Genomic DNA, 113,574 nt, shown 5'->3' with positions numbered 1-113,574 from the left:
AGACGGCACGGTGATGCCAACGCCAGAAGATCAGCTGCCAGTGATTCTGCCAGAAGATGTGGTGATGGACGGTATCACCAGCCCGATCAAAGCCGATCCTGAGTGGGCGAAAACCACGGTTAACGGCCAGCCAGCGCTGCGCGAAACCGATACCTTTGACACCTTTATGGAGTCATCCTGGTATTACGCGCGTTACACCTGTGCCAACTACAACGAAGGCATGCTGGATCCTGCCGCCGCGAACTACTGGCTGCCAGTGGATCAGTATGTCGGTGGTATCGAACACGCCATCATGCACCTGATGTACTTCCGCTTCTACCACAAGCTGCTGCGTGACGCGGGCCTGGTGAACTCTGATGAGCCAGCCAAACGTCTGCTGTGTCAGGGCATGGTACTGGCCGATGCGTTCTATTACACCGGCGCGAGCGGCGAGCGTAACTGGGTTTCTCCGGTTGATGTTAGCGTTGAGCGCGATGAAAAAGGTCGTATTGTTAAGGCTGTCGACAACGCAGGCCGCGAAGTGGTTTATGCCGGCATGAGCAAGATGTCCAAGTCGAAAAACAACGGCATCGATCCACAGCTGATGGTTGAACGTTACGGTGCCGATACCGTGCGTCTGTTCATGATGTTTGCTTCACCAGCAGAAATGACGCTGGAATGGCAGGAATCTGGTGTCGAAGGTGCGAACCGCTTCCTGAAGCGCGTGTGGAAACTGGCCTACGAACACGTGGCGAAGGGTGCCACCGTGGCGCTGGACCTCAATGCACTGAACGACGATCAGAAAGCGCTGCGTCGCGATCTGCACAAAACCATCGCCAAGGTGGCCGATGACGTGGGTCGTCGCCAGACGTTCAACACCGCTATCGCTGCCATCATGGAGTTGATGAACAAGCTGACTCGTGCCCCGCAGGAGAGCGAGCAAGATCGCGCACTGATGCAGGAAGCGCTGGTGGCGGTCGTTCGTCTGCTCTATCCGTTCACGCCGCACGCCAGCTATGTGCTGTGGCAGGCGCTGGGTGGAGAAGGTAACGTAGATGAAGCCAGCTGGCCGGTTGCGGATGAATCCGCGATGGTAGAAGATTCACTGCTGGTCGTTGTACAGGTGAATGGCAAAGTGCGCGGCAAGATTACCGTTGCGCCGGATGCTACGCAGGAGCAGGTTCAGGCGCGTGCTGCGCAGGAGCACATTGTGGCGAAATATCTGGAAGGCGTCACACTTCGTAAAGTGATTTATGTCCCTGGCAAACTGCTTAACCTGGTCGTAGGTTAAGTTCAGGAGGAACTGTGCGACAACTGATTATCAGGCTGTTTGTCCTGCTTGCGGTGATGATCACCGCAGGCTGTGGTTTTCACCCGCGCGGCACCACCATGGTGCCAAACGAGATGAAAACGCTGATCGTCCAGAGTGGCGACCCGTATGGCCCAATGGCGCGCACCGTGCGCCAACAGCTGCGTATCAACGATGTCACCATTGTTGATGACAGCAAACAGGCCAGTGCCAAATACCCGACTCTGCGCTTAGGCGCAGAGGTGCAGGGACGTGATACCGCGTCAGTGTTTATCAGCGGCACCACTGCTGAGTATTCACTGGTAATGACAGTGACCGCGCAGGTTCTGATCCCGGGCAAAGGCATCTACCCGATCAGCACCACCGTGTACCGTTCTTTCTTCGACAACCCGAATGCCGCACTGGCGAAGGATGCCGAGCAAGACATGATCGTGCAGGAGATGCGTCAGCGTGCCGCCGAGCAACTGGTGCGTAAACTGTTAACGGTTCATGCCGCGCAGGAAAGCAACAAAGACACGTTGCCACAGCCGGAGGTCATCGCACCAGGTGAGAATTCACCAGAAGTGTCCTCTTCGTCAGCAACCAGTCTGCAATGATCAGGATTTATCCTGAACAACTGAGCGCGCAGCTTCGTGAGGGGCTGCGCGCCTGTTATTTTCTGACCGGCAATGAACCGCTGCTGATTCAGGAAAGTGCCGACGCCATTCGCGCGGCCTCCTCTTCTCAAGGCTTTGAAGAACACTTCAGTGTCACTCTCGATGCGCAAACCGACTGGGATGCGATCTTTGCCAGCTGTCAGGCACTCAGCCTGTTCACACAACGCCAGACCTTAACGCTGCAACTGCCAGAAAACGGTGCCAATGCAGCGATGGCCGAGCAACTGGTCAAACTCGCCAGCCTGCTGCACAGCGATATCCTGCTGGTGCTGCGCATGGCAAAACTGACCAAAGCGCAGGAAAACAGCGCCTGGTTTAAAGCGCTGAGCGCCCATGCCGTGCTGGTTCCCTGTCAGACGCCCGAACAAGCGCAGCTGCCGCGCTGGGTCGCGAGCCGCGCCAAAGCCATGAAGCTGAGTGTTGATGACGCGGCGATTCAACTGCTGTGCTACTGCTATGAAGGCAACCTGCTGGCGCTGGCGCAGGCGCTGGAGCGCTTGTCACTGCTGTGGCCGGATGGCAAGCTCACTCTGCCCCGGGTAGAGGACGCGGTGAATGACGCAGCACACTTCACCCCATTCCACTGGGTGGATGCCCTGCTGGCGGGAAAAAGCAAACGTGCCCTGCATATTCTGCATCAGCTGGAAAAAGAGGATGCTGAAGGGGTGATTTTGCTGCGCTCTCTGCAACGTGATTTGTTGACGCTGCTTCATTTGCAACGCAATCAGGGTAAACAGGGTCTGCGAGCGCTGATGGATCAACAACGCATCTGGCAGAACCGCCGCGCGCTGTTTACCGATGCGCTGCAACGCCTTGATGCACGTCGTCTGCAGCGTGCTGTGCATCTGCTCGCCGAACTGGAGCTGACCATGAAGCAGGATTACGGTCAAAACCTCTGGCCGCAGCTTGAAACCTTGTCGCTGCTGCTTTGCCACCGCGATTTTCCCCTAAGCTTTACTGATGTCTAAACTCTACGCGCTGTTCGGCGGCACCTTCGATCCTATCCACTTTGGCCACCTGCGCCCGGTGGAAGCGCTGGCGCAACAGGTAGGGCTAAAAAAGGTCACGCTGCTGCCCAACAACGTGCCACCGCATCGGCCACAGCCTGAAGCCAGTGCCCGGCAGCGCGTGGAAATGCTGCGCTGCGCGATTGCGACCCGCCCCTTGTTTGATATTGATACGCGCGAGCTGGAACGGGATACGCCGTCATGGACGGTCGCAACGCTTGAAGCACTCCGTGCGGAACGCGGAGCAGAACAGCCCCTCGGGTTTATCATCGGACAAGATTCTCTGCTAACGTTAGCCAAATGGCATCGCTGGCAGGATCTCCTCTCTCTGTGCCATCTGTTGGTGTGCCAGCGACCGGGCTATGCGACGCAGATGGAAACACCTGAGATGCAGCAGTGGCTGGATGTGCATCGGGCGCAGCACGCAGAGCAGTTGCATCATGCACCGGCAGGCCGTATCTGGCTGGCTGATACGCCGCTGTTCGACATCTCCGCCACGGAAATACGCCAGCGTCGTCACCTGGGGCAATCCTGCACCGATCTGCTGCCCGACGCGGTTATCGACTACATCGATCGCGCTGGCTTATATCGCGGTTGATCGTTGCGTGCTATACTGCGCCGCTTCATTTTAGGCTATGTTTTCCGGGCACTCAGCCTTCTCGTAATCACCTGTTTTTAAGGGGAACCTTTTGCAAGGTAAAGCACTCCAAGATTTCGTTATTGATAAGATTGACGATATTAAAGGCCAGGACATCATTGCTGTTGATGTTCAGGGCAAATCGAGCATCACCGATTGCATGATCATCTGCACCGGCACGTCGACGCGTCATGTGGTTTCGATCGCCGATCACGTGGTTCAGGAATCCCGTGCCGCGGGTTTAAAACCGCTGGGCGTTGATGGTAAAGCTGCCGCTGATTGGGTCGTCGTTGATCTTGGCGAAGTGATCGTACACGTGATGCAGGAAGAGAGCCGCCAGCTGTATGAGCTGGAAAAGCTCTGGAGCTAAGCCTTGAAACTGCAGCTTGTGGCCGTCGGCACCAAAATGCCTGACTGGGTTCAGACCGGTTTCATGGAGTATCTGCGCCGCTTCCCCAAGGATATGCCGTTTGAACTGACCGAAGTGCCCGCGGGTAAACGCGGCAAGAACGCGGACATCAAGCGCATCCTGGAAAAAGAGGGTGAAGCGATGTTAGCGGCCGTCGGCAAAGGCAACCGCATCGTCACGCTGGATATTCCAGGGCAGCCGTGGGAAACCCCACAGCTGGCGCAACAGCTTGAGCGCTGGAAACAAGATGGCCGCGATGTCAGCTTGTTGATTGGCGGCCCGGAAGGACTGGCGCCGGCCTGTAAAGCCGCTGCCGAGCAAAGCTGGTCGCTGTCCACGTTGACGTTGCCTCACCCGCTGGTGCGTGTGCTGGTAGCCGAAAGCCTGTATCGTGCCTGGAGCATCACCACGAATCATCCTTATCACCGTGAATAAACGCCTGACAACCTCCAGACAATAAACGCAGCGGATGAAATTACAGAGCAACGCCTTTCGCGATTACACTGCCGAACAGAAACTCTTTGTCCGCCGGGCTTTGGTGGCTTTTGTTGGCATTTTCCTGCTCTCCAGCGTGCTGGTGGTCAACCTCTATCATCTGCAAATTCTGCGTTTTGACGATTACAGCACCCGTTCCAATGAGAACCGCATCAAGCTGGTGCCGGTTGCGCCCAGCCGCGGCATCATCTTTGATCGCAACGGCGTCCCGCTGGCGCTGAACCGCACCATTTACCAGGCTGAACTGGTGCCCGAAAAAGTCGATGACCTGAAGCAGACGCTGCAGGATCTGCGCCCGGTGCTCGATCTGACGGACGACGATCTCGACGCCTTTGAAAAAGAGCGTAAGCGCTCACGTCGTTTCACCTCCATTCCGGTTAAAACCGCACTCAACGAAGTGCAGGTGGCGCGCTTTGCCGTCAATCAGTACCGATTCCCCGGTGTGGAAGTGAAAGGTTATCAGCGCCGCTATTATCCCTACGGTCAGACGCTGACGCATGTGGTGGGCTACGTCTCTAAAATTAACGATCGTGACGTTAAACGCCTTGATGATGAAGGTAAATGGCCTAACTATGCCGCGACGCATGATATCGGCAAGCTCGGTATCGAAAACTATTACGAAGATGTGCTGCATGGCAAAACCGGCTATGAAGAGGTTGAAGTTAACAACCGTGGCCGGGTGATCCGTCAGTTGCATGAGCAATCTCCACAGGCCGGCCGTGATATCTACCTGACCGTTGACCTGAAACTGCAGCAGTATATCGAAACCTTGTTGACCGGCAGCCGCGCCGCCGTCGTGGTCAGCGATCCACGCACCGGTGAAATTCTGGCGCTGGTGTCCACACCCAGCTACGACCCCAATCTATTTGTTGATGGCATCTCCAGCAAGGATTACAAAGCCCTGCTGAGCGATGAGAACCGTCCGCTGTATAACCGCGCGTTACAGGCATCCTACCCGCCAGCTTCAACGGTGAAACCTTATGTTGCCGTCTCTGCGCTGAGTGCAGGGGTGATTAACCGCAATACCAGCCTGTTTGACCCCGGCTGGTGGCAATTGCCCGGTTCGGAAAAGCGCTACCGCGACTGGAAAAAATGGGGACACGGCCGTCTGAATGTCACCAAATCGCTGGAAGAATCTGCCGATACCTTCTTCTATCAGGTCGCCTACGATATGGGCATCGATCGCCTGTCTGAGTGGATGACCAAATTTGGCTATGGCCATCGCACCGGTATTGATTTGCCGCAGGAAAGTCCCGGCAACATGCCAACACGTGAGTGGAAGCTGAAGCGCTTTAAGAAGCCGTGGTATCAGGGTGACACCATTCCGGTGGGCATTGGTCAGGGTTACTGGACTGCAACGCCAGTGCAGATGAACAAAGCCATGATGATTCTCATCAATGACGGCATCATCAAAGTGCCGCATTTACTGCGCGCCACCCGTGAAGGCCAAACCATGGTGCCGTATCGTCAGCCGCCGGATGCGCCGATTGGCGATATTCACTCGGGATACTGGGAAATAGCCAAAGATGGCATGTACGGCGTGGCCAACCGCGCGAACGGGACGGCGCACAAGAGTTTTGCCGATGCACCTTACAAAATCGCTGCGAAATCCGGTACTGCGCAGGTATTCGGTCTGAAAGAGAACGAAACCTATAACGCGCACAAAATTGCTGAACGCTTGCGTGACCATAAGTTAATGACGGCATTCGCGCCTTACGATAAACCGCGCGTTGCCGTGACCATGATTCTGGAGAACGGCGGTGCCGGCCCGGCAGTGGGTACGGTGATGCGTCAGATTCTCGACCACATAATGTTAGGCGACAACAATACCGTGCTGCCTGAAGCCGCACCGACGCCGCCTGGCTACGAAGGTGAATAAAGATGTCCATGAACGATAGTCCGCAGAAAAGATCGATCTGGACGCGTATCCATATCGATCCCCTGTTTATGCTGATCATCCTTGCGCTACTGGCTTACAGCGCCATCGTCATCTGGAGCGCCAGCGGTCAGGATCCCGGCATGATGGAGCGTAAACTCGGTCAGATTGCCATGGGCGTGATCATCATGCTGGTCATGGCGCAGGTGCCGCCGCGCGTATATGAAAGTTGGGCGCCCTATCTCTACATTGTCTGCGTGATATTACTGGTGGCGGTGGATGCCTTTGGCCATATCAGTAAAGGGGCTCAACGCTGGCTCGATCTCGGCTTTGTGCGTTTCCAGCCCTCCGAGATAGCCAAGATTGCGGTTCCGCTGATGGTGGCGCGATTTATTAACCGCGATGTCTGTCCACCCACGCTGAAAAACACCGGTATCGCGCTGGTGCTGATCTTCATGCCGACGCTGCTGGTAGCGGCACAGCCTGACCTCGGCACCTCGATTCTGATCGCCGCATCCGGCCTGTTTGTGTTGTTCCTGTCGGGCATGAGCTGGAAGCTGATCGCCGTGGCGGTGCTACTGGTGGCGGCCTTTATTCCGGTGCTGTGGTTCTTCCTGATGCATGATTATCAGCGCGACCGCGTGATGATGCTGCTCGATCCTGAGAGTGATCCGCTTGGTGCCGGTTATCACATTATTCAGTCCAAGATTGCGATTGGATCCGGAGGTTTACGTGGCAAAGGCTGGCTACATGGCACCCAGTCACAACTGGAGTTTTTGCCCGAGCGCCACACCGACTTTATCTTTGCGGTACTGGCAGAGGAACTCGGCCTGGTCGGCGTATTAGTGTTACTGGTACTGTATCTGCTGCTGATTTTGCGCGGCCTGATTGTTGCGGCGCGCGCGCAAACCACGTTCGGTCGCGTGATGGCCGGCGGTTTGATGTTGATTTTATTCGTCTATGTTTTCGTTAACATTGGTATGGTAAGTGGTATCTTACCGGTGGTCGGTGTTCCGCTGCCGCTGGTGAGCTACGGCGGGTCAGCGTTGATCGTGTTAATGGCCGGATTTGGCATCGTGATGTCGATCCATACTCATCGAAAAATGTTATCTAAAAGCGTTTAAGAGGCTGCACATGCGTAAGGATTGGCTTGGGGTTGCACTGGCATCATTGGTACTGGCTGCCTGTTCCGCACCGGAACAGCAGAGTAATACTGCGCCACCGCAGCCGGCCTATAATGGCCCGGTGGTGGAAATCCCAGGCGTTGAACCGCGCTATGAACCCATCAATCCTTCTACCAGCCAGGATTACAGCGTTAATGGCAAAAATTATCGCGTGATCAAAGATCCTTCGAACTACAGTGAAGTCGGACTGGCCACCTGGTACGGTGCAGAAGCGCAAGGTAATCGCACAGCGATCGGCGAAGCTTACGACCCGGATGCCTTAACTGCAGCACACCCAACGCTGCCATTGCCAAGTTATGTGCGCGTCACTAACCTCGCTAATGGCCGCCAGATTGTGGTGCGTGTGAATGACCGTGGCCCGTATACGCCCGGCCGCATCATTGACCTGTCTCGTGCGGCAGGCGACCGTTTGAATATCTCCAATAATTCGCGTGTGCGTGTGGATTACATCAAAGTCGCGCCGGATGGTTCCGTTTCTGGCCCGGGTACTATTGGCACCACCGTGGCGAAGCAGAGCTACGCCCTGCCCGCCCGCCCGGATCTTAACGGCGGCATGGTGATGATGGGTGGCAGCACCAATACGACGCCAGCGCCTGCGCCGCAGGATGTTCGCGCAGTCGATAACAGTACCCTGCAGAGCAACGGTGGCCTGGGTGCCCCGGTACAGACCAGCGGCTTCCTCGGCGCACCTCAGCCTTTAGCCAACGGCGTACTGGAAGGCAGTGAACCGGCCGCCACGCCTGCGCAATCAACGTCCGCTGCACCGGCTGCGGCATCGGTTTCTGCTCCAGCCAGCACTGCACCCGTTAACCAGAGTGCGCGTACCGCCGGTGGATATGTGGTACAGGTCGGGGCAGTCAATGATGCAGCGCGCGCCCGTCAGTTGGCGACCAGCCTGGGTAAACGTTTTGGCGTCCCCGGCAATGTGGAAGCCAATGGCAACGTTTATCGTATTCAACTCGGCGGCTACAGCAGCCGGGCGGAAGCCGCTGCGTTACAACAGCGATTGACCACTGAAGCACAGATGAGCTCATTTATTACCACTGCCCGCCCGTAATGTTACGGGCAGTTACCTTTACTGCTGAAACTGATTTGCAAAGCAAGATGTCGCTCGATCGGGCGTTTGCTATAGTAAGGCACTTTTTTCACTCTTAGCCCACGGATGTTGTAGTCCTTAACATGAATACGCTGAAACCCTCTCGTTTTCTGAAACGCCTGACAGTGGGATCACTGGTCGCCCTTTCTCTCAGCCATGCCGTCTTTGCGGACGATGTTAACCTTAAGACGATGATCCCGGGCGTCCCGGAAATCGATGCTGAAGCTTATGTGCTGATCGATGCCAACTCCGGCAAAGTCCTGGCAGAAAAGAACGCCGATGCGCGCCGCGATCCCGCCAGTCTGACCAAAATGATGACCAGCTATGTGATTGGTCAGGCGGTCAAAGCAGGCAAAATCCATAACGATGATATCGTCACCGTCGGTAAAGACGCATGGGCCACCGGTAATCCGGTGTTCAAAGGCTCGTCACTGATGTTCCTGAAGCCAGGCGATCGCGTACCGGTTTCTCAACTGACGCGCGGCATCGTGTTGCAGTCAGGGAATGATGCCTGTGTGGCGATGGCTGATTACGTTGCCGGCAGCCAGGATGCGTTTGTTAGCCTGATGAATAACTACGTTGGCGCGTTGGGTCTGAAAAACACCCACTTCCAGACCGTGCACGGCCTGGATGCAGAAGGCCAGTACAGCTCAGCGCGTGATATGGCGCTGATCGGCCAGGCATTGATTCGTGATGTGCCGGACGAATACTCGGTCTACCGTGAAAAAGAGTTCACCTTCAACAATATCAAACAGATGAACCGTAATGGTCTGCTGTGGGATACCAGCCTGAACGTGGACGGCATTAAAACCGGTCACACTGATGCAGCAGGTTACAACCTGGTGGCTTCTGCCACTGAAGGCCAGATGCGTCTGATCTCTGCGGTTATGGGCGGTCACACCTATAAAGGTCGCGAAACCGAAAGCAAAAAGCTGCTGACCTGGGGCTTCCGTTTCTTCGAGACCGTGGCACCACTGAAAGCAGGCAAAGAGTTCGCTTCTGAGCCGGTCTGGTTTGGTAACAGCGATCGTGTCCAGTTGGGCGTTGAAAAAGATGCCTACCTGACCATTCCACGCGGCCGTATGAAAGACCTGAAAGCCAGCTATGTGCTGACCAATACCGAACTGCATGCGCCGTTGCAGAAAAATCAGGTTGTGGGCAGCATCAACTTCCAGCTGGATGGCAAAACCATTGAACAGCGTCCACTGGTGGTCCTGAACGAAGTGCAGGAAGGCGGCTTCTTCAGCCGTATCATTGATTACATCAAACTGATGTTCCATCACTGGTTTGGCTAAGACGCTTGAAAAATCGTCTGTCTGATACCATATAATTAGAAACCCCCGTTTCAAACGTATAGGGGAGGCTGGAAAGCCTCCCTTATCGATTTTTATGCATCACCTGTTGTAGGGGCGGCCTGCGGGCTTCTCTTCTCAATTTTAAGCACCGGAGCCAACATGAAAACCAAACTGAATGAACTGCTCGAATTCCCTACCCCCTTCACCTATAAAGTAATGGGTCTGGCGCAACCGGAGCTGGTTGATCAAGTGGTTGAAGTGGTACAGCGCCACGCCCCCGGCGACTATACCCCGGCGGTGAAACCCAGCAGCAAAGGTAACTACCATTCGGTTTCTATCACCATCACCGCAACGCATATCGAACAGGTAGAAACCCTGTATGAAGAACTGGGTAACATCGATATCGTGCGCATGGTTCTGTAATACCCGCGCTGGCAAAGGCGGCTTTGCCAGCGTTATACTCAGCCCTCCACTCTTTACCGGATCTCCGCTTTGTCAGCTAACACGCTTCTTGTTCGTCAACTGGGCCAGCGCGACTGGCAACCTGTCTCCGATGCGATGCATCAGTTTACCGATCAACGTGACAGCAGCACCGCCGATGAAATCTGGCTGGTGGAACACCATCCGGTGTTTACCCAGGGCCAGGCAGGCAAAGCCGAACATCTGCTGATGCCGGGAGATATTGCGGTAGTGCAGAGCGATCGTGGCGGTCAGGTGACGTATCACGGGCCTGGGCAACAGGTGATGTACGTGCTGATTGATATTAAACGTCACAAAATCGGTGTCCGGGATCTGGTCACTGCGCTGGAGGAAACCGTGATCGCCACCCTGGCGGATTATGGTATCGCTGCGCGTGCGCGTGCCGACGCACCCGGCGTCTATATCGGCGATGACAAAGTGTGCTCGTTAGGCCTTCGTATTCGTAAAGGGTGCTCTTTCCATGGTCTGGCGTTGAATGTGGCGATGGACCTGGCGCCTTTCCTGCGCATCAATCCCTGCGGTTATGCCGGTATGCGTATGACGCAGTTAAGTGAAAAACAGCCGGGCGTCACAACCGCCGACGTACAACCCCGTTTGGTACAACATTTCGCCCGTTTGACTGGTTTCACCCAACTGAAATGGCAAAATGATGCAGCGGTCTGACCTTGACTGTCTGTGCTCATTTACAAAATTGTAACTTTAGCGCTCGCATATCGGCTGCTTATGCGCAGACGAAATGATATAATTTTTGCCATATTTTCAAATAAAGTTGAAAGCCTGGTTCTCAGTTTGAGTGAGGAAGCTTTCAAATCGCAATCCCGACCGGAACCTGCAGATTTATGAGTAAACCAATTCAGATGGAACGTGGCGTCAAGTATCGCGATGCCGACAAAATGGCGCTGATTCCGGTGAAAACCGTGATGGTCGAGCGTGAAGAGATTTTGCGTAAGCCGGAGTGGATGAAGATCAAACTGCCTGCGGATTCCAGCCGCATTCAGGGTATCAAAGCCGCCATGCGCAAAAATGGTCTGCACTCGGTGTGTGAAGAGGCCTCCTGCCCTAACCTCGCTGAATGTTTTAACCACGGCACCGCCACCTTTATGATCCTCGGCGCGATTTGTACACGTCGTTGCCCGTTCTGCGACGTCGCCCACGGCCGTCCAAATATGCCTGACGCCAACGAACCGCTGAAACTGGCACAAACCATTGCCGATATGGCGCTGCGTTATGTGGTGATCACCTCGGTTGACCGCGACGATCTGCGCGACGGCGGGGCTCAGCACTTTGCAGATTGCATCACTGCGATTCGCGAAAAAAGCCCTACCATCAAAATTGAAACTCTGGTGCCTGACTTCCGTGGTCGTATGGATCGTGCGCTGGAAATCCTTACCGCCACGCCGCCAGATGTGTTCAACCACAATCTGGAAAACGTGCCGCGCGTTTATCGCCAGGTGCGTCCTGGTGCCAACTACGACTGGTCACTGAAGCTGCTGGAGCGTTTTAAAGAAGCGCATCCGGATGTGCCGACCAAATCTGGCCTGATGGTCGGATTGGGCGAAACCAATGCGGAAATCGTTGAAGTCATGCGTGATCTGCGTCGTCATGGCGTCACCATGCTTACACTCGGCCAGTATTTGCAGCCAAGCCGCCATCACCTGCCGGTACAGCGCTATGTTAGCCCGGCAGAGTTTGATGAGATGAAAGAAGAAGCCATGGCAATGGGCTTTACCCACGCGGCCTGTGGCCCGTTCGTCCGCTCTTCTTATCATGCGGATATGCAGGCTAAAGGGCTGGAAGTGAAATAATCGGTGCTGCGGGTGTGATGCCCGCACTCAGGCTGTTTTAACCTGCGCCCAAAAACAAAAACCAGACTGGAAGCAGTCTGGTTTTTTTATCAACGTCATAAATATTTACACTTATTGACGTTTGGAGTCGGATTACTCTTTGTGGCTCACGCGTTCAGCCGGCGCTTCTTCAGCGGTGCTCTTGGTTGCGGTGGATTCATCGTCTTTCATGGCTTTCTTGAAGCCTTTAATGGCGGAACCCAGATCACCACCCAGTGAACGTAACTTGTTGGTACCAAACAGCAGTACAATAAGTGCACCGATGATCAGCAGTTTGGCAATGCTGAAACCTTCCATACTTTACCTTTCAACCTTAGCGAAAAACAGACATGACTATTAACGCGCAGTTTATCAGCTGTCACAACTGGAATCTGTAACAGATTACGATCAACATCCGCGCAACATTAAATAAAGCGGCTCAAAAATGCCTGCGTTCGCGGGTGCTGTGGATTACCGATCACCTGCTCCGGTGTCCCCTGCTCTACCACTACGCCGCCATCCATAAACACCACCCGGTCCGCCGCCTCACGTGCAAAGCCAATCTCATGTGTCACCACGATCATGGTCAGACCACGATCGGCCAGCGTGCGCATCGTCGCCAACACCTCCCCCACGAGTTCAGGGTCCAGCGCGGAAGTCGGCTCATCAAACAGCATCAACGCCGGTTTGATGGCTAAAGCGCGAGCAATCGCCACGCGCTGCTGCTGGCCGCCGGAAAGGTGACGTGGCCACGCATCGGCTTTGTCACTCAATCCCACCGTCGTCAGCAGTTCGCGCGCATGCTGCAACGCTTCCTGGCGAGGAAACTTATGCACACCAATGGGCGCTTCAATGATGTTTTGCAGCACGGTCATGTGTGGATAGAGGTTGAATTGCTGAAACACCATGCCGATCTTCTGACGCTGGTGAGCAATCCGCCGTGCCGACAGGCGATGCAGAATCCCACGCTTCAATTCGTAGCCAATCTGCTCTTCACCCACCATGATGGAGCCGGCGTTCATATCTTCCAGATGGTTAATACAGCGCAGGAAGGTCGATTTGCCCGAGCCCGATGGCCCGAGAATTACCACTACCTCGCCTGGAAACACATCCAGATCGATCCCTTTCAATACTTCGTTATCGCCATAACTCTTCTGGACATTGCGCGCAGATACCAGCGGCTGAATCTCACTCATACATCCTCCTTCAGCTGATGTGTGGCTGCTACAGCCGTGTCTGCCCGGCGCTTGTTCACCACGGTACGTTTGGTGCCGCGTGCGTAGTAGCGTTCGATAGCGGACTGCCCAATATTCAGGATCGAAGTGATGAGCAGATACCAAATCACGGCGACCATCAGCATCGGAATAATTTCAAAGGTGCGGTTATAGACGGCCTGCACCGAGTAAAGCAGATCGCCCATGGCTATCACGCTCACCAGCGAGGTCGCTTTAATCATACTGATCAGCTGATTACCGGTTGGCGGAATGATGGATCGCATCGCCTGCGGAATGATAATGCGGCGCAGCGCACGGCTGCGGCTCATGCCAAACGCCTGAGTGGTTTCCACCTGCCCCTGATCCACCGACAACAGTCCGGCGCGGATAATCTCGGCCATGTACGCCGCTTCATTCAACGCCAGACCAGCAAACGCAGCGGTCAGGGGTGTAATCAGATCGTTGGTATTCCAGCTGGCGAAGGTGATGTCCGTCCAGGGTACGGTAATCGAAAGGGTTGGAAACAGCGTCGACAGGTTGTACCAAAAGATCAGCTGCACCAGCAGTGGCGTACCCCGGAAAAACCAGATGTAGAGCGACGAGATGCCGCTCAGCAGTTTGTTTTCCGAAAGACGCCATACCGCCAGCAACAGGCCCAGCAGCGTACCGAGGATCATAGAGACCACCGTCAGCCCGAGCGTCACCTGCAGCCCTTTCATCACTGAGCCTTCAGTAAACCACTGCAACACCACTTTCCATTCAAAATTGGGATTGGTCGCCACCAGCCAGAGAAAGTTGGCTGCGATCACCAGTACCACAATCCATGAGATCCAGCGTCCATAAGTGGGCGCACTGCGGGCGAAAGCGACATCGCGCTGTTGCACGTTGGCCTTATCCCTGGCTCGCGTATTGTGGGTGACCGGATTCATTTTGCTGTCCCCTGCGCCAGATTACGACCCGGCTGCTGCAAGATATTGCCGTCGAGTTTCCACTTTTTCATGATCGCCGCGTAGGTGCCGTTCGCGAACAGCTCTTTGTAAGCATCCAGTACCACGTTGCCCAGATCAGAACCTTTTGGTACGACCGTGCCCTGGAAAATGTCGCCAAAGCCGTTTTTCTGCCCTTTACCGGAAAGCTCCAGCTGGCCATTGGCCTGCTCGATAAAGTAGGTCAGCGGCGCCTGAGAAGAGAAGAATGCATCAGAACGCTTAGAGCGCACCGCCAGAATCGATGAAGGCTGATCGGTAAAGGATTGCACCACCACCGCAGGCTTGCCCGCTGCAACGCAGGCATCCGACTGCTTACGAATCACCTGCTCAGCTGAACCGGCTGCCATCACGGCAATACGCTTGCCGCAGGTGTCTTCCAGACCGTTAATTTTCGCTGGATTGCCTTTCTGCACGCCGAACACCACGAACTCCTGCACAAAATCGATGAAGTCGACTTTCTGCTGACGATCGGGATAGTCACCAATCGGCCCAATCGCCATCTGGTAACGGCCCGAGTTAATGCCAGCTAAAACCCCCGACAAACCGCTCACCGTGGCGTGTTCAATTTTTACGCCCAGCAATTGAGCCAAAGCATTCGTCAGGTCAGCAGAGGCGCCGTCCATCGAATGTGGACCGTTAACGATCTCGTAAGGAGGAAACGAGCCGTTGTTAACGGAAATCATTTTGCCAGCGCTTTTAATCTCTGCCGGCAGGCGGTCATGCAGTGCCTGATCAACTTTCTGCGTTGGGATAGTTTCCGCTGCCTGCACCGCGCTGACCGTCAGCCCCAGCGCCAACGCTATTACTGTTGTTAGTTTATTCATGAGCCAGTTCCCCAAAATCTATCAAAGTGGTTTCAGTTCAGGAAGAGCAAAACGGCGGTTTTCCAGCACCGGCAGTACGCTACGTGCGTAGGCAATACGTTGTGGGTCGAGGTCGGCGAAGACCAGTGCCGCCGACTCTGGCGCTTTGGCAATCGCGACGCCGAGGGGATCGATGACCAGACTGTTGCCGATATTGCGCGGGCCACATTCGCCCACCGCCACCATGTAACAGGTGTTTTCCAGTGCGCGTGCTGTACACAGTAATTCCCAATGCATCTCTTTCAGCGGGCCTTTCACCCAGGCGGCAGGCAGCACCAGCACATCCGCGCCGTCCAGTACCAAACGGCGCGCCAGCTCCGGGAAGCGCACGTCGTAGCAGGTCATCAGGCCCACTTTCATCCCCGCCACTTCCACCAGCGGTGGGATTTCGTTGCCTGGATTTACGCGCTGCGACTCCTGCATCGCAAACGCATCATAAAGATGCAGCTTTTCGTAGGCGGCGATGAGTTCACCGTTGCGAATGGCAATCAGCACGTTGAGCGCTTTGTTGCCCTCTGTCGGCACGTGCACGCTCATCATGGTGGTTAAGTCGTTGCCCTTACTGACCGCCAGCAACTGTGTGATGAAAGGGCCATCCAACGGCTGTGCGGCTTTCAGTACCAAATCAGGGTCGGCAATATCACGCGCCAGCACGCCTTCTGGCAGGACCAGTAAATCCGCGCCTCCAGCCAGTGCATTGTTCATTAAACCGATGCAGATATCGGTGTTTTCCTGCCATTCGCGGCTGACAGCAAACTGCCCCATTGCAACTTTCATCTTCACTCCCCTTGCACTGCTGCCGGGAAAATCGCTTCCGGCGTCAATAATGTTTTGGTTAAGCCTTGCTGGAACAGCTCGTTAGCAAAATCGGCGATCATCTTTTTGTTAGCGGAGAATCCGTTTTGATTCCAGTCCGCCGGTAATTCCTGCGCGGTACGTCGCAAATCATCCAGCAGCCACGGTGTGGTGTCGGCGTATTTCTCACGTTTCTGCATCCACATCTGGTACGAACGATCGATGATTTCGCTCAACGCCTGCGGCAGCCAGGGGTGCATTTCCGCCAGTGCCGGTTTCATCGCCAGCAGATGGATGCCCGGTACGTAGCCGACGCGGTTAAAGTAGTCGCGCTCGGCGGTCACAAAGTCGTTTTGCAATTGGCGCAGGCCAGAATTCTTCAGGAAGAAACCTTCCGGCATAAAGGGCGTGAACACCGCATCCAGTTCACCGGCCTTGAGCAGATCGATCAGCGGGCGCTCACCCGGTGCCGGCTCAATGCGACCCGGACGACCAAAGCCCGCGAGGCGATCAACAATCGGATGTTCTTCAGTCAAACGTCCGGCAAACCAGTGCGCATCATCGATCTCCACGCCAGCCTCACGCAGCACGGTGCGCGTCCAGGTGTTGCCAGAATCCTGCCAGCCTGTCACCCCGATTTTCTTGCCTTTCAGCTGTGCGGGCGTGGTAATTGGGCTGTCAGCGGTAGTGATGATGCAGCGCTGGCGAAAGCCGCGCATCAGGAAGTGCGGCAGGCCGAGCAGTGCGTTATCACCTCTGGCGCATGCCTGAGCATAGCGGCTGAATGACACTTCACCCGCATCGTATTTGTCACTGGTCGCGAGGTTATCAACCAGCGTGCCCACGCGGTCAATCTCCAGCGTGAAGCCTTCTGGTTTGATGTCGCCGAGTGCCAGCGGGGTGAAATAATCCCAGTCACGCACCGCCAGTCTGATGGTTACCATAATTGTACTTTCCCCGTTTTCGGCCAGAGACCTGGCGCTGTTTATTTATTCAGCAAATAGTGCTTGAATTTGAGTCTAAAACGCGAATACTAATCTGAACAATCAATTCTTTGTTACTGAACAAATGATTTTCTTATGACGCAAACGGTAGATGTCGAGTGGCTTAGCCAACAAATAGATGATGCTTCGGTAAAGGGAATAACGCTTACCGCCTCAACGTTAATTCGGGACGGCCAAATTGCTGTCGGTATGCAAATGCCTGCGGTGCGCGAACTGGCGGAGCGGCTGGGCGTCAGTCCGGCAACCGTTTCTGCTGCGTGGGCGCAGCTGAAGAAGCAGAAAGTACTGGCGGGTAAAGGACGCAGTGGCGTTTGGGTGTGTGGCAACAGCGTGCTGCCCCGCCCTATACGCTTTGAGAAGATTGGCAACTATGGCGAGAACATCCGTGCTGCACTGGCCATGGCATCACCCGATCCGGCGCTGCTCCCCGATCTCCAGCGGGCGATCCTCGCCGGCATTGCTTCGCCTGAGCTAAACAGCTATCAACGCGAGGCGATCTCCCCGCAATTGCAAGCGGCCATCAGTCCACGCTGGCCCTATCCGGCGGAAGCCTGGTTGGCCACTGATGGCGGCTTTGATGCCATGAATTTGATTGTGCAAACGTTACTGTCGCCGGGCGATCGGGTGGTGATTGAAAATCCCACCGCTACGCGTTTGCTGGATATGCTGGAGAATATCGGCGCAGAAATTTTGCCGCTACCCTGTGATGATCAGGGGCCGATAGCCACGGCGCTGGCCACACATCTGCAGAAATCACCGGCGATGTTTATCTATCAGCCGCGCACGCATTCGGCCACCGGCTACAGCGTGACACAGCGTCGCAGTGCCGAGTTGGCACGGGTGCTGGCGAACAGTACCACGATGATTGTCGAGGATGATGGCATTGGCGATCTGTCGCGCTGGCCGGCCTGGAGCCTGGGTTTCCACTTCCCGGAGCGGGTCATTCACGTTCACTCTTTTTCCAAAGCCTATGGTCCCGATCTGCGCCTGGCGGCGTTATCCGCGACGGCAGACATGGTGAAACGACTGCAGTCATGGCGTAATTTCGGCGTCAGCTGGACCAGCCGTATCTTGCAGGATGCGGTGGCGTGGATGCTCACCGATGAGGCCACACAGCAGAGCATTGAACAGGCGAAGACCGTTTACGCGCAGCGTCGCCAGCAGTTACTGGCGGCACTGGCAAAACGCGGAGTGGTGCTGGAAGAACGAGATGGGTTGAGTGTGCAGATCCCGGTGGAATCAGAGCAGTACGCCATGATCACCCTGGCAGCCCGCGGCATCGCCGTACTGCCGGGAGAACGCTGCTGCCTCAACGGCGAGCCGTTTATTCGCGTCAGTGCTTCGCTGCTCCCGTTCGATCAGCTTGAAAGCATTGCTGACGCGCTGGTCATCGCCACCGGGCGTGAACTTAAAGCGAGCCCAGATCTTTGATGTGATAACGTGGAGATTCCACATAGCCTTCACGCGAGTAGAACTGGTTGGCTTTAAGGCGGGAAGCGTGACAATGCACTTCCATGCGATCGCAACCCCGCTCCCGCGCTAACTGCTCGGCATGGCTGAGCAGCTGCTGGCCACTGCCTTTACTGCGCTCGCCTTCCGCAATGCAAAAATAGCTGATGCGGGCGAAATCACCGGGCAGCGCCAGTTGGGGGATAAAGTGCAAAGAGAGAAACCCCAGAACCTGATTACCGTGTTCTGCCACCAATAAAATTTCGTCGGGATGGCTGCATAACTGCGCCAGACGCGTATCAATAAACTTTTCTGTGCCGCTGTAACCCAGTTCGGTTAACAGCGCACTCAGGGCAAAACTGTCTTTTGCCAGTGCCTGACGTATATTCATCCTGCCTCCTCATGAGTCCTTGCATGCAGTTATATAGCGTTGTTGCGTAAAAAGCTGCAAGTAAGGATTGTTATGAGAATGTTACTGCCAGGTTTTGTGAAATACGCCGCAGAATGTGCCCTGTCATCAGACTGTCATCACGGCTTAAGGTTGGCTTAACCTGGCTTTGCGATGCTGAATGAAATACATCTCTGGGGCGCGCACATGAAAAATCTGATTCCACGTAGCTACAATGAAGTGATGGCGCTTTTCGTCGCCATGGCGGCCGTGTTGGGCTATTCCCTGACCTGGTGGCACATGTAAAAAGGACAAAAAAAACCCGCCATTAGGCGGGTTTTCAAAATTCTAACTGTTAACTTACAGAGCGATAACGTTAGCAGCAGATGGGCCTTTAGCGCCGTCAGTGATTTCGAACTCTACACGCTGACCTTCAGCCAGAGTTTTGAAACCATTGCTCATGATTGCAGAGAAGTGTACGAATACATCTTTGCTGCCATCTTCTGGAGTAATGAAACCGAAGCCTTTCGACTCATTAAACCACTTAACGTTACCTTTGATCTTGGACATCTATATTACCTTTACATGAAAAATGGACACTAAACTGTGTCGGCATCTAGTACAGCAATTGCGGTGACATTTGTCCAGTGAGAATTGATGAAAAAGTGATAAATATTGATTTTTTGCATCCCCTTCACACTTTTTGACGCATTTCACCCGCTAAAACTGGAATCTCAGCCAGGCAAAATAGACGTTACCGTTATTATAAGTCCCTGGAATATAAGTCATTTGGAATGTAGCTGGACCATATCCTATTGATGCTAATGGCAAAACCAGTGGAACCGGGATATAACGCCAGTTATCTCTCGCCGTTACGCCCGCGGTGTAGCCTGCACCGATGTGGAAATTCTGATCGTTCAATGGCCGCCAGGTCGCTTCCCAGCCATAGCCGGCGATAGGCTCCCATTTGTTGAACGAGTCTTTGAACACCATGGCATACAGCCCATGCCAGTTACCTTTCTCATCCCAACGAGATACACCGCCACCTGCGCCCCACGGTCGCTCGTTGTACTTTTCGATATGCTGGTCATCATAGGTCCAGCGGTTATGCCAGGTGATCGCGGGCAGGTAAAAATCATGATGCTGTGGCTGCGACCAGGTTTGCTCAACATTAGTACTAAATGTATTCCATCCCGCTTCAATGGCTTGCGATGTCGTGGCTGCTGATGCCGAAAACGTCATGGGTAACGTCAAAATTCCGCCTAAAAGTGCGGAGAAAATGTGCCGATTCACAAAAAAATCCTATTAAGTCATCTCTTAAACTCGCCCCACCCTGTTAAAAAAAGCATTCGTTGAGTGGGCGATTATTAGCGCAACGAGTTAAAAGGATATTTAAAAAAGCGGCTAAAAACTCCAGGTATTGTCTGTGTTACAACATTATTTTCCGATGATTTAGATTAGGTTGTGGTTTATCTATGGAAAGAAATATCTCGGTCGTCAGGAAAAATGCACATTAAGTGCACTTGATGCGTGATAGTCACTCCGCTATATAACTTAATTTTCAGCAACTTAACGTCGATCATTTACATGGGAAATAAATTAATTAAATTTATGAATTGAACTCTGCAGGCGAATAAGATAAATCTCATCTTTCCAGGACGGAGAGGGAGGAAGATTGAAATGACGATTCGTTGTCGACGCTGCGGCTGCGCTAAATTTTATTTCACATTGCCAAAAGTGGAAGAGGAGAGAAATAACTCTCACCACGGTGCGTGTTGCGCGGGTTGTGACAAACCCATTGACTGGCGTGACCTTATTCCGGCAATGCAAACTTATCGCGAATTTGCCGCGTCCCGGGCAGAATAACGAATTCAGGCACCTCGGGTGCCTGTTCGTGTCAGAAAATCAGTTTAAATACACCCGTAATCGTCAGTAATCCCACGATAAAAATGATGGCAATAATCCACAGAATTATTTTCATTGTTCGCTCCTTCAGTGATGAAAAATAACGCGCCTGTAAACCAGTATAGATGATCATTCTGTGTTCGCTGTGCAGTGCGAGCACTGTCACGCATCGTGATGAGCGTTGCCTTGCCTTCAGTTTTATTTCTGCGAGACGGGTCGCATGTCGCAATTTTATCCCCCTCTCCCGCTGCGCACCGCCAGCCTGTGCTGTCTAAACTTACAGCGCCTCTAGCAGGCCTCAATTGTTATCACTGCCTACGTAACAAGGAGATCATATGAGCACGATTAATACCAGCATGGGGCGTTACAGCCTGAAGGCAAAGGATTACGGCAACCACATCAGTGGCAGTATTGCCATTAATGATGAAGGTGGCACCCAACTCACCATGCAAGAGTTTGAAGAGCATTACCTTGACGATGTCGTCAACAATGTCATTTATCCGGTCACGGGTGGGAACCGTGAAATTACCCGCGCGTTGCGCGATCAGATGGTAAAAGCGGGCTTTGAACAGCCGCATTGAGTTTTTGGGCCACAGATTGTGGCCCTTTGCTTTTGATAACCCTCACTTGCGGTGATGATAGTTTTAAGCGCAGGATGCAATATCGAACATGACAAGGAGATTGACCGCGTGAGTACCCTTTACCGACTTCCCCCTTCCCAGCTCCATCAATTTGTTCAGGCCATTTGGTTACATGCCGGCAGCAGCGCCGAAGAGTCACGTTTAGTGGCTGACCATCTGGTGGCCGCCAATCTGGCCGGTCACGATTCCCACGGCGTGGGAATGATCCCGAGCTATATGAGTTCACTGAAGCAGGGCTTCCTGCAACTGAACCAGCACACCACCATTGAAAAGGATGCTGGTGCGGTGCTCACCCTGCACGGTCATAACGGCTTTGGTCAGGTGGCTGCGCATCAGGCGATGCAGTTGGGTATTGAGCGGGCAGCGAAGCTGGGCGTCGCTGCGGTCGGCTTACACCATTCCCACCATATTGGTCGTATCGGTCATTGGGCGGAACAGTGCGCAGCGGCGGGATTCGTCTCTTTCCATTTCGTCAACGTGATGGGCGATCCGATGGTTGCGCCCTTTAACGGCAGCGATCGCCGTTTTGGTACTAACCCGTTCTGTGCCATCTTCCCGCGCCAAAATGCCAAACCGCTGCTGCTCGATTTCGCCACCAGCGGAATTGCCTACGGTAAAACGCGCGTGGCATGGAACAAAGGGCAACAGGTCGCGCCCGGTTATCTGATCGATCACCAGGGGCAGCCCACCACCGAGCCCGGCGTGATGCATCAGGCACCTTATGGCTCGCTGATGCCGTTTGGCCTGCACAAAGGTTACGCGCTGGCCACGATGTGCGAAATTCTTGGCGGTGCGCTCTCCGGCGGACGAACCACGCACGATGCCACGCTGGTCAGCAGCCATGACGCCATTTTCAACTGCATGACCACTATCATCGTCAATCCCGAAGCGTTTGATGCCCCTGCCATGCAGGAAGAAGCAGAATCGTTCCTCGAATGGGTAAAACGCTCGCCACAAAGCGGCGATGCACCGATTCAGGTGCCGGGTGAATGGGAAGAACAGAATCGTACCGAACGCGATCGTGAGGGTATTCCGCTCGACAGCAACAGCTGGGAACAAATTTGTGCAGCGGCATTACAAGCGGGCATGCCCGATGAAGAGCTGTCGGCCTTCCGCGCACTGGCGCAGTAGACCGCAGCAGTGAAGAAGCTGAGGCACATCGCCTCAGCTGAATTCCGTCAGATAACGTTAGCCAGCAGCAAACAGCCGACCAAACCACACACCGAAATAATGGTTTCCAGCGCGGACCAGGAGCGAATAGTTTCGCCAATGGTCAGGTTGAAGTACTCCTTGAACAGCCAGAAGCCCGGATCGTTGACGTGAGAGAAGATCACGCTGCCGGAACCCACGGCAATCACCATCAGTTCCGGGCTGGCACCGCTGGTAGCAATCAGTGGCGCAACGATCCCGCCGGCGGTAATCGCCGCCACGGTGGCTGAACCCAATGCGATACGCAGCACTGCGGCGATAGACCACGCCATAAAGATCGGCGACAAATTAGTGGCATGCATCATATTCGCGATGTATTTATCAACGCCGCTGTCCACTAGCACCTGCTTGAACGCCCCGCCGCCGCCAATGATCAACAGCATCATGGCGATGATTTTGATCGAGTCGGTGATGGTGCCCATCACTTCATCCATACTCCGTCCACGGTTCAGACCAAAGGTGAAGATGGCGATCAGTACCGCAATCAGCGTTGCCATAATCGGGTCACCAAAGAACTCCGCATACGGCAACAACAGATGCCCTTTCGGCAACACCATTTCCGCGACGGCGCGCAAGGCCATCAGCACTACCGGCACTAACGCCGTCCAGACGCTGACGCCAAAGCCCGGCATTTCTGCTTCGGTAAAGGTTTTTGGGTTCCACAAACCTTCCGGGATCGGTTTGTCGATGCCTTTCAGGAAGCGCGCATACACCGGACCCGCCAGAATCACGGTCGGAATACCCAGCAGTGTGCCATACAGCAGCGTTTTACCCATATCGGCGTTGAACAGCGTTGCAATCGCTGTTGGGCCTGGATGCGGAGGCAGGAAACCGTGCGTCACCGACAATGCCGCAGCCATCGGCACGCCGACGTACAACAGCGGCACACGCGCCGACGCCGCGATGCTGAACACCAGCGGCAGCATCAACACAAAGCCCACCTCATAGAACAGGGCGAAGCCCACCGTGAAGCCGGTTAAGACCAGCGCCCACTGAATGTGTTTTTGACCAAATTTAGCAATCAGCGTGGTGGCAATACGCTGGGCACCGCCGCAGTCGGCCAGCAGTTTCCCCAGCATCGCGCCGAAACCCATGATCAGCGCCAGACTACCCAGCGTGCCGCCCACGCCGGTTTTGATCGATCCAATCACTTTGTTGACGGGCATCCCCTGCATCATGCCCACCGCCAGCGCGACCAGGATCAGCGCAATAAATCCGTTCAGCTTGAAGCGAATCATTAACAGCAGCAGTAAGGCTACGCCAATCGCCACATAGAGTAATGGCATAATTTTTCTCCACTTTTGCGCACGACAGCATGTCGGCAGCGGTTTGTTTTGTTTATCCCAAAGGACAGTCGATTCGGTGACATCGCTGAGAGGCACGCGGTTTGTCGCACAATGTTACGGGTATCATGTTAAGGGTAACATTGCGCACAAAGCATCAGCCGCGCGGGGGGAATTTCTGTTTTGCGAAGGTGATCAACTTTTTGCCAGGCAGTTATCAGAATGTTTGCAGCGGGGGCGTCACCGCTTTTGGTTACACTAAGGTCTTTATGCCCTTCAAAAAAGGATCTGCAGGTGAGTGAGAATCTGATCGAGTTGTACAGTAATCAACAAACCCTGTTTGGACGTGGCAGCATTGACCGATTATTGCCGCTGCTGGCTGCCCATCCCCAACCGACATTGCTGTTTTGTGGTCGATCTTTCCTTAACGGTCCCGCCTGGCAGAGACTCGGTGCGGCACTCAATGACCAGATTCTGGGCTATGAGATTGTCAGCCATGAAGCCTCGCCTGATGAAATCGATGCCTGGGTCAATCGCTGGCGCGGTCATGTAGATCGCGTAGTGGCGATCGGCGGCGGCAGCGTGCTGGATGCCGCCAAAGCCTTCAGCGCCATGATGCAGCATCCGTTGAACACCGCACGCTACCTGGAGAAAGTGGGCGATACGCCGGTTCAGGCGATCACTCTGCCGCTGATCGCCATTCCCACCACCGCGGGAACGGGCAGTGAGGCGACGCAAAACGCCGTGGTGACCGATCAGCAGCATATTCAGGTGAAAGCCTCGCTGCGCCATCCGGTGTTTGTGCCACAGGTGGCCATTCTGGATGCCGATTTGCTCAAGGGCACGCCAGATAGCGTACTGGCAACCTGCGCCATTGATGCATTTACCCATCTGTTTGAAGCGTATCTGTCGCGCAAAGGCAATCTGTTTACCCAACAAACGGCGCTGAATGGGCTGCGGCTGTTCTTTCAGGCGTGGCCAAACCTGAATCGTGACGATGCGCAAGGTGATGAAGCGCGAGAAGCGATGATGATGGCTTCCTGGCTGGGCGGCGTATGCCTGAGCAGTGCGGGATTGGGCGTGATTCATGGGATTGCCGGTGAACTGGGCGCTATCAAACCTTTCCATCACGGAGAAGTGTGTGGGCGTTTGCTGTTCCCATTCCTCGATGTGCTGGCGGAAACCGAACACGCTGAACAGCAGCGTTTGATGACACAGTTGGGACAAGCATTGTTACCGGACGATCCGGCGCCGACCGCGCTGGCGCTCAAAGCCTGGTTGCAGCAGCATGCGATTGTGCCGTTCTGGCAGGATGGGCCGACCTTGAGCGCCACCGACGTTGACTGGATTGTCGCGCGCGCCAACAGTAAAAACGGCTGGGTCAGTTACGATGCCCCCACCCTCACCGAGATGATTACTGCGGCCTGGCACGTTGCTTAACATCGGTTGATTTAAACGGTGCGGGCGCGCCAGAGCACGCCCGCACACCATCACTCTTCCGCCACATTACCGCGCCATGTGCGCCGCTTCATCTCACCGCGACTGCATATGCTTAGCGCATCGACAAAGCAAATAATGAATAACGTGTCAGATGACACTCAGAGGGTAAACGGCGGTTTGCCTGCCAGCATCTGTTCGATCACCTGCAGCACACCCTCTTCATTATTGCTGGGCGCTTCATAGCGTGCGGCGTCTTTCACTTTTTGCGGGGCATTCGCCATAGCGAAGCTGAAGCCCGATTGCTGCAACATTTCCAGATCGTTGCCGCCATCGCCAAACACCAAAATCTCACTGCGATCGATGCCCCAGCGTTTACCGAGCAGATCGAGCCCATGCCCTTTGTGATTGCCAGGCACAATCAGATCCACTGAGCCGTGGCCGCTGGAGGTCGCTGCGGCCGAACCCTGATGCAGGCGTTCGATATCGGCCATTAACGGTTCAACATAATCATCGGAGAGATTGAGGGCGAACTTGAAGAGTTTGTCATCCGCGACCTCATCGAGGCTGCGAATCGGCTTCAGACGGTGGCAGTAGTGGCGCATCTTCACCAGCCAGCTCTCCTCAAGACCTTCGAAGTAGTAGGCACTTTCACGTCCACAGAGGATATAACGCAGTTCCGGGTAGTGCCCGTTGTGCAGGGTATCGAGTACCGCATCGATATCGTCACGGCTGAACGCGCCGCAGAACAGCTCTTCATCGCGATCGATGATCCATGCACCGTTTTCGGCGACGAAGGCAATTTCGCTGGAGATATCGGGGAAGAAGGATTTGAGTTGGTAATACTGGTTGCCACTGGCGACCACAAATTTGATGCCGCGCCGTTTCATTTCCTGATAACAAGCCTGAAAACGAGCCCGGTTGTACTGCTTTTTATCGTCGAGAAAGGTGCCGTCCTTGTCTACTGCCACCATTTTTACCACGGTCATCATGACTCCTTAGCGCGTTGTAGGGAAAAAAGGGTCGCAGACAGAATAACCTGGTGAAGGCAGAAAGCAGAGAGAAACACGGATGGCCGTAGCCATCCGTGGGAGAGACTAGTTGAACGCGCCGTTGAGCAACAGCGAGGTGATCACGCCAGTGGCGGCAGCAATCAGGACGTAATTGCCGTCAACGTAAGACCAGTACTCACCGCGTGGCGGCTCTGGCAGACGGCGTTCACGCCAGTCATCTACGCGATAGTGCGGGCCGCGGAATTCTGGCGGCATTGGGTGTCCGCGACGGAAATCGTGGCCGTTCCAGGCGAAGTGATCGCCGTCATGGTGTCCATCTGGGCCACGATGGTCGGCATAACGGTCATGATGATCCGGGCCACGGTCCGGGCCATGGTTGTAGCCATGATCCGGGCCGCGATCGCCGCCATGGTCAGGGCCACGGCCATGATCCTGATGCTGGTCGCCGCCGTGCTGCTGCCAGCGCTGGTCGCCCGGGCCATCTGCCCAGGAAACGGAAGAGAACAGTGTGCTGCATGCAATAAGTGACGCAATAAGACTTAATGTTGTTTTTTTCATGATGTTGCCTCCAATGATAACGGCAGTTACTGCACCGTCGAGAGACACTATTCACCAATTAAAAACAAAAAAGGATTTCCAAAACTCTTAAAAACCGCAGACTTACATTAAATTACTACAAATTAGCGATTTCTTAACGGTTGTATCTTTTCTGACATTATCTGGTCTTAAAGTCAGCGGATTCATCCTACAGCGGAGAGGAAAGAAACCCGATCGCGAGGATCGGGTGGAGAATGCTATTTCCATAAATTGCATAAAGCGGGTAAACCCTAAAATTGAGGGTAAAACTGAAGCACACAACGCCACATCACTAGCATTGCGGATAAACAATACCATTTTAAAATGCAAAATTCTTTTAAAAACCCCTGCTTTTCGGAAAAAACCGTAAAAATAAAACGGTGCAGAAAAATAATCTGCTGTGCGACGGTTCTGAAGTACAAATAAGGTCTGTGCTCTGACCAGAATAGCGGTTTGATAAATTTCGTGCTCGCGCAGTGGAATGAAATGAACCGACTACCCGCGATAACCCCACAGCCACCAGGCGATAAAACACTGCCAAATCAATGCTATTTCGTTAAAAATGCTTCAGCAAAGCGTTTCCCTCACCAGACTTCAGCGTTATTCATCAATTCACCAGGCATTAATTAGCGAAAATAGCGACGCATCCCGATTAATTCACAATCGTGATTAATATCGCGCTAAATATAGTTCAGGTTCTATATCGATTATCGGATGTTTATTTCAACTTCGCTGTCAGCGTAAGAATATTACGTTACCGCTACTGTTTATTTCCGCGGGAAGAAATCGTGGAAAGAATAATAGTCAGTGCCAGCCTGAGGGGGATCACGGTTGGTTAAACGGCTACGCTAAGTCCCCATCTCCCGCACGTTGCTGCGCCAGTACGGCATTAAACACCTGAGCGAGGCGCAACGGTGCCAGTGGATTCAGCGCGTCGGGGAAGCCGATAAATGACGCGTGGTCGAAGCCGGATGGCGCGCCAACGCCGCCGCCGGACGCACCGGACGGCGCACCAGCTCACCCTCACAGTTCGGACAACGGTGGTTCAGCGTCGTTTCCACGCACTCGACACAAAAGGTGCATTCGAACGAGCAGATACGCGCATCCGGTGAGTCCGGCGGTAAGTCTTTATCACAGCATTCACAGTTGGGGCGTAATTCCAGCATCGCTCATCTCCCGTCAGATTTTTCATCATCATCACCGTGAAACAACCTTTGCGCCAGCCCGCTGGCAGACATCAGCAGGACAGATCGGGACATCCGATGTCCGCACGCGTGGCCTAAAAGCATTACATTCCGCGTTTCACGTTCTATAGTTCAATCGCCACGTTTACTAACGAGACTATTGAATGCGTATCAAAGGCCTTAACTTCGGTTTCTTTATTGTGATTTTAGCGATCGTCACGGTCGCCTTTTTCGATGTGCTGACACCCTATTTCTCCGCCATTTTCTGGGCTGCCATTCTGGCGGTGATCTTCCATCCTTTAAAGTCGCTGTTACGCCGCAAAATGGGCGATCGTAACGGACTCGCTGCCTTTGCCACGCTGGCGATCATCTGCCTGATCGTGTTCACGCCATTAGCAATCATCACCTCGTCAATGGTGGTGGAAGTCAACACGGTGTACACCAAGCTGCAGAACAACTCCTCGCAATTCCCTGCGGTGTTTGCTGATCTGATCCAGCATTTACCGGGTTGGGCACAAAGTTATCTCTCCGACCATAATCTGAATGACGCTGGCAAATTGCAGCAGAAGCTGTCTGAGTTCGCGCTCAAAGGCGGCCAGTATATGGCGGGCAGCGTCTTCCTGATCGGCAAAGGCACCTTCACCTTTACCGTCGGCTTTGGCGTGATGCTCTACCTGCTGTTCTTCCTGCTGAAGGATGGCGCGTGGTTGGTCAACTTAATACTGGAAGCGCTGCCGCTCTCCACCTATGTTAAACATCACCTGATGGTGAAATTTGCCGCCGTCTCACGCGCTACCGTCAAAGGCACGGTGGTGGTCGCGGTGGTTCAGGGCGTGTTGGGCGGTCTTGCCTTCTGGTTCACGGGCATTGACGGCAGCTTACTCTGGGGTGCATTAATGGCGTTCCTGTCGCTGATTCCTGCTGTGGGTTCAGCGATTGTCTGGGTGCCCGCTGCCATCTTCTTCTTCGCCACCAGCGCCATATGGAAAGGGTTGTTCCTGGTGGGTTTCTTCGTAGTGATTGTAGGCCTGGTGGACAACATCCTGCGCCCACTGTTGGTGGGTAAAGACACGAAAATGCCTGACTACTTGATCCTGATCGCCACACTGGGCGGCATGGAAGTTTACGGTATCAACGGTTTTGTTATCGGTCCGCTGATTGCAGCGCTGTTTATCGCCTGCTGGAATCTGCTCTCGGGTCGTGACAACCGCGAAAACGCCGAAGAGATCGACGAAGAGTTTATCGAAGAGGGAAAAACGCGCGAGTAAGCCGTTTCCCCATCAGGCGGTTGCTCTATTCGGGCAACCGCCGATTACTGGAGAATCGCACCCATGCACCAGGGTTGGTTAAAATCCCTCTCGCCACTGGCACAAGCCCTGTTTTTACTCGCTTGCCTGACAATTGTGTTGTTAGGACTACGGCTCGGCGCGCCGCTGATCAATCAGGTGCTGCTGGCCATCTTCCTCGCCGTGATGCTCGATCCGCTGATTAGCCGCCTGGCGCACTATCGTATTCCGCGCGTGCTCTCTTCCCTGCTGGTGATTGCCATCCTGCTGCTGCTGATCGTTATCACCATCATGTCACTGAGCGCCTCCGCTCCGGATCTGATCAAACTGAGCCGACAAGCACCCAATCTGGTAGCAGCCAAACTGCAATACCTGACGCTTTCCCTGAGTCAGATGGGCATCGTGCTTACCGCCGATGAGATGCTTAATTTTGTCGATGCCGGTGCCGTGGTGCGCTTTGTCACGACGCAACTGTCGTTAATCCCCGGCCTGCTTTCGTGGTGGTTAATGGTGTTCCTGATGCTGCTGTTTATGCTGATTGAACTGCCGCTGCTGAAACGCACGCTGCGCGCCAGCAAACAGCACTCCGCACTGTTTATCGCACTGGAAGAAGGGATTCAGAGTGTGATTGTCTACGCGCGAGTGAAAACGTTGACCGGCCTGCTGGGCGGCGTGATTGTCTGGGGCGTTGCGCATCTGCTGGGATTGAAGTTCGCCTTTTTATGGGGCGTGCTGATGTTTATCTTCAACTACATTCCGGTGCTCGGGTCGTTTCTGGCGGCGATTCCGCCAGTGATCCAGACCTTTATCCTGTTCGATACCCAAACCAGCCTGATGATGGTGGGATTCTTTGTGGTGCTGAACCTGCTGCTCAGTTCGGTGCTGGAGCCGCTGATGCTCGGCAAGCGCCTCAATCTCACCCTGACCGTGCAACTGCTCGCCTTCCTGTTCTGGCAAGCGCTGCTCGGTATGACCGGCGCGATACTGGCAATTCCCCTCACCTTCCTGCTGAAAAAAGTCTGGCTGGCACTGCGCCAGCCAGAGTGAGCTATCGGGCGACGCGCCAGCCGCGCGTCAGTTGCTTCTCGATTTCCACCAGCACGAAAATCCCGGCGCTGACCGCGAGCGAGATAAACCAATATTTAATTGGCAGCGGCTCGGTGCCAAACAGCGTGTTCATCAGCGGCAGATAGATAATCATCGCCTGCAACGCCACCAGCACCAGCGTCACCAGCCAGATACCGCGGTTTTTAAGCAAACCAGCATCCAGTGAGAAGCCATCGCTGTTGCGGCAGTTGAGCATATACACCCACTGGGCAGTGACCAGCATCTGCAACAGCACGGTACGAATGAACTCCGGCGAATAACCGCGCGGCTGCAGCCAGGCTTCCAGCACAAAGGCGCTAATCGAGATCAGCAGGCCGACGAAAACCACTCGCCAGATGGCGTAACCGTCCATCACATGGCTGCGCACATTACGCGGCGGCCGACGCATGATATTGCGCTCGGCGGCTTCAAACGCCAGTCCAAATGAGAGCGTTGCCGAGGTCGCCATATTCATCCAGAGAATCTGCACCGGTGTCAGCGGCAATAGATTGCCCATTAGAATCGCGATGATGATCAACAGCCCCTGCGCGAGGTTGGTCGGCATCACAAACAGGATAGTTTTCTTCAGGTTATCGTAAACACGACGCCCCTCTTTCACCGCCGCCGCGATAGTCGCGAAGTTATCATCCGCCAGAATCATGTCCGCCGACTCTTTGGTCACTTCAGTGCCTTTGATGCCCATGGCGATGCCGACATTGGCCTGTTTCAGCGCAGGCGCATCATTCACGCCATCACCGGTCATGCCGACGATCTCCCCGCTCTCCGCCAGCGCTTTCACCAGACGCAGCTTATGTTCCGGGCTGGTACGCGCGAAAATATCGTACTCGCGCGCCGCTTTACTCAGTTCTGCATCGTCCATGTGCTCCAGCTGATAACCGGTGATGGCGCTGTCACTGTTGCCGATCCCCAACATCTGCCCGATGACCATCGCTGTTTCCGGGTGATCGCCGGTGATCATTTTGACGCGAATCCCCGCCTGCTGGCAGTCACGTATGGCGGTAATCGCTTCGGGACGTGGCGGATCCATCATGCACGCCAGACCCAGCATCATCATGCCCTCGCGCAGATCGGCGTGATCGATCTGCTGCTGGCCTTCCGGCAGCCAGCGCCAGGCCGCGGCCACGGTGCGCAGCCCTTCGCTGGCATAAGTGGTGATCGCGGCGTTCCAGTAGTCGCGATCCAGCGCTTCGGCACCCAGCGCGCCCTGCTGCTGCTGACATAGCGCGAGCAACACATCCGGTGCGCCGGTCAGCAACAGGCACGCTTTGCCATCAATCAGGCAACTCACGGCCATATATTTGTAGGCCGAATCAAACGGCAGCTTGCTCAGCACCTGCACACTTGCCGAATGGATGCCCGCTTTCGCCGCCAGCACCTTGAGCGCACCCTCGGTGGGGCCACCGACAATCCCCCAATGGCCCTGTTGATCCTGCCTCAACTGGCTCTCGTTGCAGATATCCACCGTCTGTAAAAAGCCGTTGAGCAGTGCCTCATCGCGGTGTCCACTCTCTAGCTGAAACTCTCCTTTCGGCTCGTAGCTATTGCCACTGATACGCCAGTGACTATTCGCCAGCACCAGCGCTTTCACCGTCATTTCGTTCATGGTCAGCGTGCCGGTCTTATCCGAGCAGATCACTGACATGGCACCGAGGGTTTCTACCGTCGGCAGCTTACGAATGATGGCGTGATTGCGCGCCATTGACTGCACGCCTAGTGAGAGAATTATCGAGATGATGGCCGGTAAACCCTCTGGCACCGCCGCGACCGCCAGGCTGATCACTGCCAGCAGCAGTTCCGCCAGCGGGATGTCGCGCAGCAGATAACCGAACACGAACAGCGCGGCCATCATCAGCAGAATGATGTAGAAAATCGCCTTACCGAGTTTTTCAATCTGCACCAGCAGCGGGGTTTTTGCCTCTTCGATGGAGGAGATCATCGCGTTGATGTGCCCCAACTCGGTATCCCCGCCGGTGGCGATCACCACACCTGCGGCAGTGCCAGAACTCACCGTGGTACCGGAATAAGCCAGATTCAGCCTATCGCCCAGCGACTTTTCGCCCTCCAGCGCGTCGCTCAACTTGGATACCACCGTGGATTCCCCGGTGAGGATGGCTTCTTCCACTCGTAAATTGTGCACGTCGAACAAACGCAGATCGGCAGGGATCTTGTCGCCAGGCCGCAGCAGCACCACGTCACCGACCACCAGCTCTTCGGTCGGCACAGTGATCTGCCGTCCATCGCGCAATACCATTGCTTCGTTCGAGAGCATGTTCTGAATGCTTTTCAATGACTTCTCGGCGTTACTTTCCTGGATAAATCCAATCAGTGCGTTGATGACAGCAACGCCGAGAATGACAAAGGTATCCACCCAATGGCCCATCACCGCGGTGATCAGCGCTGCCGCCAACAGGATGTAGATCAACACATCTTTAAAGTGCGCCAGAAAACGCATCAATATGGATTTCCCGGCTTTCTGTGGCAGCACGTTGCGGCCGTGGGTCGCAAGACGCGACTGCGCCTCCTCGCTCTGCAATCCGCTGGGCGAACTGTTTAGGCGGGCAAAGGCCCTGGCACTCTCGAGCTGATATAAGGGCAGATCAGATGAATCTGATGGCTCTGGACGGAAAGGAACAACGGTCATATTTCACCCCGTGCGGTTGGCAATAAACTGAAAAAAGGAGAATAAAAACAAAAACCCAGTTTAATATTGTTAATTTGTACCGAGATGACCGGGGTCATGTTTTAGTTGAAAAGACCGTTAATTAATATCGCCAATTACCATTCAATATCGAATTAATCACAATCTGGGAAGCAGAGGTGAAGACGCTTTATTTTCCGATTAAAACCCACAATGAAAACCACCAGTTAAATCAATTAAAACAGCAAGTTAATTTCATAAATCCCTTTATTTATGCAAGATTACTTACTGTGATGACTATCAGTGCAGTGACATTTCATGACGTTACACTTAGGGCCACATAAGTAACTTTACCTTCAGGTGAAAATTAAACCCAATCTAAACAAAGCCACACTTCGCCTTTTCGTCGAAACACCTTTATTCCTCGTTTCGCCCCGTTAAGACCACTACCTGCTCAACTTAACCTTTATCTACAGCGATAATGTTCTTACTACTTACATAGCGAAATCATCAGCTCAATGCCCAATAACTTCACTTACTTTAAACGACTCTTCGCATAAATATAAAACTGAGCAGAAACCATAGTAAATAGATAAATAACACGTCAGGTCATGATATTTATTGCATCAGGAAAACCTTACAAAATAATTATTTGCGCCATTTAAACTTTACTCTTAAAATCCGCTAACCAATAAAACCAATCCTTATTAATATTCCATTCACCGCAATAAACAGGACAGCTATATGAAGGAAGTTCTCATCGTTGATGACCATCCCGTCGTTCGGATGGCATTAAGACTGCTGCTTGAAACGGACAACATGAATGTGGTGGGCGAAACGGATGACGGGTTTGAAGCATTAGCCTTAACCAAAAAACTGTCACCGGATTTGATCATCGTGGATATCGATATGCCCTCTTACAACGGCATCGATCTGGTGCAAAGGCTGCGCCACAACGGCTTCAGCGGCGGCATTCTGGTGCTGACTGGCAAAGACGTTGACCACTACATCAAACGCAGCGCCACCGCCGGTGCCGATGGCTTTATTAGCAAACGCAATAACATGACCGAATTGCACGACGCCATTCGCGCGATTAATGCCGGATATGGCTTCTTTCCTTTAAATCGTCGACGTCAGGGTTTACCGGATGATATTCAGGAAGACAAAAATAAAATTGCTAATCTCTCCAGTAAAGAATTGCAGGTGCTGGTGTATTTATCCAAAGGCATGAAAGTGGTGGAAATGGCACAACGGATGAAGATCAGCGATAAAACCGTCAGCACTTATAAACGCCGATTAATGGAAAAGCTCGATATTCAAAATATGGTCGGCCTTTACGAGTTTGCCAAACGAAATAATATCGCCTGACATCGTCATGGTTAAATTACTCTGCCTGATGGGTTTGATGTTCTGCCTGCTGAGTCAGCCAATCAGGGCTGAAGATCCGCGCACCATGCAGTTGGTCAGTCGTGAACAAAATGTCCTGCTGACCTTTGATCTGCCCGACAACGACTGGCGCTGGCTGGGCGAAAAACGCGAAGTTAGCGTCGCCCTCTACGCGCCAGAAAATCCGCCTTTCGATATGATCATTGATGCCAACACGCTGGAAGGGATCTCCGCTGACTACACGGCTCTGGTCCTGCATTACCTCGGTTTGCACATCAACGCACACTATTACAGCAGTCGCAGTGCCGCACTCGATGCCTTGCAGCAAGGCAAGGTGGATATACTGGTGGACAGTGCCGGCAGTCCGGAACCGACTGGTGCAGAGCTGTTGCTAAGTACTCCGTTTGCCTCGGATTACCCTGCGATGGTGTCACGCGATAACATCATGTCTGAAATGAGTGATGACAATTCCCCGATGCAGATCGCCATGCCGCGCGGCTACCTGAGCGATGCCTGGATTGAGGCGCGCTATCCGGAAGCGAAAATCACCCGCTATCCTTCTGCGCTCAGTGCGTTGGCGTCATTAGCCTTTGGCGAAAACGACTACTTCATTGGCAACCTTAATACCGCCAACTACCTGATTGAACGCAACTACGCCTCAACCCTTTCCGTGATACGCATTTTTGAACCCACCGATGCCGGACCGCGCTTTGTGTTTCCCATTCGCAATTCACCCCTGTATCGGGGCGTCAATGCGGTGCTGAGTGCCATTCCCTTGCAGCAGCACAAAGCCATCTTCCATCAATGGGTGCAAAGCATGCCACCAATGATGGCGGCGCCGCCTCTGCAACTCACTGACCGTGAGCGACGCTGGCTGGCTCAGCACCAGACGCTGCGCGTGGTGATGAACCCGCTCGATGCGCCTTTCACGCTGAAAGATCGGTACAACAAATTTAACGGTATGACCGCAGACTTACTGCGCTTGATTCATCTGCGCACCGGCATCGACTTCACCATGGTGGAGGCCTCCTCCGTCAACGCGATGATCGACCAGCTGAGCCGCCATGACGTTGAGCTGGTTGGCTCGCTGGCCCACAGCCCGCAGCGTGAAGCGCGCGCCCTTTTCTCTCACCCTTATGTGCTGCCGCCGTATGTGCTGGTGAGCAAAAACACGCTGGGCGCGCCCAAATCACTGAATGACACCGACACGCTGGCGATCACACCCCAGCATGAACTCACCAGTTGGCTGACGGAAAATTTTCCCCACATCAAATTGATCACCGTTGAGAACGCCAGTATTGCATTGCAGATGGTCAACGAAGGCCGGGTGGATAGCGCGGTGAATAACCTGATTGCCGCGCGCTATATGATCGATCGCTACTTCAGTAATCGGCTGCAAATTGTCTCGCGCCTCGGGGAAAATCCGGCGCGAATCGCCTTTGCCGTAGGACGCGATAACCCGGAGTTGCTGAGTATTCTGAACAAGGTGCTGGCAACCATCCCGCCGCGCGACATCTCGCTGCTGGCGATGAAATGGCAAGGCACGCCCGATGTCAAACTCGATACCTGGATGGCCTATCGTCACGAATTCTACTGGCTGGCCGGGATCTTCGCAGTGCTGGTGATCACCTCACTGTTCTGGAACTACCATCTGCATCGCGCGGTGCGTCAGCGCAAAGAGGCACAGGCGCGGTTGCAGGAGCAAGCCACCTTCCAGAACACCCTGTTCAATGGCACGCCGGTGCCGATCTACGTCATCAATCATAAAGGGGAAATGACCAACAAAAATCCGGCCTGGAGCCAGTTCTTCAACGATCCACACTCTAATATCAGCCAGCTGCCGCTCAGCGACAGCGCGCACCCGTTGCACGCCCTGTGCAAGGCGCAAATGTCCTCACTGGCCGAGCAAACCTCATTGGAGATGGCACCGCAGCGCGGCCAAATCGACAACGGCCACGAACTGCGTGATGTTATCCACCGGGCGGTGGCGTTTCGCGATAATCACGGCAACATCGCCGGTATGATTTGCAGCTGGCAGGACGTGACGGAACATGAACAGCTGACCCGCGATCTGCTGCAGGCCAGCGAACGCGCCGAGCAGGCCAACCGCACCAAAAGTACCTTCCTCGCCACCATGAGCCACGAAATCCGCACACCGATCAGCGCGATTATTGGCTTGCTGGAGCTGGCGGTCGCCAATCGTCTGCAACAGCCGTGCGATAAAGAGTCGGTGCGCGTCGCCTATGAATCCGCGCAATCGCTGATGGGACTGATTGGCGATATCCTCGACATGGCAAAAATCGAATCGGGCAAGCTGGAACTGTCACCGGAATGGGTACGCTTCGATACGCTGGCCGAACCGGTAGTGCGCGTGTTCGAAGGGCTGGCGCGTCAGAAAGGATTGCTGTTGCACTATCAGGTTGACGTACTGCATCCGGACGAACTGCTACTGGACCCGATGCGTCTGCGGCAAATCCTCTCCAACCTGATCAGCAATGCCATCAAATTCACCGAGCGCGGCACGGTGGAAGTCCAGGTGCGCAGCAAACCGGGCGAAGGCGATCGCGCCACGCTGGAACTCACGGTGCAGGATACCGGCATCGGCATCAGCGAAGAGGATCAGCAGCTGATATTCAATCCTTATGAACAGTCCGCATCGGGCAAAAAACAGCGCGGCACCGGCCTTGGATTGGCGATTTGCGAGCAGATGGTGGCGATGATGGCGGGCAGCCTGTCGCTGCACAGCCAGCCGGGGCGCGGCACCCGCATCTGCGTGCGCATCCCGGTGGATTGCCGAGAGGCGGTCAGCGCGCCGGTTGAACCGATACGCCAGCAAGATGCCTGCGGCCTGCCGTTAACCATCCTCACGGTGGATGATCATCCCGCCAACCGCCTGCTACTCAAACGCCAGCTTACTCGCCTTGGACACAAAGTGATCGAAGCCGAGGATGGCGAACAGGCGCTGTGGCTGTGGCAGGAAAACCAGATTGATTTGGTGATCACCGATTGCAGCATGCCGGTGATGGATGGCTTCACCCTGACGCGCGAACTGCGTAAGAAGCAGCGCGAACCGCTCACCATCATGGGACTGACCGCCAACGCCCAGCCAGAAGAGCGATCGCGCTGTCTGGAAGCGGGCATGGATGACTGCCTGTTCAAACCTTTGCGCCTACCGCAGCTGGAAGCACTGCTGCAAAGAGTGCCGCGCCCGACTGTTGTGCCCTATCCCGGCCATGTCGCGCTGAATCACCTGCTCGATCTCAACGCCCTGCGCGAACTGGCTCATCAGGACAACGAAATGTTGCAGCGCCTGCTCAACGCCACCCGCGATGAAAACTTGCAGGATATGCAGGTGGCCTGCGCCTGTTACGACAATCGCGACTGGCCCGCGCTGGAACGCAGCCTGCATCGCCTGGCGGGATCGGTGCAGATCATTGGCGCACTCTCGATCGCCGATCAATGCCGCGAATTAGAGCAAGCCTGTGGCGCCCCAGCCGATGAACGTCATCTCGGCCAGATGCTCGATGAAACGCTAGGCTGCGTGCATGTGTTGAATCAGGCTATCGAAACCTTTCTGACAGAAGAGTTCAGCGCATAAACTGCCGCTGCGCCTTAATCCAGATTATGCCGCTGGGCAAAATCAAGCACATCCACCAGATTCTTTAACTCCAGTTTCAACATCAGACGGCTTTTATAGGTGCTGACGGTCTTATCGCTGATGTTCATACCTCGCGCGATATCCACCACCTTCTCACCGCGCGCCAGCAGGCGTAACACATCCAGCTCTTTTGGCGACAGCTCGTCAATCTTGCGCTGGTCACTGTTTTCATCCTCAAGATGCAAGCCCTGACGCGCACAATTCATCGGGAAAAAGGCGTATCCTTTGCTGATGGCGCGAATCGCATCTCTCAGCTCGGTTAACTCTTTGCACTTACTGATAAATCCGTTGGCACCCGCCGTGGCACAGCGACGGATATAATTCTCGCTGTCCTTGCCGGAGAGCACCAAAATGCCCCTCTTGTACCCGCTCTGGCGCACACGCTTAATGACATCGATACCGTTGAGCACCGGAATGTCGATATCAATAATCACTAAATCCGGCTGCAGTTTTTTCACCCACTGGATAGCCTGAATGCCATCGCCCACTTCCCCTACGACTACCCGATTGTCTTGTTCAATGACTAGCTTGAGCGCTAATCGCGTGATTGGATGATCATCAACTATCAGTACCTTTTCCATTTTTCACCCCGTCCCGCGCCTTGACCGATAAAGTAGAGCGGCTGGGTGAGTTGACGTGCGCCGTCAACTGTCAGGCATCAGCGCCAATTGACTCGCCATTGCCTCGCCAGCCACCCCTCTCCGGAAACGATCCCTTAACGGTTATATCGGTGAATGTAGCGGTTGCTAAAATAAATGTGATGGGGGATGTGAGGAGGGGTTTTGTGCCCGGCCTGCGTTGCGAAAATCTCTGGCCGGGCTTGCGAAGTGTTACTGATGCTGGCGAATAAAACTGGCGGCGATATCCAGTGCGTGACGTGCGGCATCCAGGCGGATGTCCCGCTGAAATACATGGTGCATGCCCTGATAGATATCCAACTGCACTTCACCGCCCTGCGCAGCTAATTGCGCCGCTAAGCGCGTGGCGTCATCCAGCAGCAGTTCTTCAGTGCCGACCTGAATCACCAGTGGTGGTAACTGGCTGTAGTGGGCAAACAGCGGCGAGGCGCGTTGATCTTCCGCCGATATGTCCTGCAAATAAGCCTCAGCGGCATCGCGCAGGATCGATGGCTGGAAAATCGGATCACGCGTATTAGGATCGTTAAACGAAGCGCCGCTGAAGGTCAGATCGGTCCACGGCGAAAACAGCACCGCAGCACGGATTTTCTTAACCAGCTGCGGATGTTGCAGCGCCACCAGTGATAGCGCAGCACCGGCAGAATCTCCCACCAGCGCGATATGTTCAATGCCGCTGTCGACGAGACTCTTCAGTACCTCAGTCACTCTATCCGGCGCAGCCGGGAATGGAAATTCCGGTGCCAACGGATAGTCCAGCACAAAAGTTGAATAGCCCGTGCGCACCGCCAGCTGGCTGGCGAATCCGCGATAAGCCTGCGCGCTGCCGAGCATATACGCCCCGCCATGGATAAACACAATAACCTGTTCGGTGCGCGTCTCCTGCGGATGCAACCACCAGCCAGAATCTGAGACGTGTTCTAAGTGCACACCTGCTGCCAACGGTGTTTCCGCAGTCATCTCGTCATAATACGCACGCATTGAGCCAGTAAAGTTCGCGCGATGCGTATGCTGTTCGGCCAGTGATTGCTGCACTTGCAACTGATCGTGACCGGTTAAGGGATGCTGTGACTTGTTCATAAGTTGCTCCGGTAAAAGGGTGTGGAGCCACCTTATGCCATTCCAATTTTCGCAACTAGCTGGCTTAATGGAATACCAACTATTCCCAGCAGGACTACTGAATGGATCGACTTGATGCTATCCGGCTGTTTCTGCGCGTGGTCGAATGCGGCAGTTTCTCCGCAGCCGCCAAAGAAGCCGGTATCGGGCAATCTGCGGTCAGCAAACAGATCGCTGCGCTGGAGAAGCAGTTCAATCACCCGCTACTGAAACGCTCCTCACGCGGTATTGTCTTAACCGACACGGGCCGAACCTTTTATGACGGCGCGCTGCGCCTGCGCGATGAATTCGACCAGCTTGAATTAAACGTCAAATATGGCGCAGATGAACCGGCAGGCACGCTGCGTATCTCAGTGGCACCGGTGTTCGGCCGTTTCTACATCGTGCCGCGACTGCCCGCGCTGCTGGCACGCTACCCGGCGCTGAATGTGGAACTGCGCGTCTCCGAGCGGCATGTTGATTTGATTGAAGAGAATATCGATGTCGCCATCCGTCACGGCGAACTGCAGGATTCAGCGTTAACACAGCGCAAGCTGGCCGACAGCCCGCTGATCACAGTGGCGAGCCCGGATTATCTGGCGAAGTATGGCGTGCCCGCCTCCCCTGCTGAACTGAGCGAGCATCAGTGCATTGCATTTAATGCCGGTCGCGGCATGCATCCATGGCGGTTTGTGGATGAGCACGGTAAAGCGTTAACGCTGATGCCTCAAGGGCGGTTTCAGAGCAATGATGGTGAGCAACAGCGTGCCGCTGCGCTGGCGGGATTGGGCATTACGCAATTTCCGGCCTGGCTGGCGGGACCGGATTTGGCTTCAGGGGCATTGGTGCCGGTGTTAAGGGAGTTTGCCGTGGGATCGATGCCGGTGAGTGCGGTGTTCGCAACGAAGCAGACGGCGAACAGTAAGGTAAGGGTTTTTGTTGAGTATTTGCTGGGGACGCTGGGGGAGGATTTGCCGTTGGGGGCTGGGGATGAATCTGCGAGGTTAGTGTGAAGCCTACGTTGGAACAGGTGATTGAGTTTGTACGCGAGTATTCCGGAGATCTTAAGTCGGTGATGACTGAGCATACCCGGCTGGAGGCTGATCTGGGTATTACCGGGGATGATGGAGTTGAGCTGCTGGAGGAAGCGGAGAAGAGGTTTGGGTTTAGACATAACCCTACAAAGTACTAGTTGCAGCCCCCATAAAAAGACTGAAACGGTTTAAAGGTAAATCCGCAGGTGATTTCTGGATGATACCTATGAAAAAACTTATTTTTTAAACCATTTAGGCATTTTTGATTGACTTACAAGCACACGCTTGAAGGCGTCTTGATTTTTATCATCCTTAATACAGTTTATTTCTTCAAAACCCCAGTTCCCATCACGATTGGAAAAATAGACCGTGTATTTATCCGCATTAAAGCCAAAATAACGCTCTGTTGGATTGCTTATATTTAAAGAGCCACAAGATGCATTAGTGTGCCATTCATTATTTGTTGCCCAATCCAATGAAACCACTAAAAAGTTATTAGCCCAATGCAATACAGCAAGCGATAAAGATGATGTGAGTAACAAAATCCCTAAACCATTCGTCGCCTTATGATCTTTGAACTTATTTGACACATACATGAAAAAACCATACGAAATTGGTTGCAGTATAACAAAAAACCAAAGCGCAAAAAACGCTGACTTCCATCCTAATTCCAGAAGGGGAGATTCACTGATATCCATGTTACTAAATTGCAAAAAATAACTTGATGCATAAGCACTTGTAAAAAAATACAGCATAGGAACACCACCGAAAAACAATGGCTTAAATTTATTTATAATAATATCATTTACACGCCAGAGGTCATAAAAAACAAATGCTCCCCCAATTATTACCGTAATAATAAAAAGCAAGAACAACCACCTTGCCAACCATACACAGTCCATATTTAACAGGAATAAAGAAAGCGACAATAAAACCCAAGAAAATAAAGATATGCCACCGGATATTTTCCTTGCGGCATCATCATTATTTAGGTGGATAAAGTATCGCACAATAATTCCAATCTTACCCTTATTAAATAAAGATAGCACCACCGTAATAGAAAGAAGAACTAATAAGAATGACTTCTTGAATAATAATGGCTGTTCAACAAGAAAGGGATTGATTATTAAAAGTGAAGATAGAATAATATAAAAACCATGTCTTTTTATTTTATCGAAAATCATAACGATCCATCCTTAGGTTAATTAATACAATGGAAAAATATTTAAATATGCACTTCTTCACTCATGCAATACCTTAAACTCTTCCCTAATCATCTCCAGAGCCCTCCATCATTGCGGCACCATCCTCCGTTATTCAATATGCTCAGCCTAATGGATACAAGCCGTCCGCACGACATTGCGCTATCAACGACTTATTTACCCCTCAACCACATCTCGCGATTTTCCCTTCGATGCAATAATTGGCCTCGCCTGAATTTCAGATGCGCATTACCATTTCTGAAAGTGGCGGATGGGAAGTAAGTCACCCTCTAGTATAACGGGAACGACGTATTGTCCGTATAGTTCATCTCGACCGTTACGCACTTGTCGCCAGTCTTTTCGCGGTAACGTTTTTCAGTGGCCCTGCCGTCGCGCTCCGGGTTCGATGTTCCCCCTCATTTCCGAACCTTCATCGCGAATGGTCAGGCTAAGTTTTTACCAGACGATTTCATTCACCGACTCGGCTCATCTCCCCAACACAGCAGGATGCGTGCCTTTCGACTTGACGCAGTCGAGGTTGTGGCCCTGTTCAGCCATTTGATGGTGTTCATCGAGGAAATCGACTGCCGGAATCCCGCCAAATATTAGGTCCAAAATTAAGTCAAATTTTACGGTATACTAACAAAGGTAAATTATTTACACTTATCCTTATTGTTTGTGGTGTCATTTCAATAAGGATATTTATGACCCTGACAGGGAGTTCGGGCTATTCCGCCCATTTAAATTCGCTCAACCGCTATCTTCTCGTCTTTAAAAACCACGAAGTGGTTGCAGACGTCGAATCATTTGAAGGGCGTGAATCCCTCAGCCAGCCTTATCGATTTACCATCCGCTTCACCTCGTCCGTTCAGGACATTCCACCTGAAAAAGTCATGATGCAGCCCGCTGCATTTATGATGCGGGCTCCCTCCAAAAATTGGTCCCGATTTCGGCCTGACCAGGATCCCTGGAGCTCATTACGTAAAGTTCACGGGGTAATCACGCGCTTTTCCCGCATCTCAACCAGCGCTGATGAATCGACGTATGAAGTTATGCTGGAACATCCTCTGGCCCTACTGACAAGCACGCGCCGATACGCTATCTATCAACGTACGTCCGTTCCCGAGCTCGTCAACTCTGTGCTGAAGTCGCACGGTTTTCAAGGCTATGAGATTGACATGAGCCTGCTGAAGTGGAGTTACCCCGACCGTGAAATGATTGTTCAGTGGGGAGAAAGTGACCTGTGCTTCATCCGGCGTCTGCTTTCTGAAGTCGGGATCTGGTTCCGCTTTCGTAAACACGAAACCGCTGAAGAAATTACCGTGATCGTGTTTGGCGATCATCAGGCCGGCTATGTTAGTGGCACGAAAATTCAATCGCTGCCAGAAGCGGGTTTAACGGGCGATACCCTGACAATCCGGCAGATGCGTTGCCATTCAGTTGTCGTACCCGCATCAGTACGTGCGCGTGATTATGACTATAGACAGAGCAGGTATATTCCTCCGGAACACGACGCGGACATGGGCGACGAAGCCCCCTACACCACAGGAAGGGATTACCACTACGCTGACATTCAGCACAGCGCGGGAGACCAGTGGAGCAGCATGCAGGGCGGTGAAGCGGAAACATCCTGGCACTATGCCCGCATCCGCCATGAGCGCCATTTATCCGGCCGGACGTGTCTGGAAGCCATTGCTGACGATCCCGCGCTGCAGCCAGGCATGGTGGCTGAAATTGTGGGTGAGCAGTCTGAAGCATTCGTGCCCGGTTTTCTCATTCTTGAGAGCATCTGCCGCGCAGGCCGAGCGGCTGGGTATCAGGCTGAACTCAGCGGCATTCCCTACAGCGAGCGCGCCGCTTTCAGACCAGAGCGCCTGCCGAGGCCGGTTATCTCAGGGACGGTTCCCGCGCGCGTCTCAGGAGCCGTCATGAACGACCGCCTTGCCCGTCCCGACAGTGAGGGACGATATCGAGTGAAGTTCTGTTTTGATCTCGATAGCTGGGAGAAAGGCAGGGAAAGTATGCCTGTCCGTCTGGCCCGCATCTATGCAGGTGATAAGTTCGGCGTGCACTTCCCGCTGCTGGACAACATGGAGGTGGCGATCGCGTTTGAAGGTGGCGATCCTGAGCGGCCCTATATTGCGCACGTCCTGCACGATGCGCTCAATCCTGACGTGGTGAACGACCTCAACAGCACGCGCAACGTTATCCGGACGATGGGAAAGAACAAGATCCGGATGGAGGATGCGGCAGGCAGTGAGCACGTCAAGGTATCAACCGAGTTCGGCAAAACGCAGCTCAACCTCGGCCACCTGGTCGATGCCGATCGTAAAGAACGCGGCGAAGGGGCAGAGCTGCGTACCGACCATCACGCCACCGTACGTGCCGCAGAGGGGATTTACCTGACAACCTCGGCGCAGACGGGCGCACGTGGAAAGCAGCTCGATATGGCTGAGACCATCACGCATCTGGAGCAGGCGCTCAGTATTGCTTACAGCCTGCAGTCTGCTGCCACCGGTGCCGGCGCTGAGGGCGTAGACACTGCACCACAGCAGGCGCTTCAGCAAGCTGTATCCGGGCTGGCGAAGCCCGGCATCCTGTCCTGGGGGGAAGCGGGCATTGCGCAGGCGACGCCCGAGAGCCTCCACCTGGCCGCCGGTAAGGATGCGGTGATCACGGCTGGCAGCAACGGCAGCGTCAACATATTTAAGGCCCTTTCCTTGGCAGCGGGTCAGGGAATCTCCGCGTTTGTCCGCAGGATCGGCATCAAACTGATTGCCGCATCTGGCGATATCACCCTTCAGGCCCAACGCGGGCAGTTTGCGGCACTTGCCGATCAGAACATGCAGATTACCAGCGTCAACGGTGAGCTGCAGATAAGCGCGAAAAAGGGCCTGTATCTGCACTGCGGTGGCGGCGGGCTCCGCCTGCACCCGAATGGTGGCGTGGAAATATTCTCCCCGGCGCGCATCGAGCAGAGATCCCCGCTACAGCCGCAATAACTACGGCCGGGTCTATAACTACTTCTGCCCGGATGACGGCACCGTTTCGCTGTCCAACGTGCAGGGCATGGGCTGGCGTGGTATCCCTGATACCTTCGCGGGCAGCATACCCAACCTGTATCAGCGCGCCTTCTGCCAGCACCACAGTACGGGTGTCACCCCGACCGGCGCGCCTTTTGAAAAGCCCGCTTTCCGTCCCGGTGATTTTAAGTATGACGGCTGGCCAACCAACGCTGCCTATCCGATGAAAAGCGGCGTGACCGAAAACGCTGAGGCCCTGCCCGAAGTGATTGAGCTGACCCTGATGGGGCAGGATAACCGCGGGGACATGAAGTACAAAACCGGTGTCGGGGGGGAGGATCGCTATATTGAATACTCCGCACGTGAGCATGAAAACGCCTGGCAAGTGACCGAGTTTCGTCCAGCGATCAGATTTGCCTATCCGCACCGCACCGGTCAGGTGCTGTCAGAGACCGAGCTGGCCGAGGTCAACCGCCACTACGGCACCGCGTTTGTATCCGGTCGCGTGGTGGGCAGCGCAACGCAGCGCTATCTGCTGAAGCGGCGCAAAACGGACGATGAAATTAACGAGATGGAAAAATACGGCGACCCGGTAAAGTTCAGCCAGCACTCTTCAATAGTGATGGACCCGACCGTGCAAGAAAAGGCAGTGGCCTACGACTTGGCCATCGGTAACTGCATGGCCTTTGAAGACCCCTCGTTCTGGCTCAGCCTGCGCAAGCGTGCTGACTGGCGGCACGAGTTTAATCCTAATAGCGAGACTAAGGCATATTACAAAACGGGCAAACTTAACCAAGAAGAAACGAAGAAATTCATGAATCGACCAGATGACGTTCTTCCCACCGGAGAGTTCGGCGTGGTAAATGATTACGGTCCGAAAACGCGCGTTAAGCCAGCTCGGTATCCGGAGGTACACGATAAGGAGGTTGAGGTACACCAGTGGAACATGCCTGAGGCAGCAAGCTACCAAGACGTACCCGGAGCTAAAAAAACAGGAGTTTCATCATGGTAAGGTCAGCAAAAAAGTATGGCCTTACGGCGCTTACAATCCTGACTGTGCTAAACGCGAGCGGATGCAGCGGTGTCCAGCTTAAAAAACGACAGAAGCCGGTACAGGTAGTGTACCGCTTTGACGACCACCGCTGGCTGGAGTTGCATGGTTTTGCCTGCGAGGGCGCGCTTTGGTTCGTGGATGAAAAGCGCGATATACGCAGTGAGGTGTCCTCACAGTTCTACCGCATCTTCACTAAACCCTACATCAACGCCTCTGAGCGTTACATTGCTGTGCCGAGCTGGGACTCTGCGCATTTCTCTGTTTCCCGCGACTATGGCCAGACATGGATATCCTCTGACATAAAAGGACGTGAAGACGATGAGGCGGGTTCAGATTCTCCTGAATACGAAAACATCAAATCACTGACTGTGGTTAATGATCAGGGTTTTCTACTAACCAAACAAGGGCACCTGTATATGTCCTCCCTGCCTTTTGATGATCCGCGCATCATGCCGGGAGGGGAAGGGATTGATTACAGCTATACGTTTAAAGGCAAAGTTTACCATGACAGGCTGGAAGCTATTCGTCCGGGCAAAGGAGAAAACGTTTCACGCTGGGGTCTCTTCTACGTTGATCCCAGGATTCTGCCTAAGCTCATTACAAAGCACTATGCCAACTTCCAGAACCTGCCGACCCGTGTGCCTGAGGTGACGGGATATACGGGCTGGACCCACATGCAGTGCGATATGAAGGCCGGTCTCTGATGCTTAAATTCGGTCTTAATAAGCATGCAGCTTCGGCGCTGGTAGGCCTGATTGTTTTAACTACGAGTGGCTGCAGCGGTAATCCGCTGAAGAAAAGGCAGAAGCCGGTGCAAGTAGTTTACCGCTTTGACGACCACCGCTGGCTGGAGTTGCATGGTTTTGCCTGCGAGGGCGCGCTTTGGTTCGTGGATGAACAGCGCGATATACGCAGTGAGGTGTCCTCACAGTTCTACCGCATTTTTACCCACCCTTACATTAACGCCTCAGAACGATACATTGCTGTTCCCTGGTGGAACTCTTCCGGAATGACGATTTCACGGGATTATGGCCGTACGTGGATGTATTCAACCGTGAAAGGACGTGAAGACGATGAGGCGGGTTCAGATTCTCCTGAATACGAAAACATCAAATCACTGACTGTGGTTAATGATCAGGGTTTTCTATTAACCAAACAAGGGCACCTGTATATGTCCTCCCTGCCTTTTGATGATCCGCGCATCATGCCGGGAGGGGAAGGGATTGATTACAGCTATACGTTTAAAGGCAAAGTTTACCATGACAGGCTGGAAGCTATTCGTCCGGGCAAAGGAGAAAACGTTTCACGCTGGGGTCTCCTGTATATCGATCCCCGTATTTTGCCTGTAAGAATGGAGCAGTATTACGCCAACTTCCAGAATCTTCCAACCCGCGTGCCTGAGGTGACGGGATATACGGGCTGGACCCACATGCAGTGCGATATGAAGGCCGGGATGTGAGTGAATTCCCGCAGAAATGAATAACAAGTTAAAAGGAAGAAATCACATGGATGGCGTCATTCGTTTGGGAGACCGGCTTTCGCCGGGCGGTTGCGTTACCGAAGCTAGCGGAGAAATGTTCGACGGTAAACCGGTCATGCTGACTGGTGACAAAGCACAGTGCAGTCAGCACGGTGCAACCTTTGCTGTTGAAGGACATCCTGCCTGGATCATGAACGGTCGTAACGTTGTTACTGACCGCTGCAAAGCGAAGTGTGGCTGCCTGCTGTTGACCTCACTGCCTGAAGCGGGAGTGCGGTAAATGAAATACTTCTGGAAGCCGCTGCTTTCCTATCCGGGTAAAACGGAGACACGCTTTCCTCGTCTGTTTACGGCGGTTGCGGGTATTGTTGCCACCCTTCTTATGCTGATGTTCAGTGCTCTCACGCTTGAGAGTGAGCAGCTGACTCTAAGCCTGCTTATCTGGCGATTATTGGCCCTGCCTGTGGCGGTATGTTCTGCTGTTGTTTCACTATGTTTTATTGTTTTCCACCTTATCTGTTCCTGGCGTCTTTTTATGCAACTTGCGTACATCGGCATCGAGAAAGATTGGAAATCCCGGGCTTCTGAATGGATGCGCCTGGCTGAACACGCTTCTATCTTTCCGGTTGATAACGCTGCGCTAAAAATGCTCAAGCTTGAGGGAGAAATGCCCGTGGATGGCGATATTGCTCTCAGACTTTCCGTTGAGGATGATGAAACGTCAGGCATGAGCCGAATGCAAATTGTGGTGCAGCGTCTGCTGGAACAACTGGATCTGACGCACATTGACGCGAGAACCGAGCGCCCTGAACTGTTTCTCTACCTGGGAAACTCAGCGGAGTCTGTACGCGATGACTTAACATCACTGATTCAGTCTGCCCATGCCTCTCTGAAACAGGCCAGCTTCCACTACATTGAAGAAGTGCCTGACCTGTCACTAGTGCAGGAATGGGCAGATTCGTCATTTAGCGGATTTCGCCTGCTGATCATTGCCGAACTTCACAACGGCGATACCCCTGCGTCTCTTTGCCTTGCTCAGCACGAGCTGCATCGAGAGCTGCACACATTGGCTTATATAAATTAGCGGCAGTAATCCGTGCGCGAAGCTGCTGGCGCAACTGTGCAGCGATTTCTGGTGCCGAACGGCTTAGCTCTTCCTCGCAGCGGATGAAGTAACGACGAACAGCACGGCCCTGTTCATTTCGCTCAACCATTGCCACTTCTTTAGCCATATCCAGAGAGAGCAAATAATCTTTACTGCTACGATCTCCACCACGCTTTGATTTCCATCCACCGTCACTCTTTTCAAAATCTAACCTATGATTCCTGAAATCTGAGGAATCAAACACAACGTAATCATGGCCTAGCACAAACCCATACTCATCAATACGCAGCTTTATCCAGGTCGAGAAATCATTTCCTGCACCCAGCGCGATGTGTAAATTTTTCGCACTAATTGTGTTAGCAGGTCTGCCACCGATTTGGCCGGATAGCACTGGCACAATGTTTGCGAAATCATTATCACCGGTTCCTTTCACATTGAATTCAGCGTGAGTCTGGGCACTACCAGTTAAAGCAGTAATTTTTTTCTGAGTCATTTCTATTGCTCCAATAAGCTAATTATTTAGAGCCGCCGCGACAGCGTTAGGGATGCTGCAATAAATTGGTCGCAAACACTCGCAAGTTTTATTCTTTTCGCTGATCAGACGAATTTGCGAGTAATTGCGCATTGATTTTGTTAGGCCGATTTGCGGCTATGTGGGTTATTGACGTTTTCAACAGCAGGCGGGTTACGTACCCACCAGAGCACATCAGAAAGTAGCCAAGCACAGCTATTGCGACCTAAGTGACAACGGGCAGGAAAGCGGCCTTTGTTTTCCATTATGGAGCGGGTGGAACGGGAAAGGCTGATGAAAGCTGCGCATTCGCGCTCACGGATGCGGATGTGGATGCGGCGATCGTACTGGATGCTGTATTCAATGAGTATTGAACGGCGCTGTTCTGCTGTTGGCGATTCGAACACGCTCATTAGCCCACCTCAACACGAGATTCAGCGATGCTCTGGTTAATCCACTCGTCAATTTCGCTTTCAATAAAAGCAATTGAATGAGAACCAATTTTTATAGCAGCAGGGAATCGCTGCTCACTCATAAGGCGATATAACCACGCTTTGCTATAACCAGTACGCTTTTGAACTTCAATGAATCTAATTAATGGCGGAGACATATTTACCTCGTAGCGTCTATTACGGTTTACGAGGTATATGCTCTCATATTTTTAGGCATTTTTAATGCTACCATAAGGGATTATGGTTGGTAGGTGTATATGAACCCTAAGGGTGATAACTTAAAGATGACTTTGACCCTAAGGGCTAATACCAATATGCAGGAAATAAATGTAAAAATGCCCTGAGGGCCATCAGGGCTCAATGCTAGAAGGGGGTAGGGTCACTTTCGGGTGATGGGGCAAGCTACCTTCTCGATTGCTCTAGCCAGAGCATCGGACATCTGATAGTCCTGCTTAAGCTTTTCAACTAAATAATCTGCTGTTGGAGCTGTGCTTCTGTCATATTCATCATATGCATTCCATTCTAAATTACGGAGTTGAATGGCGATTAACAAGGGGTCGTCAGCGCGATATTTTCCAAGCATTAATGGCTGCTTGGTCTCTTCTTTATCAAGCAACGCCTTAATTCTATTCAATTCGTCAGAAAGACTCTCTTGGGTTGAAGTATCTTCAGTAGGCATTGGTTCATCTAAATTCATTGGAGGGATTCCCAAATTCACACTTTTGCCTATAGAGTAGAAATAATCGACCAACTCCTGACGTTTAAATCCATATCCATGAAAAATTTCGACGTTAATCTCTTTATATCTCTTCAAAATGGAATTTCCCCCGGCCAAACACCATGATGATTGTATATTTCAAGCAATAAAGCATTAAGTGATGGATGAGGAGAATCGGATTGCACGCCCCATGTATAAGACAAGCTTTCAAATCCTCCCCCTACAGTAAGCATTCCCATATCGGGTGCTTGCGGATCATTTACCAGTATAGTGATAAGCCATTCAGCTATTTGGGGCAATGTAGCCCCACCAGACTGCTCCTGAAGAAGATTAACTAGTTCATAAAGAGAAATGACCTCACTTTTCTTTTTAGCAAGATAAGAGACTATATCAATCACACGCCACCTCACGCCCTCTAAAATGGCGGCTATGTCAGCCTGCAGAGGTGTGCAGGATTTCGAGGATCAGCCTAGACATAGCCTATTATTTATTCGTCCAATGAAGTCTACTACGGACCATTAACACTGTCTATTTAACCAGTTGCACTAGTTTACTAATGAAGGGGAAAACATCCTTTCGAAGGTATTCGAGAATATCCTCAGCGTAACCTTGGGACCAATTGATCCGCTTATGTTCATGCCACTCTAACGCTAATACTTCAAAGATGTTACTTAATATGAGATTTCTAGCCTGCTTCACTTCTACGGGATCGTTACCCACTGCAAGTAATATTTTAGCCTCTTCACGCTTCATTCTGGCATCAGCAATTGATACGGCTTGGAATAGAACTTAATAGATGTCACGATAACGATAATTAGCTTGCTATGCGGGTTCGAAAGCGATTCGTAGACTTTGAGATACTTCAGAATGAAGAAAGGATGGCACGCCCTACAGGATTCGAACCTGTGACCTACGGCTTAGAAGGCCGGTGCTCTATCCAGCTGAGCTAAGGGCGCATAGTGGTTGCGTCGGATTATACGTTTGCACGCTCTCGCGTCAACGTTTTTGCCGCCCTGCGGCTCCAGAGTGTTGAATCATTGAACAATTCGTCCTGAAGACCGAGCAATACGCCCCACGTCGCGCGCCATCCGCCCTAGATACCTATGCCCAACAATCCCCCGCCCCTCAATGCCGCTTACGCCACTCGCTCATCGACACCAAATTACTCACTTCGCCAGCCTCCCCTTCCAGCTCGATCCCCTGCTGAGTAAACCGCGCATTATATTGCTCTCGCAACGCATGCAGTTCCGCACTCTCCGGCTCCAGCTGACGCAGAAATCCTAACGCTAACAACAGCTGCTGTCGCGAAATTAGCCCCGAAAACCCCGCTTTAGTCAAAATCCCGTGCCAGCGCACCGCGTTCGCGTCACCGCCATCCACAATCAGCACCTGCCAAATCAGCAGCACCGCCGCGCCGTTGCCCAGATGAGTTTCGTTATCCCCTGAGATGTAGTCAGTGAACTCTTTGGCCGCGTCTTTTCCCATCAATGAAAGCATGGATTCGACATGCACAGGCGGCAATTGCAGCCTTTTACTCAGCGCCTGCGCAGCATGGCGCGAACCAGCCGTCAGTAGTTGAAACCCTACAACAAACACCACCGCCAGCGTGGCGAGTATTAACCAAATCATCACGGCATCCACATAATTTCCTGAGGGACATAATACGCGCTAAGGCGGTCTCACGTCACTGCGGAAAGTCGTGAAACGCACAGGCGAAATGAATCTCTACCTGACAGCCGGACGCGCTTCTGACAGAATAGGCACCAATCCCCGATTTAACTTTCTACAGATGGATTTCCTCTCTGATGGCAGCAAAAATTATTGACGGTAAAACGATTGCGCAGCAGGTGCGCCTTGAGGTTGCCGAAAAAGTACAGCAGCGTCTGGCGGCCGGTAAACGTGCACCAGGTTTGGCAGTGGTGCTGGTGGGTGAGAACCCCGCTTCGCAGATCTATGTCGCCAGCAAACGTCGCGCCTGTGATGAAGTGGGCTTTATCTCCCGCTCTTACGATCTGCCTGCGACCACCAGCGAAGCCGAACTGCTGGAACTGATCGATACGCTGAACAATGACAGCGAAATCGACGGTATTCTGGTTCAGCTGCCGCTGCCAGCCGGCATCGATAATGTCAAAGTGCTGGAACGTATCGTGCCGGACAAAGATGTCGATGGTTTCCATCCGTACAACATCGGTCGTCTGTGCCAGCGTGCGCCGAAGCTGCGTCCTTGTACGCCGCGCGGTATCGTCACGCTGCTGGAGCGCTACAATATCGATACCTACGGCCTGAACGCCGTGGTGGTTGGCGCATCCAATATCGTCGGTCGTCCGATGAGCATGGAGCTGCTGCTGGCGGGCTGCACCACCACCGTCACGCACCGTTTCACCAAAGATCTGCGTCATCACGTTGAGCACGCCGATTTGCTGGTGGTGGCGGTCGGTAAACCGGGCTTTATTCCGGGTGACTGGATCAAGCCAGGCGCGGTGGTGATTGATGTTGGCATCAATCGTCTGGAGAGCGGTAAAGTAGTGGGCGATGTGGATTTCGCGAGCGCTTCTGAGCGTGCGTCATATATCACCCCGGTTCCCGGTGGCGTCGGTCCGATGACCGTTGCGACCCTGATTCAAAATACATTAGTCGCGTGCGAAGAGTATCACGACGTGGAGGAGGCATAATGGCCAGTTTTTCTTTGGGCGAACATGCTCACGTTGATTTGTGTGACCTGCTGAAACTTGAAGGTTGGGTGCAGAGCGGTGCGCAAGCAAAAGTCGCCATCGCGGATGGCGAAGTGCGCGTGGATGGCGCAGTCGAAACGCGTAAGCGCTGCAAGATTGTGGCAGGCCAGAACGTAGAGTTCGCCGGTTTTAAAATCACCGTTGTAGCTTAAGCATTCGGGCAAATAAAAAGGGGCGAACTGTGGTTCGCCCCTTTTGCTATTCTGCGGCTTGTAAATTCAGGCACGCATCAATGCGAGCCCTGCAACCTGAAAATTCGGGTGCTGATGACAGCGCACCCTTCAATCTGCCTATTCGAGTGCCGATAAAAGCGCACCCGACGCTATTACCTACGACGCCAGCTCGAACCCTGCGGACCATCTTCCACAATCACGCCCAGCTCATTCAGCTTGTCACGCGCGACATCCGCCTGTGCCCAATCTTTTGCGGCACGCGCATCAGAACGCGCTTTGACCCAATGCTCAATTTCCGCCACTTCATCATCATTCACCTGCGCACTGCTCTGCAGGAACAGCTCAGGATCCTGTTGCAGGATGCCGAGCACGTTCGCCAGCTGACGCAGTTTCGCGGCCAAAGCATCAGAGGCGGCTTTGTCTTCGGTTTTCAGGCGATTCACTTCACGCGCCATGTCGAAGAACACTGAGTAGGCTTCCGGCGTGTTGAAGTCGTCATCCATCGCGGTACGGAAGCGCGCTTCAAACTCTTCGCCGCCTGCTGGCGTAGCGCTGGCATCGGTGTGACGCAGTGCGGTGTAAAGACGCTCCAGCGCCGCACGTGCCTGATTGAGGTTATCTTCGCCGTAGTTGAGCTGGCTACGATAGTGGCCCGACATCAGGAAGTAACGCACGGTTTCCGCATCGTAATGCGCCAGTACGTCACGCACGGTGAAGAAGTTGCCGAGCGATTTCGACATCTTCTCGCGGTCGATCATCACCATGCCGGAGTGCATCCAGTAATTGACGTAATCGCCGTCGTGCGCACAGGTTGACTGCGCCACTTCGTTTTCATGGTGCGGGAACATCAGATCCGATCCACCACCGTGGATGTCGAAGTGGGTGCCCAGCTGTTTGCAGTTCATTGCGGAACATTCGATGTGCCAGCCCGGACGACCGTTGCCCCACGGCGAATTCCAGGCTGGCTCATCCGGCTTGGACATTTTCCACAACACGAAGTCCATCGGGTTGCGTTTAATTTCGGTGATTTCAACGCGCGCGCCCGCCTGCAGCTGAGTCAGATCCTGACGCGACAGCACGCCATACCCTTTGTCACTCAGCACATCGAACATCACATCGCCGTTATCCGCCACATAAGCGTGTTTGCGTTCGATTAAACGCTCAACCAGCTCGATGATTTCAGCGATATGGCGCGTGGCACGCGGCTCCAGATCCGGCGGCAGAATGCCCAGCGCGTCAAAATCTTTGTGCATTTCAGCGATCATACGGTTGGTCAGCGTTTCGATGCTCTCACCGTTCTCGTTGGCGCGTTTGATGATCTTGTCTTCAATATCGGTAATGTTACGCACATATTTGAGCTGATAGCCCACATAGCGCAGATAACGTGACACCACATCAAATGCAACGAAGGTACGCCCATGACCGATATGACAAAGGTCATAAACCGTAATTCCACAGACGTACATGCCGATCTGACCAGCGTGGATCGGTTTGAATTCCTCTTTCTGACGGCTCAGGGTGTTATAGATCTTCAGCATTGAACGATTCCGTTATTAACGTTTGCGGGATACGCCTTTCCAGCGTAGCTGGGTATTGTGCCGTATTTTTCTCAGTTGTGCATCGCTCGCTTACCTTCTGTGGCTGCCTTACTGACGAGCCATCGGAATTTGTGATATAAGAGGCGTCTACAAAAATGCCCCGCCGCTTAGCAGGCGCGGCAGTTGATACTGACGACACCCGTAACAGGACGAATATAATGGTCACTTTCCAGACGAACCATGGCGACATCGTTATCAAAACCTTCGATGACAAAGCGCCGGCTACCGTGAAAAACTTCCTGGACTACTGCCGTGAAGGTTTCTACGACAACACCATCTTCCACCGTGTTATCAACGGTTTCATGGTTCAGGGCGGCGGTTTCGAGCCTGGCATGAAGCAGAAAGACACCAAAGAAGACATTCGTAACGAAGCCAACAACGGTCTGAAAAACACCAAAGGTACGCTGGCGATGGCCCGTACTCAGGCGCCACACTCCGCGACTGCACAATTCTTCATCAACGTAGCAGACAACGACTTCCTGAACTTCCGTGACGAAAGCCTGCAGGGCTGGGGTTACTGCGTGTTCGCTGAAGTGGTTGAAGGCATGGACGTAGTTGAGAAAATCAAAGCGGTGAAAACTGGCCGCAGCGGCATGCATCAGGACGTTCCGGTTGACGACGTTGTCATCCAGAAAGTGACTGTTAGCGAGTAATGTCGCGCACGCTGTTTATCGCAGATTTGCATCTGTGCACAGAAGAACCGGCAATTACTGCCGGTTTTCTGCATTTTTTGCAGGGTGAAGCGCGCGATTGCGATGCGCTTTACATCCTCGGCGATCTGTTTGAAGCCTGGATTGGCGATGACGATCCCAATCCGCTACATCGTGAAATCGCCGCAGCACTAAAAGCCCTGCCGATCCCCACATTCTTCATCCATGGCAATCGAGACTTCCTGCTCGGTAAACGTTTTGCGCGCGAAAGTGGCATGATGCTGCTGCCGGAAGAGCTAGTGCTGAACCTTTACGGCCATCGCGTGCTGATTATGCATGGCGATACCTTGTGTACCGACGATGAAGGCTATCAACGCTTCCGCGCCAAAGTGCATCAGCGCTGGCTGCAACGTCTGTTCCTCGCCCTGCCGCTGCGCATCCGCATGCGCATTGCTGCGCGTATGCGCGCCGACAGCAAGCAAGCCAATCAGCACAAGTCGATGAGCATCATGGATGTCAATCAGCAAGCCGTGATCGTTACGATGACGCGCCAGCAAGTGCGGATTCTGATTCACGGGCATACCCACCGTCCGGCGGTGCATGAGCTAGTCGTGCAAGGTGAAAGCGCCCAGCGCGTGGTGCTCGGTGCCTGGCATGAAAATGGCTCAATGATTCAGGTTGATGCCGATGGCGTGCAGCTGATCGAATTTCCGTTTTAACATCGAATCCTGAAATAGTCGGGCGCATTCGTGCTCGACACTCAGCGCGATGAAGATTCCTCTTCTCGCATCATTGCCCGTTTTCCGGCCACGCAACCGTTTTCCTTGCTCCCTTCTCATGCTATTCTCTGTGCCCTTCTTTACCTGCCCGCCCGGCCAGGTTCGTTTGACTATTCACAGGAGTTGACCGCATGTCATCCAACGCCACCCCGGCTCGTATCGCCATCGTCATGGGTTCTAAAAGTGACTGGGCTACCATGCAGTTCGCCGAGGAAATTCTTAACAGCCTGGATGTTCCGTTCCACGTTGAAGTGGTCTCTGCTCACCGTACGCCAGACAAACTGTTCAGCTTTGCCGAAACCGCCGCAGATAACGGTTTCCACGTGATCATTGCCGGAGCGGGCGGTGCTGCGCATCTGCCGGGCATGATTGCCGCCAAAACCTTGGTGCCGGTGCTGGGCGTGCCAGTACAAAGCGCCGCGCTGAGCGGTGTGGATAGCCTCTACTCTATCGTGCAGATGCCGCGCGGCATTCCTGTCGGCACATTAGCGATCGGTAAAGCCGGTGCGGCTAACGCGGCGCTGCTGGCAGCACAGATTCTGGCGGTGCACGACAAAGAACTGGCGGCGCGTCTTGCCACCTGGCGTCAAACCCAGACTGACGAAGTGCTGAACAACCCAGATCCACGGGTGGACGCATGAAACCGGTTTGCGTACTCGGCAACGGTCAGTTAGGCCGTATGCTGCGCCAGGCGGGTGAACCGCTGGGCATCGCGGTGTATCCAGTGGGTCTGGATGCCGAACCTTCTGCCCTGCCGATCGCTGAAAGCGTGATCACAGCAGAGATCGAGCGTTGGCCGGAAACTGCGTTAACGCGTGAGCTGGCGTTGCATCCGGCATTTGTGAACCGCGATATCTTTCCACGTCTGGCCGATCGCCTGACGCAGAAACAATTGCTCGATCAACTGAACCTGGCAACGGCGCCATGGCAGTTGCTGGCAGCTAAAGCTGAGTGGCCGCAGGTGTTCAGCTCGCTGGGTGAGCTGGCGATTGTGAAACGTCGCACCGGCGGTTATGACGGTCGTGGTCAGTGGCGTCTGCGCGCTCACGAGACCGATGCGCTGCCGGATGAGTGCTACGGCGAATGCATTGTTGAGCAGGGCATCAACTTCAGCGGTGAAGTGTCGCTGGTCGGTGCGCGCGGTCAGGATGGCACCACGGTGTTTTATCCGCTGACGCATAACCTGCATCAGGACGGCATTCTGCGCACCAGCGTCGCCTTCCCGCAGGCCGATGCCGCGCAACAGCAGCAGGCGGAAGCGATGCTCAGCGCGATCATGCATGAGCTGAAATATGTCGGTGTGATGGCGATGGAGTGTTTTATCACGCCAGAAGGCCTGTTGATCAACGAACTGGCCCCGCGCGTGCACAACAGCGGTCACTGGACGCAGAACGGCGCATCGATCAGCCAGTTTGAGCTGCATCTGCGCGCGGTGCTCGGTTTAGCGCTGCCAAAACCGGTGGTGTTTGCGCCGTCGGTGATGGTGAACCTGATTGGCACCGACGTGAATGTCGACTGGCTGCAACAGCCGCTGGTGCATCTGCACTGGTACGACAAAGAAGTGCGTCCGGGCCGTAAGGTTGGGCACTTAAATCTCACCGACAGCGATCAGGCACGCCTTGCGGCGGCGCTGAACGCGCTGGTGCCGCAGCTGCCGGAAGAGTACGCCAGCGGAATTGCCTGGGCGGTTGAGAAGCTGTAAATGCAAAAGGCCGCGCAAGCGGCCTTAAATTTATGTGCAGATGATTAAGCTGCTTCAAATCGTCTGAATAGCGCCTTCCCTTTCAGCAATCGCACGCCCAGCCAGCCGCCGCACAGCGACAACAGCAGCGCGCCGCAAATCGGTAATGCCATCCACAGCGTCCAGTCGGGCTCCCAGGGGAAGTCAAAAATCTTACGCTGTAATCCCCACAGCGCCGCTTCTGCGCCTAATGCGGCAGCCACGCCGGAAACCACGCCGAGCAACGCAAACTCACACCACAGCGTGCCGCGCAGCAGCCGTTTGCTGGCACCCAGCGTGCGATATACCACCAGCTCTTGTCTGCGCTGACGCATGCCTACCTGAATCTGTGCCAGCAGCAGCAACACGCCGCAAATCGTCACCAGCACCACCATGATCTCCAGCGCCTGACTGACCTGCGCCAGCACCTGACCAATCTGCTTCAGCATGCTGCCAACATCCAGCAAGCTCAGCGTTGGGAAGGCACGATTGAGCTGCGCCAGCAGCGCCGGATTACTGTCCATGCGGAAGCTGGTGAGCCAGGTTTGCGGCTGTTGATCCAGTGCGCCCGGCGGGAAGATAAAGAAGAAGTTTGGCCGCAGGCTCTCCCAGTCCACTTTGCGCAGGCTGGTGATTTTGGCGCTGAACTGCTGGGTATCACCGCTGAAGGTCAGGGTATCGCCGAGCTTCAGGCCAAGACGATCCGCCAGTTCCACTTCAATCGATACTTCACCCGCTTTAGGCGGCCAGCTTCCGGCCAGCAGCGGATTGTGATCCGGTCGATCCGCCTGCCATGTCAGATTGAGTTCGCGGTTCAGCGCGTTATCCATCTTCGGATCGGCTTCTTTACCGTTCAGCTCGGTCAGACGCGCACGCACAATCGGATAGTAGGATTCCGGTTTAACCTGATGTTGATTGAGGAAGTCACGCACCTGCGGCACCTGTTCCTGCGTCATGTTAAGCAGGAAGTAGTTCGGCGCATCCGGCGGTAACTGCTGCTGCCAGCGATCCAGAAGATCGCCGCGCATCACCAGCAACAGCGCCAGCAGCATAAAGGAGAGCGAAAATGCCGCCAGCTGGCTCAGCGTCATCACCGGCTGTCGTAGCAGACGATTGATCGCCAGACGCATCGCCAGATTGCGCACTACCAGCTTACGCAGCAGCAACAGTGTGCCCCAGCCGAGCAGTGACAGCAGCAGCGCCAGCATCACCACGCCCACCAGCAGCGCCCACAACATTTTGCTACCGCCCATCAATAACGCCAGCAGGCCAACCACTACCAGCGCCATGGCGGGCAGATAAAACCGCAGCGGCCAGACATTGGCCACCGCATCACGCCGGAGCACGCGCAGCGGCTGCGTCGCCATCAGCAGGCGATACGGGCGCAATCCCACCAGCAGCGAAATGACAAACATCGCACCAATCGCCCATAACCACGGCCAGAAACTGGCGGCAGGCAAGGCGGCAGGCAGCACGGGCTTAAGCATCGCCAGCAGGATGATCTCAATCCCCTGCCCCAGCACGCTGCCCGCTATCGCCGCCAGCAGCAGCACCGCCAGCCACTGGCCAATGATCAGACGTTGTAAGGCTTTACGCGTGGCGCCCAGCGTTTTCAGCACCGCCACCAAATCGTAGCGGCTGCGGCAGTAATGGCTCATCGCCACCGCCACGGCGGCAATCGCCAGCATCAGCGTCAGCAACGCCGATAACAGGAGGAATTGCTGCGCACGCTGCATCGAGCGACCCAGCGCATCTTCCGAGTTCTCGACGCTGATCCAGCGCTCACCGGCTTTCAACTGCGGCTGGATCCAACTGTCATAACGCGCCAGCGGAGCCGGATCGCCAGAGAATTTGTAGCGCCAGCTGAGCCGACTGCCGGGCTGAATCGCACCGGTTTTATCAACATCCGCGAGGTTCATCAGCAGGCGTGGCGCCGTCTGGAACGGATTGAAGCCGCCATCCGGCTCCTGAATCACTTCGCCCGCGATGCGCAGCGTGGTATCCCCCACATCGACGTTGTCGCCGACTTTCAGATTAAGCAGCGCCAGCAAGCGCGGCGCGGCCAGCACTGTGCCCGCCTGCGGTTTTAATCCCGGCGGATCGGTCTGCAAGGTGCCGAACATCGGATAGGCATCGTCCACCGCTTTCACATCCGCTAACTGCGGCGTCTGATCGGCGAAGGTCATGGTCATAAAGCTGAGCTGACGACTGACGGAGAGCCCTTCATCACGCGCTTTATTCAGCCAGGCTTCCGGCGCGGGCGCGCTGCTGCGCAGAGTACGATCGCCCGCCATAAAATCACGGCTCTGCTGGCTCAGCCCTTTTTCCATGCGATCGCTGATCGAGCCCAGCGCCAGCACGCAGGCCACCGCCAATGTCAGCGCCAGCCAAACAATCAACAGTGAGGGCGAACGCCATTCACGCCAGAACCAGCGCCAAATCATGTCTCCTCCCACAGCTTGCCGTCGCGCAGGCGCAGCCGACGATCGCAGCGCGCCGCCAGTTGCTCATCGTGCGTCACCAGAATCAGCGTGGTGGCGAAGTCGCGGTTGAGGGAGAAAAGCAGGTCGGCGATGCGATCGCCGGTTTTGCGATCCAGGTTGCCGGTGGGTTCATCGGCGAACAGTAAACCAGGACGGCCGCTAAACGCGCGCGCCAGCGCCACACGCTGCTGCTCGCCGCCGGAAAGCTGCGCGGGCAGATGATGCAGACGATCTTTCAGGCCAAGTTGCGTTAAGAGATCCACCGCCTGGGCGCGGCTGTCGCGATCGCTGTCACCACGCAATAAAGCAGGCAACTGGACGTTTTCCAGCGCATTGAGCGTCGGTACCAGCATAAAGGACTGGAACACAAAGCCCACTTCGCGTGCGCGCAACGCGGCACGTTGCTCTTCGTTCATGTTGTGCAGCGGCTGGCCGAGCAGATTGACCTCGCCGCTGCTGCCATCGTCCAGCCCGGCCAGAATGCCCAGCAATGTGGATTTGCCGGAACCCGATTCGCCAATCAGCGCGATGGTCTCAGCTGGTTTGACAACCAGCTCAACTCCGGTAAGGATGGTCAGCTGATGCTCTCCCTGACCGACGGACTTAGTAAGATGATAAACTGCAACAATGTTTTCCGCTGGCATTATCCCTTCCTGTTGTTATTGCTTCTGCTGGTGTCCCGCATCGCCGCCGCCGATACCTTGCTGGTATTGGGTGACAGCCTGAGCGCCGGGTATCGTATGTCCGCCACTGCGGCATGGCCCAGCCTGCTCAATAAAACCTGGCAACAGCAGCCCCAGATTATTAACGCCAGCATCAGCGGAGATACCGCAGGACAAGGGCTGGCGCGTTTGCCTGGCCTATTAAAACAGCATCAACCCCGTTGGGTGTTAATCGAATTGGGCGGTAACGATGGCTTGCGCGGCTTCCCGCCTGCCAATATCGCGCAGGATCTGAGTAAAGTGATCGACGAAGTCAAAGCCGCCAAAGCGCAGCCGCTGCTGATGCAAATTCGTTTACCTGCTAATTATGGACGTCGTTATACGGAGGCGTTTAGCGCGATTTATCCGCAGCTGGCACAGCAGTACAACATTCCTCTGGTGCCCTTCTTTATGGAGCAGGTCTATCTGAAGCCGGAATGGATGCAGCAGGACGGTATTCACCCCAATCCGGATGCGCAGCCGTTTATTGCCAACCTGATGGCTAACGAACTGGCTCCGCTAGTAAAGCAGAATTAATGCCGGCGTGTGATTTTAAACAGGTAAAGAAATGCAAACCCATGCAACGGCTGCATTAAAAACCGTTTATGCGCATCAGGTCTGCCGATGCGCAGCATCACACATCTTACTTAAATCAAATAAATATTAACAAATTCCTTTCACTCTTAACTTTTCGTGGTCACACCCTTAACGCAATGATATAAAAGGGCACAATTTAAGCCGCCTACTTGCGGCTGGCTACCACAGTTAAGAAAATCAAATGAATGCGAGTTTTTTCAAGAGTGTGCACGCGCTCAGGGGATTAGCTGCCCTCAGCGTGATGTTTTTCCATTTCCGCTGGAACATCAATGCAAAGTCTCCTGGGTTAGGAGATGCATTATTTGGTTGGGGGGCTACCGGTGTTGACCTGTTTTTCCTGATTAGCGGCTTTGTGATTGTTTTAACCTTAAAAACAACGCCCGCTACGTTTTCGGGTACTGTGCAATTTTTAAAGCGCCGCCTCTTCCGTATATTACCGGCGTACTACATTATTCTGATCGTTACCTTTCTGCTCTCTGGTGCTATGAGCACCTTCCACTATGCGGATAAAACCCAGAATCTGATAAGCGCACTCACCTTTCAGCCGATATATCCTGATCACGGTCCTTTTTATGTGGATGACAGTGGCATGTATGGCATTCGCTGGACCCTCAATTATGAACTCTACTTTTATCTTGCAGTCGGATTGCTTCTGGGATTACCACGTCGAGCTTTAGCCATCGCAATTTGGTTCGTCTTAACACTGTTCACCATCCCCTGGCTTGCCGGGAAAGACTTGAGCCTGGCAGAACAAGGTTATGAGCTCGGCAGTGCACAGCTAAACCTTGTGACCAATCCGATGATTTTATTGTTCCTGGTCGGCATGCTCATTGGGCTAAGTGTACCGCTGCTGCGTAAACTCAACGCTCAACTGATGCTGATCATGTTTACTGCTTCGGTAGTCATGATGGTTGCGCTTTTTAGCCATGGGCTGTTTGTCGGGCATGGCTTAACCGGCTCAGGATGGATTTATGCACTTATTCTCTTATTCGCCATTGCTTCAGAAGAGAGAATTGGGAAGCTTATCCCACGCGCATGGCTGAAGTTAGGTGATATCTCATTTTCACTTTATCTCGTACACACCTTAATGAATGAAGGGCTAGGTAAACGTTTGAATGGTCTGGGGATTGAAGATGGGCCTTTGCGATTTTGTATCTCGGTCGTCCTCTCATTACTACTGGCATGGCTGGCATGGAAGTACATAGAAAGGCCATTCAACGCACTCAGCAAACCACGCGCTGAAGCATCCGGGTTGGCCATAACTAAAGGTTGACGCCAGTAGTACAAATCACTGAATCTGTTATCAATCTCAAACAGCCTTACAGTGATTATGCAAAAAAATATCCTCATCACCGGCTGCTCCAGCGGTATTGGCTTAGCGGCCGCCAACGATCTGCAATCTCGCGGCTATCGCGTGATTGCTGCCTGCCGTCGAGCGGACGATGTGGCGCGCATGGAAGCCCTGGGCTTTATTGGCGTCCAGCTCGACCTTGATGATGCAGCCAGCGTGGATGCCGCCGCTGAGCGCATACTGGCATTGTGCGAGCATCGCCTGCACGGTTTGTTTAATAACGGCGGCTTTGGTCAATATGGCCCACTGAGCAGCGTGTCGCGCGCGCAGCTGGAAAAACAGTTCTCCACTAACCTCTTCGGTACCCACCAACTGACAATGCGTTTGCTGCCTGCGCTGCAAGCCAGCGGTAATGGGCGTATCATTAATACCAGCTCGGTGCTGGGGCTGATCTCCACGCCCGGACGCGGCGCCTACGCCGCCAGTAAATGGGCACTAGAAGCCTGGAGCGATGCACTGCGCATGGAAGTGCGCGATAGCGGTGTGCGCGTGAGTTTGATCGAGCCCGGGCCAATTGCCACGCGTTTCACCGACAATGTGCATCAGGGCGAGCAGGATAAACCGGTGCGTAATCCGGGGATTGCCGCACGTTTCACCCTGCCACCGGAAGCCATTTTGCCCAAATTGCGCCACGCGCTGGAAAGCAAACACCCGCGCCTGCGTTATCCGGTGACGCTGGTCGCATGGGTGATGAGCCTGCTGAAACGCCTGTTACCCGGTTGGATGCTGGATCGCATCTTGCGCAGCAACTAAGCGGCAAGCCAGATTTGAACTTGAACACGGGCAGCTTGCCCCCATATTCTCAACACACTTTCTGCAAAGAGACGTATTCATGTCACACGCTTTGATTATCGACATCAACGAATCCAACCTGCACCAGACGCTGGAACAATCCACGCAGATGCCGGTGCTGTTCTACTTCTGGTCCGATCGCAGCCAACACTGTCAGGAGCTAACGCCGATGCTGGAGCGTCTGGCACAGGAGTATGCGGGTCAGTTCATTTTGGCCAAACTGGATTGCGATAAAGAGCAGATGGTGGCATCGCAGTTTGGTCTGCGCTCCATTCCAACCGTGTATCTGTTCCAGAATGGACAGCCGGTAGATGGCTTCCAGGGCCCGCAGCCGGAAGAGGCGATCCGCGCACTACTGCAAAAAGTGCTGCCGCGTGAAGAAGAGATTAAAACCCATCAGGCGATGCAGCTGATGGAAGAAGGCAAACCGCTGGATGCACTGCCGCTGCTGAAAGATGCCTGGCAGTTGAGCAACCAAAACAGTGAAATTGGCTTCCTGCTAGCAGAAGTGTTGATCATTCTGAACCGCAGCGATGAAGCCGAAGCAGTGCTGGCAGTGGTACCTTTACAGGATCAGGATACCCGCTATCAGAGCCTGGTTTCGCAAATCGAACTGCTAAAGCAAGCTGCGGATACTCCGGAGATCCAGCAATTGCAGGAACAGCTGGCCAGTGAGCCCGCGAATGCGGAGCTGGCTGCTAAACTTGCTTTACAGCTGCATCAGGTGGGCCGCAACGAAGAAGCACTGGATCTGTTGTTCAGCTTCCTGAAGAGCGATCTCAGTGCGGGCGAAGGTCAGGTGCGCAAAATGTTCCAGGAAATTTTGGCTGCGCTCGGCACAGGCGATGCACTCGCTACGCGCTATCGTCGCCAGATGTATTCGCTGCTGTACTGATCGGTACCGCACGTGCAACGGGCCGAACGACTCGGCCCGACAATCTGACAACCAGGAGGTTATATGTTGACTGTGATTCCCGTCATTATCGTGCTTGCGCTCGTTACCGTGTGGGCCGGTGTAAAAATCGTGCCACAAGGCTATCAGTGGACGGTAGAACGTTTTGGCCGTTACACTAAAACCCTGCCACCCGGCCTGAGTTTAATCGTCCCGTTCATGGATCGTATTGGTCGCAAGATCAATATGATGGAACAAGTCCTCGATATTCCCTCGCAAGAAATCATCTCCAAAGATAACGCTAACGTCACCATTGATGCTGTGTGCTTCATTCAGGTGGTTGATCCTGCGCGCGCGGCCTATGAAGTCAGCAATCTTGAGCTGTCGATCCTCAATCTGACCATGACGAATATCCGAACTGTCCTCGGTAGCATGGAATTGGATGAGATGCTGTCGCAGCGCGATAACATCAATACCCGCTTGCTGCACATCGTCGATGAAGCCACCAATCCGTGGGGCGTGAAGATCACCCGTATCGAAATCCGTGACGTGCGTCCGCCGCAGGAACTGATCGCCGCGATGAACGCGCAGATGAAGGCCGAGCGTACCAAGCGTGCCGACATTCTTACCGCAGAAGGCGTACGCCAGGCGGCGATTTTACGCGCCGAAGGGGATAAGCAGTCGCAAATTCTGAAAGCCGAAGGTGAACGAACCTCCGCCTTCCTGCAGGCCGAAGCGCGTGAACGCCAGGCGCAGGCCGAAGCCAACGCCACGCGTGCCGTATCGGAGGCGATCGCGGCAGGCGACATTCAGGCGGTGAACTACTTTGTGGCGCAGAAATATACCGATGCGCTACAGAAGATCGGTGAATCTCATAACAGCAAAGTGGTGATGATGCCGCTGGATGCCAGCAGTTTGCTGGGTTCCATTGCCGGGATCGGTGAATTGCTGAAGGAGAGCCGTCAGGAGCGTAAACCGTGATCCTGATGGAACTGATAGCCCATCCGCACTGGTTCTGGCTGACGTTGGGCGGCCTGCTGCTGGCGGCTGAAATGCTGGGTACCAGCGGCTATCTGCTGTGGAGTGGATTAGCGGCGGTGCTGGTCGGCCTGATCGAATGGCTTTTCCCGTTCTCGTGGACGCATCAGGGCATTTTGTTCGCGGTGCTGACGTTGCTGTGCGTTTACTTCTGGTATCGCTGGATGCGCTACCGTGAGGTTTCACAGCAGCCGAACACTTTGAATCAACGCGGATCGCAGATGATCGGGATGCACCTGACCCTGGATACCACGCTCAGAGAGGGTTTAGGTCATGTGCGCATTGGCGACAGCAGCTGGCGCGTGCAGGCTAAAGAAGATTTGCCTGCCGGAACACCCGTGATCGTCACCGGAGTGGTGGGTATCACGCTGCTGATTCAGCCGCGCTTTCCTTCACCCTGATGGCAGCAGCCCGCCAGATGATTGATGATCGGGCATTCAGCACTGTCATCGCCGGGGCAGGCTTCAGCAAGTTCCAGCAGTCGCGCGCGCATCGCATGCAACTCTTCGATGTGCGCAGCGATTTCATCCGCTTTCTGCAAGGTGCGCGCTTTGACATCCGCGCTGTGGCGAGCGGGATCGTTGAACAGGGTCACCAGCTCGCGGCACTCGTCCAGGGTAAAGCCAACCTGACGCGCCTGACGCAGTAGATTCAGCTCATCAATATGATGCGCGGCATAGCTGCGATAACCATTGTTACTGCGCAACGGCGGCGTCACCACGCCCTTCTCTTCATAAAAACGGATCGCCTTGCTGGTTAGCCCGGTTTTTTTTGCCACATCGCTGATGTTCATCTTTTGTCTTCACCTCATGACCGCTTGACCTTCCCCTGAATGGAAGGTTTAGGCTCTATAACTAATGCAAAGTTTGCAGACAGTCAAACCTCTCGTTTAAGGAGTTTAAGATGTCACACACACAATTACTGGCGCTGGACGGTTTGTCCTGTGGCCACTGCGTAAAACGGGTCAAAGAAGCGCTGGAGCAGCGCGACGATGTGGAACAAGCGGACGTCACGCAGCAGGAAGCGCGCGTTACCGGTGCGGCCAGCGCCAGCGATCTGATTGCAACCGTTGAACAAGCCGGCTATCACGCGGCGGTGAAAGACAGCCCAAAGCCTGAGCCGTTGACAGCAACAGAGCCGCCGCCGGAGGCGCTGACAACGGAGTCGCAACCGGCAGAAGAAAACCTTCCTGTTCACCATTTGCTGATCAGCGGCATGAGCTGTGCCAGCTGCGTGAGCCGTGTGGAACAGGCGCTGCAAAACGTGCCCGGCGTGAGTCAGGCACGCGTCAACCTGGGTGAGCGTAGCGCGCTGGTATTGGGCAATGCGTCTGCCGAAGCGCTGATGAGTGCCGTGGATCAAGCAGGCTACGCCGCTGAAGCTATCGACGATGAACAAACCCGACGCGAACGCCAGCAAATCAGCGCACAGCAGGCGATGCGCCGCTTTAGCTGGCAGGCGGGATTGGCGCTGTTGCTCGGCGTGCCCATGATGATCTGGGGCATGCTCGGCGACAATATGATGCTGAGTGACGCCAACCAAACGTTATGGCGCACGCTCGGCGTTATCACCTTGCTGGTGATGGTGATCGCCGGCGGTCATTTCTATCGCAGTGCCTGGCGCAGCTTACGTCACGGCACCGCCACCATGGATACGCTGGTGGCCCTCGGCACTGGCGCCGCATGGATCTACTCGATGAGCGTAGCGCTGTGGCCAGAATTTTTTCCGATGCAGGCGCGACATCTCTATTTTGAAGCCAGCGTGATGATCGTCGGTTTGATTAACCTCGGCCATGCGCTGGAACAGCGAGCACGCCAGCGGGCATCTAAAGCCCTGGAACGCCTGTTGGATCTCACCCCTGCTCAGGCGCGTGTGATCGGTGAACAGGGCGAAACGCTGATGCCGTTGAGTGAGGTTCAGCCCGGCATGCTGCTGAAGCTGGTCACCGGCGATCGTGTGCCGGTTGATGGCGAAGTCGACAGCGGCGAAGCCTGGTTTGATGAAGCGATGTTAACCGGTGAAGCGGTGCCGCAGGCGAAACAGCCCGGCGATAAAGTCTATGCCGGGACGCTGGTGCAGGATGGCACGCTGCGCTTCGTGGCACGCGCCACCGGCAGCCACACCACGCTGGCGCGTATCATCAATCTGGTGCGCCAGGCACAAAGCAGCAAACCGGACATTGGCCGCCTGGCCGATCGCATCTCAGCGGTGTTTGTGCCGGTGGTGGTGGCGATTGCGCTGCTGGCCGGTCTGGTGTGGTATCTGGTCGGCCCGCAGCCGCAGCTCGCCTACACGCTGGTGATCGTCACGACGGTGTTGATTATCGCCTGTCCTTGCGCACTGGGGCTGGCGACGCCGATGTCGGTGATTGCCGGGGTGGGTCGCGCGGCAGAACTGGGCGTGCTGGTGCGTGATGCTGATGCGCTGCAGCGTGCCAGCGAAGTCGATACCATCGTGTTTGATAAAACCGGCACGCTGACGAGCGGCACGCCTCAGGTGAGCGATGTGCTGATGTATGGCGACTGGAATCGCCAGCAGGTGCTGAGCGCTGCGGCGCAGCTGGAACAAGGTTCGAACCATCCGCTGGCGAAAGCGATTTTGGCGGCAGCCCCCGATCTCAGCGATCAGCCGACTAAGCAATTTCGTACAATACGCGGCAAAGGCGTGAGCGCTAAAGTCGCGGGCAGAACGCTGCTGCTCGGCAATCAGGCACTGCTGGATGAACAACAGATTGATTACCGCGCCGCACAAGAAGATATCGACCGTTTCGCCGCGCAAGGCACCACGCCGGTGCTGCTGGCCGATCATCGTCAGTTGCTCGGCTTGATCGCCCTGCGTGACAGCCTGCGCCCGGAAAGCGCGGAGGCGTTACAGCGCCTGCACCAGTTGGGCTATCGGCTAATCATGCTGACCGGCGATCACCAGAAAACCGCGCAGGTAATCGCTGCCGAAGCCGGTATTGATGAAGTGATTGCGGGCGTGCTGCCCGAAGGCAAAGCGCAGGCGATCGCGCAGTTGCAGCAGCAGGGGCGTAAAGTGGTCATGGTCGGTGATGGCATCAATGATGCCCCGGCGCTGGCGCAGGCCGATGTCGGCATTGCGATGGGGGGCGGCAGCGATGTGGCCGTCGAAACCGCCGCCATGACGTTGATGCGCAACGATCTGCACTGTGTTGCCGATGCGCTGGCGATGGCAGGCGCGACACTGCGTAATATGCGTCAGAACTTGCTCGGGGCTTTTGTGTATAACAGCCTGGGAATTCCGATTGCGGCGGGCGTGCTCTACCCGTTCACCGGCTTGCTGCTTAGCCCGATCGTGGCGGGCGCGGCGATGGCGCTGTCTTCGATTACCGTGGTGAGTAACGCGAATCGTTTGTTGCGCTTTAAGCCAGCAAAACGCTAATCGCCCTCTCTGCCCTGTTTTTCGCTGACTGAAATCGCTAGCATGGATTTTTGACTTCAAAAGGACAGGGCATGAGACGCAGTCTGTGGCACAGCTTCCAGCAGATGGCCGCCAGCCTCTTACCGGCGCGATATACCTGGCCGGCAATGGATATCAAATTGGGCGATCGACGCCTGCATCTGGCGGGCAGTATTCATATGGGCACGCGCGATATGCAGCCGTTGCCTGCGGGTTTATTGCGTCAGCTGAGCAAAGCCGACGCACTGATTGTTGAAGCCGACATCACCCAGGGCGCATCCCCCTTCAACAATGACGATGACTATGCACCGTTGGCGATGCGTTTGGATGCCGAGGTGCTGCAGCGGTTGAATGCCCTGTGCGATGAGCTTTCGCTTTCCATGACAGTATTCGACACGCTGCCGTTCTGGCAAATCGCCTTAATGCTGCAGGCACAACAGGCGCAGCGTCTGGGATTACGGCCGCAATATGGCATTGATTACCAGCTACTGATGGCGGCAAAAGCAGCCAATAAGCGCATTATTGAACTGGAAGGCCCGGAAACTCAGATCGCACTGCTAAAGTCGCTACCGCAGGAAGGTTTATCGCTGTTACTGGATACGCTGGAGCATTGGCACACCAACGCCCGCCTGCTGCAAACCATGATCAGCTGGTGGCTGGATGCACCGCCCACGCAACAACCGGTGGCCCTGCCGACCACCTTTAGCAGCGATCTCAATGACACGCTGATGCGCAATCGTAATCAGCACTGGCGCGAGTTATTGCAGGCGCTGCCGAAAGGCCGCTATGTGGTGGCGGTGGGTGCACTGCATCTGTATGGCGAGGATAACCTGCCAGGATTGTTGAAGTCGTAACAAGTGCAGTCACCGCAAGACCTTATGCATCCTCAAGTCCTGAAAGTTATCAGGTCGATGACGTGCGTCTGTCTGATTACACAGAAATATGCATTGGCGGATGCGCGGCGGAGGGTTGGCTCAGCGGATGAGCAGTGAGCAGTGAGCAGTGAGCAGTGAGCAGTGAGCAGTGAGCAGTGAATTGCAGGCAAAAAAGAAGGCCAATATCTCTATCGGCCCGTCAAAGAGGAATTTGTTTATGATTTTGGTTATCACCAGCATTGCTGGCGCGGGCCAATTTTCGCGCAAAGTTCAGAATTTCGCCAGTATTATTCACCAAAACTGAAATAAGAATTTTCGTAGCAAGGACAGAACATGACACCCGCCGTAAAACTGCTGGAAAAACAAAAGGTCGCCTTTACCCTTCATCCTTATGAGCATGACAGCCACGAAACCAATTTTGGTGATGAAGCGGTGCGGAAGCTCAATCTCGATGCACGTCAGGTGTTCAAAACCCTGCTAGTGGCGCTCAACGGCGATGCCAAAGCGCTGGCGGTAGCCGTGACACCGGTCTCCTCGCAGCTCGATTTGAAAAAAGTGGCAAAGGCGCTGGGCGCGAAAAAAGCGGATATGGCCGATCCACAACTGGCACAGCGCGTCACCGGCTATCTGGTGGGTGGTATCAGCCCCTTAGGGCAGAAAAAACGCCTGCCAACGGTGATCGATCAGCAGGCCGCAGAATTTGCCACCATCTTTGTCTCCGGTGGCAAGCGCGGGCTGGATATAGAACTGGCGGCGCAGGACCTGGCACGACTGCTGGATGCCACACTGGCCGACGTGGCGCGTCGCGATTAATTCAGCTGTTGGATGCCACTCTGGCCGACTTGGCGCGCCGCGATTAATTCAGCTGCTGGATGCCGCTCTGGCCGACGTGGCGCGCCGCGATTAATCCGGTTGCTGGATGCCACACTGGCAGACGTGGCACGCCGCGATTAATTCAGCTGCTGGATGCGCAGTGGCCGGCTTGGCACGCCTCGATTAACCCGGCTGCTGGATGCCACACTGGCCAACGTGGCACACCGTGATTAATCCGGCTGCTGGGCGCAGAGCTGATCAATCATCCAGCGCCCGGCAGGACCCGGTGGATTGCGTCGCGACCAGATCACATCCACCGCGATGCGCTGTGGCCAGCCTGGCACCGGCAACTCTTTCAACACCTGATGACCAAATTGTTCCACCAGCCAGCGCGGTAATACACTCCAGCCAAAGCCCTGCTCCGCCATTTCCAGCAGCAATAAATAAGAAGGCGCCGACCAAACGCGCCCGGCAGGCAAGGGTTCACGGTTTTGCACCCAGGTATTAAGCCGTAAATGACGCAATTCACCGAGTTGTGCTTCACTCACCTGTTTTGACTGCGCCAGCACATGATCCTTGTGCAGATAGATCGCCATTTCCGCACCTACCTGTAAACGCGCCACCGCTAAATCCGGCGGCAGCTGCGGCTGCGCACGCACCACGCCGAGATGCACGCGACCGGCCTGCAGCAGGTCCAGCGCGTCCGCGTCCTCAGCAATCATGCATTCAAATTCAATATCCGGATAACGTGCTTCAAAGCGGTTGAGCAGATTTTCATGGTGATCGGCCTGCCAGAAATCGGAAATCGCCAGACTGAGTCGCGGTTCCACGCCCTGTGACAGCCGCACCGCCAGCTCATCCAACCGCTGGCTGGCCGCCAGAATCTGCTGCACCTGCGCCAGGGCGCGCTGTCCTTGCTCGGTGAGTACCGGCTGGCGACCGCTGCGATCGAACAGGGTGAAACCGAGATCGTCTTCCAGATTAGCCACGGCGCTGCTGATGGTGGACTGGCTTTTGGCCAGCGCACGCGCCGCCGCAGAAAACGAGCCGCTGGCGACAGTCTGCACAAAGGCCTCAAGGGATTCCGGGGAGTATTTCATGGTGAACCATCGCTTTTATCGATAGGTAATCATTTTATCTTAGCATTTCGCGGTGAGAAAATGCGTCGCGTTACCCAAAAGGAGGTTTATATGCGTACCCGTTCGCTGAAAGAACGTTTTTATCATGCTGCAGGATTTGAAGTGCTGGCGATTCTCACTGTGGCTCCGCTGGCTGCCTGGATTATGGAAAAGCCGCTGTTTCAGATGGGCGCGCTGGCGATTATGTTGTCAACGGTCGCCATGCTGTGGAACATGATCTATAACACCGGTTTTGATCGCATCTGGCCGCCGCAGAAAACACGCGGCCTCGGTCTGCGTGCCATCCACGCGCTGGGCTTTGAAGGGGGCTTTATCGTTATCGGTTTGCCGATTGCCGCCTGGATGCTGAAGATCACGCTGCTGGAAGCCTTTATGCTGGAAGTGGCGTTCTTCCTGTTCTTCCTGCCCTATACCATGGCCTATAACTGGATGTGGGATAAATTGCGTCAGCGCTGGCTGACGCAAAAATCCTGCCAGGCATAAAACAACGGCGCCCAATCGGGCGCCGTTTTCAATTGTGCTGTGCGCGCGGCCAAATCCACGCCAGAATGGCTTGTGGGTAGCTTCGCTTCCTGGGCTTTTCCTGCGCTTTGTCGCGCTCCTGCACCTGTGCTTCCGTTAAATGCACGATACCGGTTGGCGCATAGTCGGCGATTTTCAGCGGTGAGTGTGCGGTGACATAAGCACGCAGCACATCCACATCACGCTGGCCGGTATTGCTAAAGCCCGCATGTGCCTCGATGTTGGGATAACCATCGCCCCCGCTGGCATTAAAGCTGTTGGTCGCCATGCGATAGGTTTTGTCCTTTTGCAGCGGCTCGCCATTGATCTTCACCTCACTCACCGCTTTGCCATCCGCCACCAGACTGATATTGCTGAACTGCGCGAAACCACCGGCGTTGGTTTTGATATTGGCAACCGTGGCAAGATACTTCAGCAATTCGTCTCCGGTCAGCGTGACTGACACCACCTGATTACCAAACGGCTGCACCTGCAACAAATCGCGCCAACTCAGCTTGCCTGCGGCCAGCGAAGTGCGAATGCCACCGCCACTGATCACCGCGAAATCCGCTTTAGTCGCTGCCATTTGCGCGCGCAGAATCAGCTGCCCAAGGTTGGTTTGTTCAAAACGCACTTTGTCGCGTTCGCCGACGAACACGCCATCACTGCTGCCAACCGTGACGTCGAGTTTCTTTGCCGCGCGCAGTTGATACGGCGTCAGTAGCTTCATCATCGCGCTGTTAGGTGGGATCTCTTCCTGCCAGGTGAGCCAGGAGACGCTGCCATCCAGATTTTTCACTTCATGCTTGAGATTAACCGGGATCAGCTGATAGCTGTCCAGCGTCAATTCGCCATTGCGGAAGGTGAAATCGCCGCGCCCGACATATTTGCCCCACTCTTTCGCCTGCATGATCCACACGCCATTTTGGCGATCGGGCTGGCAAGGCTGGCCGGGCTGATAATCTTTCACGCTGACGTTATCTTTTTCCATGCACACCGCATCCTGCGAGTGGCCGCCGATGATCACATTGATAGTGCCCGGCGGCAGGCTGCGCGCCAGTTCCACATCACCCGGCGCGTTGCTGCCGTGCTGCCCATCGTCGTAATGGCCCATGTGCGTCAGCGCCACGATCACATCAGGTTTCTCGCTGGCACGCAGTTCCGCCACCGCTTTTTCCGTCTCTTTCACCGGATCGCGGATGTCGATATTAGCGATATTTTCTGGGTTGGAAATTTTCAGGGTATCGGTGGTGGTCAGACCGATCACTGCGATCTTCAGCCCCATGCGATTAAAGATCGCCCACGGCTTAAACAGACGCTGGTCGGTACCCTTTTGATAGATATTGGCAGAGAGGAAGGGAAATTTGGCCCACTTCTGTTGCTGTTGCAGCACGCTGAGAGGCTTATCGAATTCGTGATTGCCGAGCGCCATAGCATCGTAGCCGATGAGGTTCATGCCGCGAATATCGGGTTCGGCATTGAGCAGATCCGATTCCGGCACGCCGGTATTCACGTCTCCGGCGGAAAGGATCAAGGCACCGCCGCCTTTGGCCTGCACATCATAACGCTGTTTATCCATCAGCGTTTTCTGCGCCGCCAGACCGTATTCGCCCTGCGCATTGGTCCAGTAGCGACCATGATGATCGTTGGTGTGCAGAATACTGAATCGATAACTGCGATCCGTCTGCCATGCCTGCGCCAGCATCGGCAGCAACAGCATGATCAGCGCCAGCCAGCGCCCTCTCCGCGGGAATAACAACAAAGCCGATCTCCTTATTCTGCGTCTTTCCACTTTGCCGTGGACTTAATGTGCTTTATCACCCTTCTGTGTCGCACAGATGGCACTTTAACTCAAGACAAAAGGCTTATAGAGTCATGCGGGTAGTAACAAATTGATAACGATAACCGCACTCTTCAGGATTTTTATGGCAAGTGACATCGCAACCCCGGCACGCGCACCGGGACGGACCGCTTTTGGCATTTTAGGTGCCATCAGCCTCGCGCATCTGCTCAACGATATGCTGCAATCGCTGCTGCTGGCGATCTACCCGATGCTGCAAAAAGATTTTAGCCTTAACTTCGTCCAGATAGGTCTGATAACGCTGACCTTTCAGGTTACCGCTTCGCTGCTGCAACCGATCATCGGTCATTACACCGACAAATACCCAAAACCCTGGTCTTTGCCGGTCGGGATGGGCTTTACGCTGTGTGGTCTGGTGCTGCTGACGTTCTCCAGCACCTATCCGCAGGTGCTGCTCGCTGCCGCGCTGGTGGGCAGCGGTTCCTCGGTGTTTCATCCGGAATCTTCGCGCGTGGCGCGTATGGCCTCCGGTGGACGTCATGGTTTGGCTCAATCACTGTTCCAGGTGGGCGGTAACTTTGGTAGCGCGCTAGGTCCGCTGCTGGCAGCGATGATCGTTGCCCCTTACGGCAAAGGGCATCTTGCCTGGTTCGTGCTGGCGGCACTGCTCGGCATTATCGTGCTGCTGCAGGTCAGCCGCTGGTATAGCCACCAGCAGCGCGCCAGTAAGGCAAAGGCAACGGTTGCGCCGGTTAACCCGCTGCCGCGTAAGAAAGTGGCGTTGGCGATCAGCATTTTGCTGCTGCTGATCTTCTCTAAATACTTCTATCTCACCAGCCTGAGCAGTTACTACACCTTCTATTTAATCCAGAAATTCGGACTTTCTGTTCAGGCCTCGCAATTCCATCTGTTTGCCTTCCTCGGCGCGGTGGCTGCGGGCACCATCATTGGCGGACCGATTGGCGATAAAATCGGCCGTAAATACGTGATTTGGGTATCGATTCTTGGCGTTGCGCCCTTTACCTTGCTGCTGCCCCACGCCAACTTAATGTGGACCAGCGTGTTGAGCGTGATCATCGGGTTGATTCTCGCCTCGGCGTTTTCTGCCATTTTGGTGTATGCGCAGGAACTGATGCCAGGACGTATTGGTATGGTTTCCGGGCTATTTTTCGGTTTTGCCTTTGGTATGGGTGGGCTCGGTGCCGCCGTGTTGGGCGTAGTGGCAGACCACACCAGCATCGAGTGGGTATATCAAATCTGTGCCTGGCTACCTTTGATCGGCCTATTGACCGCTTTCCTGCCTGATAACCGCCACGCCTAAGCCGCTTTAGGGGGGCAACGCTTTTTCCTCGCCCCCCTACATTCTGCGGAAAACCTGCCGATAGAGTGAGATAACTGAGGAAAATGCCGCTTCAGCTGCGTTTTCTTCTTAATTTTTCAATTTTTTCGCTTTTCACCGCTCAAATGTTTAAACGTGGTTAGCGAATGTGCATTACACTAGGTTGTTACAAGCGGATACATTTGCATACAAGGAGACAGGCATGCATCACACCACACCGTTGATCACCACCATTGTCGGGGGCCTGGTCCTCGCCTTTCTCCTGGGTATGATTGCCAACCGCCTGCGAATCTCCCCGTTGGTCGGTTATCTGCTTGCTGGCGTGCTCGCCGGTCCCTTTACCCCGGGCTTTGTCGCTGATACCAATCTCGCACCTGAGTTAGCTGAGCTCGGCGTTATCCTGCTGATGTTTGGCGTGGGTTTGCACTTCTCGCTGAAGGATTTGATGTCGGTAAAGTCGATCGCCATTCCCGGCGCCATCGCGCAAATCGCGGTGGCCACGCTGCTGGGAATGGGGCTGTCGTGGGCGATGGGCTGGTCGTGGATGACAGGTCTGGTGTTTGGCCTCTGTCTTTCCACCGCCAGTACCGTGGTGTTACTGCGCGCACTGGAAGAGCGTCAACTGATTGATAGCCAGCGAGGTCAGATTGCCATCGGCTGGCTGATTGTTGAAGATCTTGTGATGGTCCTGACGCTGGTACTGCTGCCCGCCATTGCCGGCATGCTGGAAGAAGGCAACGCCAGCCCCTCTCTGCTGTTCTGGGATCTGATGCTGACCATCGGCAAAGTCGTCGCCTTTATGGTGCTGATGATGGTGGTGGGCCGTCGGGTCGTGCCGTGGATTCTGGCAAAAAGTGCCGCAACCGGATCGCGCGAACTGTTCACCTTATCCGTACTGGCCCTGGCGCTGGGCATCGCTTTCGGTGCGGTTGAATTCTTCGATGTCTCCTTCGCACTCGGCGCCTTCTTTGCCGGTATGGTGCTTAACGAATCCGAACTCAGCCACCGTGCCGCGCACGATACTCTCCCGCTGCGCGATGCCTTCGCCGTACTGTTTTTTGTCTCGGTCGGCATGCTGTTTGACCCAATGATTTTGATTGAGCAGCCGCTGGCGGTGTTAGGCGCCTTGGCGATCATCGTATTGGGGAAATCCATCGCCGCCTGGCTACTGGTGACGCTGCTCGGCCACTCACGCCGTACCGCCATGACCATTTCGGTGAGTCTTGCGCAAATTGGTGAATTCGCCTTTATCCTTGCCGGTTTGGGCATTTCGCTGGGCATGCTAAGTGATGAAGGACGCAATCTGGTGCTGGCGGCGGCGATCCTCTCCATCATGCTCAACCCCATTCTGTTTACTCTGCTTGAGCGCTACCTCGATAAGACCGAAACCATCGAAGAGCAGACGCTGGAAGAAGCGATTGAAGAAGAGAAACAGATTCCGCTGGATATCTGCAATCACGCGGTGATCGTTGGCTATGGCCGCGTCGGCAGCTTGCTGGGTCAGCAGCTGATGGAGGCCGATGTGCCGCTGGTGGTGGTGGAAAACTCCCGCCCGCGCGTCGAAGCACTGCGTGAACAAGGGATCAAAGCGGTGCTGGGCAATGCGGCGCGCGTTGATACCATGGAATTAGCCCGCCTTGATTGCGCTCGCTGGCTGCTGCTGACCATTCCAAACGGTTACGAAGCCGGGGAGATTGTCACTGCCGCGCGTGAGAAGCGTCCGGATATCGAAATTATTGCCCGCGCCCATTACGATGATGAAGTGAATTACATCATGGAGCGCGGTGCTAATCGCGTGGTGATGGGCGAGCGTGAGATCGCCAACAGCATGCTGAACGTGCTGCAGGAAGAGATCGCGCAGAACCCAATTGTGCGGGAGTGCCCGATTTAACGACGTGCGGTGATGGGCCAGGTCGCCATTAATGGCGACCCTACGGAATTGCGATGTATCAAACAGTTAGCGCATCGTTTTCAAAAACGGATGCGCATCATCGGCTTACGCTTTACCTGTCCCAGTACGACTCTTCTAAACTGTCTTCCCGCTCAGGCAGCCCGCGCATCAGACGCGGTGAATGCTGATTCAGCACCTGATAACTCACCCGGTTGGCATACTTGCACACCTGCGCCAGCGACGAATAGGTGAGATAACCGCGTGCGTGTTTGCTGGAGTTCGGTACTTTCTGACGGTGGAAATTATTGGCGGTGATATCGTGCAGCAGCGCGGCTAAAGCACCATCGCCTGCACCGTTGGTGTTCATGATCTTCTCAGGGCCGCCCATATAAGGCGCGATGTGCGAGAAAATGCGCAGCGGCTGCTGGCAATCCTGATGGCGCATAGCGCGGCTGAACTCGTATTGGTTGAATTCGGCTATCGCGCCCGGCAGCAGCGGATGATTGGTTTTGCGCTTGAACGCCTCTTCCGTGAAGCCAGCCATGTACAAACCGGTGGGACCGGCGGTGCACAGCACCAGATCCACCCAGTCGAGCGCAATATTCGAGGCCAGCAGCGGATCCTGCTCACCCGTCAGCGCAAAGGCCTCTTCTTCGTTCATCGCGACGATTGACACATGATCGCGCAGGAAATCACGCCAGAACTGCGGATCGTCCTGAATCACGTATTTGGTGCCTAACGTCAACACCACCGGCACGTTATGTTTTTTCGCGTAGTCGATGGCACGCAGCGTGGCTTCCGGCATCGGTTCACCGGGTTGGCAGCGCACCAGATAGGAAGTCAGCACCAGCGCCGACGCCCCGGCAATCACCTCTTCCGGAATGCTGTCAGCCTGCAGTTGGTTCATCAAGCCTGGGCTGATGGCAAAGGTGCGTTCACCCTGCTCACCAATCAGGGTGAAACAGCGGCCAATCGCGCCATCAACGCCCTGCAGGAAGTTGAGATCCATACGGCTGGAGGTGTTGCACAAGTAACGATAGGCATAACCGCCAATCTGGATGTTGTTGCACATCACGCCGAGCAATACTGAACGGTCATCGGCCAGCACGGAGTAGTTGTGCAGGGTATTACCGATGGTGCCGCCGGCAAATTGATGGCTGATCAGCGCATCATGCATCAGCTCGTTGTACAGGGCCTCTGCGGTGGCATCGTCGATCACCAGCGAGTGACCGGCGCTCAGCCCGTAGCGTTGCAGAAAATCATCATCAACTTTGGCTTCAATATCCACCAGCGTCTGGTCGATACCCACCACCCAACTGCCCTCTTCCTGCTCCTGCTGGGTTGCCTGCAGCAGCGGATCGCGCGCGTTAACGGGAAAATAGTGTTTGGATTTGCGTTTGCCGGGAAATTTCATCGTGGCTGCCGTAAGGGAAATCTGGCAGAGAATGATATCACACTCTCTGCCAGCACTTTATCGGCGTGCGTTGACCAGCTGAACCATCATCTCGATGTGCTCGTCATCGGCGTTGAGCGCGGGAATGTATTCAAACTTCTCGCCACCGGCGTGCAGGAAGAACTCACAGTTCTGCTCGCTGATCTCTTCCAGGGTTTCCAGACAGTCAGCGGAGAAGCCTGGGCTCATCACCTGCACATGCTTGATGCCTTTGGCCGGTAAACCTTGCATGGTTTCGTCGGTGTACGGCGTCAACCACGGCTCGCGACCAAAGCGTGACTGGAAGGTCATCATGATTTTGTGCGGCGCGATGCCCAACGCGGCAGCCAGCGCCTCGGTGGTGTCTTTGCAGCGCTGCGGATAATCATCACCTTCGTCGGCAAAACGCTGCGGGATGCCATGATAGGAGAGCACCAGCAGATCCGGTTCGCCATGCTGCGCAAATGAACGCTCAACGGAGGCTTTCAGAGCCGCAATATAGGCCGGATGCTCAGCATAATCGCGGATAAAAGCGACTTCCGGCAAAGAGCGCAACGGTTTGAAGCTGGCGGATAATCCATCCCACACGGCGGCGACCGTTGAGCACGAGAACTGCGGGTAGAGCGGCAGCACAATCAGTTTGGTGACACCCTGATCCAGCAAACGCTGTACCGCCCCGTCGAGGCTCGGTTGGCCGTAGCTCATGCCCAGCTCAACCGGCATATCCACACGCTGCGCCAGCGCATCGCGCTGCTGCTTGCTGAACACCATCAGCGGAGAGCCTTCTTTCATCCACACCGAGGCGTACAGCTTCGACACGCGCGGCGAACGGAACGGCAAAATGGCGAAATTGAGAATCGGCCACCATAACCAACGCGGTGTATCCACCACGCGCGGGTCGCCAAGGAACTGTTTCAGATAGCGCTTAACGGCAGGTGTTGTAGGCGCATCGGGTGTGCCTAAGTTGACCAGCAAAACCCCAGGCTTTTCTTGCCTCATTGGTATTTCCTTGATGTCAAAACGAATGGATCAAAATCAGGGGGAAATTGTAGCGGAAATCGTGGGAGGGGAAAGCAATTGCTGCAAAAGGGCCGGACAACCGACCCTTTATAGCACAACCCTAAAGCATTCAAATGGCAGGAAGACGGTAAACGAGAGACAAATCGACTTGTCGATTTGAACAGCGCTTACGCTGGCCCGCAGGGTGAACCTCCTTGAGGAGGTTCATCATCCCGATGCGCTGACTCAAGTCAGTGATTCGGGTGAACGAGAGCAGCCAACGCACCTGCACATTGAAGTAGGACGGATTAACCGAGAATGCCGGCCAGTTGCGTGCTCACTTCAGCGACCTTACGGGTGCCGTCGATCTTGTGATACTGGGTGTTTCCGGCTTCCGCTTCTTTGCTGTAGTAAGCAATCAGCGGTGCAGTCAGCTGATGGTATTCCACCAGACGCTTACGCACGGTTTCTTCCTGATCGTCTTTACGCGTGGTCAGCTCTTCGCCGGTCACGTCATCTTTACCTTCCACTTTTGGCGGATTGTAGGTGACGTGATACACGCGGCCAGACGGCGCATGCACGCGACGGCCAACAATACGATCCACAATCAGTTCATCCGGTACGGCAAACTCCAGCACGAAGTCCACATTGATGCCCGCGTCTTTCATGGCGTCAGCTTGTGGGATAGTGCGCGGGAAGCCATCGAGCAGGAAACCGTTTTTGCAGTCTTCCTGCGCGATACGCTCTTTCACCAGCGCAATCACCAGTTCGTCTGTTACCAGTTTACCGGCATCCATGATGGCTTTCGCCTGTTGGCCCAGTTCGGTGCCTGCTTTAACTGCCGCACGCAACATGTCACCGGTGGAGATTTGCGGAATACCGTATTTCTCCATGATGAATTGAGCCTGAGTGCCTTTACCTGCGCCCGGTGCCCCGAGCAGAATAATACGCATTGCGTAATTCCCCTTGCGAATCGCATTGATCAATCTGAGAAGGCCAAGAACATACCATTATGACCCGCGCACCACAAGGAAACGGGCGCGCTTCCGGTGAAAGCTTTACTTTGACTGGCTTTAGCGCAGAACACCAGTAGAGTGCCCGTTTTTAAGAATCACGGCTAACGTTTAACACCTCTTTCAGACGTCTTTTCAGTATTGGCGTGACGTTTTGATTTTTGTTCACGCTACCGCGCACGTTGGCATGCAAGCGTAAACGATGGTGAGCGGAAAGCAGATGCATATCCTGCGGCACGTCGCGTAAGGTAAAACTGACTGGCAGCGGGAACAGGGCGAACGGTAAGCCGTGCTGCTGAATCGATTGCAGCTGAACCGGGGCATCAAGCGTAATATTATCCACGCTAGCGATATTAAACGGTCGCCAGTCGCTGTTTTCCATCATTTTTAAGGTTTGCTCCAGCGACGTCCCAAACGCCAGTCCCTGCTCAAATAAGCGCAATTCACTGCGCACCAGCGTGCTGAAATCGCAGGTTTTTAACGCAATTAATACCAGGTCACTGCTTAACGCCGCATGACGATCGAGCCGCGCCACAAACAATCGCGCATCGCTGATTAATCGTTTATGCAACAGGGTGGCAAAGGATTCCGAGGCGTCGGTCACGCCCTGACTTTGACACTCCGCCAGCGGGCGCACCCGCCCCTGCTGCATGTCGACATGCTCAACCAGTGCAATGTTACCGGCCATCATCGGCACCGCGGGTAACACACTCAGTTCACTGACCGGATATTGCGAAGCGTAACGCGTTTGATTGCGCGCCTGTTCCTGACGTAAAAACAGCTGTGAGAGCAGCACCCGCGAAATATGCAAAGAGGGTGCAAAAAAGAGGTCGTAATTTTCCAGCCGATAGTGACGTGATAGCAAGCCGCGAAGTCGATCGCGCGCTGCCGCCGCCCTGGCAGAAGCATGTTGGTGATCCATCGCGTAAGATTTCTCTAATTATAAAGATGCTGTGTGTGTCGCAGATTGAGGGGGAACATTAGCCGCGTTAAACACAGACAACGCCATCCGTCAACCCGCCATAATCTGGGGGAAAGGTTAGGCCAATGCGGCTGGACATTAAAATGATATAAACTGACAATCCCTGTTAGGTTTTTACACAGGGGATGAGTATGACCGCGCTTCCGTCGTTACGTGCACTGCACTATTTTCATCAGGCAGCACTGCACAGCAGTTTTAGCGTGGCGGCCGAGCGTCTTCATGTGACTCACAGCGCCATTAGCCATCAGATTCGACAGCTGGAAAGCTGGATGGGAAAGCCCTTATTTGTCCGCACCAATGGACGCGTCAAATTAACCTCACACGGCGAGCGCTTGCTGGTGAGTTGTCAGAAGGCGTTTAGCGAACTCTCCACCACCTGCGAAAGCATTCGCACCGGCATGCGTCATCACCTCAGCGTCTCTTGCGCGCCCAGTTTTCTCTCGCAATGGCTGATTCCACGTATTAGCAGTTTTTATCAACGCTATCCCGATATTGAAGTGCAGTTTCAGCCGCTGGTGGAGATCGACCAGTTGCGCAGTGAACACACCGATGTGCTGATTCTCAGCTATGAGCAGTCACCGGATGAGGATATTGATGCCACGCTGATCAGCGATGACTACATCGGCCCGCTGTGCGCGCCTCAGTATGCCGCGCGTTTTCACAATGAGCAGGATTTAGCGTCATTGCCGCTGCTGCATGCCGACACGCGGCTGCATGCCTGGGCTGAGTGGGCAAAAACCAGCGGTGCGCGCGGAAATTACTGGGTCGGTAAGCATTTCGATAACCTTACCCTTGGCATTCAGGCGGCGAGAAACGGCCTGGGCGTGATCATGGCTCCGCGTTTACTGGTCAGGCAGGAGTTGAGCGACGGTACGCTGATCGCCCCATTGGGATTTGTGCGTGTGGACCGCGCCACCTGGATGATGACGAAAATGTCACGTCAGCATGATGCGGAGATTACGTTGTTCCGGGATTGGCTGCGCGATCAGGCGCTGCATTAAAAGAAAGGTCGGCATTCAATGCCGACCTTTTTTGTCTCCTGTCAACCCTGCCGCCGGTATTGATACCAACCGGCGTGGGCGCTGAATGGCTTATGCCGTCAGCAACTGGTTCATACGACGGATAAACTGGTTGGGATCGTCCAGCGTGCCGCGCTCAGCCAGCAGCGCCTGGTCCAGCAGCAGCTCAACCCATTCAGCAAAGTGCGCTTCGTCGTGGGTATCCGCCACGCGTTTCACCAGCGTATGCTCCGGGTTGATTTCGAAGATGTACTTCACATCCGGTACTTCCTGGCCCGCAGCAGCAAACAGTTTCGCCATCTGCGTGGTCATTTCGTTCGCATCGGTGGTGACAATCGCTGGGGTGTCGGTCAGACGATGGGTCAGACGCACCTCTTTCACACGCTCGCCCAGCAGCGTTTTCACGCGCTCAACAAACGGCTCCAGCGCTTTTTCTGCTTCCTTCTGCTCTTCCGTTTCTTCATCCGCCAGCTTACTCAGCGACTCATCCGCTTTGCTCACTGACTGGAAGGTTTTGCCGTCGAACTCGGTCAGGTAGCTCATCATCCACTCGTCGATACGATCGGACAGCAGCAGCACCTCGATACCTTTTTTGCGGAACAGTTCCAGATGCGGGCTGCTCTTCGCGGCGGCATAGCTGTCAGCAGTGATGTAGTAAATCTTATCCTGCCCTTCCACCATACGGCTCAGGTAATCTTCCAGCGAAATGGTCTGCTCAGCGCCTTCACTCTGGGTGGTGGCAAAGCGCAACAGTTTAGCAATCGCCTGCTGATTGGCGTTGTCTTCCGCCGGGCCTTCTTTCAGGACCAGACCAAACTCTTTCCAGAACTGCTGATATTTCTCCGCGTCATCCTTCGCCAGTTTTTCCAGCATCTGCAGGCTACGCTTGGTCAGCGCGGCGCGCAGGCTCTGGGTCACACGGCTGTCCTGCAGGATTTCACGCGAGACGTTCAGTGGCAGATCGTTGGAGTCTATCAGGCCACGTACGAAGCGCAGGTAGTTCGGCATGAACTGCTCGGCGTCGTCCATGATGAACACGCGCTGCACATACAGTTTCAGGCCGTGTTTGCTGTCGCGGTTGAACATGTCGAAGGGCGCACGCTGCGGGATATACAGCAAGCTGGTGTACTCCTGCTTACCTTCCACACGGTTGTGGCTCCAGATCGCCGGATCGCTGTAATCATGGGCGATGTGTTTGTAGAACTCGTTGTACTCGTCGTCGCTGATTTCAGACTTGTTGCGCGTCCACAGTGCCTGGGCTTTGTTGATCTTCTCCCAGCTGGTGGTGTCGCTCTCTTCGTCTTTGGTTTCAATCTCAACCGGCAGCGCAATGTGATCGGAGTATTTGCTGATGACGTTGCGTACACGCCACGCGTCGAGGAAATCATCTTCGCCTTCGCGGAAGTGCAGCGTGATCTCGGTACCGCGATCGGCTTTCTCGATTTCTGCCAGGGTGTATTCACCCTCGCCTGCGGATTCCCAGAACACCGCTTCGTCGGCCTTAGCGCCGGCCGCGCGAGTGCGCACGGTGACTTTATCGGCAACGATAAACGCTGAATAGAAGCCCACACCGAACTGACCGATCAGTTGACTGTCTTTTGCCTGGTCAGAACCCATGGACTCAAGGAAGGATTTGGTGCCGGATTTCGCGATAGTGCCGAGGTTCTCAATCACCTCGTCGCGACGCATACCGATACCGTTGTCGCTCAAGGTCAGCGTAAGATTGTCCTTATCGACCGAGATACGCACGCGCAGGTCGCCATCGCCCTCATACAGATCCGGCGTGGACAGTGCGCGGAAACGCAGTTTGTCAGCGGCATCAGAGGCGTTGGAGATCAGCTCACGCAGGAAAATCTCTTTGTTTGAATAGAGGGAGTGAATCATCAGGTGCAGAAGTTGTTTTACCTCTGACTGGAAGCCACGCGTCTCTTGTCCTTTCATGGTCATTGCTACCTCAACTAAATGGGGGTTGATCATAGGTTGAGAGAGAAATGGGGATGATGGCGGGAATTTCAAGCCGATGTCGGTGAAGACATCGGCAAGTGATTAGAATTTAATCTTATGGCGTCCGGCAAGTGAGTGCGACAGCGTGGTGCCATCGACCATTTCCAGCTCACCACCGACCGGTACACCGTGCGCGATGCGGCTGGCATCGACGCCATATTGCCCGCACAGTTCAGCGATGTAGTTGGCCGTGGCTTCACCTTCCACCGTCGGGTTGGTGGCGAGGATCACTTCGGTCAGCGTTTCACGCTCCAGGCGCTGCTCTAACCGATCCAGACCGATATCCTGCGGGCCGATGCCATCCAGCGGTGACAAATGGCCCATCAGCACAAAGTAGCGGCCGCCAAACTGGCCGGTTTGCTCAATGGCGTGGATATCGGCAGGACTTTCCACCACGCAAATCTGGCCGTTTTGTTGACGACGCGGATTGGCGCAGATGGTGCAAATTTCCTGCTCGGTGAAGGTGCGGCAATCGGCACAGTGGCCGATTTCCGACATCGCGCGGGTCAAAGCCTGCGCCAGACGCATACCACCGCTACGATCGCGCTGTAACAGCTGAAAAGCCATGCGCTGCGCCGATTTCGGGCCCACGCCCGGCAGGCAGCGCAGCGACTCCATCAAAGATTCAAGCAGTGGACTGGTTTGCATCAGAACGGCATCTTGAAGCCAGGTGGCAGCTGCATACCTGAAGACACAGAAGCCATTTTCTCTTTCTGCGTTTCATCGATACGACGTGCTGCATCGTTGAAGGCTGCCGCAATCAAATCTTCCAGCATGTCTTTGTCGTCTTCCAGCAAGCTTGGATCGACTTCAACACGGCGGCAGTTATGTGCACCGTTGATGGTGACTTTGACCAGGCCAGCGCCTGATTCACCGGTCACTTCCAGCGCGGCAATCTCTTCCTGAACTTTGGCCATTTTGTCTTGCATCTGCTGGGCCTGTTTCATCAGGTTGCCCAATCCGCCTTTACCAAACATAGTCTTCTCTCTCTGCTGGGGCTGCGCGCCACTCACGCGCGACAGCGGGTGTTCAAACGGGTCGAATACTCTCTTCATCCAGATCGGCATCGAAGAATCGACGCAATGTCTGAATGTGAGTATCGCTTTCAATCGACTGGCGCGCCTGCACCAGTTTCTCTTCATAAATGGCCTGACGCCATTCCAGTGGCGTCAACACCGCAGGATTATCGTCTTCAACGATGGTCAGTTCAACCGTTTGTCCGGCTGCCTGACTGAGCGCGTCCGTCAGCGCCTGTTTTGCCGACGCTGAATTCAGGTGACGCTGACTGCTGCGCAAATGCAGCGTGACGGCGTTCTCGCCCACCTCTTTCCACGCGTTCAACGCCACCTGCTGCACCAGTTTTGGCAACGTCAGTGCGGCTATTTCGGCGGCCCACGCATCGCGCTGCTGGGCCTCTTCGGCCAGACGAAGCGCCAGCTCAGGCGTTTTCTCATGCTCCAGAGCGGAACGCAAGGCTTTTGGCGTTGCGATGGGCTCCGCTTTTACCTCGACCGTTTGCTGGGCTTTCCAGCGATAGGCTTCTGGCTTCGCGGGCGCTTTTACCGCGGGTTCCGATGCGCGCTGTTGCACGCGCTCGGTGACACTGGCAAGACGTTCCAGCGCCGGGTTCGCCGGCCGCGCGGGACGCGCTGCCGGCTCACTCTTTTTTGCTTTGCCGGCTCCCTGACGCAGTAACTGCGTTCGCGCCTGTAACAGCTGGCTGGTGGAGTCAGACAAATGTTCGGGCGCCGGTTGCATATCGGCGTAATCATCGGCCATCGGCGGTGCGTTCTGCATCGGCGGCGCCATTTGCGGCTGGGCTGCAGAAGTGGGGCGAGATGCCGAAGAGGAGGCGGCGTGAGCTGAACCCGCTGGTGTTGCTGTCGCGGCAGCGTTGGCTGAAGTCACTGGCGTTGCTGACGCTGTAACCTGAGCGGAAGAGGCCGGCGCAGCAGCACCTGCAGATGCAGCAGACGCTTGCGGTGCCGCCTGCGGAATCAGACTGGGCCTGGCAACCGGCTCAGCGATGGTCGCCTGTGGATGGAACGCCAGCGCGCGCAGCAGCGTCATCTCGACGCCGAGGCGACGATCCGGTGCCAGCGGCAGATCTTTACGTCCCATCAACAAAGTTTGGTAATAGAGCTGTACATCGGCGGGCGGCAACACGCGCGCCAAATCGCGCAGGCGCTGCGCCTGATTCACATCGTCCTCGCCCAGCGAAGCCGGCAACAGTTGCACCATCGCCACGCGATGCAGCAAACGCAGCATTTCGACCAACAGCGCTTCCCACTCGACACCGCGTGATGCCGCCTGATTCAGCAGCGCCATCACCTGTTCGCCCTGCCCCTCCACCAGCGCTTCAATCAGCGCCAGCGGCTGTTCATCATCCAGCGTGCCCAGCATTTGCGCCACGGTTTCACGCGTCACGCTGCCCTGCCCCATGGCAATCGCCTGGTCAGTGAGGCTTAGCGCATCACGCATACTGCCGTCAGCGGCACGCGCCAGCAGGTGCAGCGCACGCGGCTCGGCAGCAATCTGCTCCTGCTGCAGTATATGCACCAGTTGCTGCTGGATTTGCTCGACATCGAGCGCTTTAAGATGGAACTGCAGGCAACGCGACAGAATAGTCACCGGCAGTTTTTGCGGATCGGTGGTTGCCAGCAGGAATTTGACGTGCGAAGGCGGCTCTTCCAGCGTTTTCAACAGCGCATTGAAGCTGTGACGCGAGAGCATATGCACTTCATCGATCAGGTAAACCTTGAAGCGACCGCGCGCCGGTGCGTATTGCACGTTATCCAGCAAATCGCGCGTGTCTTCGACTTTGGTCCGTGACGCTGCATCAATCTCGATCAGATCGACAAAGCGTCCCTGCTCAATTTCACGGCAGTTATCACACTGACCACAAGGCGTAGAGGTGATGCCGGTTTCGCAGTTGAGGCCTTTCGCCAGCAAACGGGCGATCGAGGTTTTCCCTACGCCGCGCGTACCGGAAAAGAGATAAGCATGATGGATTCGTCCCAGTGACAACCCGTTGGCCAGCGCGGTCAGCACATGTTCCTGACCGACTACGTCAGCGAAAGCCTGGGGACGCCATTTTCGCGCAAGTACCTGATAGCTCATGTGGATTCAATCACTGGATTTTATTGAGTTGGCACAGCGGTGCGGCTAAGTGAACCGGGTTCCGCCACAAGAAAAAAGGGGAAAAATGCAGCTTCGCAAACCCTGTGTATATGGGCAGTAGTCTAACAGCCACAACAGGATATGCCTATACCCGACATACTTCACGTTGCAGGTGATGAATTTTTATCGCGCACTTGCAATGGCGGAACGATTTATCGAGCTTTGATACAAGGGCACGGCGGCAGGGATGCGTAATGAAATGCGCCGCGACGGCTATTGCCTGCGGCGCACAGGCCTTAGTGGCCGGGGAAATTCACGAGGCTGTAGCAGTCAATGCCGATCGCCTTAAGACGCGCTTCACCACTCAGATCAAACAGGTTGATCACAAACGCAGCATCTTTCACTTCACCACCGGCACGGCGGATCAGTTTCACTGTGGCTTCCAGCGTTCCGCCGGTGGCCAGCAGATCGTCCACCACCAGCACCACATCGCCTGGCTTGATGGCATCTTTGTGCAGCTCCAGCGCATCAGAACCGTACTCCAGCTCATAGCTCTCGCTGTAGGTTTCACGCGGCAGCTTGCCGGGTTTGCGCACCGGGACAAAGCCTACGCCCAGACCCAGCGCCACAGGTGCACCAAACAGGAAGCCACGCGCTTCCGTACCCACCACTTTGGTGATGCCTTTGTCACGATAACGCTCAACCAGAATGGCAATCGACGCGGCATACGCCTGCGGATCTTCCATTAAGCTGGTGACGTCACGGAACAGGATGCCCGGCTTAGGGTAGTCAGGGATGCTTTTGATGCTGTTTTTGATGAGTTCAAGCTGCTGAGCAGTTGCGGTCATAAGTGTTACGCCTGGAAAAATATCTAATACGCGCAGCATCCGACAGCGCCAATACCCGGAAACCGGGTTAAGCGAAGACGTTTAGAAGGGAAGCCACGCACGAAGATGCCCAAATCTATGCAAATACCCGGCTAAATGCAACCCTGCCGCGCTTAATCGCCGCTGTCATCCTTTTCTGCCACCACCGGAATGCGCCACATAAATAGCAGCAGCGCGCACAACATGATGCCCAGCATGATGCGCACCCATAGCATGTTAACCAGATAGAGAGAGACGGCAAAGGTGATGACAATCAGCAACATGGCACGGCCTTTGGCGCCGGGCGGCATGGCGCGATGTTGCTGCCAGTGGCGAATGTAGCGGCCAAACGGCGAGCGCCACAGCAGCCAGTGGTGAAAACGCGGTGACGAACGGGCAAAACACCAGGCGGCCAGCAACACAAATGGCGTGGTCGGTAATAAAGGTAATACAATGCCCAGCGTGCCCAGCACAATCGCCAGCCAGCCAAGACACAGAAGAAAAATTCGTTGCATGCCTGATGCCTGATAAAATCGGAACTGCGCTACGTTAACACAGTCGGAATCAGAGTGATGCCCCAACCGCCCGCACATCAACGCCTGCTCGCCATTGTCGATCAATTACGACAGCAAATCTCGCAGCAACGCGATGGTGCCTGCCGACAGCCCCGTTTTGACGCCCAACTGTTCCGTTGCAAAGGCACGCGGCTCGCTGATTATCTCGCTGAGCTTGAACAGAATTTAACCCAGCTCAACGCCGCTGACACCGACGTCATGCGCCGTCAGTGGCTGGCGGAGAAAGTGCTGAATCAGATTGCCGCCCTGCAACGCGAATGTCAGAGCCAGCAACTGCGCACCCAGCGTGAGCGTCCTCGCGTTGATCCGCGCCAGTCGAAGCGCGAAGAGTATCAGGGCTATGAAACGCGCTTGCTGGCGATGATCGAACAACGTGAGCAACATCTGGCACGCGCCGAAACCCTCAGCGTACAGCAGCAGTTAATCCGTGATATCGAAGTGCTGCATGAGCGGCTGGCACGCTGTCGCCATGCGATGCACAAACTGGAATTGTCTGGCCCGGCTCGGTAATCACCGCCCAGTTTCCTTCATACTTCACATGGCCGGTGCGTTAGCTGCGCTCATTCCCCCATCTCTTACCTGAGTAAGCGCCTGCGGGTTCATTCCCTTGCCACTTGCCTGCACCTGAAATTATTTAGGGTATATACTCCCCCCTACGAATGATGGAGGAAAATCATGACTCTAATTATGTGGATAGCGATTGGCGTGGTGGCTGGCTGCATCAAGCGCATGGTTTTTCCCGGTCGGCCGGGTGGGTTTGTTCCAACGCTGGTACTGGCGGTGATTGGTGCGTTAATTGGGGGTTACATCGCCACCTATTTTACGACGGGTGATTTAGCGACGTTCCATCCCGCTGGCTTTGGAGTGGCACTGCTGGGCTCAATTTTGATGCTGCTGGTGGCTGCAAAATTACGTATTTAACAAGGAGAGAGCATGTCACTGGAAACTGCATCCGATGAGATCAAACTGGCAGTGGATTTGATTCAACTGCTGGAAGAGAACCAGGTGCCGACCGCAACCGTGTTAGCCGCGCTGGCGATTGTCCAGCGCGATTATCAGCAGAAACAGGCAGCAGAAGGCACCGATTAGCGCGCGCCAGACATCGTCGGACTGAGCCGCAGCATATCTATAAAGGCATCCACCAGCTGCGGCGCCTCCGCTGCCAAATCAAACGCCTGCGGATTAAACAACCAGTTTTCCATCATGCCGTTGATATAACCGCACATCAGACGCGCCGACTGCAACGTGTTCAATCTCGCAGGTAACTGCCCGACTTCGATACACTCACGTAGCACCAATTCAATTCGGTCGTAACACTCAAGCAGTAAACTTTGACGCATATCCTGTAATGTCGACATTTCGCCAACGAATTCACATTTATGGAAGATAATCTCCATTAGTGCGCGTCTTTGAGGATCCTTTGCAGTGGCGTCAAGGATATAGATCAACATTGAACGAATAACAGAAAGTGGATCACCCGGGTATTTTGTCTGATACTCAAGTTCCACATCGTCAAGCCCAGCGTCACACCGAAGCCAGATTTCATGCAGAACATCGGCTTTATTTTTGAAATGCCAGTAGATAGCACCGCGCGTTACGCCGGCCGCTGTTGCAATATCTGCCAGGGATGTGGCAGCCACACCGTGTTCAGAGAAGTGTGCTAAAGCGGCATCCAGAATTTGGTTCCGCGTTTCAAGTGCTTGCGCTTTGGTTTTTCGTGCCATAGAGGACTTTTTTTACAAACTGGCAAGTTTACATACATTTGTGAATGTATGTACCATAGCACGACCCGTGTTTTAACGCAGCAATGGGTTTATCGGTTTGTGATCCATTGATCATTTGATATCGGACACTAGAGGTTTATTTATGAATAAAAACAGAGGATTAGCGCCTCTGGCGGCCGTCCTGATGCTTTCAGGCAGCTTTGTGTTAACAGGATGTGATGATAATAAATCCCAGCAAGCCGCCCAGCAGCAGCCCCCAGAAGTGGGTGTTGTGACGTTAAAAAACGAGCCTTTGAAAATTACCACCGAATTGCCAGGTCGTACTTCGGCATTTCGCGTGGCAGAAGTGCGCCCTCAGGTGTCAGGTATTGTTCTGAAGCGTAATTTTGAGGAAGGTACGGATATCAAAGCAGGCGTTTCCCTGTATCAGATCGATCCGGCTACTTACCAGGCGGCTTATGACAGCGCCAAAGGCGATTTAGCACAGGCGCAAGCCAATGCACACGTCGCGCAGTTAACCATCAAGCGTTATAAGCCGCTGCTGGGTACCAAGTACATCAGTCAGCAGGACTATGACACCGCTGCGGCAACCGCTGCGCAGACGGCTGCTGCGGTTCAGGCGGCGCAAGCCAACGTGGAAACCGCACGCATTAATCTGGCTTATACCAAAGTCACTTCGCCGATCAGCGGTCGCATTGGTAAATCGTCAGTCACTGAAGGCGCTCTGGTCTCCAGCGGTCAAACCACTGCACTGGCAACCGTGCAACAGCTCGATCCGATGTATGTCGATGTGACCCAGTCCAGTGATGATTTCCTGCGTTTGCGCGCAGAACTGGAATCCGGTCAGCTGAAACAGAATGACGGCAAAGCCAATGTCACGCTGTTGATGCAAAACGGTAACGCATACACGCAGCCAGGCACATTGGAATTCTCTGATGTGACCGTGGACGAAACCACCGGATCGATCACGCTGCGCGCCATCTTCCCGAACCCGGACCACCGCCTGCTGCCAGGCATGTTTGTGCGTGCGCGTCTGGATGAGGGGACCAATCCAACCGCATTGCTGGTACCGCAACAGGGCGTAACCCGTACCCCAACCGGTCAGGCAACCGCGATGGTGGTTGGCGCAGATAATAAAGTGGAAGTCCGTAACATCACAGCTAATCAGGCATTTGGCGACAAATGGCTGGTAACGGATGGCCTGAAAGAGGGCGATCGCGTGATCACCGTCGGTCTTCAGCGTGCCAAGCCAGGTGCGCAGGTGACACCACAAGAAGTCAAAGATGATGCCAAAGCAGCACCGGAATCACAGTCTGCTAAATCATCGTCCTAAACAGGAGCCACTGATACATGGCTAAGTTCTTTATCGATCGCCCCATTTTTGCCTGGGTGCTCGCCATCATCATTATGCTGGCGGGTACCCTTGCGATTATCAGTTTGCCGATTGAGCAATATCCCAATGTTGCGCCGCCGGCCGTTGAAATCCAGGCAACTTACCCGGGTGCTGATGCGAAAACGCTGCAGGATTCGGTAACCCAGGTTATCGAACAAAACATGAACGGCATCGATGGCCTGATGTACATGGCCTCGAGCAGTGACTCGTCCGGTACCCTGACCCTGACGCTGACCTTCCAGTCCGGTACTAACGCTGATATCGCGCAGGTACAGGTGCAGAACAAGTTGCAGCTGGCGATGCCACTGCTGCCGCAGGAAGTTCAGCAACAAGGTATTCAGGTTAAAAAATCCTCCAGCAGCTTCCTGATGGTAGCGGGCTTTGTCAGTGATGACGGCAGCATGACGCAGAATGACATCTCTGACTATGTTGCTTCCAACATCAAAGACCCGATCAGCCGTACGCCTGGCGTCGGTGATACTCAGGTGTTTGGTGCGCAGTACGCGATGCGCATCTGGCTGGACCCACACAAACTGAACAACTACCAGCTGACGCCGGTGGATGTGATCAGTGCGTTGGGCACCCAGAACACCCAGGTCGCCGCCGGTCAGTTGGGTGGCACACCGCCCGTCCCTGGCCAGCAGTTGAACGCCTCGATCATTGCGCAGACCCGTCTGACCAATACCGAAGAGTTCGGCAATATCATGCTGAAAGTGAACCAGGACGGCTCGCAGGTGCGCTTGCGTGACGTGGCGAAGATTGAACTCGGTGGTGAAAACTACGAGATCATCGCCCGCTACAACGGCAAACCGGCTTCGGGTATCGGTGTGAAACTGGCAACCGGTGCGAATGCGCTGGATACCGCCAAAGCGGTGAAAGATGAGCTGGCCAAACTGCAGCCGTTCTTCCCGTCAGGCATGAAAACCGTTTACCCGTACGACACCACGCCGTTCGTTAAGATCTCGATCTTCGAAGTGGTGAAAACGCTGTTTGAAGCGATCGTGCTGGTGTTCCTGGTGATGTATCTGTTCCTGCAGAACTTCCGCGCGACCTTGATTCCAACCATCGCTGTTCCGGTCGTGCTGTTGGGTACCTTTGCCATCATCAGTGCATTCGGTTACTCGATAAACACGTTAACGATGTTCGGTATGGTGCTCGCCATCGGCCTGCTGGTGGATGACGCCATCGTGGTGGTGGAGAACGTTGAGCGTGTTATGGCGGAAGAAGGTTTACCGCCAAAAGAAGCGACGAAACGTTCGATGGAGCAGATTCAGGGCGCGTTGGTCGGTATTGCTCTGGTGCTGTCTGCGGTATTTATTCCGATGGCCTTCTTCGGCGGCTCTACCGGGGTTATCTATCGTCAGTTCTCGATCACCATCGTTTCCGCGATGGCGCTGTCGGTGCTGGTGGCGTTGATTCTGACGCCGGCACTCTGTGCCACCATGCTGAAGCCGATCAAGAAAGGCGAGCACGGTAAAACCACCGGCTTCTTTGGCTGGTTCAACCGTCTGTTCGACAAGAGCACCAACCACTACGTCGATAGCGTTGGTCACATCGTGCGTAGCACCGGTCGTTATCTGGTGATCTACCTGGTGATCGTGGTCGGTATGGCGTATCTGTTCCTGAAACTGCCCACCTCCTTCCTGCCGGAAGAGGATCAGGGTCTGTTACTGGCGCAGGCGCAGTTGCCAGCCGGTGCAACCCAGGAACGTACGCAGAAAGTGCTGGACCAGGTGACGGATTACTTCCTGAACAAAGAAAAAGACAGCGTTAACTCCGTATTTACTGTTAATGGCTTTGGCTTTGCGGGACGTGGTCAGAACACCGGTATTGCCTTCGTCAGCCTGAAACCGTGGGATGAGCGTGGCGATGCCAGCCTGAAAGTGCCCGCAATTGCCGGACGCGCCATGCAGGCGTTGGGTCAGATCAAAGATGCAATGGTCTTCCCGTTCAACCTGCCAGCGATTATTGAACTGGGTAACGCCACCGGCTTCGACTTCATGCTGACTGACCAGGGTAACCTCGGTCACGAGAAGTTGACCGCCGCGCGTAACCAGCTGTTTGGCATGATTGCCCAGCATCCGGATACACTGGTGGGCGTACGTCCAAACGGTATGGAAGATACACCGCAGTACAAACTGATCATCGATCAGGAGAAAGCGCAGGCACTGGGTGTGTCGTTGTCTGACATCAACACCACGCTGGGCGCTGGCTGGGGTGGCTCTTACGTCAATGACTTCATCGACCGTGGTCGTGTGAAGAAGGTATACGTGATGGGCCAGGCTGACTCACGTATGTTGCCAGATGACATCAGTAAATGGTTCGTGCGTAACAGCTCAGGCACCATGGTTCCGTTCTCGGCCTTCTCTTCGGCGAAATGGCAGTATGGTTCACCGCGTCTGGAACGTTACAACGGCTTACCTTCAATGGAGATTCTGGGGCAGGCTGCTCCAGGTAAGAGCTCCGGTGATGCCATGAACCTGATGGAAGAGCTGGCGGGCAAACTGCCTGCGGGTATCGGCTATGACTGGACGGGTATGTCCTATCAGGAACGTCTGTCCGGTAACCAGGCCCCTGCCCTGTACGCCATCTCGCTGATTGTGGTGTTCCTGTGTCTGGCCGCGTTGTACGAGAGCTGGTCGATTCCGTTCTCCGTTATGCTGGTGGTTCCGTTGGGTGTGGTGGGTGCATTGATCTTTACCACCCTGCGCGGGCTCAGTAATGACGTCTACTTCGTGGTGGGGCTGCTGACAACCATTGGCTTGTCGGCGAAGAACGCCATCCTGATCGTTGAATTCGCCAAGGATTTGATGGAGAAGGAAGGGAAAGGTTTGGTGGAATCAACACTGGAAGCGGCACGTATGCGTCTGCGTCCAATTCTGATGACCTCACTGGCCTTTATCCTCGGTGTTCTGCCGCTGGCCATCAGTACCGGTGCCGGTTCCGGCGCACAGAACGCCGTCGGTACCGGCGTAATGGGCGGCATGGTCACTGCAACCGCGTTGGCGATCTTCTTCGTGCCTGTGTTCTTTGTGGTGGTACGTCGCCGCTTTAGTAAGAACAAAGCGGAGATTGAGCAAGGCCATCCGGTCGAGCACAAACACTAAGTTGTCACCTGTTGAAAAGGCCGCGCAAGCGGCCTTTTTTATTGCCTGAACGCCGCCCTTCACCCGACCATTCAATACCCTTACTGCGATCGCGGTTGCAATCAATTCGCTGCAGGTTCATACTATTGTTATATTATAACATTACATGAGAGCGCAGTTATGAAAGCCAATATCCATCCTCAATACCGTCCCGTGGTGTTCCATGACACTTCTGTCGATGAGTATTTCAAAATCGGTTCCACCATTAAAACCGAACGCACCATTGAGTTTGAAGGTGAAGTGCTGCCTTACGTGACGCTGGATGTCTCGTCTAAATCCCACGTCCACTACACCGGCAAGCAAAAAGATCTCACCAAAGAAGGCAGCGCCGCACGCTTCAACAAGCGTTTCGGCAGCTTCCTGACGCGCGGCAATTAATCAGGAGTTCACGCATGCAGGTTTTAAGTTCATTACGGTCTGCCAAGACCCGTCACAAGGATTGCAAAGTCGTGCGTCGTAAAGGTCGCATTTACGTGATCTGCAAAACGAATCCGCGCTTTAAGGCGGTTCAGGGAAGAAAAAAGAAAAGGTAGGAAAGTGTCGTGATAATTGGCCGGGATGCTCCCCGGCCTTTTTTTTACTTCATGCTCTGCAACATAATATCGACATTGTGCTTGAAGGCAGCAACATAAGTCGCAGCAGGTCCGTTCGCCTCGGACAACGCTTCTGGATAGAGTTCACCACCTGGCTGTGCGCCGGTTTCGCTGGCAATCTGTTTCACCAGACGCGGATCGGTCTGATTCTCCATGAAGTAAGTCTTGATGTGCTCGGCTTTCAACTGCTTGATAATCGATGCCACATCGCTGGCACTGGCTTCGGCTTCAGTGGAGAAACCGACTGGCGCCAGGAAACTCACACCATAACGCTGGCCAAAGTAACCAAAGGCATCATGGCTGGTCAGCACTTTACGCTTGCTCTTCGGCACGGCAGCAAACTCCGTTTTCGCCCAGCTATCCAGTTTTTCCAGCTGCTGAATATAGCTTTCACCGCTCTTGCGGATATCCGCCGCATCTTCTGGATCGGCTTTAATCAGCGCATTCATCACGTTGGTGGCATAAATCACGCCGTTGTGCATGCTGTTCCACGCGTGTGGGTCCGTCACGGTTTTACCGTCTTCTTCCATTTTGCGCGTGTTGACGCCGTTGGAGGCGACCACAATCGTGCCTTTATAACCGGAGGCGCTGATCAGGCGATCCATCCACCCTTCCATCCCCAAACCACTCACAAATACCACATTGGCTTTAGCCAACGCCTGGCTATCCTGTGGCGTGGGTTCGAAGGTGTGGGGATCACCGTTAGGCTGCACCAGCGATTTCACGTTAACGTGATCGCCTCCGACTTGCTTAACGATATCGGCCAGCACGGTGAAACTCGCCACGACATCCACCGTTTTTGCCATAGTCAGTGGGCTAATAAACATGGCGCCAATCGCCAGGCTCAGCGGTAACTTCTTCATTCGTATCCCCTAATTGTATAGTTATCGACGGCGCAGCAGGCCGCCACACGGTCCTGTTAAAACAGAAAGCAAAAACAGTACGGCAGCACTCAGCACCACCGCCGGACCAGCGGGCAGTGAGAAGTGCCAGGAAAGAATTAACCCCACCAGCGCGGCGATCATCGCCAGCAGCATGGCGATGCCGAGCATGCAGGCAAGATGGCGACTCCAGAAACGCGCGCTGGTCGCCGGTAACATCATCAATCCCACCGACATCAACGTGCCGAGCACCTGAAAACCCGCCACCAGATTCAGCACGACCAACATCAGGAAGATGCCGTGGACGATCGGCGCGCTCCACTTGCCTTGAGCACGCAGGAAATCCGGATCGAACGCATCGATCACCAGCGGGCGGAAAATCACTGCCAGCATCAGCAAAGTGAAAGCCGCGATGCCGCCCACTAGCAGGATGGCCGCGTTATCGACGGCCAGCAGTGAACCGAACAGAACGTGCAGCAGATCGACGCTCGATCCGCGCAATGACACCAGCGTCACGCCCAGCGCCAGCGAGCCGAGATAAAAGCCTGAGAAACTGGCGTCCTCTTTTAAGGGGGTGTAGCGACTGACGGCACCAGAAAGCAGCGCAACGGCTAATCCCGCAATCAGCCCGCCGATGCCCATCGCCACCAGCGATAAACCGGAAACCAGATAGCCAATCGCCGCGCCAGGCAGCACCGCGTGGGAGAGCGCATCACCCACCAGACTCATACGACGCAGTGAAAGGAAAACACCCAGCGGCGTGGCGCTCAGCGCTAATGCCACACAAGCCACTAACGCGCGGCGCATAAAACCAAATTCGATAAACGGTTGAATCAATGTCACGAGGCCACCCTGCGCAGCAGTGGGGTTTGAGCGGAGTCAGCATCGTCGAGCGACAACACATCTTTGAAGTAACGCGCAACCAGTGGGCGATCGTGCAACACCACTAATAAGGTGGTGCCCGCCTGCTGCTGCTGCTCGAGGATTGACATCAACAGCGTGACGGTTTGCGTATCGATGCCATTAAAGGGTTCATCCAGCAGCCAGACTTTACTTTGCTGCAGCATCAGGCGCGCAAACAGCACACGTTGCAACTGGCCGCCGGAAAGCATAGAAGGCTGCGCATCGGCGAAATCACGCATCTGCACGGCATCCAGTGCGGCATCGATCTCCTGTCGCATCGCACGATTGATGCCACCAAACCAGCCGCAGCGCGGCCAGCATCCCATAGCAACCAGCTCATAAACGGTAAGCGGGAAACGGGTTTCTAACTCACTACGCTGCGGTAACCAGCCAAGCGCCTTAGGCGAAATCTTTAATTCGCAAGTCCCTGCAATCGGTGGCAACAGACCGGCGATGGTTTTCAGTAGCGTGGATTTTCCGGTGCCGTTCGCGCCGATTAATGCCGTCATGCTGCCTGCCGCCAGTTCTCCGGTCACTATCGGCGTCACCGCTTGTCCCTGATAGCCGCCCTGCAAGCGATTGAAATGCATCATTTCTGCATTCCCCAATAGATAGCCAGCGCCAGGAACGCGATAAGCAACAGCGCGACCATTAAGCGACCGCTGAGTGAGAGGAGTAAACCACTGTGATTCATGGCGGGAGACCAAATACGTTATAACATAACAATTATACTACCCGATCTCCCTGACGCGACGCCCGGGAGAAAGTGTTTCAAAAGTTAACCATTCGGCGCTTCCTCTGTGGCTATCACTGGATCTGAATCGATTGAGTGATAAATCCCATCGCAACGATTACGTATTCTGCACAGAGTTAACTTGCAATATTTGGCGAGAACCCTAATGATAGATTCATCCTCCTTTTTTACCGGAAGCGAAATGCAGTCTATTATTCATTGTGATATTGCTGTGGATGAGGACGATTGCGAGAAGTTGCAGGCTATTATCCAGGGGAATATTCTCAAAATAGCCGAAGCCCTGGCAGGTGATTTACAGTGGTATTCTCAAAACGCGCAATTAGTTCCCGACAGTTTTAAGATTATTTCCATTCAACCGCACGACAACAATCGATTTAAAATGCTTTACGATTTTAAGTGGGATTTATTTAATCCTTGCCTGGATTTAAATGAAACATCTACCCAGCATGAAGAAGTTTTGTTCCAGATAGTACCGGGCGCACTGGTGTTTTCAGTGATAGACAATACCCGCCCCTCGCCAGCCGACGAATTGTAATATTTGGTAATCGAGGTGAGCAAAGCTAATGAATGTGGATTATATTTAAGGAGTCGCTGAATTCTTAATATTCGTGATCGCTTCCTGATAGCTTTTCCAAATCTCGCCGCGCTGCGGTCACTGTGCAAGCTCTGGAGGGGAAAAAGATGGACGAATACTCACCAAAACGGCATGATATTGCCCAGCTTAAATTCCTGTGTGAGAACCTGTTTGACGAAAGTATGGCGACACTGACTGACAGCCATCACGGCTGGGTGAATGACCCTACTGCGGAAAGCAATTTACAGCTCAACGATTTGATTGAGCATATCGCGTCTTTCACGATGAATTACAAAATTAAGCACGTTGAAGATGAAGCGCTGATTACGCAAATCGATGAATATCTTGACGATACCTTTATGCTGTTTAGCAGTTATGGAATCAATACTCAGGATCTTCAACGGTGGCAACGTTCAGCAAGACGCTTATTTAATCTGTTTGCCGAAGAGTGCGCTTTTCTCCAACAACCCAGCCATTCCTTTTAGCATCAGAGTGAGACCGGTTTATTTATGAGCAACCAAGCCTTAACCAAAACAGACTATTTGATGCGACTGCGTCGTTGTCGCTCAATTGACACCCTTGAACGGGTGATTGAAAAGAACAAGTACGAATTATCTGACAACGAGCTCGCGGTATTTTATTCTGCTGCCGATCATCGCCTTGCAGAACTGACGATGAATAAGCTTTACGATAAAGTACCGGTTTCTGTCTGGAAGTTCGTCCGCTAACTATTTTTATCCGCTGATCGTTACGCCCTCTTTTCACTTCAGGGAATGATTCACAGGCAAAGGAGTGCCAGCGTTTCGCTGTGTACTGATTTCTTGAGGATTTTTTCGGGAGTAGAAATGGTGGAGGCCCTGCCAGCTACATCCCGGCACACGCGTCGCCTGCTGCGGCTGCTTCCTTCCGGACCTGACCGAGTTCACAAGTTAGCGTTGCGGGAGAACCAACAGGGCCCCCATTGACGAGCTCTCTTTCGAGAGCGCAGGCATTATCAAGTAACCCCCTGGCAATTGCAAGCGCAGGCCGGGTGACCGTTGTTTTCTTGAACAGCTCTCCAGTAAAACCCTGATTCTCGCCCTCCCGGCATGCTAAAGTCGGCATTTACTCGCTGAATCAGGTGCGTGCATGAACGACACAAGCAACTTTTCCGAGCGCGTCTGGCAAATCATTGCCGCGATCCCCAGAGGCAAAGTCACCACCTACGGCGATATCGCCCTGCTTGCCGGCTCACCGCGTGCCGCAAGACAAGTCGGCGGCGTATTACGTCGCTTACCCGAGGGCAGCAAACTGCCATGGTTTCGCGTCATCAATCGCCATGGCCGTATTTCTCTGCAAGGCGATGATCTCTTCCGCCAGCGAGATGCGCTGGAAGCCGAAGGCATTGAAGTGAGTGATGCCGGTGAGATTGAATTAGAGAAGTATCGCTGGGAGTACTAAGCGCACCCATGCTGAGGTGCGGGCAGGCAAACTGTGAAGTAAAGCGTCAAGCCAAAGATAAAAGTGACGAGCATTCTGGGACAATCCGCCGATGTCACTCCACAAACTCGCACCCATGCTGAGGTGCGGGCAGGCAACACTGTGAAGTAAAGCGTCAAGCCGAAGATAAAAGTGACGAGCAATCTGTGACAATCCGCCGATGTCACTCCACAAATTCGCACCCATGCTGAGGTGCGGGCAGGCAACACTATGGAGTAAAGCGTCACACGCCATGGATGGCGTGTGCCGAGCGATCAGGGACGAGACAGCGGCTTTACGCAACAGTGTTGCCTGCCCACACACTCCCCCGCCCTGTTTTTAGGCGTAAAATCCACGCCCCTGCTTATACTACATACTCGTCGGCGCAGGCACCGAAGCGGAAGGCACCACCTGCGTTGGCGACGTTGACGGCACCGTTGTCGCTGCGCCTGGCGTGGTTTGCATCGCCATATTTGTCACTGGCACCAGCAACAGCTCCGCTTTCGTACCGCCCTGATTGATTACCGGCTTCACGGTATCGGTAATAAACGCCAGTTTGCCATCAATGGCGATCGCGGCACTTAACAGAATCCGCGCATTCGGCTGAATATCGGCCGGGTTAAACGGCAGCACAAACTGGAACGGTGCCTGTTTCCCTTCAGTGCGCACCACATGCTGCGCCAGAACTTTCGATGGTGCATCAGCCAGTGAAGCGTCGGACAGCGTCACGGTTAACGCTGCATCCGGCGGCAACGCAATGCGCTGACGAATGTACACCGAACCACTAACATTAGGCTGCGTAATCGCGGCCTGCTGCCCCGCGACGGCGGAGCCCAGCGTTGGGGTGGCTACCGGCTTACTGTGATCGGCACAGCCAGCCAATGCTGCCGCCAGCGTCACACCGCTAATAACATGCCAGAGTTTCATCGATGTCGTCTCCTTATGAACACTATGATTGTCGGCGGACAATTTATTGGGTAGCTTTTCAACCGCCGAATGCCCTTAATTCTGGCACAAAAAACCGGATTGCGCCCAAAAGCACTGCCAGCTCGCTGAAATCACGGCAAAATCATTGACGGAAACTGGTCGGATCTTTCACACTGACGCGATTGCCCCCCTGAGGAATCTGCTATGAGCCAGGCACTGCAAAACCTGCTTAATTTACTCGATCTCGAAAAACTCGAAGAAGGCCTGTTTCGCGGCCAAAGTGAAGATCTCGGCCTGCGCCAGGTATTTGGCGGCCAGGTCGTCGGTCAGGCGTTATACGCAGCAAAACAAACCGTGCCGGAAGAGCGCATCATCCACTCTTTTCACAGCTACTTCCTGCGCCCTGGTGATAGCGAAAAAGCCATCATCTATGATGTCGAAACTCTGCGCGACGGCAAAAGTTTTAGCGCGCGTCGCGTCAGCGCGGTGCAAAACGGACAGCCGATCTTCTATATGACCGCCTCGTTCCAGGCGCCGGAAAGCGGATTTGAGCACCAGAACAGCATGCCGCCGGTGCCAGGCCCGGACAATCTCCCCTCAGAACAGGATCTGGCGCAAAAACTCGCAGCCCATTTGCCGCTCAAACTCAAAGAAAAGTTTCTCGCTGAACGTCCGCTGGATATCCGGCCGGTGCAAATCCATAACCCGCTTAAGGGCCGTGTCGATGAGCCGATGCGCCAGGTGTGGATTCGTGCCAACGGCAAGCTGCCGGACGATCGCCGTATTCATCAATACTTGCTGGGTTACGCCTCGGATCTCAACTTCCTGCCTGTGGCGCTACAGCCGCACGGGAAAGGCTTTTTGGAGCCTGACATGCAGGTGGCGACGATTGACCACTCCATGTGGTTCCACCGCCCGTTCGATCTCTCAGAGTGGTTGTTGTACAGCGTGGTGAGCACCTCAGCTTCAGGCGCACGTGGGTTTGTACGTGGGGAGTTCTACACGCAGGATGGAACACTGGTCGCGACCACGGTTCAGGAAGGCGTCATGCGCCAGCGTGACGCATAAAAAAAGGGGCGATATTATCGCCCCCTCGTCTTTTTATAGTTTTAGCGCACTGCTCTTCTACCGCTCATTTCTTACTGGTTGTAAGCGTTCTCGCCGTGGCTGTTCACATCCAGACCTTCACGTTCCTGATCTTCTGGAACACGCAGGCCAACGATCATATCCGCCAGTTTGAAGCCGATGAAGGCGACAACACCTGACCAGACGATGGTCACGCCGCAGCTGAACAGCTGAACCCAAACCTGATGGCCCATGGTCACGCCTTCTGCGTAGCCCACGCCGCCCAGTGAAGAGGAGGCGAACACACCGGTCAGAATACAACCCAGGATACCGCACACGCCGTGCACACCGAACACATCACATGGGTCATCCACGCGCAGCCATTTCTTCAGGGTGGTCACACCCCAGATACCTGCCAGGCCACCGGCCAGACCGATAATCAGCGCGCCGCCGACACCGACATAACCACAAGCCGGGGTGATAGCAACCAGACCGGCGATAAAGCCAGAACACGCACCCAGCAGAGAAGGTTTGCCACGCATCGCCCACTCACCGAACACCCATGACAGCACCGCACCTGCAGTCGCCACAACAGTATTCAGGAAGGCCAGGGCTGCGATTTCATTTGCAGAAGAAGCAGAACCGGCGTTGAAGCCAAACCAGCCCACATACAGAATCGCAGTACCGGTGAAGACCATTGGCAGGTTGTGCGGTTTGAACGCTTCTTTACCGAAGCCAGCACGTTTGCCCACCAGATAAGCACCCACCAGACCCGCAACTGCGGCGTTGATGTGAACAACGGTACCACCCGCGAAGTCCAGCGCGCCGTCTTGCGCCAGCAGACCGCCAGCCCACACCATATGTGCGATTGGCAGATAAGAGAGCGTCAGCCAGACCACCACAAAAATCAGTACTGCTGAGAAGCGAATACGTTCAGCAATCGCGCCCACAATCAGGCCCACGGTGATACAGGCGAAGGAAGCCTGGAACGCGACGTGGATATACTGATAGAAGCTGCCCATCACCGCTTTCAGCTCGATATTTTTCAGCATCGCCCACTGGAAGTTACCGAAGAAGGCGTTGCCCTCGCTGAAGGCCAGCGAATAACCGTAAATCACCCACAGCACGCAGACTAATGCGAAGGTCACGGCAACCTGGGTCAGCATCGACAGGACGTTTTTACCGCGAATCAAACCGCCGTAAAACAGGGCGATGCCCGGAATCGTCATAAACAGTACCAGAGCGGTACAGATCATCATAAAGGCGTTATCCGCTTTGTCCGCAACGGCAGGTGCTGCCGCCATGGCCAGAGACGGTAATAGTGCCAGGCTGGTGAGGCCCAACTTAGTCATCATTTTATTCATTTCTTTCCATCCCATCACAATTCAGAGCCCCAGTTACAGTGCTGCTTCGTCGGTCTCGCCGGTACGAATACGAATAACGCGCTGCAGTTCTGCGACGAAGATTTTGCCGTCGCCAATTTTGCCGGTGTAAGCGGCTTTGCTGATGACATCCACCACTTCATCGAGTTGATCGTCCGCAATCGCGATATCAATTTTAACTTTTGGCAGGAAGTTCACGCTGTACTCGGCACCGCGGTAAAGCTCTGCGTGACCTTTCTGGCGACCAAACCCCTTCACTTCGGTAACAGTCAGTCCCTGAATGCCAATGGAGGATAAAGCTTCACGCACGTCCTCCAGCTTAAATGGTTTGATTACCACGGTAACCAGCTTCATACGTTCCCCTCCAGATAATAAATTGAGTGAGTCTCGCGGACACGAGGAGATATAAGCAAACGCTGTGCCATAAATAAAAAAAGGGGAGCAGTCAGTGGTCTGGACGCGCTATATCGCGCTTCGTTATGTGATGAGTGGCTCAGTTTGGGAATAGGGCAAAAGAAAGGTGTTGCAATATTGCACTCCTTTGGTGCTTTCAGCCTCAAAGGAGTGCATCAATACAGAACAATCCGATAAATCTGCGCAAAAAAGGTGCAATTCACCCTTCTGCTTGAGCGGGTATGCTCGCCGCGAGTTCATCACCCGCCTGCTGTAGCTGATACATCTGCCAGTAACGCCCCTGTTGAGCCAGCAACTGTGCATGCGTGCCCCGCTCGGCAACCTGACCACGGTGCAATACCAAAATCTGATCCGCTTCAGTGATAGTAGAAAGACGGTGCGCAATCACCACCAGCGTGCTGTGCTGGCGTAGTGCACGCAGCGCATGCTGAATCGCCTGTTCGGTACCGGAATCGATATTGGCAGTCGCTTCATCAAGGATCAAAATTTGTGGCAGCGAAACCAGCACTCGCGCCAGCGCCAGCAACTGTTTTTGCCCGACCGACAAATTGTTGCCTTGTTCACCCAGCCGCGTGTGAATGCCCTCTGACATCGATCGTGCCAGCGAGGCAAGCTGCACTTTTTCCAGTGCCTGCCACACTTGCTCTTCCGGGATATCGCGTCCCAGCCGCACGTTGGCTAACAAGGTATCAGCCAGCACCACCGGATCCTGCTGCACCATAGCGACGCTTTGGCGTAGCGCTTCATGCGTCAGCTGCGGTAAGGGGCGACCATCCAGCTCGATGCTGCCGCGTGTCACCGGATAATATCCCATCAGTAAATTCGCCAGCGTACTTTTGCCACTGCCTGTATGCCCCACCAGCGCCACAAAATCGCGCGCCGGCACCTCAAGGCTGATATGGCTCAGTACATCCCGATTATCGCGGTAGGCAAAACTGACATCGTGCAAGGTAATACGCCCTGAGGCCAACGGCAGGTTATCCGTGCCGTATCCCTGTTGAGTGGCATCCATCAGTTCGAAGATACGCTCGCCGGAAACCACCGCCTGTTGCAGCATCGATTGTTGCGTGGTGAGCTCAATCAAGGGTTCGTTCAGTCGTCCCAGATAGGTAATAAAGGCATAAAGCACGCCGACCTCAAACACATCGGGCGTGGCAAAGCTGAACAGCATCAGCAGCCCACAGAGTATCATCGCCGAAAACAGACTCAGCAGCGGACGCAACAAGAAACCGTCCAGTCGCAGGGTTTCCATGCGCGCCAGATAGTGTGAGCGGCTGGCCTCGCCCATGCGTTCACCAAAGCGCGCCTGCTGGCGAAACTGCTGGATCACGCTCATGCCGTTGATCACTTCATTGAAACCATTATTGATATCCGCCAGATAGCTACGTACACGACGCGCAATCGGCGTGCTGTAACGCTGATAAATCAGCATCACCGTGAGTACCAGCGGGAAGATGACAATCGCCACCAGCGCCATACGCCAGTCGAGCGAGAACATCGCCACCAGCATTGCGCCAATCAGTGCGGCACTGCGCAGCACGGTAGCCACCACCGTGACGTAGAGATCTTTGATCACTTCTGTATCGTTGGTAACGCGCGAGATAATCTGCCCCACCGGCTGGGTATCAAAGGCGCTAAGCGGCTGACGCAGTGCCGCGTTCATCACGTCCATGCGTAACTGCTGCACCACACCAATCGCCGCGCGATTAAACAGCAGCGCCTGGAAATAGTGCAAACCAGCAGCCAGCAGTTGCAGCAAAATAAAGCACACCAGCAGCCCAATGGCGATGCCCCAGGGCATCTGGTGCTTTGCCACCAGATTATCAATGAAGTAGCTTACCAACACCGGGCCGGTGACTTCTGCCGCCGCCGCAATCCACAGCATGCCGACCGCCAGCCACAGCGATTTTCGCCAGGGTTTACCGTATGACAACAGGCGTTTCAGGGTTGGCCACAAACGTTGCGATTTAGCCATGATTCGCCTCCTCTGCGGTTTCATCTTCATCCAGCGCCGCTTCGAGTTGCTGATAGCGGTACATATCGCGATACCATCCCTCTTTCGCTAGCAGGCTGTCATGATCGCCGCGCTGACTAACCGCACCTTGTTGCAGCACCAGAATTTCACTGGCCTCGGTCAACGCCGATAAACGATGCGCGCTGATGATCAACGTGCGGCCTTTGCCCCACTGCCGCAGGTTGTGCAGGATTTCATGCTCTGTGCGACCGTCCACCGCGGATAGTGCATCGTCGAGGATCAGGATTTCCGCATTCAGCAACAGCGCGCGGGCAATGGCAATACGCTGTTTTTGACCGCCGGAAAGCATCACACCGCGCTCACCCACTTCGGTGTCATAGCCCTGCGGCAGACGCAGAATGTCATCGTGTACACAGGCCATGCGCGCCACGCGCTCAATTTCTTCCTGAGACGCATTCGGACGGCCCAGTGCCAGGTTATTAGCCACGGTATCGGAGAATAAAAACGGCGTCTGGCTCACCACCGCCAGCCGACTGCGCCAGCTATCGAGTCGCAGCTGCGTCAGCGGCAGGTTATGGTAGCGAATGTCACCCTGGTCGATGTCGAAATGACGTTGAATCAGACTCAGCAGCGTGCTTTTACCACAGCCGGTTGGACCGCACAGCCCCAACATCTGCCCCGGTTTCAGTTGAAAATTAACATGGCTCAGCGCCGCGCCTGCGTTGGCGGGATAATGGAATTCACGAATGGCGACCTGTAAATCGCCAGCGTCGTCGGGCAGGACTTTCTGCCCATCCTCCACCGCCGGAGCTTCCGCCAACAGCGCGCGAATACGGCTCCATGCCGCGCTCCCACGCTCAACGATGTTGATCATCCACGCCAGCGCCAGCATCGGCCAAATCATCAGTCCCAGATACATCACGAAGCTGGTGAGCTGACCCAGCGTCAAACTACCGTGCCACACCATCCAGCCACCACCGGCTATCGCCAGCAGGTTAGAGAAACCCACGGCGATGTAAATGATGGGATCAAATCGTGCATCAACACGCGCCACATGCAGGTTTTTCTTGCCGGTGTCGCGCGCAATGTCAGCAAACTGTTGCGATTGATGATCTTCCAGGCCAAAGGCTTTGATCATCCGGATGCTGGTAAGGCTCTCCTGTGTTTGATCGTTCAGGCTGGAGAAGGCCGCCTGGGCCACTTTAAAGCGCTGATGCAGGCGCGAACCATCTTTCTGAATGGCAATCGCCATCAGCGGCATCGGGATCAGCGCCAGCAGCGTCAGTTCCCAGCTGATTTGCACGCTCATCACTACCAGCACCACTAAGCCCATGACCAGCGAATCCACCAGCGTCAGGACGCCCTCACCGGCGGCAAATACCACGCGATCCACGTCATTGGTGGCGCGCGCAATCAAATCGCCCGTGCGATGGCGTAAATAGAACGCAGGATGCTGGCGACTCAATTGGCGATAGAAATCTTCCCGTAATTCAACTGCGAGCTGGTAAGACGCGCCAAACAGCAGCACACGCCAGACATAACGCAGCAGATAGACGATCACCGCTGTTACCAGCATCACGCCAATCCACATAAAAAGTTTGCCGCTGCTTAAGGTGTGTTGCGTTACGCCATCAACAATCACGCCGACCACATGCGGCGGCAGCAGTTGCAATAACGCAATCACAATCAGCAAGCTGACGGCACCCAGATATCGCCGCCACTCGCGCAGGAAATACCAACTTAATTGGCTGAATAATCGCACAAGACGCTCTCTTTCTGTGCCCGTTCAGGGCGCTACCGGCAACGCGGTGGTGTATTTAATCTCTTCCATGGCGAAACTGGAGGTCACATCAATCAGGCCTGGCACGCCATTCACCAGACGTTTATAAAATGCGTCGTAACTTTTCATATCGGCCACCTGGATGCGCAGCAGATAATCGTACTCACCGGCCATGCGATAGAATGCCATCACTTCAGGCATCTGCTGCACCACGGCAACAAATTGCTGAAACCAGTCGCTGCTGTGCTGTTGTGTTTTGACAAACATGAAAGCGGTGAGAGAAAGACCCATCTTCTCCCCATCAAGCAACGCCACGCGCGCACGAATAATGCCATCATCTTCCAGCTTTTTCAGGCGTTTCCAGCACGGCGTGGTGGTGAGATTCACCGCATCCGCCAGGGCTTGCAGCGATAATGTGCAATCCTGTTGCAGTATCGCCAACAAAGTGCGGTCAGTTTTATCTAGCATTCGGCGCTCCGGGAGAAAAATTTTCTCTTATTCGGGCATTATACCCGGATTAAAGCAATCTTATTTTCCTGCCAGTGCCTTACACTGTGCACAATAATGAATACGGATTCGTCACATGCAAACGCCCTGGGTTCGCCACGCCATCAATGAAATTAACGCCGATTTTCAACGCTCTGCGGATACGCATCTTATTCGCTTTGCGCTGGAGGATTTTCCTGGCATTCGCTTCTATCTCAAAGATGAAAGCACCCATCCGAGTGGTAGCCTGAAGCATCGCCTGGCGCGGTCGCTGTTCCTGTATGGTTTGGCCAATGGCTGGATCCGCGAGAATACGCCGATTATTGAAGCGTCATCCGGTAGCACGGCAGTGTCAGAAGCCTATTTCGCACGTTTGCTGGGTCTGCCTTTCATTGCGGTGATGCCCGCCAGCACCGCGAAACGCAAGATCGAAATGATCCGTTTTTATGGCGGCGAGTGCCATTTTGTCGTTGACCCTTGTCAGCTTTACAGCGAATCAGAGCGGCTGGCGCGTGAGCTCAACGGTCATTTTATGGATCAGTTCACCTATGCCGAGCGCGCCACCGACTGGCGCGGCAACAACAATATCGCTGAAAGTATTTTCCGTCAGATGGCGCATGAGCCTTTCCCGGTGCCGCACACCTTAATTATGAGTGCCGGCACCGGCGGAACCTCCGCCACACTGGGTCGCTATATCCGTTATCAGGGACACGATACGCGTTTGTTGGTGGTGGATCCGCAACACTCCGTGTTCTTTGATTTTTGGCATAGCCGCGACGGTGCGCTGCGCAACGATCGTGGCAGCATGATTGAGGGTATTGGACGCCCGCGCGTAGAGCCGTCTTTTTTACCCGATGTGATCGACGAAATGATCAAAGTGCCGGATGGCGCAACGGTGGCTGCGATGCTGTATCTGGAGAAAATATTGGGTCGTCGCCCCGGCGCTTCAACCGGCACCAATTTCTGGGGCATGTTGCAGGTGGCGAAACGCATGCGGGAAAAAGGCGAACAAGGTTCTCTGGTGACGCTGTTGTGCGACAGCGGTGAGCGTTATCCGGATACCTATTACAACCCTGAGTGGGTCACGCAAAATATCGGGGATATCAAGCCGTGGCTGCGTGAGCTGCAATAAAAAACCGGACATCCTGTCCGGTTCACTGTAAGCCTCAGCATTCGGGGGAATAATCGAGGTGTGGTGTGGTCATCCAGTGATTTAAGTAATGAGACACCGCCTGTGTCTCGCAATGTCCAATAATCGGTAAATGCGGCAGCGACGATTTCAATTGATGCATGGCGTTGCCCATGATGAACCCGCTGCCAACGCGCTCCAGCATTTCGCGGTCATTCATCGCATCACCAAACGCCATACAATCCGCCATTGATAGCGACAGATGCTGGCACAGATGCGCCAGCGCCGCGCCTTTGTGGCAGTCCAGCGGCAGAACTTCCAGACAATCCCACGCTGAAAAACAGATATTGGCGCGCTCGCCCAGGGCTTGTTGCAACTCTACTTTTAACGCCTGCAGCATCTCATGCGGCGCAATAAAACAAATTTTGGTCACCTCATGCGCTGACATCTGACGCAAATCGCGCAGCTGATAATGGAAGCCACTCATCACGTGCGCTTCTAATGCACCCAACAATGGTTTATCGGTGAACCAGCCCTCATCGTTGAAGATATGAATCGATGCCGGCGTTTGCCAATGCGTGTGGATCACCTCTTCGGCTACAGAAGAGGACAGATCACAGCCAAATAGCTGCTGACCTTCCAGATCGTGAATGCGTGTGCCATTGCTGGTGATCAACCAGGCCGGCAGAGTGAGCTGTTCACGTACCACCTGCACATCCATCAGATGGCGACCCGTGGCAAAGGCAATGGTGATATCGCGCTGATGCAAGGCATTCAGGGTGTCGATGGTTTCATTCCCTAACCGGTGCGTCGGCAGTAACAACGTGCCATCCATATCAAATGCCGCGAGGCTAGCCATGCAATGTCTCCTGTCTGAGTGGGGAATCTACTATCGCCTGGTAATTACGGAACTAATAGTGAATACTTTCAGGAAACTGTTCCGGGTTTAGCCATGCGCCAACTTCATCGGGTTAATCAATTTCAGCGACTGTGGCAGCTCAGCCAGGGCGAGCCTCTGCGTTTGAGCGTTGCCGCCATGGCACAGCACTGTTTTTGCAGTGAGCGCCATGTACGTACCTTATTACGCCAGTGGCAGGATGCTGACTGGCTGCACTGGCGCGGCGAATCCGGCCGGGGAAAGCAAGGCGAACTGACGTTTCTGATTTCCCCTGAACAACTCCGCCAACAGCTATTAACCCAACAGCTGGAAGCGGGCGAGGCGATACAGGCGTTGCAGGTACTGGATCTTCATCCTGAGCGGCTGGTGAAAATGCTGCGGCCGCTGATGGGGGGCCAATGGCAGAACCAGGCGCCGGTGCTGCGTATTCCCTATTATCGCGCGATGGAGCCGCTGCGGCCGCTGCGTCTTACCGGAAGGGCTGAGCAGCACCTGGTACGGCAGATTTTCTCTGGCCTGACGCGCTTTAATGGCGACGATGTAGAAGGCGATCTTGCGCATCACTGGCAACATGATGGCAGCGGCTGTGACTGGTATTTCTGGTTACGACCGCAGCTCAGCTGGCACAACGATGAGCCAATTCATGCGGCGCAGCTGGTTGCTCAGTTACAGCAGATTATGCAAACCGTGCGCGGCAGTCGCCTGCTGGCCTCTATCGAACATATCGAGGCGCCACATCCGCTGGCACTGCGTATTCAATTGCGTCAGAGCGACTATTGGCTGCCGCAGCGTCTGGCACACCAATACTGCCTGCTGCCACATCCTGATGCGATGGATATAGGGAGCGGTCCCTGGAAGTTGACCCATTTCACTGATGAGTTGGTTCGCCTGGAAAGTCATGCCCGCTGGCATCTGCAACGACCGCTGATTCAGGTAGTGGAATACTGGATTACACCGCAGTTGTTTGCACATGGTCTCGGTACCAGCTGCCGTCATCCGGTGCAAATCGCAATTGGCGATCCTGACGAGCTGGACGCATTGCGCCCGGTCGATCACAGTATCAGCCTCGGCTTCTGTTATCTGGCACCGCGCATCTCCGCCGACTTTACTGCCGCACAGGTCACAACACTGATTGCATTAATACAACACAGTGGAGTGATTCAGCAGTTACCGTTGGATGAAGGCTTGATTACCGCGAGCAAGGAGTTGCTGCCCGGTTGGCCCGTTCCCTCTGCCGGGATGACCACCGCCAGGCTGCCTGCGAGACTGACACTGCACTACCATCTCCCTATCGAACTGCATGTGATGGCGCAGGCGCTGGTGCCTTTGCTGGCCCAACAGGGCTGCGAATTAACCTGTGTTTTTCATGATGTGAAAAACTGGCGTGACGATATCGACCTGAGCGATGCCGATGTGGTGATGGGTGACCGTCTAATTGGCGATGCGCCGCTGTTTACCCTGGCGAACTGGCTGGAGAACGATCCGGTATGGGCTCCCATACGCGCCCCGGTGCTAACCGCGCCGCTTAACGCTATCGCCCATCAGCCCAGTCCAGAGCAACGCGCGACATTGACGCGCCAGCTGTTCCAGCAGTTGATGCGTGATGGACATTTGTTGCCGCTGTTTAACTATCGCTATCAGGTGTTTGCCCCGCCCGGTGTTGAAGGCATCCAGCTCAATACACTGGGCTGGTTCGATTTCACCCGTGCCTGGATTCCACCGCCCGCGACCGCAGGGACTGTTCAGCCCGCGCCTGAGCCAGTACCATAGATGCACTGATTTTTGGGGAAATTGAGATGAAACGAGCCGTTGTCGTATTCAGTGGCGGACAAGATTCCACCACCTGTCTGATTCAGGCACTGCAACAATATGATGAAGTGCACTGTGTCACCTTCGATTATGGTCAACGCCATCGCGAAGAGATTGAAGTCGCGGCTGAACTCGCGCACAAACTGGGTGCCCGTGCGCACAAAGTGCTGGATGTGACGCTGCTCAATGAACTGGCGGTCAGCAGCCTGACGCGCGATAACATTCCAGTGCCCACTTACGATCCTGATGCCAGTGGTTTGCCGAGTACTTTTGTACCAGGCCGCAATATTCTGTTCCTGACCTTAGCCTCCATTTACGCTTATCAGGTGGAAGCCGAGGCGGTGATTACCGGTGTCTGCGAAACAGACTTCTCTGGCTATCCTGATTGCCGCGATGAGTTTGTTA

Annotated in this window: 110 protein-coding genes, 1 tRNA gene, 1 other RNA gene, 2 pseudogenes and 1 other annotated feature (2 of these 115 running past the window's edge); of the genes and pseudogenes, 62 read left to right on the top strand and 52 right to left on the bottom strand. The window is 54.4% G+C overall.

What is annotated here, in order from left to right; all coding sequences use genetic code 11:
- The 13 genes from leuS to lipA form a co-directional block, all read left to right on the top strand.
- Window positions 1-1,270, top strand: the final stretch of a protein-coding gene (gene leuS, locus IAE30_RS11575) for a leucine--tRNA ligase (protein WP_038648304.1). It extends 1,313 nt beyond the left edge of the window; 1,270 of the gene's 2,583 nt are visible here — the last part of the coding sequence; its start codon lies beyond the left edge, outside the window; it ends in the stop codon at window positions 1,268-1,270.
- A gap of 14 nt (window positions 1,271-1,284) precedes the next feature.
- Complete coding sequence (gene lptE, locus IAE30_RS11570; protein WP_038648307.1) at window positions 1,285-1,884, top strand: LPS assembly lipoprotein LptE; 600 nt, start codon at window positions 1,285-1,287, stop codon at window positions 1,882-1,884.
- Entirely contained in the window at window positions 1,881-2,912 is a 1,032-nt protein-coding gene (gene holA, locus IAE30_RS11565; protein ID WP_038648309.1) for a DNA polymerase III subunit delta, read from the top strand. Before lptE ends, holA begins: the two co-directional genes overlap by 4 nt.
- A complete protein-coding gene (gene nadD / locus IAE30_RS11560) occupies window positions 2,905-3,549 on the top strand; it encodes a nicotinate-nucleotide adenylyltransferase (protein WP_200679742.1) in 645 nt (214 codons plus the stop codon). The genes holA and nadD overlap by 8 nt, the downstream gene beginning before the upstream one ends.
- A 91-nt stretch (window positions 3,550-3,640) precedes the next feature.
- Window positions 3,641-3,958, top strand: coding sequence for a ribosome silencing factor (gene rsfS, locus IAE30_RS11555; protein ID WP_038648315.1), 318 nt, complete (start codon window positions 3,641-3,643; stop codon window positions 3,956-3,958).
- A gap of 3 nt (window positions 3,959-3,961) precedes the next feature.
- Window positions 3,962-4,432, top strand: coding sequence for a 23S rRNA (pseudouridine(1915)-N(3))-methyltransferase RlmH (gene rlmH, locus IAE30_RS11550; protein ID WP_038648318.1), 471 nt, complete (start codon window positions 3,962-3,964; stop codon window positions 4,430-4,432).
- Window positions 4,433-4,466: 34 nt separating this feature from the next.
- Complete coding sequence (gene mrdA, locus IAE30_RS11545) at window positions 4,467-6,371, top strand: peptidoglycan DD-transpeptidase MrdA (protein WP_200679739.1); 1,905 nt, start codon at window positions 4,467-4,469, stop codon at window positions 6,369-6,371.
- Between the two features lie 8 nt (window positions 6,372-6,379).
- Window positions 6,380-7,492 carry a peptidoglycan glycosyltransferase MrdB gene (gene mrdB, locus IAE30_RS11540; RefSeq protein ID WP_038650220.1) on the top strand — a complete coding sequence of 371 codons (1,113 nt, stop codon included), beginning with the start codon at window positions 6,380-6,382 and terminating at the stop codon, window positions 7,490-7,492.
- 10 nt (window positions 7,493-7,502) lie between these two features.
- Window positions 7,503-8,609: an endolytic peptidoglycan transglycosylase RlpA gene (gene rlpA / locus IAE30_RS11535; RefSeq protein ID WP_200679738.1), complete on the top strand. Its 1,107-nt coding sequence runs from the start codon at window positions 7,503-7,505 to the stop codon at window positions 8,607-8,609.
- 122 nt (window positions 8,610-8,731) lie between these two features.
- Entirely contained in the window at window positions 8,732-9,943 is a 1,212-nt protein-coding gene (dacA, locus tag IAE30_RS11530) for a D-alanyl-D-alanine carboxypeptidase DacA (protein WP_200538786.1), read from the top strand.
- Between the two features lie 159 nt (window positions 9,944-10,102).
- The gene (ybeD, locus tag IAE30_RS11525; RefSeq protein WP_034829045.1) at window positions 10,103-10,366 is read left to right on the top strand and encodes a DUF493 family protein YbeD; all 264 of its coding nucleotides are present in this window, start codon (window positions 10,103-10,105) and stop codon (window positions 10,364-10,366) included.
- Between the two features lie 69 nt (window positions 10,367-10,435).
- Window positions 10,436-11,086 carry a lipoyl(octanoyl) transferase LipB gene (lipB, locus tag IAE30_RS11520; protein ID WP_200538785.1) on the top strand — a complete coding sequence of 217 codons (651 nt, stop codon included), beginning with the start codon at window positions 10,436-10,438 and terminating at the stop codon, window positions 11,084-11,086.
- A gap of 176 nt (window positions 11,087-11,262) precedes the next feature.
- A complete protein-coding gene (lipA, locus tag IAE30_RS11515) occupies window positions 11,263-12,228 on the top strand; it encodes a lipoyl synthase (RefSeq protein WP_200538784.1) in 966 nt (321 codons plus the stop codon).
- 132 nt (window positions 12,229-12,360) lie between these two features.
- Here the strand turns inward: lipA and tatE are convergent, their stop codons facing one another.
- The 6 genes from tatE to IAE30_RS11485 all read right to left on the bottom strand — a co-directional run bounded on the left by tatE (window position 12,361) and on the right by IAE30_RS11485 (window position 17,051).
- The gene (gene tatE, locus IAE30_RS11510) at window positions 12,361-12,564 is read right to left on the bottom strand and encodes a twin-arginine translocase subunit TatE (RefSeq protein WP_034829040.1); all 204 of its coding nucleotides are present in this window, start codon (window positions 12,562-12,564) and stop codon (window positions 12,361-12,363) included.
- Window positions 12,565-12,671: 107 nt separating this feature from the next.
- Entirely contained in the window at window positions 12,672-13,442 is a 771-nt protein-coding gene (locus IAE30_RS11505; protein ID WP_038648340.1) for an amino acid ABC transporter ATP-binding protein, read from the bottom strand.
- Window positions 13,439-14,389 (bottom strand): amino acid ABC transporter permease, encoded by a 951-nt coding sequence (locus IAE30_RS11500; RefSeq protein WP_038648342.1) that lies wholly within the window; start codon window positions 14,387-14,389, stop codon window positions 13,439-13,441. The genes IAE30_RS11505 and IAE30_RS11500 overlap by 4 nt, the downstream gene beginning before the upstream one ends.
- The gene (locus IAE30_RS11495; protein ID WP_038648345.1) at window positions 14,386-15,273 is read right to left on the bottom strand and encodes an ABC transporter substrate-binding protein; all 888 of its coding nucleotides are present in this window, start codon (window positions 15,271-15,273) and stop codon (window positions 14,386-14,388) included. Before IAE30_RS11495 ends, IAE30_RS11500 begins: the two co-directional genes overlap by 4 nt.
- A gap of 21 nt (window positions 15,274-15,294) precedes the next feature.
- Window positions 15,295-16,089, bottom strand: a complete 795-nt coding sequence (locus IAE30_RS11490; RefSeq protein WP_038648348.1) for a deaminated glutathione amidase — start codon at window positions 16,087-16,089, stop codon at window positions 15,295-15,297.
- Window positions 16,090-16,091: 2 nt separating this feature from the next.
- Window positions 16,092-17,051, bottom strand: coding sequence for an ABC transporter substrate-binding protein (locus IAE30_RS11485; RefSeq protein ID WP_200679736.1), 960 nt, complete (start codon window positions 17,049-17,051; stop codon window positions 16,092-16,094).
- A 135-nt stretch (window positions 17,052-17,186) separates the two neighbouring features.
- Here IAE30_RS11485 and IAE30_RS11480 point away from each other — a divergent pair, with 135 nt between their 5' ends.
- Window positions 17,187-18,542, top strand: coding sequence for a PLP-dependent aminotransferase family protein (locus IAE30_RS11480; RefSeq protein WP_200679725.1), 1,356 nt, complete (start codon window positions 17,187-17,189; stop codon window positions 18,540-18,542).
- Here IAE30_RS11480 and IAE30_RS11475 read toward each other — a convergent pair.
- The 3 genes from IAE30_RS11475 to pagP all read right to left on the bottom strand — a co-directional run bounded on the left by IAE30_RS11475 (window position 18,520) and on the right by pagP (window position 20,190).
- Window positions 18,520-18,951 carry a GNAT family N-acetyltransferase gene (locus tag IAE30_RS11475; RefSeq protein WP_034829026.1) on the bottom strand — a complete coding sequence of 144 codons (432 nt, stop codon included), beginning with the start codon at window positions 18,949-18,951 and terminating at the stop codon, window positions 18,520-18,522. The two genes, IAE30_RS11480 and IAE30_RS11475, sit on opposite strands and share 23 nt — an antisense overlap.
- A 357-nt stretch (window positions 18,952-19,308) precedes the next feature.
- Window positions 19,309-19,518, bottom strand: coding sequence for a transcription antiterminator/RNA stability regulator CspE (gene cspE, locus IAE30_RS11470; protein WP_034829024.1), 210 nt, complete (start codon window positions 19,516-19,518; stop codon window positions 19,309-19,311).
- A gap of 150 nt (window positions 19,519-19,668) precedes the next feature.
- Entirely contained in the window at window positions 19,669-20,190 is a 522-nt protein-coding gene (pagP, locus tag IAE30_RS11465; protein WP_081946744.1) for a lipid IV(A) palmitoyltransferase PagP, read from the bottom strand.
- Between the two features lie 998 nt (window positions 20,191-21,188).
- Between pagP and IAE30_RS11460 the strand changes: the two genes are divergently transcribed.
- The gene (locus IAE30_RS11460; RefSeq protein WP_008103719.1) at window positions 21,189-21,434 is read left to right on the top strand and encodes a hypothetical protein; all 246 of its coding nucleotides are present in this window, start codon (window positions 21,189-21,191) and stop codon (window positions 21,432-21,434) included.
- A 108-nt stretch (window positions 21,435-21,542) separates the two neighbouring features.
- Window positions 21,543-22,625, top strand: coding sequence for a malate/lactate/ureidoglycolate dehydrogenase (locus IAE30_RS11455; protein ID WP_200679715.1), 1,083 nt, complete (start codon window positions 21,543-21,545; stop codon window positions 22,623-22,625).
- 47 nt (window positions 22,626-22,672) lie between these two features.
- Here the strand turns inward: IAE30_RS11455 and gntT are convergent, their stop codons facing one another.
- Window positions 22,673-23,989, bottom strand: coding sequence for a gluconate transporter (gene gntT, locus IAE30_RS11450; protein ID WP_058960812.1), 1,317 nt, complete (start codon window positions 23,987-23,989; stop codon window positions 22,673-22,675).
- A gap of 125 nt (window positions 23,990-24,114) precedes the next feature.
- Here gntT and IAE30_RS11445 point away from each other — a divergent pair.
- A pseudogene (locus tag IAE30_RS11445) lies at window positions 24,115-25,426 on the top strand (iron-containing alcohol dehydrogenase).
- 158 nt (window positions 25,427-25,584) lie between these two features.
- On the opposite strand, the gene IAE30_RS11440 reads toward IAE30_RS11445, so the two are convergent.
- The 3 genes from IAE30_RS11440 to IAE30_RS11430 all read right to left on the bottom strand — a co-directional run bounded on the left by IAE30_RS11440 (window position 25,585) and on the right by IAE30_RS11430 (window position 28,178).
- Window positions 25,585-26,412, bottom strand: coding sequence for a Cof-type HAD-IIB family hydrolase (locus tag IAE30_RS11440; protein WP_038648371.1), 828 nt, complete (start codon window positions 26,410-26,412; stop codon window positions 25,585-25,587).
- A 108-nt stretch (window positions 26,413-26,520) separates the two neighbouring features.
- The gene (locus IAE30_RS11435; RefSeq protein ID WP_038648374.1) at window positions 26,521-26,994 is read right to left on the bottom strand and encodes an RcnB family protein; all 474 of its coding nucleotides are present in this window, start codon (window positions 26,992-26,994) and stop codon (window positions 26,521-26,523) included.
- 944 nt (window positions 26,995-27,938) lie between these two features.
- Window positions 27,939-28,178 (bottom strand): DUF1272 domain-containing protein, encoded by a 240-nt coding sequence (locus tag IAE30_RS11430; protein ID WP_038648376.1) that lies wholly within the window; start codon window positions 28,176-28,178, stop codon window positions 27,939-27,941.
- A gap of 182 nt (window positions 28,179-28,360) precedes the next feature.
- Between IAE30_RS11430 and IAE30_RS11425 the strand changes: the two genes are divergently transcribed.
- Together IAE30_RS11425 and IAE30_RS11420 are read left to right on the top strand one after the other, a co-directional pair.
- Window positions 28,361-29,464, top strand: coding sequence for an AI-2E family transporter (locus tag IAE30_RS11425; RefSeq protein ID WP_038648379.1), 1,104 nt, complete (start codon window positions 28,361-28,363; stop codon window positions 29,462-29,464).
- A 63-nt stretch (window positions 29,465-29,527) separates the two neighbouring features.
- Entirely contained in the window at window positions 29,528-30,529 is a 1,002-nt protein-coding gene (locus IAE30_RS11420; protein ID WP_200538776.1) for an AI-2E family transporter, read from the top strand.
- A 1-nt stretch (window position 30,530) separates the two neighbouring features.
- Here the strand turns inward: IAE30_RS11420 and IAE30_RS11415 are convergent, their stop codons facing one another.
- On the bottom strand, window positions 30,531-33,230 hold the full coding sequence (locus IAE30_RS11415) for a cation-transporting P-type ATPase (RefSeq protein ID WP_200679713.1): 2,700 nt from the start codon (window positions 33,228-33,230) through the stop codon (window positions 30,531-30,533).
- 741 nt (window positions 33,231-33,971) lie between these two features.
- Between IAE30_RS11415 and IAE30_RS11410 the strand changes: the two genes are divergently transcribed.
- Entirely contained in the window at window positions 33,972-34,595 is a 624-nt protein-coding gene (locus IAE30_RS11410; RefSeq protein WP_045816367.1) for a response regulator, read from the top strand.
- Between the two features lie 7 nt (window positions 34,596-34,602).
- The gene (locus IAE30_RS11405; protein WP_200679711.1) at window positions 34,603-38,211 is read left to right on the top strand and encodes a transporter substrate-binding domain-containing protein; all 3,609 of its coding nucleotides are present in this window, start codon (window positions 34,603-34,605) and stop codon (window positions 38,209-38,211) included.
- Between the two features lie 14 nt (window positions 38,212-38,225).
- On the opposite strand, the gene IAE30_RS11400 is transcribed toward IAE30_RS11405, so the two are convergent.
- Both IAE30_RS11400 and IAE30_RS11395 read right to left on the bottom strand, forming a co-directional pair.
- A complete protein-coding gene (locus tag IAE30_RS11400) occupies window positions 38,226-38,852 on the bottom strand; it encodes a response regulator (protein ID WP_200679709.1) in 627 nt (208 codons plus the stop codon).
- Window positions 38,853-39,101: 249 nt separating this feature from the next.
- A complete protein-coding gene (locus IAE30_RS11395; protein WP_200679699.1) occupies window positions 39,102-39,986 on the bottom strand; it encodes an alpha/beta hydrolase in 885 nt (294 codons plus the stop codon).
- Window positions 39,987-40,087: 101 nt separating this feature from the next.
- Here IAE30_RS11395 and IAE30_RS11390 point away from each other — a divergent pair, with 101 nt between their 5' ends.
- Entirely contained in the window at window positions 40,088-41,017 is a 930-nt protein-coding gene (locus IAE30_RS11390; RefSeq protein ID WP_200679697.1) for a LysR family transcriptional regulator, read from the top strand.
- Window positions 41,018-41,274: 257 nt separating this feature from the next.
- On the opposite strand, the gene IAE30_RS11380 is transcribed toward IAE30_RS11390, so the two are convergent.
- Window positions 41,275-42,222, bottom strand: coding sequence for a hypothetical protein (locus IAE30_RS11380; protein ID WP_200679691.1), 948 nt, complete (start codon window positions 42,220-42,222; stop codon window positions 41,275-41,277).
- 722 nt (window positions 42,223-42,944) lie between these two features.
- Here IAE30_RS11380 and IAE30_RS11375 point away from each other — a divergent pair.
- Genes IAE30_RS11375 through IAE30_RS11350 form a run of 6 tightly spaced genes read left to right on the top strand, consistent with a single transcriptional unit; the run spans window position 42,945 to window position 48,881 of the window.
- Complete coding sequence (locus IAE30_RS11375; RefSeq protein ID WP_200679689.1) at window positions 42,945-45,242, top strand: type VI secretion system Vgr family protein; 2,298 nt, start codon at window positions 42,945-42,947, stop codon at window positions 45,240-45,242.
- A complete protein-coding gene (locus IAE30_RS11370) occupies window positions 45,178-46,275 on the top strand; it encodes a DUF3274 domain-containing protein (protein WP_200679687.1) in 1,098 nt (365 codons plus the stop codon). Before IAE30_RS11375 ends, IAE30_RS11370 begins: the two co-directional genes overlap by 65 nt.
- Entirely contained in the window at window positions 46,269-47,021 is a 753-nt protein-coding gene (locus IAE30_RS11365) for a hypothetical protein (protein WP_234472734.1), read from the top strand. Before IAE30_RS11370 ends, IAE30_RS11365 begins: the two co-directional genes overlap by 7 nt.
- Window positions 47,021-47,776 carry a hypothetical protein gene (locus tag IAE30_RS11360; protein ID WP_234472733.1) on the top strand — a complete coding sequence of 252 codons (756 nt, stop codon included), beginning with the start codon at window positions 47,021-47,023 and terminating at the stop codon, window positions 47,774-47,776. The genes IAE30_RS11365 and IAE30_RS11360 overlap by 1 nt, the downstream gene beginning before the upstream one ends.
- Window positions 47,777-47,822: 46 nt before the next feature.
- A complete protein-coding gene (locus IAE30_RS11355; protein WP_200679685.1) occupies window positions 47,823-48,077 on the top strand; it encodes a PAAR domain-containing protein in 255 nt (84 codons plus the stop codon).
- Window positions 48,078-48,881: a hypothetical protein gene (locus tag IAE30_RS11350; protein WP_200679683.1), complete on the top strand. Its 804-nt coding sequence runs from the start codon at window positions 48,078-48,080 to the stop codon at window positions 48,879-48,881.
- Here the strand turns inward: IAE30_RS11350 and IAE30_RS11345 are convergent.
- From IAE30_RS11345 to IAE30_RS11315, 7 genes and pseudogenes are all read right to left on the bottom strand, one after another.
- Window positions 48,814-49,395, bottom strand: a pseudogene (locus IAE30_RS11345) (antA/AntB antirepressor family protein); the annotation flags it as partial. The gene IAE30_RS11350 and the pseudogene IAE30_RS11345 sit on opposite strands and share 68 nt — an antisense overlap.
- A gap of 140 nt (window positions 49,396-49,535) precedes the next feature.
- Complete coding sequence (locus IAE30_RS11340; RefSeq protein WP_200679681.1) at window positions 49,536-49,826, bottom strand: AlpA family transcriptional regulator; 291 nt, start codon at window positions 49,824-49,826, stop codon at window positions 49,536-49,538.
- Window positions 49,826-50,023: an AlpA family transcriptional regulator gene (locus IAE30_RS11335; RefSeq protein ID WP_200679680.1), complete on the bottom strand. Its 198-nt coding sequence runs from the start codon at window positions 50,021-50,023 to the stop codon at window positions 49,826-49,828. The genes IAE30_RS11340 and IAE30_RS11335 overlap by 1 nt, the downstream gene beginning before the upstream one ends.
- A gap of 221 nt (window positions 50,024-50,244) precedes the next feature.
- Entirely contained in the window at window positions 50,245-50,679 is a 435-nt protein-coding gene (locus IAE30_RS11330; RefSeq protein ID WP_200679679.1) for a hypothetical protein, read from the bottom strand.
- Window positions 50,676-50,981, bottom strand: a complete 306-nt coding sequence (locus IAE30_RS11325) for a hypothetical protein (RefSeq protein ID WP_200679769.1) — start codon at window positions 50,979-50,981, stop codon at window positions 50,676-50,678. The genes IAE30_RS11330 and IAE30_RS11325 overlap by 4 nt, the downstream gene beginning before the upstream one ends.
- Before the next feature lie 481 nt (window positions 50,982-51,462).
- Window positions 51,463-51,539: transfer RNA gene (locus IAE30_RS11320), tRNA-Arg, on the bottom strand.
- 169 nt (window positions 51,540-51,708) lie between these two features.
- On the bottom strand, window positions 51,709-52,212 hold the full coding sequence (locus tag IAE30_RS11315) for a DUF1198 family protein (protein WP_200679678.1): 504 nt from the start codon (window positions 52,210-52,212) through the stop codon (window positions 51,709-51,711).
- Window positions 52,213-52,388: 176 nt separating this feature from the next.
- On the opposite strand from IAE30_RS11315, the gene folD reads away from it, so the two are divergent.
- On the top strand, window positions 52,389-53,255 hold the full coding sequence (gene folD / locus IAE30_RS11310; protein ID WP_034828233.1) for a bifunctional methylenetetrahydrofolate dehydrogenase/methenyltetrahydrofolate cyclohydrolase FolD: 867 nt from the start codon (window positions 52,389-52,391) through the stop codon (window positions 53,253-53,255).
- Entirely contained in the window at window positions 53,255-53,467 is a 213-nt protein-coding gene (gene ybcJ, locus IAE30_RS11305) for a ribosome-associated protein YbcJ (protein WP_038648448.1), read from the top strand. The genes folD and ybcJ overlap by 1 nt, the downstream gene beginning before the upstream one ends.
- A gap of 173 nt (window positions 53,468-53,640) precedes the next feature.
- Here ybcJ and cysS read toward each other — a convergent pair whose 3' ends face one another.
- Window positions 53,641-55,026 (bottom strand): cysteine--tRNA ligase, encoded by a 1,386-nt coding sequence (gene cysS, locus IAE30_RS11300; RefSeq protein WP_200679676.1) that lies wholly within the window; start codon window positions 55,024-55,026, stop codon window positions 53,641-53,643.
- 218 nt (window positions 55,027-55,244) lie between these two features.
- Here cysS and ppiB point away from each other — a divergent pair, with 218 nt between their 5' ends.
- From ppiB to purK, 4 genes are all read left to right on the top strand, one after another.
- Entirely contained in the window at window positions 55,245-55,739 is a 495-nt protein-coding gene (ppiB, locus tag IAE30_RS11295) for a peptidylprolyl isomerase B (RefSeq protein ID WP_200679674.1), read from the top strand.
- Complete coding sequence (lpxH, locus tag IAE30_RS11290; protein WP_200679672.1) at window positions 55,739-56,455, top strand: UDP-2,3-diacylglucosamine diphosphatase; 717 nt, start codon at window positions 55,739-55,741, stop codon at window positions 56,453-56,455. Before ppiB ends, lpxH begins: the two co-directional genes overlap by 1 nt.
- Before the next feature lie 191 nt (window positions 56,456-56,646).
- A complete protein-coding gene (gene purE / locus IAE30_RS11285) occupies window positions 56,647-57,156 on the top strand; it encodes a 5-(carboxyamino)imidazole ribonucleotide mutase (RefSeq protein WP_038648460.1) in 510 nt (169 codons plus the stop codon).
- A complete protein-coding gene (gene purK / locus IAE30_RS11280) occupies window positions 57,153-58,217 on the top strand; it encodes a 5-(carboxyamino)imidazole ribonucleotide synthase (protein ID WP_038648463.1) in 1,065 nt (354 codons plus the stop codon). The genes purE and purK overlap by 4 nt, the downstream gene beginning before the upstream one ends.
- 44 nt (window positions 58,218-58,261) lie before the next feature.
- On the opposite strand, the gene ybbP is transcribed toward purK, so the two are convergent.
- Entirely contained in the window at window positions 58,262-60,679 is a 2,418-nt protein-coding gene (gene ybbP / locus IAE30_RS11275) for a putative ABC transporter permease subunit YbbP (protein ID WP_200679662.1), read from the bottom strand.
- Window positions 60,676-61,362, bottom strand: coding sequence for a putative ABC transporter ATP-binding protein YbbA (gene ybbA / locus IAE30_RS11270; protein WP_038648468.1), 687 nt, complete (start codon window positions 61,360-61,362; stop codon window positions 60,676-60,678). The genes ybbP and ybbA overlap by 4 nt, the downstream gene beginning before the upstream one ends.
- On the opposite strand from ybbA, the gene tesA reads away from it, so the two are divergent.
- The 6 genes from tesA (at window position 61,330) to IAE30_RS11240 (ending at window position 66,490) form a co-directional block, all read left to right on the top strand.
- Window positions 61,330-61,956, top strand: coding sequence for a multifunctional acyl-CoA thioesterase I/protease I/lysophospholipase L1 (gene tesA / locus IAE30_RS11265; protein WP_200538743.1), 627 nt, complete (start codon window positions 61,330-61,332; stop codon window positions 61,954-61,956). The genes ybbA and tesA overlap by 33 nt on opposite strands.
- 241 nt (window positions 61,957-62,197) lie before the next feature.
- Window positions 62,198-63,289: an acyltransferase gene (locus tag IAE30_RS11260; RefSeq protein ID WP_052059443.1), complete on the top strand. Its 1,092-nt coding sequence runs from the start codon at window positions 62,198-62,200 to the stop codon at window positions 63,287-63,289.
- A gap of 57 nt (window positions 63,290-63,346) precedes the next feature.
- Window positions 63,347-64,120, top strand: a complete 774-nt coding sequence (locus IAE30_RS11255; protein WP_200538742.1) for an SDR family oxidoreductase — start codon at window positions 63,347-63,349, stop codon at window positions 64,118-64,120.
- Window positions 64,121-64,199: 79 nt separating this feature from the next.
- Window positions 64,200-65,054: a co-chaperone YbbN gene (locus tag IAE30_RS11250; RefSeq protein WP_200679660.1), complete on the top strand. Its 855-nt coding sequence runs from the start codon at window positions 64,200-64,202 to the stop codon at window positions 65,052-65,054.
- A gap of 63 nt (window positions 65,055-65,117) precedes the next feature.
- A complete protein-coding gene (locus tag IAE30_RS11245) occupies window positions 65,118-66,032 on the top strand; it encodes an SPFH domain-containing protein (RefSeq protein ID WP_034828210.1) in 915 nt (304 codons plus the stop codon).
- A complete protein-coding gene (locus tag IAE30_RS11240) occupies window positions 66,032-66,490 on the top strand; it encodes an NfeD family protein (RefSeq protein ID WP_045816373.1) in 459 nt (152 codons plus the stop codon). The genes IAE30_RS11245 and IAE30_RS11240 overlap by 1 nt, the downstream gene beginning before the upstream one ends.
- Here IAE30_RS11240 and cueR read toward each other — a convergent pair.
- Window positions 66,466-66,882 carry a Cu(I)-responsive transcriptional regulator gene (gene cueR / locus IAE30_RS11235; protein WP_034828208.1) on the bottom strand — a complete coding sequence of 139 codons (417 nt, stop codon included), beginning with the start codon at window positions 66,880-66,882 and terminating at the stop codon, window positions 66,466-66,468. The genes IAE30_RS11240 and cueR overlap by 25 nt on opposite strands.
- Window positions 66,883-66,992: 110 nt before the next feature.
- Here cueR and copA point away from each other — a divergent pair, with 110 nt between their 5' ends.
- From copA to ybaK, 3 genes are all read left to right on the top strand, one after another.
- A complete protein-coding gene (gene copA, locus IAE30_RS11230; RefSeq protein WP_200679658.1) occupies window positions 66,993-69,491 on the top strand; it encodes a copper-exporting P-type ATPase CopA in 2,499 nt (832 codons plus the stop codon).
- Window positions 69,492-69,562: 71 nt separating this feature from the next.
- Window positions 69,563-70,363 (top strand): TraB/GumN family protein, encoded by an 801-nt coding sequence (locus tag IAE30_RS11225; RefSeq protein WP_200679649.1) that lies wholly within the window; start codon window positions 69,563-69,565, stop codon window positions 70,361-70,363.
- A gap of 354 nt (window positions 70,364-70,717) precedes the next feature.
- Window positions 70,718-71,197: a Cys-tRNA(Pro)/Cys-tRNA(Cys) deacylase YbaK gene (gene ybaK / locus IAE30_RS11220; RefSeq protein WP_045816347.1), complete on the top strand. Its 480-nt coding sequence runs from the start codon at window positions 70,718-70,720 to the stop codon at window positions 71,195-71,197.
- Between the two features lie 230 nt (window positions 71,198-71,427).
- On the opposite strand, the gene IAE30_RS11215 is transcribed toward ybaK, so the two are convergent.
- Window positions 71,428-72,297 (bottom strand): LysR family transcriptional regulator, encoded by an 870-nt coding sequence (locus IAE30_RS11215; RefSeq protein ID WP_200679641.1) that lies wholly within the window; start codon window positions 72,295-72,297, stop codon window positions 71,428-71,430.
- Window positions 72,298-72,387: 90 nt separating this feature from the next.
- On the opposite strand from IAE30_RS11215, the gene IAE30_RS11210 reads away from it, so the two are divergent.
- Entirely contained in the window at window positions 72,388-72,819 is a 432-nt protein-coding gene (locus tag IAE30_RS11210) for a multidrug/biocide efflux PACE transporter (protein WP_045816346.1), read from the top strand.
- A 28-nt stretch (window positions 72,820-72,847) separates the two neighbouring features.
- On the opposite strand, the gene ushA is transcribed toward IAE30_RS11210, so the two are convergent.
- Window positions 72,848-74,599 carry a bifunctional UDP-sugar hydrolase/5'-nucleotidase UshA gene (ushA, locus tag IAE30_RS11205; RefSeq protein ID WP_200679639.1) on the bottom strand — a complete coding sequence of 584 codons (1,752 nt, stop codon included), beginning with the start codon at window positions 74,597-74,599 and terminating at the stop codon, window positions 72,848-72,850.
- A 163-nt stretch (window positions 74,600-74,762) separates the two neighbouring features.
- Between ushA and IAE30_RS11200 the strand changes: the two genes are divergently transcribed.
- On the top strand, window positions 74,763-75,959 hold the full coding sequence (locus tag IAE30_RS11200) for an MFS transporter (RefSeq protein ID WP_034828194.1): 1,197 nt from the start codon (window positions 74,763-74,765) through the stop codon (window positions 75,957-75,959).
- A gap of 220 nt (window positions 75,960-76,179) precedes the next feature.
- Window positions 76,180-77,868, top strand: a complete 1,689-nt coding sequence (gene ybaL, locus IAE30_RS11195) for a YbaL family putative K(+) efflux transporter (RefSeq protein ID WP_038648489.1) — start codon at window positions 76,180-76,182, stop codon at window positions 77,866-77,868.
- 112 nt (window positions 77,869-77,980) lie between these two features.
- Here the strand turns inward: ybaL and IAE30_RS11190 are convergent, their stop codons facing one another.
- The 4 genes from IAE30_RS11190 to IAE30_RS11175 form a co-directional block, all read right to left on the bottom strand.
- Window positions 77,981-79,282, bottom strand: a complete 1,302-nt coding sequence (locus tag IAE30_RS11190) for an inosine/guanosine kinase (RefSeq protein WP_038648490.1) — start codon at window positions 79,280-79,282, stop codon at window positions 77,981-77,983.
- 57 nt (window positions 79,283-79,339) lie between these two features.
- Window positions 79,340-80,299: a ferrochelatase gene (gene hemH, locus IAE30_RS11185; protein WP_034828187.1), complete on the bottom strand. Its 960-nt coding sequence runs from the start codon at window positions 80,297-80,299 to the stop codon at window positions 79,340-79,342.
- Between the two features lie 308 nt (window positions 80,300-80,607).
- Window positions 80,608-81,252, bottom strand: a complete 645-nt coding sequence (gene adk / locus IAE30_RS11180; protein WP_034828185.1) for an adenylate kinase — start codon at window positions 81,250-81,252, stop codon at window positions 80,608-80,610.
- A 151-nt stretch (window positions 81,253-81,403) separates the two neighbouring features.
- Complete coding sequence (locus IAE30_RS11175; RefSeq protein ID WP_200538736.1) at window positions 81,404-82,234, bottom strand: DUF6024 family protein; 831 nt, start codon at window positions 82,232-82,234, stop codon at window positions 81,404-81,406.
- 191 nt (window positions 82,235-82,425) lie between these two features.
- Between IAE30_RS11175 and IAE30_RS11170 the strand changes: the two genes are divergently transcribed.
- Window positions 82,426-83,295, top strand: coding sequence for a LysR substrate-binding domain-containing protein (locus IAE30_RS11170; RefSeq protein ID WP_038648497.1), 870 nt, complete (start codon window positions 82,426-82,428; stop codon window positions 83,293-83,295).
- 90 nt (window positions 83,296-83,385) lie between these two features.
- Here IAE30_RS11170 and htpG read toward each other — a convergent pair whose 3' ends face one another.
- The 6 genes from htpG to IAE30_RS11140 form a co-directional block, all read right to left on the bottom strand.
- Entirely contained in the window at window positions 83,386-85,260 is a 1,875-nt protein-coding gene (gene htpG / locus IAE30_RS11165; protein ID WP_200679637.1) for a molecular chaperone HtpG, read from the bottom strand.
- A 99-nt stretch (window positions 85,261-85,359) separates the two neighbouring features.
- Window positions 85,360-85,965 carry a recombination mediator RecR gene (gene recR, locus IAE30_RS11160; protein WP_007886897.1) on the bottom strand — a complete coding sequence of 202 codons (606 nt, stop codon included), beginning with the start codon at window positions 85,963-85,965 and terminating at the stop codon, window positions 85,360-85,362.
- Window positions 85,965-86,294 carry a YbaB/EbfC family nucleoid-associated protein gene (locus IAE30_RS11155; RefSeq protein WP_031377860.1) on the bottom strand — a complete coding sequence of 110 codons (330 nt, stop codon included), beginning with the start codon at window positions 86,292-86,294 and terminating at the stop codon, window positions 85,965-85,967. The genes recR and IAE30_RS11155 overlap by 1 nt, the downstream gene beginning before the upstream one ends.
- A gap of 52 nt (window positions 86,295-86,346) precedes the next feature.
- Entirely contained in the window at window positions 86,347-88,437 is a 2,091-nt protein-coding gene (gene dnaX, locus IAE30_RS11150) for a DNA polymerase III subunit gamma/tau (protein ID WP_200679635.1), read from the bottom strand.
- Window positions 86,944-87,005: a sequence feature (DnaX frameshifting element), on the bottom strand. It overlaps the preceding gene by 62 nt.
- Before the next feature lie 296 nt (window positions 88,438-88,733).
- Window positions 88,734-89,285, bottom strand: a complete 552-nt coding sequence (gene apt / locus IAE30_RS11145; RefSeq protein ID WP_038648506.1) for an adenine phosphoribosyltransferase — start codon at window positions 89,283-89,285, stop codon at window positions 88,734-88,736.
- 152 nt (window positions 89,286-89,437) lie between these two features.
- On the bottom strand, window positions 89,438-89,818 hold the full coding sequence (locus tag IAE30_RS11140) for a DUF454 family protein (protein ID WP_038648508.1): 381 nt from the start codon (window positions 89,816-89,818) through the stop codon (window positions 89,438-89,440).
- Window positions 89,819-89,875: 57 nt separating this feature from the next.
- Between IAE30_RS11140 and priC the strand changes: the two genes are divergently transcribed.
- From priC to rsmS, 3 genes are all read left to right on the top strand, one after another.
- Window positions 89,876-90,388: a primosomal replication protein PriC gene (gene priC / locus IAE30_RS11135; protein WP_200679633.1), complete on the top strand. Its 513-nt coding sequence runs from the start codon at window positions 89,876-89,878 to the stop codon at window positions 90,386-90,388.
- A 165-nt stretch (window positions 90,389-90,553) separates the two neighbouring features.
- Window positions 90,554-90,799, top strand: coding sequence for a GlsB/YeaQ/YmgE family stress response membrane protein (locus tag IAE30_RS11130; RefSeq protein WP_038648512.1), 246 nt, complete (start codon window positions 90,554-90,556; stop codon window positions 90,797-90,799).
- 12 nt (window positions 90,800-90,811) lie between these two features.
- Window positions 90,812-90,967: a pleiotropic regulatory protein RsmS gene (gene rsmS, locus IAE30_RS11125; RefSeq protein WP_071845628.1), complete on the top strand. Its 156-nt coding sequence runs from the start codon at window positions 90,812-90,814 to the stop codon at window positions 90,965-90,967.
- Here rsmS and acrR read toward each other — a convergent pair.
- Entirely contained in the window at window positions 90,964-91,602 is a 639-nt protein-coding gene (gene acrR, locus IAE30_RS11120) for a multidrug efflux transporter transcriptional repressor AcrR (protein ID WP_038648514.1), read from the bottom strand. The genes rsmS and acrR overlap by 4 nt on opposite strands.
- Before the next feature lie 142 nt (window positions 91,603-91,744).
- Between acrR and IAE30_RS11115 the strand changes: the two genes are divergently transcribed.
- The 4 genes from IAE30_RS11115 to ykgO all read left to right on the top strand — a co-directional run bounded on the left by IAE30_RS11115 (window position 91,745) and on the right by ykgO (window position 96,674).
- Window positions 91,745-92,935, top strand: coding sequence for an efflux RND transporter periplasmic adaptor subunit (locus tag IAE30_RS11115; RefSeq protein WP_200679631.1), 1,191 nt, complete (start codon window positions 91,745-91,747; stop codon window positions 92,933-92,935).
- 17 nt (window positions 92,936-92,952) lie between these two features.
- Window positions 92,953-96,102 carry an efflux RND transporter permease subunit gene (locus IAE30_RS11110; RefSeq protein WP_200679629.1) on the top strand — a complete coding sequence of 1,050 codons (3,150 nt, stop codon included), beginning with the start codon at window positions 92,953-92,955 and terminating at the stop codon, window positions 96,100-96,102.
- A gap of 159 nt (window positions 96,103-96,261) precedes the next feature.
- On the top strand, window positions 96,262-96,519 hold the full coding sequence (locus tag IAE30_RS11105; protein ID WP_038648520.1) for a type B 50S ribosomal protein L31: 258 nt from the start codon (window positions 96,262-96,264) through the stop codon (window positions 96,517-96,519).
- Window positions 96,520-96,533: 14 nt separating this feature from the next.
- A complete protein-coding gene (gene ykgO, locus IAE30_RS11100; RefSeq protein ID WP_008103894.1) occupies window positions 96,534-96,674 on the top strand; it encodes a type B 50S ribosomal protein L36 in 141 nt (46 codons plus the stop codon).
- Window positions 96,675-96,718: 44 nt separating this feature from the next.
- On the opposite strand, the gene IAE30_RS11095 is transcribed toward ykgO, so the two are convergent.
- Genes IAE30_RS11095 through IAE30_RS11085 form a run of 3 tightly spaced genes read right to left on the bottom strand, consistent with a single transcriptional unit; the run spans window position 96,719 to window position 99,111 of the window.
- Entirely contained in the window at window positions 96,719-97,597 is an 879-nt protein-coding gene (locus IAE30_RS11095; RefSeq protein ID WP_045816336.1) for a metal ABC transporter substrate-binding protein, read from the bottom strand.
- Window positions 97,598-97,618: 21 nt separating this feature from the next.
- Window positions 97,619-98,458, bottom strand: a complete 840-nt coding sequence (locus tag IAE30_RS11090) for a metal ABC transporter permease (protein WP_045816335.1) — start codon at window positions 98,456-98,458, stop codon at window positions 97,619-97,621.
- Complete coding sequence (locus IAE30_RS11085; protein ID WP_034828143.1) at window positions 98,455-99,111, bottom strand: metal ABC transporter ATP-binding protein; 657 nt, start codon at window positions 99,109-99,111, stop codon at window positions 98,455-98,457. The genes IAE30_RS11090 and IAE30_RS11085 overlap by 4 nt, the downstream gene beginning before the upstream one ends.
- Window positions 99,112-99,453: 342 nt before the next feature.
- On the opposite strand from IAE30_RS11085, the gene IAE30_RS11080 reads away from it, so the two are divergent.
- The 3 genes from IAE30_RS11080 to IAE30_RS11070 all read left to right on the top strand — a co-directional run bounded on the left by IAE30_RS11080 (window position 99,454) and on the right by IAE30_RS11070 (window position 100,574).
- The gene (locus IAE30_RS11080) at window positions 99,454-99,807 is read left to right on the top strand and encodes a hypothetical protein (RefSeq protein WP_034828141.1); all 354 of its coding nucleotides are present in this window, start codon (window positions 99,454-99,456) and stop codon (window positions 99,805-99,807) included.
- A gap of 146 nt (window positions 99,808-99,953) precedes the next feature.
- A complete protein-coding gene (gene tomB, locus IAE30_RS11075) occupies window positions 99,954-100,331 on the top strand; it encodes an Hha toxicity modulator TomB (RefSeq protein WP_034828139.1) in 378 nt (125 codons plus the stop codon).
- Between the two features lie 24 nt (window positions 100,332-100,355).
- On the top strand, window positions 100,356-100,574 hold the full coding sequence (locus tag IAE30_RS11070; RefSeq protein ID WP_034828137.1) for an HHA domain-containing protein: 219 nt from the start codon (window positions 100,356-100,358) through the stop codon (window positions 100,572-100,574).
- Between the two features lie 127 nt (window positions 100,575-100,701).
- Here the strand turns inward: IAE30_RS11070 and ffs are convergent.
- An RNA gene (gene ffs, locus IAE30_RS11065) (signal recognition particle sRNA small type) lies at window positions 100,702-100,798 on the bottom strand.
- A gap of 176 nt (window positions 100,799-100,974) precedes the next feature.
- Between ffs and IAE30_RS11060 the strand changes: the two genes are divergently transcribed.
- Entirely contained in the window at window positions 100,975-101,286 is a 312-nt protein-coding gene (locus IAE30_RS11060; RefSeq protein ID WP_097117484.1) for an MGMT family protein, read from the top strand.
- 387 nt (window positions 101,287-101,673) lie between these two features.
- Here IAE30_RS11060 and IAE30_RS11055 read toward each other — a convergent pair whose 3' ends face one another.
- Window positions 101,674-102,231, bottom strand: coding sequence for a YbaY family lipoprotein (locus IAE30_RS11055; RefSeq protein ID WP_200679627.1), 558 nt, complete (start codon window positions 102,229-102,231; stop codon window positions 101,674-101,676).
- 204 nt (window positions 102,232-102,435) lie between these two features.
- Here IAE30_RS11055 and tesB point away from each other — a divergent pair, with 204 nt between their 5' ends.
- Window positions 102,436-103,299 (top strand): acyl-CoA thioesterase II, encoded by an 864-nt coding sequence (gene tesB / locus IAE30_RS11050; protein WP_038648534.1) that lies wholly within the window; start codon window positions 102,436-102,438, stop codon window positions 103,297-103,299.
- A gap of 71 nt (window positions 103,300-103,370) precedes the next feature.
- Here the strand turns inward: tesB and amtB are convergent, their stop codons facing one another.
- The 5 genes from amtB to IAE30_RS11025 form a co-directional block, all read right to left on the bottom strand.
- A complete protein-coding gene (gene amtB, locus IAE30_RS11045; RefSeq protein ID WP_038648536.1) occupies window positions 103,371-104,660 on the bottom strand; it encodes an ammonium transporter AmtB in 1,290 nt (429 codons plus the stop codon).
- 33 nt (window positions 104,661-104,693) lie between these two features.
- The gene (gene glnK, locus IAE30_RS11040; protein WP_007886947.1) at window positions 104,694-105,032 is read right to left on the bottom strand and encodes a P-II family nitrogen regulator; all 339 of its coding nucleotides are present in this window, start codon (window positions 105,030-105,032) and stop codon (window positions 104,694-104,696) included.
- Between the two features lie 259 nt (window positions 105,033-105,291).
- Window positions 105,292-107,067 carry a SmdB family multidrug efflux ABC transporter permease/ATP-binding protein gene (locus IAE30_RS11035; protein WP_200679625.1) on the bottom strand — a complete coding sequence of 592 codons (1,776 nt, stop codon included), beginning with the start codon at window positions 107,065-107,067 and terminating at the stop codon, window positions 105,292-105,294.
- Window positions 107,060-108,829, bottom strand: coding sequence for a SmdA family multidrug ABC transporter permease/ATP-binding protein (locus tag IAE30_RS11030; RefSeq protein WP_200679623.1), 1,770 nt, complete (start codon window positions 108,827-108,829; stop codon window positions 107,060-107,062). The genes IAE30_RS11035 and IAE30_RS11030 overlap by 8 nt, the downstream gene beginning before the upstream one ends.
- Before the next feature lie 24 nt (window positions 108,830-108,853).
- Window positions 108,854-109,315 (bottom strand): Lrp/AsnC family transcriptional regulator, encoded by a 462-nt coding sequence (locus IAE30_RS11025; protein WP_034828126.1) that lies wholly within the window; start codon window positions 109,313-109,315, stop codon window positions 108,854-108,856.
- 115 nt (window positions 109,316-109,430) lie between these two features.
- Here IAE30_RS11025 and IAE30_RS11020 point away from each other — a divergent pair, with 115 nt between their 5' ends.
- Window positions 109,431-110,465, top strand: a complete 1,035-nt coding sequence (locus tag IAE30_RS11020) for a PLP-dependent cysteine synthase family protein (protein ID WP_200679621.1) — start codon at window positions 109,431-109,433, stop codon at window positions 110,463-110,465.
- Between the two features lie 34 nt (window positions 110,466-110,499).
- Here the strand turns inward: IAE30_RS11020 and cof are convergent, their stop codons facing one another.
- Entirely contained in the window at window positions 110,500-111,321 is an 822-nt protein-coding gene (gene cof / locus IAE30_RS11015) for an HMP-PP phosphatase (RefSeq protein WP_200679619.1), read from the bottom strand.
- A 93-nt stretch (window positions 111,322-111,414) separates the two neighbouring features.
- Here cof and IAE30_RS11010 point away from each other — a divergent pair, with 93 nt between their 5' ends.
- The gene (locus IAE30_RS11010; RefSeq protein ID WP_200679617.1) at window positions 111,415-113,130 is read left to right on the top strand and encodes an SgrR family transcriptional regulator; all 1,716 of its coding nucleotides are present in this window, start codon (window positions 111,415-111,417) and stop codon (window positions 113,128-113,130) included.
- Window positions 113,131-113,156: 26 nt separating this feature from the next.
- Window positions 113,157-113,574 carry the 5' portion of a 7-cyano-7-deazaguanine synthase QueC gene (gene queC, locus IAE30_RS11005; RefSeq protein WP_038648549.1) on the top strand. 278 nt of this gene lie beyond the right edge of the window, so only the first 418 of its 696 coding nucleotides appear in the window; the start codon lies at window positions 113,157-113,159; its stop codon lies off the right edge, out of view.

The organism is Pantoea sp. S61 (genome assembly GCF_016625145.1).
Classification (GTDB): Bacteria; Pseudomonadota; Gammaproteobacteria; order Enterobacterales; family Enterobacteriaceae; genus Pantoea; species Pantoea rwandensis_B.
This window is presented reverse-complemented; position numbering and strand designations above follow the sequence as displayed.

What these genes read in the sequence shown, in the direction of transcription:
- ybbP (WP_200679662.1), bottom strand. Translation starts at nt 60,679, where the DNA reads ATGATTTGGCGCTGGTTCTGGCGTGAATGGCGTTCGCCCTCACTGTTG.
- IAE30_RS11035 (WP_200679625.1), bottom strand. Translation starts at nt 107,067, where the DNA reads ATGGCTAAATCGCAACGTTTGTGGCCAACCCTGAAACGCCTGTTGTCA.
- IAE30_RS11255 (WP_200538742.1), top strand. Translation starts at nt 63,347, where the DNA reads ATGCAAAAAAATATCCTCATCACCGGCTGCTCCAGCGGTATTGGCTTA.
- nadD (WP_200679742.1), top strand. Translation starts at nt 2,905, where the DNA reads ATGTCTAAACTCTACGCGCTGTTCGGCGGCACCTTCGATCCTATCCAC.
- apt (WP_038648506.1), bottom strand. Translation starts at nt 89,285, where the DNA reads ATGACCGCAACTGCTCAGCAGCTTGAACTCATCAAAAACAGCATCAAA.
- tatE (WP_034829040.1), bottom strand. Translation starts at nt 12,564, where the DNA reads ATGGAAGGTTTCAGCATTGCCAAACTGCTGATCATCGGTGCACTTATT.
- IAE30_RS11155 (WP_031377860.1), bottom strand. Translation starts at nt 86,294, where the DNA reads ATGTTTGGTAAAGGCGGATTGGGCAACCTGATGAAACAGGCCCAGCAG.
- IAE30_RS11140 (WP_038648508.1), bottom strand. Translation starts at nt 89,818, where the DNA reads ATGCAACGAATTTTTCTTCTGTGTCTTGGCTGGCTGGCGATTGTGCTG.
- IAE30_RS11370 (WP_200679687.1), top strand. Translation starts at nt 45,178, where the DNA reads ATGGTGGCGTGGAAATATTCTCCCCGGCGCGCATCGAGCAGAGATCCC.
- IAE30_RS11495 (WP_038648345.1), bottom strand. Translation starts at nt 15,273, where the DNA reads ATGAATAAACTAACAACAGTAATAGCGTTGGCGCTGGGGCTGACGGTC.
- folD (WP_034828233.1), top strand. Translation starts at nt 52,389, where the DNA reads ATGGCAGCAAAAATTATTGACGGTAAAACGATTGCGCAGCAGGTGCGC.
- ybbA (WP_038648468.1), bottom strand. Translation starts at nt 61,362, where the DNA reads ATGCCAGCGGAAAACATTGTTGCAGTTTATCATCTTACTAAGTCCGTC.
- dnaX (WP_200679635.1), bottom strand. Translation starts at nt 88,437, where the DNA reads ATGAGCTATCAGGTACTTGCGCGAAAATGGCGTCCCCAGGCTTTCGCT.
- cysS (WP_200679676.1), bottom strand. Translation starts at nt 55,026, where the DNA reads ATGCTGAAGATCTATAACACCCTGAGCCGTCAGAAAGAGGAATTCAAA.
- IAE30_RS11340 (WP_200679681.1), bottom strand. Translation starts at nt 49,826, where the DNA reads ATGAGCGTGTTCGAATCGCCAACAGCAGAACAGCGCCGTTCAATACTC.
- IAE30_RS11395 (WP_200679699.1), bottom strand. Translation starts at nt 39,986, where the DNA reads ATGAACAAGTCACAGCATCCCTTAACCGGTCACGATCAGTTGCAAGTG.
- IAE30_RS11025 (WP_034828126.1), bottom strand. Translation starts at nt 109,315, where the DNA reads ATGCTAGATAAAACTGACCGCACTTTGTTGGCGATACTGCAACAGGAT.
- IAE30_RS11405 (WP_200679711.1), top strand. Translation starts at nt 34,603, where the DNA reads ATGGTTAAATTACTCTGCCTGATGGGTTTGATGTTCTGCCTGCTGAGT.
- IAE30_RS11095 (WP_045816336.1), bottom strand. Translation starts at nt 97,597, where the DNA reads ATGAAGAAGTTACCGCTGAGCCTGGCGATTGGCGCCATGTTTATTAGC.
- ykgO (WP_008103894.1), top strand. Translation starts at nt 96,534, where the DNA reads ATGCAGGTTTTAAGTTCATTACGGTCTGCCAAGACCCGTCACAAGGAT.
- IAE30_RS11020 (WP_200679621.1), top strand. Translation starts at nt 109,431, where the DNA reads ATGCAAACGCCCTGGGTTCGCCACGCCATCAATGAAATTAACGCCGAT.
- IAE30_RS11250 (WP_200679660.1), top strand. Translation starts at nt 64,200, where the DNA reads ATGTCACACGCTTTGATTATCGACATCAACGAATCCAACCTGCACCAG.
- rlpA (WP_200679738.1), top strand. Translation starts at nt 7,503, where the DNA reads ATGCGTAAGGATTGGCTTGGGGTTGCACTGGCATCATTGGTACTGGCT.
- IAE30_RS11430 (WP_038648376.1), bottom strand. Translation starts at nt 28,178, where the DNA reads ATGCTGGAATTACGCCCCAACTGTGAATGCTGTGATAAAGACTTACCG.
- IAE30_RS11175 (WP_200538736.1), bottom strand. Translation starts at nt 82,234, where the DNA reads ATGGATCACCAACATGCTTCTGCCAGGGCGGCGGCAGCGCGCGATCGA.
- IAE30_RS11440 (WP_038648371.1), bottom strand. Translation starts at nt 26,412, where the DNA reads ATGACCGTGGTAAAAATGGTGGCAGTAGACAAGGACGGCACCTTTCTC.
- IAE30_RS11315 (WP_200679678.1), bottom strand. Translation starts at nt 52,212, where the DNA reads ATGATTTGGTTAATACTCGCCACGCTGGCGGTGGTGTTTGTTGTAGGG.
- IAE30_RS11200 (WP_034828194.1), top strand. Translation starts at nt 74,763, where the DNA reads ATGGCAAGTGACATCGCAACCCCGGCACGCGCACCGGGACGGACCGCT.
- IAE30_RS11390 (WP_200679697.1), top strand. Translation starts at nt 40,088, where the DNA reads ATGGATCGACTTGATGCTATCCGGCTGTTTCTGCGCGTGGTCGAATGC.
- IAE30_RS11460 (WP_008103719.1), top strand. Translation starts at nt 21,189, where the DNA reads ATGAGCACGATTAATACCAGCATGGGGCGTTACAGCCTGAAGGCAAAG.
- IAE30_RS11105 (WP_038648520.1), top strand. Translation starts at nt 96,262, where the DNA reads ATGAAAGCCAATATCCATCCTCAATACCGTCCCGTGGTGTTCCATGAC.
- tesA (WP_200538743.1), top strand. Translation starts at nt 61,330, where the DNA reads ATGATAAACTGCAACAATGTTTTCCGCTGGCATTATCCCTTCCTGTTG.
- cspE (WP_034829024.1), bottom strand. Translation starts at nt 19,518, where the DNA reads ATGTCCAAGATCAAAGGTAACGTTAAGTGGTTTAATGAGTCGAAAGGC.
- pagP (WP_081946744.1), bottom strand. Translation starts at nt 20,190, where the DNA reads ATGACGTTTTCGGCATCAGCAGCCACGACATCGCAAGCCATTGAAGCG.
- IAE30_RS11225 (WP_200679649.1), top strand. Translation starts at nt 69,563, where the DNA reads ATGAGACGCAGTCTGTGGCACAGCTTCCAGCAGATGGCCGCCAGCCTC.
- IAE30_RS11480 (WP_200679725.1), top strand. Translation starts at nt 17,187, where the DNA reads ATGACGCAAACGGTAGATGTCGAGTGGCTTAGCCAACAAATAGATGAT.
- IAE30_RS11380 (WP_200679691.1), bottom strand. Translation starts at nt 42,222, where the DNA reads ATGATTTTCGATAAAATAAAAAGACATGGTTTTTATATTATTCTATCT.
- lpxH (WP_200679672.1), top strand. Translation starts at nt 55,739, where the DNA reads ATGTCGCGCACGCTGTTTATCGCAGATTTGCATCTGTGCACAGAAGAA.
- IAE30_RS11415 (WP_200679713.1), bottom strand. Translation starts at nt 33,230, where the DNA reads ATGACCGTTGTTCCTTTCCGTCCAGAGCCATCAGATTCATCTGATCTG.
- IAE30_RS11410 (WP_045816367.1), top strand. Translation starts at nt 33,972, where the DNA reads ATGAAGGAAGTTCTCATCGTTGATGACCATCCCGTCGTTCGGATGGCA.
- IAE30_RS11500 (WP_038648342.1), bottom strand. Translation starts at nt 14,389, where the DNA reads ATGAATCCGGTCACCCACAATACGCGAGCCAGGGATAAGGCCAACGTG.
- mrdA (WP_200679739.1), top strand. Translation starts at nt 4,467, where the DNA reads ATGAAATTACAGAGCAACGCCTTTCGCGATTACACTGCCGAACAGAAA.
- cof (WP_200679619.1), bottom strand. Translation starts at nt 111,321, where the DNA reads ATGGCTAGCCTCGCGGCATTTGATATGGATGGCACGTTGTTACTGCCG.
- IAE30_RS11245 (WP_034828210.1), top strand. Translation starts at nt 65,118, where the DNA reads ATGTTGACTGTGATTCCCGTCATTATCGTGCTTGCGCTCGTTACCGTG.
- holA (WP_038648309.1), top strand. Translation starts at nt 1,881, where the DNA reads ATGATCAGGATTTATCCTGAACAACTGAGCGCGCAGCTTCGTGAGGGG.
- IAE30_RS11350 (WP_200679683.1), top strand. Translation starts at nt 48,078, where the DNA reads ATGAAATACTTCTGGAAGCCGCTGCTTTCCTATCCGGGTAAAACGGAG.
- adk (WP_034828185.1), bottom strand. Translation starts at nt 81,252, where the DNA reads ATGCGTATTATTCTGCTCGGGGCACCGGGCGCAGGTAAAGGCACTCAG.
- purK (WP_038648463.1), top strand. Translation starts at nt 57,153, where the DNA reads ATGAAACCGGTTTGCGTACTCGGCAACGGTCAGTTAGGCCGTATGCTG.
- IAE30_RS11365 (WP_234472734.1), top strand. Translation starts at nt 46,269, where the DNA reads ATGGTAAGGTCAGCAAAAAAGTATGGCCTTACGGCGCTTACAATCCTG.
- lipA (WP_200538784.1), top strand. Translation starts at nt 11,263, where the DNA reads ATGAGTAAACCAATTCAGATGGAACGTGGCGTCAAGTATCGCGATGCC.
- IAE30_RS11215 (WP_200679641.1), bottom strand. Translation starts at nt 72,297, where the DNA reads ATGAAATACTCCCCGGAATCCCTTGAGGCCTTTGTGCAGACTGTCGCC.
- IAE30_RS11060 (WP_097117484.1), top strand. Translation starts at nt 100,975, where the DNA reads ATGAACGACACAAGCAACTTTTCCGAGCGCGTCTGGCAAATCATTGCC.
- IAE30_RS11335 (WP_200679680.1), bottom strand. Translation starts at nt 50,023, where the DNA reads ATGTCTCCGCCATTAATTAGATTCATTGAAGTTCAAAAGCGTACTGGT.
- IAE30_RS11485 (WP_200679736.1), bottom strand. Translation starts at nt 17,051, where the DNA reads ATGGTAACCATCAGACTGGCGGTGCGTGACTGGGATTATTTCACCCCG.
- IAE30_RS11080 (WP_034828141.1), top strand. Translation starts at nt 99,454, where the DNA reads ATGCAGTCTATTATTCATTGTGATATTGCTGTGGATGAGGACGATTGC.
- IAE30_RS11130 (WP_038648512.1), top strand. Translation starts at nt 90,554, where the DNA reads ATGACTCTAATTATGTGGATAGCGATTGGCGTGGTGGCTGGCTGCATC.
- IAE30_RS11085 (WP_034828143.1), bottom strand. Translation starts at nt 99,111, where the DNA reads ATGATGCATTTCAATCGCTTGCAGGGCGGCTATCAGGGACAAGCGGTG.
- IAE30_RS11505 (WP_038648340.1), bottom strand. Translation starts at nt 13,442, where the DNA reads ATGAGTGAGATTCAGCCGCTGGTATCTGCGCGCAATGTCCAGAAGAGT.
- purE (WP_038648460.1), top strand. Translation starts at nt 56,647, where the DNA reads ATGTCATCCAACGCCACCCCGGCTCGTATCGCCATCGTCATGGGTTCT.
- ybaL (WP_038648489.1), top strand. Translation starts at nt 76,180, where the DNA reads ATGCATCACACCACACCGTTGATCACCACCATTGTCGGGGGCCTGGTC.
- glnK (WP_007886947.1), bottom strand. Translation starts at nt 105,032, where the DNA reads ATGAAGCTGGTTACCGTGGTAATCAAACCATTTAAGCTGGAGGACGTG.
- hemH (WP_034828187.1), bottom strand. Translation starts at nt 80,299, where the DNA reads ATGAGGCAAGAAAAGCCTGGGGTTTTGCTGGTCAACTTAGGCACACCC.
- IAE30_RS11475 (WP_034829026.1), bottom strand. Translation starts at nt 18,951, where the DNA reads ATGAATATACGTCAGGCACTGGCAAAAGACAGTTTTGCCCTGAGTGCG.
- IAE30_RS11375 (WP_200679689.1), top strand. Translation starts at nt 42,945, where the DNA reads ATGACCCTGACAGGGAGTTCGGGCTATTCCGCCCATTTAAATTCGCTC.
- acrR (WP_038648514.1), bottom strand. Translation starts at nt 91,602, where the DNA reads ATGGCACGAAAAACCAAAGCGCAAGCACTTGAAACGCGGAACCAAATT.
- IAE30_RS11070 (WP_034828137.1), top strand. Translation starts at nt 100,356, where the DNA reads ATGAGCAACCAAGCCTTAACCAAAACAGACTATTTGATGCGACTGCGT.
- ybcJ (WP_038648448.1), top strand. Translation starts at nt 53,255, where the DNA reads ATGGCCAGTTTTTCTTTGGGCGAACATGCTCACGTTGATTTGTGTGAC.
- IAE30_RS11360 (WP_234472733.1), top strand. Translation starts at nt 47,021, where the DNA reads ATGCTTAAATTCGGTCTTAATAAGCATGCAGCTTCGGCGCTGGTAGGC.
- mrdB (WP_038650220.1), top strand. Translation starts at nt 6,380, where the DNA reads ATGAACGATAGTCCGCAGAAAAGATCGATCTGGACGCGTATCCATATC.
- rsmS (WP_071845628.1), top strand. Translation starts at nt 90,812, where the DNA reads ATGTCACTGGAAACTGCATCCGATGAGATCAAACTGGCAGTGGATTTG.
- IAE30_RS11355 (WP_200679685.1), top strand. Translation starts at nt 47,823, where the DNA reads ATGGATGGCGTCATTCGTTTGGGAGACCGGCTTTCGCCGGGCGGTTGC.
- ybeD (WP_034829045.1), top strand. Translation starts at nt 10,103, where the DNA reads ATGAAAACCAAACTGAATGAACTGCTCGAATTCCCTACCCCCTTCACC.
- IAE30_RS11115 (WP_200679631.1), top strand. Translation starts at nt 91,745, where the DNA reads ATGAATAAAAACAGAGGATTAGCGCCTCTGGCGGCCGTCCTGATGCTT.
- IAE30_RS11490 (WP_038648348.1), bottom strand. Translation starts at nt 16,089, where the DNA reads ATGAAAGTTGCAATGGGGCAGTTTGCTGTCAGCCGCGAATGGCAGGAA.
- IAE30_RS11425 (WP_038648379.1), top strand. Translation starts at nt 28,361, where the DNA reads ATGCGTATCAAAGGCCTTAACTTCGGTTTCTTTATTGTGATTTTAGCG.
- IAE30_RS11055 (WP_200679627.1), bottom strand. Translation starts at nt 102,231, where the DNA reads ATGAAACTCTGGCATGTTATTAGCGGTGTGACGCTGGCGGCAGCATTG.
- IAE30_RS11170 (WP_038648497.1), top strand. Translation starts at nt 82,426, where the DNA reads ATGACCGCGCTTCCGTCGTTACGTGCACTGCACTATTTTCATCAGGCA.
- copA (WP_200679658.1), top strand. Translation starts at nt 66,993, where the DNA reads ATGTCACACACACAATTACTGGCGCTGGACGGTTTGTCCTGTGGCCAC.
- IAE30_RS11110 (WP_200679629.1), top strand. Translation starts at nt 92,953, where the DNA reads ATGGCTAAGTTCTTTATCGATCGCCCCATTTTTGCCTGGGTGCTCGCC.
- amtB (WP_038648536.1), bottom strand. Translation starts at nt 104,660, where the DNA reads ATGAATAAAATGATGACTAAGTTGGGCCTCACCAGCCTGGCACTATTA.
- IAE30_RS11260 (WP_052059443.1), top strand. Translation starts at nt 62,198, where the DNA reads ATGAATGCGAGTTTTTTCAAGAGTGTGCACGCGCTCAGGGGATTAGCT.
- priC (WP_200679633.1), top strand. Translation starts at nt 89,876, where the DNA reads ATGCCCCAACCGCCCGCACATCAACGCCTGCTCGCCATTGTCGATCAA.
- cueR (WP_034828208.1), bottom strand. Translation starts at nt 66,882, where the DNA reads ATGAACATCAGCGATGTGGCAAAAAAAACCGGGCTAACCAGCAAGGCG.
- ybaK (WP_045816347.1), top strand. Translation starts at nt 70,718, where the DNA reads ATGACACCCGCCGTAAAACTGCTGGAAAAACAAAAGGTCGCCTTTACC.
- IAE30_RS11210 (WP_045816346.1), top strand. Translation starts at nt 72,388, where the DNA reads ATGCGTACCCGTTCGCTGAAAGAACGTTTTTATCATGCTGCAGGATTT.
- IAE30_RS11420 (WP_200538776.1), top strand. Translation starts at nt 29,528, where the DNA reads ATGCACCAGGGTTGGTTAAAATCCCTCTCGCCACTGGCACAAGCCCTG.
- IAE30_RS11400 (WP_200679709.1), bottom strand. Translation starts at nt 38,852, where the DNA reads ATGGAAAAGGTACTGATAGTTGATGATCATCCAATCACGCGATTAGCG.
- ppiB (WP_200679674.1), top strand. Translation starts at nt 55,245, where the DNA reads ATGGTCACTTTCCAGACGAACCATGGCGACATCGTTATCAAAACCTTC.
- htpG (WP_200679637.1), bottom strand. Translation starts at nt 85,260, where the DNA reads ATGACCATGAAAGGACAAGAGACGCGTGGCTTCCAGTCAGAGGTAAAA.
- dacA (WP_200538786.1), top strand. Translation starts at nt 8,732, where the DNA reads ATGAATACGCTGAAACCCTCTCGTTTTCTGAAACGCCTGACAGTGGGA.
- IAE30_RS11190 (WP_038648490.1), bottom strand. Translation starts at nt 79,282, where the DNA reads ATGAAATTTCCCGGCAAACGCAAATCCAAACACTATTTTCCCGTTAAC.
- IAE30_RS11010 (WP_200679617.1), top strand. Translation starts at nt 111,415, where the DNA reads ATGCGCCAACTTCATCGGGTTAATCAATTTCAGCGACTGTGGCAGCTC.
- tesB (WP_038648534.1), top strand. Translation starts at nt 102,436, where the DNA reads ATGAGCCAGGCACTGCAAAACCTGCTTAATTTACTCGATCTCGAAAAA.
- tomB (WP_034828139.1), top strand. Translation starts at nt 99,954, where the DNA reads ATGGACGAATACTCACCAAAACGGCATGATATTGCCCAGCTTAAATTC.
- IAE30_RS11435 (WP_038648374.1), bottom strand. Translation starts at nt 26,994, where the DNA reads ATGAAAAAAACAACATTAAGTCTTATTGCGTCACTTATTGCATGCAGC.
- gntT (WP_058960812.1), bottom strand. Translation starts at nt 23,989, where the DNA reads ATGCCATTACTCTATGTGGCGATTGGCGTAGCCTTACTGCTGCTGTTA.
- recR (WP_007886897.1), bottom strand. Translation starts at nt 85,965, where the DNA reads ATGCAAACCAGTCCACTGCTTGAATCTTTGATGGAGTCGCTGCGCTGC.